The 98,448-nt window shown below is 73.6% G+C and carries 87 protein-coding genes and 1 riboswitch; of the genes, 44 read left to right on the forward strand and 43 right to left on the reverse strand.

Features of this window, described 5'->3' with window-relative positions; translation table 11 throughout:
* The first annotated feature begins 291 nt into the window (after positions 1–291).
* The 8 genes from AB0G50_RS22100 to AB0G50_RS22135 all read left to right on the forward strand — a co-directional run bounded on the left by AB0G50_RS22100 (position 292) and on the right by AB0G50_RS22135 (position 9,111).
* Entirely contained in the window at positions 292–2,211 is a 1,920-nt protein-coding gene (locus AB0G50_RS22100; RefSeq protein WP_360111634.1) for a histidine kinase, read from the forward strand.
* Positions 2,199–2,843, forward strand: coding sequence for a response regulator transcription factor (locus AB0G50_RS22105; protein ID WP_360111636.1), 645 nt, complete (start codon positions 2,199–2,201; stop codon positions 2,841–2,843). The genes AB0G50_RS22100 and AB0G50_RS22105 overlap by 13 nt, the downstream gene beginning before the upstream one ends.
* Positions 2,844–3,149: 306 nt before the next feature.
* Positions 3,150–4,973 carry an ABC transporter ATP-binding protein gene (locus AB0G50_RS22110; protein WP_360111638.1) on the forward strand — a complete coding sequence of 608 codons (1,824 nt, stop codon included), beginning with the start codon at positions 3,150–3,152 and terminating at the stop codon, positions 4,971–4,973.
* Between the two features lie 294 nt (positions 4,974–5,267).
* Complete coding sequence (locus AB0G50_RS22115) at positions 5,268–5,894, forward strand: hypothetical protein (RefSeq protein ID WP_360111640.1); 627 nt, start codon at positions 5,268–5,270, stop codon at positions 5,892–5,894.
* An 83-nt stretch (positions 5,895–5,977) separates the two neighbouring features.
* Complete coding sequence (locus AB0G50_RS22120) at positions 5,978–6,739, forward strand: hypothetical protein (RefSeq protein WP_360111642.1); 762 nt, start codon at positions 5,978–5,980, stop codon at positions 6,737–6,739.
* Complete coding sequence (locus tag AB0G50_RS22125; protein WP_360111644.1) at positions 6,736–7,560, forward strand: LamG domain-containing protein; 825 nt, start codon at positions 6,736–6,738, stop codon at positions 7,558–7,560. The genes AB0G50_RS22120 and AB0G50_RS22125 overlap by 4 nt, the downstream gene beginning before the upstream one ends.
* 95 nt (positions 7,561–7,655) lie before the next feature.
* Positions 7,656–8,423 (forward strand): hypothetical protein, encoded by a 768-nt coding sequence (locus AB0G50_RS22130; protein ID WP_360111646.1) that lies wholly within the window; start codon positions 7,656–7,658, stop codon positions 8,421–8,423.
* 76 nt (positions 8,424–8,499) lie between these two features.
* Positions 8,500–9,111: an NAD(P)H-binding protein gene (locus AB0G50_RS22135; protein ID WP_360111648.1), complete on the forward strand. Its 612-nt coding sequence runs from the start codon at positions 8,500–8,502 to the stop codon at positions 9,109–9,111.
* A 161-nt stretch (positions 9,112–9,272) separates the two neighbouring features.
* On the opposite strand, the gene AB0G50_RS22140 is transcribed toward AB0G50_RS22135, so the two are convergent.
* Genes AB0G50_RS22140 through AB0G50_RS22150 form a run of 3 tightly spaced genes read right to left on the reverse strand, consistent with a single transcriptional unit; the run spans position 9,273 to position 12,840 of the window.
* On the reverse strand, positions 9,273–10,706 hold the full coding sequence (locus AB0G50_RS22140) for an MFS transporter (RefSeq protein ID WP_360111650.1): 1,434 nt from the start codon (positions 10,704–10,706) through the stop codon (positions 9,273–9,275).
* A gap of 29 nt (positions 10,707–10,735) precedes the next feature.
* Complete coding sequence (gene glmS / locus AB0G50_RS22145; protein ID WP_360111652.1) at positions 10,736–12,553, reverse strand: glutamine--fructose-6-phosphate transaminase (isomerizing); 1,818 nt, start codon at positions 12,551–12,553, stop codon at positions 10,736–10,738.
* A 29-nt stretch (positions 12,554–12,582) separates the two neighbouring features.
* Positions 12,583–12,840 carry a hypothetical protein gene (locus AB0G50_RS22150; RefSeq protein ID WP_360111799.1) on the reverse strand — a complete coding sequence of 86 codons (258 nt, stop codon included), beginning with the start codon at positions 12,838–12,840 and terminating at the stop codon, positions 12,583–12,585.
* 143 nt (positions 12,841–12,983) lie between these two features.
* Here AB0G50_RS22150 and AB0G50_RS22155 point away from each other — a divergent pair, with 143 nt between their 5' ends.
* The 7 genes from AB0G50_RS22155 to AB0G50_RS22185 all read left to right on the forward strand — a co-directional run bounded on the left by AB0G50_RS22155 (position 12,984) and on the right by AB0G50_RS22185 (position 20,612).
* Positions 12,984–13,781, forward strand: a complete 798-nt coding sequence (locus AB0G50_RS22155) for a VOC family protein (RefSeq protein WP_360111654.1) — start codon at positions 12,984–12,986, stop codon at positions 13,779–13,781.
* A gap of 208 nt (positions 13,782–13,989) precedes the next feature.
* Positions 13,990–15,063 carry an acyl-CoA reductase gene (locus AB0G50_RS22160; protein ID WP_360111656.1) on the forward strand — a complete coding sequence of 358 codons (1,074 nt, stop codon included), beginning with the start codon at positions 13,990–13,992 and terminating at the stop codon, positions 15,061–15,063.
* Entirely contained in the window at positions 15,060–16,445 is a 1,386-nt protein-coding gene (locus AB0G50_RS22165; RefSeq protein WP_360111658.1) for an acyl-CoA reductase, read from the forward strand. Before AB0G50_RS22160 ends, AB0G50_RS22165 begins: the two co-directional genes overlap by 4 nt.
* A complete protein-coding gene (locus AB0G50_RS22170; RefSeq protein WP_360111660.1) occupies positions 16,442–18,070 on the forward strand; it encodes a methyltransferase in 1,629 nt (542 codons plus the stop codon). Before AB0G50_RS22165 ends, AB0G50_RS22170 begins: the two co-directional genes overlap by 4 nt.
* Positions 18,071–18,135: 65 nt before the next feature.
* Positions 18,136–19,314 (forward strand): sugar efflux transporter, encoded by a 1,179-nt coding sequence (locus tag AB0G50_RS22175; RefSeq protein WP_360111662.1) that lies wholly within the window; start codon positions 18,136–18,138, stop codon positions 19,312–19,314.
* 14 nt (positions 19,315–19,328) lie between these two features.
* Entirely contained in the window at positions 19,329–19,895 is a 567-nt protein-coding gene (locus tag AB0G50_RS22180; protein WP_360111664.1) for a hypothetical protein, read from the forward strand.
* Positions 19,896–19,955: 60 nt separating this feature from the next.
* The gene (locus AB0G50_RS22185; protein ID WP_360111666.1) at positions 19,956–20,612 is read left to right on the forward strand and encodes a hypothetical protein; all 657 of its coding nucleotides are present in this window, start codon (positions 19,956–19,958) and stop codon (positions 20,610–20,612) included.
* Here AB0G50_RS22185 and AB0G50_RS22190 read toward each other — a convergent pair.
* The 6 genes from AB0G50_RS22190 to AB0G50_RS22215 are packed head-to-tail and all read right to left on the reverse strand — an operon-like array spanning position 20,549 to position 26,579.
* Complete coding sequence (locus tag AB0G50_RS22190) at positions 20,549–21,373, reverse strand: ECF transporter S component (protein WP_360111668.1); 825 nt, start codon at positions 21,371–21,373, stop codon at positions 20,549–20,551. The genes AB0G50_RS22185 and AB0G50_RS22190 overlap by 64 nt on opposite strands.
* Entirely contained in the window at positions 21,370–22,953 is a 1,584-nt protein-coding gene (locus AB0G50_RS22195) for an ATP-binding cassette domain-containing protein (protein WP_360111670.1), read from the reverse strand. Before AB0G50_RS22195 ends, AB0G50_RS22190 begins: the two co-directional genes overlap by 4 nt.
* Complete coding sequence (locus AB0G50_RS22200; RefSeq protein ID WP_360111672.1) at positions 22,950–24,011, reverse strand: energy-coupling factor transporter transmembrane protein EcfT; 1,062 nt, start codon at positions 24,009–24,011, stop codon at positions 22,950–22,952. Before AB0G50_RS22200 ends, AB0G50_RS22195 begins: the two co-directional genes overlap by 4 nt.
* Positions 24,008–24,838, reverse strand: a complete 831-nt coding sequence (locus AB0G50_RS22205; RefSeq protein WP_360111674.1) for a hypothetical protein — start codon at positions 24,836–24,838, stop codon at positions 24,008–24,010. The genes AB0G50_RS22200 and AB0G50_RS22205 overlap by 4 nt, the downstream gene beginning before the upstream one ends.
* Complete coding sequence (locus AB0G50_RS22210) at positions 24,835–25,269, reverse strand: hypothetical protein (RefSeq protein ID WP_360111675.1); 435 nt, start codon at positions 25,267–25,269, stop codon at positions 24,835–24,837. The genes AB0G50_RS22205 and AB0G50_RS22210 overlap by 4 nt, the downstream gene beginning before the upstream one ends.
* Positions 25,266–26,579: a prenyltransferase/squalene oxidase repeat-containing protein gene (locus AB0G50_RS22215; protein WP_360111677.1), complete on the reverse strand. Its 1,314-nt coding sequence runs from the start codon at positions 26,577–26,579 to the stop codon at positions 25,266–25,268. The genes AB0G50_RS22210 and AB0G50_RS22215 overlap by 4 nt, the downstream gene beginning before the upstream one ends.
* An 84-nt stretch (positions 26,580–26,663) precedes the next feature.
* A riboswitch (cobalamin riboswitch) is annotated at positions 26,664–26,802 on the reverse strand.
* Between the two features lie 75 nt (positions 26,803–26,877).
* Between AB0G50_RS22215 and AB0G50_RS22220 the strand changes: the two genes are divergently transcribed.
* The gene (locus tag AB0G50_RS22220) at positions 26,878–28,137 is read left to right on the forward strand and encodes a cytochrome P450 (RefSeq protein ID WP_360111679.1); all 1,260 of its coding nucleotides are present in this window, start codon (positions 26,878–26,880) and stop codon (positions 28,135–28,137) included.
* Between the two features lie 9 nt (positions 28,138–28,146).
* Here the strand turns inward: AB0G50_RS22220 and AB0G50_RS22225 are convergent, their stop codons facing one another.
* The 5 genes from AB0G50_RS22225 to AB0G50_RS22245 all read right to left on the reverse strand — a co-directional run bounded on the left by AB0G50_RS22225 (position 28,147) and on the right by AB0G50_RS22245 (position 34,195).
* Entirely contained in the window at positions 28,147–29,031 is an 885-nt protein-coding gene (locus AB0G50_RS22225; protein ID WP_360111681.1) for a cobalamin-binding protein, read from the reverse strand.
* Positions 29,032–29,068: 37 nt separating this feature from the next.
* Positions 29,069–30,223, reverse strand: coding sequence for a 4-hydroxybenzoate 3-monooxygenase (locus tag AB0G50_RS22230; protein WP_360111683.1), 1,155 nt, complete (start codon positions 30,221–30,223; stop codon positions 29,069–29,071).
* A 49-nt stretch (positions 30,224–30,272) separates the two neighbouring features.
* On the reverse strand, positions 30,273–31,019 hold the full coding sequence (locus tag AB0G50_RS22235; protein ID WP_360111685.1) for an IclR family transcriptional regulator: 747 nt from the start codon (positions 31,017–31,019) through the stop codon (positions 30,273–30,275).
* 73 nt (positions 31,020–31,092) lie between these two features.
* Positions 31,093–31,911, reverse strand: coding sequence for a siderophore-interacting protein (locus AB0G50_RS22240; RefSeq protein WP_360111687.1), 819 nt, complete (start codon positions 31,909–31,911; stop codon positions 31,093–31,095).
* Between the two features lie 22 nt (positions 31,912–31,933).
* On the reverse strand, positions 31,934–34,195 hold the full coding sequence (locus AB0G50_RS22245) for an excinuclease ABC subunit UvrA (protein WP_360111689.1): 2,262 nt from the start codon (positions 34,193–34,195) through the stop codon (positions 31,934–31,936).
* Between the two features lie 76 nt (positions 34,196–34,271).
* Here AB0G50_RS22245 and AB0G50_RS22250 point away from each other — a divergent pair, with 76 nt between their 5' ends.
* Positions 34,272–35,051, forward strand: a complete 780-nt coding sequence (locus tag AB0G50_RS22250) for a TetR/AcrR family transcriptional regulator (RefSeq protein ID WP_360111691.1) — start codon at positions 34,272–34,274, stop codon at positions 35,049–35,051.
* Here AB0G50_RS22250 and AB0G50_RS22255 read toward each other — a convergent pair.
* Positions 35,029–36,198: a winged helix DNA-binding domain-containing protein gene (locus AB0G50_RS22255; RefSeq protein WP_360111693.1), complete on the reverse strand. Its 1,170-nt coding sequence runs from the start codon at positions 36,196–36,198 to the stop codon at positions 35,029–35,031. The two genes, AB0G50_RS22250 and AB0G50_RS22255, sit on opposite strands and share 23 nt — an antisense overlap.
* A gap of 70 nt (positions 36,199–36,268) precedes the next feature.
* On the opposite strand from AB0G50_RS22255, the gene AB0G50_RS22260 reads away from it, so the two are divergent.
* The 3 genes from AB0G50_RS22260 to AB0G50_RS22270 are packed head-to-tail and all read left to right on the forward strand — an operon-like array spanning position 36,269 to position 40,605.
* Complete coding sequence (locus AB0G50_RS22260; RefSeq protein WP_360111695.1) at positions 36,269–36,850, forward strand: PadR family transcriptional regulator; 582 nt, start codon at positions 36,269–36,271, stop codon at positions 36,848–36,850.
* A 42-nt stretch (positions 36,851–36,892) separates the two neighbouring features.
* Positions 36,893–39,526, forward strand: a complete 2,634-nt coding sequence (locus tag AB0G50_RS22265; RefSeq protein WP_360111697.1) for a DEAD/DEAH box helicase — start codon at positions 36,893–36,895, stop codon at positions 39,524–39,526.
* Complete coding sequence (locus tag AB0G50_RS22270; RefSeq protein WP_360111699.1) at positions 39,523–40,605, forward strand: SWIM zinc finger family protein; 1,083 nt, start codon at positions 39,523–39,525, stop codon at positions 40,603–40,605. Before AB0G50_RS22265 ends, AB0G50_RS22270 begins: the two co-directional genes overlap by 4 nt.
* A gap of 51 nt (positions 40,606–40,656) precedes the next feature.
* Here AB0G50_RS22270 and AB0G50_RS22275 read toward each other — a convergent pair whose 3' ends face one another.
* Together AB0G50_RS22275 and AB0G50_RS22280 are read right to left on the reverse strand one after the other, a co-directional pair.
* Entirely contained in the window at positions 40,657–40,866 is a 210-nt protein-coding gene (locus AB0G50_RS22275; RefSeq protein ID WP_360111701.1) for a DUF5703 family protein, read from the reverse strand.
* Positions 40,863–41,828 carry a hypothetical protein gene (locus AB0G50_RS22280; RefSeq protein ID WP_360111703.1) on the reverse strand — a complete coding sequence of 322 codons (966 nt, stop codon included), beginning with the start codon at positions 41,826–41,828 and terminating at the stop codon, positions 40,863–40,865. The genes AB0G50_RS22275 and AB0G50_RS22280 overlap by 4 nt, the downstream gene beginning before the upstream one ends.
* Before the next feature lie 182 nt (positions 41,829–42,010).
* Here AB0G50_RS22280 and AB0G50_RS22285 point away from each other — a divergent pair, with 182 nt between their 5' ends.
* Together AB0G50_RS22285 and AB0G50_RS22290 are read left to right on the forward strand one after the other, a co-directional pair.
* Positions 42,011–43,078 (forward strand): hypothetical protein, encoded by a 1,068-nt coding sequence (locus AB0G50_RS22285; protein ID WP_360111705.1) that lies wholly within the window; start codon positions 42,011–42,013, stop codon positions 43,076–43,078.
* Between the two features lie 76 nt (positions 43,079–43,154).
* On the forward strand, positions 43,155–44,129 hold the full coding sequence (locus AB0G50_RS22290) for a GNAT family N-acetyltransferase (protein ID WP_360111707.1): 975 nt from the start codon (positions 43,155–43,157) through the stop codon (positions 44,127–44,129).
* Between the two features lie 69 nt (positions 44,130–44,198).
* Here AB0G50_RS22290 and AB0G50_RS22295 read toward each other — a convergent pair whose 3' ends face one another.
* Positions 44,199–45,164: an aldo/keto reductase gene (locus AB0G50_RS22295; RefSeq protein WP_360111709.1), complete on the reverse strand. Its 966-nt coding sequence runs from the start codon at positions 45,162–45,164 to the stop codon at positions 44,199–44,201.
* Positions 45,165–45,263: 99 nt separating this feature from the next.
* Between AB0G50_RS22295 and AB0G50_RS22300 the strand changes: the two genes are divergently transcribed.
* The 5 genes from AB0G50_RS22300 to AB0G50_RS22320 all read left to right on the forward strand — a co-directional run bounded on the left by AB0G50_RS22300 (position 45,264) and on the right by AB0G50_RS22320 (position 50,390).
* On the forward strand, positions 45,264–45,896 hold the full coding sequence (locus tag AB0G50_RS22300) for a hypothetical protein (protein WP_360111711.1): 633 nt from the start codon (positions 45,264–45,266) through the stop codon (positions 45,894–45,896).
* 37 nt (positions 45,897–45,933) lie between these two features.
* Complete coding sequence (locus tag AB0G50_RS22305) at positions 45,934–46,983, forward strand: LLM class F420-dependent oxidoreductase (RefSeq protein ID WP_360111713.1); 1,050 nt, start codon at positions 45,934–45,936, stop codon at positions 46,981–46,983.
* The gene (locus AB0G50_RS22310; RefSeq protein WP_360111715.1) at positions 46,980–47,804 is read left to right on the forward strand and encodes an undecaprenyl-diphosphate phosphatase; all 825 of its coding nucleotides are present in this window, start codon (positions 46,980–46,982) and stop codon (positions 47,802–47,804) included. Before AB0G50_RS22305 ends, AB0G50_RS22310 begins: the two co-directional genes overlap by 4 nt.
* A 9-nt stretch (positions 47,805–47,813) precedes the next feature.
* Positions 47,814–48,509: a histidine phosphatase family protein gene (locus AB0G50_RS22315; RefSeq protein ID WP_360111717.1), complete on the forward strand. Its 696-nt coding sequence runs from the start codon at positions 47,814–47,816 to the stop codon at positions 48,507–48,509.
* Positions 48,510–48,668: 159 nt separating this feature from the next.
* Positions 48,669–50,390, forward strand: coding sequence for a DUF262 domain-containing protein (locus tag AB0G50_RS22320; RefSeq protein WP_360111719.1), 1,722 nt, complete (start codon positions 48,669–48,671; stop codon positions 50,388–50,390).
* A 75-nt stretch (positions 50,391–50,465) separates the two neighbouring features.
* Here AB0G50_RS22320 and AB0G50_RS22325 read toward each other — a convergent pair whose 3' ends face one another.
* Positions 50,466–51,929, reverse strand: a complete 1,464-nt coding sequence (locus AB0G50_RS22325) for a M4 family metallopeptidase (RefSeq protein ID WP_360111721.1) — start codon at positions 51,927–51,929, stop codon at positions 50,466–50,468.
* Positions 51,930–52,238: 309 nt separating this feature from the next.
* Positions 52,239–53,390, reverse strand: a complete 1,152-nt coding sequence (locus tag AB0G50_RS22330; protein WP_360111723.1) for a site-specific integrase — start codon at positions 53,388–53,390, stop codon at positions 52,239–52,241.
* 87 nt (positions 53,391–53,477) lie between these two features.
* Between AB0G50_RS22330 and AB0G50_RS22335 the strand changes: the two genes are divergently transcribed.
* Entirely contained in the window at positions 53,478–53,780 is a 303-nt protein-coding gene (locus tag AB0G50_RS22335) for a helix-turn-helix domain-containing protein (protein ID WP_360111725.1), read from the forward strand.
* Positions 53,781–53,785: 5 nt separating this feature from the next.
* Here the strand turns inward: AB0G50_RS22335 and AB0G50_RS22340 are convergent, their stop codons facing one another.
* From AB0G50_RS22340 to AB0G50_RS22365, 6 genes are read right to left on the reverse strand one after another with little or no spacing between them, the layout of a single operon-like run.
* Positions 53,786–54,292, reverse strand: a complete 507-nt coding sequence (locus AB0G50_RS22340; protein ID WP_360111727.1) for a hypothetical protein — start codon at positions 54,290–54,292, stop codon at positions 53,786–53,788.
* Positions 54,285–54,785: a SigE family RNA polymerase sigma factor gene (locus tag AB0G50_RS22345; protein ID WP_360111729.1), complete on the reverse strand. Its 501-nt coding sequence runs from the start codon at positions 54,783–54,785 to the stop codon at positions 54,285–54,287. The genes AB0G50_RS22340 and AB0G50_RS22345 overlap by 8 nt, the downstream gene beginning before the upstream one ends.
* Positions 54,786–54,821: 36 nt before the next feature.
* A complete protein-coding gene (locus AB0G50_RS22350; protein ID WP_360111801.1) occupies positions 54,822–55,184 on the reverse strand; it encodes a VOC family protein in 363 nt (120 codons plus the stop codon).
* Positions 55,185–55,203: 19 nt separating this feature from the next.
* Complete coding sequence (locus AB0G50_RS22355; RefSeq protein ID WP_360111731.1) at positions 55,204–55,878, reverse strand: MBL fold metallo-hydrolase; 675 nt, start codon at positions 55,876–55,878, stop codon at positions 55,204–55,206.
* Positions 55,875–56,849: a hypothetical protein gene (locus AB0G50_RS22360; protein ID WP_360111733.1), complete on the reverse strand. Its 975-nt coding sequence runs from the start codon at positions 56,847–56,849 to the stop codon at positions 55,875–55,877. The genes AB0G50_RS22355 and AB0G50_RS22360 overlap by 4 nt, the downstream gene beginning before the upstream one ends.
* Before the next feature lie 48 nt (positions 56,850–56,897).
* Positions 56,898–58,313 (reverse strand): PLP-dependent aminotransferase family protein, encoded by a 1,416-nt coding sequence (locus AB0G50_RS22365; RefSeq protein WP_360111735.1) that lies wholly within the window; start codon positions 58,311–58,313, stop codon positions 56,898–56,900.
* 48 nt (positions 58,314–58,361) lie between these two features.
* On the opposite strand from AB0G50_RS22365, the gene AB0G50_RS22370 reads away from it, so the two are divergent.
* The 4 genes from AB0G50_RS22370 (at position 58,362) to AB0G50_RS22385 (ending at position 64,468) form a co-directional block, all read left to right on the forward strand.
* Positions 58,362–58,802 carry a carboxymuconolactone decarboxylase family protein gene (locus AB0G50_RS22370; protein WP_360111737.1) on the forward strand — a complete coding sequence of 147 codons (441 nt, stop codon included), beginning with the start codon at positions 58,362–58,364 and terminating at the stop codon, positions 58,800–58,802.
* Positions 58,787–59,533 carry an isocitrate lyase/phosphoenolpyruvate mutase family protein gene (locus AB0G50_RS22375; protein ID WP_360111739.1) on the forward strand — a complete coding sequence of 249 codons (747 nt, stop codon included), beginning with the start codon at positions 58,787–58,789 and terminating at the stop codon, positions 59,531–59,533. The genes AB0G50_RS22370 and AB0G50_RS22375 overlap by 16 nt, the downstream gene beginning before the upstream one ends.
* 188 nt (positions 59,534–59,721) lie before the next feature.
* Positions 59,722–63,624: an ATP-dependent RNA helicase HrpA gene (gene hrpA / locus AB0G50_RS22380; RefSeq protein WP_360111740.1), complete on the forward strand. Its 3,903-nt coding sequence runs from the start codon at positions 59,722–59,724 to the stop codon at positions 63,622–63,624.
* Positions 63,625–63,733: 109 nt separating this feature from the next.
* Entirely contained in the window at positions 63,734–64,468 is a 735-nt protein-coding gene (locus AB0G50_RS22385; protein ID WP_360111742.1) for a dienelactone hydrolase family protein, read from the forward strand.
* Positions 64,469–64,475: 7 nt separating this feature from the next.
* On the opposite strand, the gene AB0G50_RS22390 is transcribed toward AB0G50_RS22385, so the two are convergent.
* From AB0G50_RS22390 to AB0G50_RS22425, 8 genes are all read right to left on the reverse strand, one after another.
* Positions 64,476–64,961 carry a MarR family transcriptional regulator gene (locus tag AB0G50_RS22390; RefSeq protein ID WP_360111744.1) on the reverse strand — a complete coding sequence of 162 codons (486 nt, stop codon included), beginning with the start codon at positions 64,959–64,961 and terminating at the stop codon, positions 64,476–64,478.
* A gap of 281 nt (positions 64,962–65,242) precedes the next feature.
* Positions 65,243–65,839: an FHA domain-containing protein gene (locus AB0G50_RS22395; RefSeq protein ID WP_360111746.1), complete on the reverse strand. Its 597-nt coding sequence runs from the start codon at positions 65,837–65,839 to the stop codon at positions 65,243–65,245.
* A gap of 4 nt (positions 65,840–65,843) precedes the next feature.
* Positions 65,844–67,133 carry a VWA domain-containing protein gene (locus AB0G50_RS22400; protein WP_360111748.1) on the reverse strand — a complete coding sequence of 430 codons (1,290 nt, stop codon included), beginning with the start codon at positions 67,131–67,133 and terminating at the stop codon, positions 65,844–65,846.
* On the reverse strand, positions 67,123–68,094 hold the full coding sequence (locus tag AB0G50_RS22405; RefSeq protein WP_360111750.1) for a PP2C family serine/threonine-protein phosphatase: 972 nt from the start codon (positions 68,092–68,094) through the stop codon (positions 67,123–67,125). Before AB0G50_RS22405 ends, AB0G50_RS22400 begins: the two co-directional genes overlap by 11 nt.
* 2 nt (positions 68,095–68,096) lie before the next feature.
* Positions 68,097–70,325, reverse strand: coding sequence for a tetratricopeptide repeat protein (locus AB0G50_RS22410; RefSeq protein ID WP_360111752.1), 2,229 nt, complete (start codon positions 70,323–70,325; stop codon positions 68,097–68,099).
* Positions 70,322–71,392, reverse strand: coding sequence for a hypothetical protein (locus AB0G50_RS22415; protein ID WP_360111754.1), 1,071 nt, complete (start codon positions 71,390–71,392; stop codon positions 70,322–70,324). The genes AB0G50_RS22410 and AB0G50_RS22415 overlap by 4 nt, the downstream gene beginning before the upstream one ends.
* Before the next feature lie 2 nt (positions 71,393–71,394).
* Positions 71,395–72,369, reverse strand: coding sequence for a transporter substrate-binding domain-containing protein (locus tag AB0G50_RS22420; protein ID WP_360111756.1), 975 nt, complete (start codon positions 72,367–72,369; stop codon positions 71,395–71,397).
* A complete protein-coding gene (locus AB0G50_RS22425) occupies positions 72,366–73,634 on the reverse strand; it encodes a hypothetical protein (protein WP_360111758.1) in 1,269 nt (422 codons plus the stop codon). Before AB0G50_RS22425 ends, AB0G50_RS22420 begins: the two co-directional genes overlap by 4 nt.
* Before the next feature lie 622 nt (positions 73,635–74,256).
* Between AB0G50_RS22425 and AB0G50_RS22430 the strand changes: the two genes are divergently transcribed.
* The 5 genes from AB0G50_RS22430 to AB0G50_RS22450 all read left to right on the forward strand — a co-directional run bounded on the left by AB0G50_RS22430 (position 74,257) and on the right by AB0G50_RS22450 (position 78,266).
* A complete protein-coding gene (locus tag AB0G50_RS22430) occupies positions 74,257–74,823 on the forward strand; it encodes a hypothetical protein (RefSeq protein WP_360111760.1) in 567 nt (188 codons plus the stop codon).
* Between the two features lie 92 nt (positions 74,824–74,915).
* Positions 74,916–75,452: a hypothetical protein gene (locus AB0G50_RS22435; protein ID WP_360111761.1), complete on the forward strand. Its 537-nt coding sequence runs from the start codon at positions 74,916–74,918 to the stop codon at positions 75,450–75,452.
* A gap of 268 nt (positions 75,453–75,720) precedes the next feature.
* On the forward strand, positions 75,721–76,647 hold the full coding sequence (locus AB0G50_RS22440; RefSeq protein WP_360111803.1) for an NADP-dependent oxidoreductase: 927 nt from the start codon (positions 75,721–75,723) through the stop codon (positions 76,645–76,647).
* 78 nt (positions 76,648–76,725) lie between these two features.
* Positions 76,726–77,442 (forward strand): MerR family transcriptional regulator, encoded by a 717-nt coding sequence (locus AB0G50_RS22445; RefSeq protein ID WP_360111763.1) that lies wholly within the window; start codon positions 76,726–76,728, stop codon positions 77,440–77,442.
* Positions 77,439–78,266 (forward strand): SAM-dependent methyltransferase, encoded by an 828-nt coding sequence (locus tag AB0G50_RS22450; protein WP_360111765.1) that lies wholly within the window; start codon positions 77,439–77,441, stop codon positions 78,264–78,266. The genes AB0G50_RS22445 and AB0G50_RS22450 overlap by 4 nt, the downstream gene beginning before the upstream one ends.
* On the opposite strand, the gene AB0G50_RS22455 is transcribed toward AB0G50_RS22450, so the two are convergent.
* Positions 78,263–78,838 (reverse strand): pyridoxamine 5'-phosphate oxidase family protein, encoded by a 576-nt coding sequence (locus tag AB0G50_RS22455; protein WP_360111767.1) that lies wholly within the window; start codon positions 78,836–78,838, stop codon positions 78,263–78,265. The two genes, AB0G50_RS22450 and AB0G50_RS22455, sit on opposite strands and share 4 nt — an antisense overlap.
* A gap of 64 nt (positions 78,839–78,902) precedes the next feature.
* On the opposite strand from AB0G50_RS22455, the gene AB0G50_RS22460 reads away from it, so the two are divergent.
* A complete protein-coding gene (locus tag AB0G50_RS22460; RefSeq protein ID WP_360111769.1) occupies positions 78,903–79,946 on the forward strand; it encodes a beta-eliminating lyase-related protein in 1,044 nt (347 codons plus the stop codon).
* Here the strand turns inward: AB0G50_RS22460 and AB0G50_RS22465 are convergent.
* From AB0G50_RS22465 to AB0G50_RS22490, 6 genes are all read right to left on the reverse strand, one after another.
* Complete coding sequence (locus AB0G50_RS22465) at positions 79,903–81,126, reverse strand: sigma-70 family RNA polymerase sigma factor (RefSeq protein WP_360111771.1); 1,224 nt, start codon at positions 81,124–81,126, stop codon at positions 79,903–79,905. The genes AB0G50_RS22460 and AB0G50_RS22465 overlap by 44 nt on opposite strands.
* Entirely contained in the window at positions 81,123–81,464 is a 342-nt protein-coding gene (locus AB0G50_RS22470) for a YciI family protein (RefSeq protein WP_360111773.1), read from the reverse strand. Before AB0G50_RS22470 ends, AB0G50_RS22465 begins: the two co-directional genes overlap by 4 nt.
* Before the next feature lie 134 nt (positions 81,465–81,598).
* The gene (locus AB0G50_RS22475; protein ID WP_360111775.1) at positions 81,599–82,675 is read right to left on the reverse strand and encodes a DUF6004 family protein; all 1,077 of its coding nucleotides are present in this window, start codon (positions 82,673–82,675) and stop codon (positions 81,599–81,601) included.
* Between the two features lie 78 nt (positions 82,676–82,753).
* On the reverse strand, positions 82,754–83,005 hold the full coding sequence (locus AB0G50_RS22480; protein WP_360111777.1) for a hypothetical protein: 252 nt from the start codon (positions 83,003–83,005) through the stop codon (positions 82,754–82,756).
* A gap of 145 nt (positions 83,006–83,150) precedes the next feature.
* Complete coding sequence (locus AB0G50_RS22485; RefSeq protein ID WP_360111779.1) at positions 83,151–84,614, reverse strand: FAD-dependent monooxygenase; 1,464 nt, start codon at positions 84,612–84,614, stop codon at positions 83,151–83,153.
* 191 nt (positions 84,615–84,805) lie between these two features.
* On the reverse strand, positions 84,806–86,398 hold the full coding sequence (locus AB0G50_RS22490) for a CHASE3 domain-containing protein (protein ID WP_360111781.1): 1,593 nt from the start codon (positions 86,396–86,398) through the stop codon (positions 84,806–84,808).
* 489 nt (positions 86,399–86,887) lie between these two features.
* Here AB0G50_RS22490 and AB0G50_RS22495 point away from each other — a divergent pair, with 489 nt between their 5' ends.
* Genes AB0G50_RS22495 through AB0G50_RS22510 form a run of 4 tightly spaced genes read left to right on the forward strand, consistent with a single transcriptional unit; the run spans position 86,888 to position 94,085 of the window.
* Positions 86,888–87,643: a glycosyltransferase gene (locus AB0G50_RS22495; RefSeq protein WP_360111783.1), complete on the forward strand. Its 756-nt coding sequence runs from the start codon at positions 86,888–86,890 to the stop codon at positions 87,641–87,643.
* Positions 87,640–89,064: a glycosyltransferase family 4 protein gene (locus AB0G50_RS22500; RefSeq protein ID WP_360111785.1), complete on the forward strand. Its 1,425-nt coding sequence runs from the start codon at positions 87,640–87,642 to the stop codon at positions 89,062–89,064. The genes AB0G50_RS22495 and AB0G50_RS22500 overlap by 4 nt, the downstream gene beginning before the upstream one ends.
* Positions 89,061–92,591 carry a glycosyltransferase gene (locus tag AB0G50_RS22505; protein ID WP_360111787.1) on the forward strand — a complete coding sequence of 1,177 codons (3,531 nt, stop codon included), beginning with the start codon at positions 89,061–89,063 and terminating at the stop codon, positions 92,589–92,591. Before AB0G50_RS22500 ends, AB0G50_RS22505 begins: the two co-directional genes overlap by 4 nt.
* A gap of 3 nt (positions 92,592–92,594) precedes the next feature.
* Entirely contained in the window at positions 92,595–94,085 is a 1,491-nt protein-coding gene (locus AB0G50_RS22510) for a glycosyltransferase family 39 protein (RefSeq protein WP_360111789.1), read from the forward strand.
* 3 nt (positions 94,086–94,088) lie between these two features.
* On the opposite strand, the gene AB0G50_RS22515 is transcribed toward AB0G50_RS22510, so the two are convergent.
* Complete coding sequence (locus AB0G50_RS22515; protein ID WP_360111791.1) at positions 94,089–94,478, reverse strand: STAS domain-containing protein; 390 nt, start codon at positions 94,476–94,478, stop codon at positions 94,089–94,091.
* The gene (locus AB0G50_RS22520) at positions 94,475–94,921 is read right to left on the reverse strand and encodes an ATP-binding protein (RefSeq protein WP_360111793.1); all 447 of its coding nucleotides are present in this window, start codon (positions 94,919–94,921) and stop codon (positions 94,475–94,477) included. The genes AB0G50_RS22515 and AB0G50_RS22520 overlap by 4 nt, the downstream gene beginning before the upstream one ends.
* A 159-nt stretch (positions 94,922–95,080) precedes the next feature.
* Between AB0G50_RS22520 and AB0G50_RS22525 the strand changes: the two genes are divergently transcribed.
* A complete protein-coding gene (locus tag AB0G50_RS22525) occupies positions 95,081–96,766 on the forward strand; it encodes a hypothetical protein (RefSeq protein WP_360111794.1) in 1,686 nt (561 codons plus the stop codon).
* A 175-nt stretch (positions 96,767–96,941) separates the two neighbouring features.
* Positions 96,942–98,360 (forward strand): rifampin monooxygenase, encoded by a 1,419-nt coding sequence (gene rox, locus AB0G50_RS22530; RefSeq protein ID WP_360111796.1) that lies wholly within the window; start codon positions 96,942–96,944, stop codon positions 98,358–98,360.
* Positions 98,361–98,448 lie beyond the last annotated feature (88 nt).

The raw sequence follows: 98,448 nt of genomic DNA on the forward strand, positions 1-98,448 counted from the left end.
GGCGGGGGCTATCGGTGTGTCCGCGGTCGCGACGGGCCCGGCGGCAACCCGGCGGGGGGCCCGCCCCGCCGGTGTTCGTCGGCGCGAGCACCCGGTGCGGAGCGAGGCGACCCGCACCCGCCGGAACCCGAACTCGGCTCCCAGTCTCGGGATCGCGGCCGGCGCGCGGATCCGAGCGGGTACGGAGGCGTTTCTCCGTACTGGCACGGAGAACGGACCGGACCGCTACCGTGTTCTCCTGTGCATCGGCTTCGCCGTGTCGCCCCGATCGCCGCCGGCGTGGTGGTGGTGATGGCGACCCTCGTCGGTGTCGTCCTGCTCGTGGCCTCCGGGCGGCCGGCCGGCGCCGCGCACTTCGCCGCCGTCGCCGGGCCCGCGCTCGCGTCCGCCGGCCTGGGCGTGCTGGTCGCCACGCGCCGGGCGGGCAACCGGGTCGGCGTGCTGCTCGGCGTCGTCGGGGTGGCCGCGGTCTGGGAGGGCCTGGGCGAGGTCTACGCGACCGTCGCGGGCACCGGGGTGCTCCCGGAGTCGCGACTGCTCCTCGCCCTGCTGGCGGGCGACTGGATGTTCCTCTACGTGCCGCCCGCGGTGCTCATGCTGTGCTTCCCGGACGGCGCGTTGTTGGGCCGCCGGTGGCGGTGGGTGGTGGCCGGGCTGCTGGTGGTGGCGCCGGTGTACGCGGTGGCCGAGTCGTTCGACCCCGGGCCGTTCCGCGACGTGGCCGGTCCGCCCGTCGTGCCGGGGGAGCCGTACCGCGCGGTCGTCGTGGTCCTGGCGAACGGGTTGCCGTTCGTGTTCCTCGGCCTGCTCGCCGCCTGCGCCGCCGCGATGGTCGTGCGCTACCGCCGCGGCGCCGAGCCCGTCGTGCGGGCGCGGTTGAAGTGGTTCGCGCTGGGCGCGTTGTCGTTGCCCGCGACCCTGTTGTCCTGCTGGGTGAGCTACCTGGTGTTCGGCGACACCCGGGTGGTCTGGTTCGGGTTGGCCGTGATGTTCCTGGCGATTCCCGCGGCGACCGCCGTCGCGGTGCTGCGCCACGACCTCTACGACGTCGACAAGGCCCTGAGCGCCGCCGTCACGTACGGCCTGGTGACCGCCGTGCTGCTCGGCGTCTACACGGTGGTCTCGTCCGTCGCGGGCCTGCGGGCGGGCGGCGCCACGCCGCTCGGGGCGGCCGTCGCGACGGCCGTCTGCGCCGCGCTGCTCGCCCCGCTGCGCCGGGGGTTGCAACGCCGGGTGGACCGCCGGGTCTACCCCGCGCGCAGCGCCGCCCTCGCCGCGATCGACGACCTCCGCCGGCGCACGCACGTCGGGACCGCGCGTCCCGAGGAGTTGGAGGGGGTGCTGCGCTCGGTGTTGCGGGACGAGCACCTGCGGGTGGTGTACCGGTTGCCGGGCCGGGACGGCCTCTTCGACGCCGACGGGCGGGTGGTCGAGCCGGTGCCCGAGCGGCTCGTGCCGGTGCGCCTGGGCGGTGAGGACATCGGGGGGCTGGTCGGCGGCGCGGCCGGGCGGGACCTGCTCGTGGAGGTGGCCGCGGCCGGCGCGCTGGTGGTGGAGGTCGTGCGGTTGCGCAGCGAGGTGAGCCGGGCGCTGGCCGAGGTGCGGGCGGGCCAGACCCGCCTGCTGCACGCGGAGTACCGGGAACGCCGCCGCCTCGAACGCGACCTGCACGACGGCGCGCAACAACGGCTGGTGGCGCTCGGCGCGACGTTGCGGGTCGCCCAGCGGCACCTGACCGACGGCGCCGTCGACGTCGACGGGTTGCTCGACCGGTCGGTGGCCGAACTGGCGACCGCCGTCGGCGAACTGCGCCGGATCGCGCACGGGCTGCGACCGTCCAGTTTGGACGACGGGCTCGAGTACGCGCTGACCCGCCTGGCGGACGGGCTGCCGATCGCGACCGAGGTGGTGGTGTGCGCGGCGGACCTGCCCGACGACGTGGCCACCGCGGTCTACTACATCGCCGGCGAGGCGGTGACGAACGCGGTGAAGCACGCCCGTGCCACCGCGATCACCGTGGGCGTCACGCGATCGGCGGGTCGGGTGACGATCCGCGTCGGCGACGACGGCGTCGGTGGCGCCGAGGAGCGCCCGGGCGCCGGGCTCGTCGGCCTGACCGACCGGGTCCGGGCCGCCGGCGGCACACTGCTGCTGTCCAGCCCGCACGGCGCCGGTACGGTCGTGGAGGCGGTCCTGCCATGCGGATCGTGATCGGCGAGGACTCGGCGCTGTTCCGGGAGGGGTTGGCCCACCTGCTGTCCGACGCCGGGCACGAGGTGGTGGCGAAGGCGGCGGACGCCCCCACCCTGGTGGCCGCGGTCGACGCCACCCGCCCGGACCTGGCCCTGATCGACATCCGGATGCCGCCGACGTCCACCGACGACGGCACCCTGGCCGCGCGCCGACTCCGGCGCGACCAGCCGACGTTGGGGATCGTGCTGCTCTCCCAGCACACCGAGACCCGCCACGCCGTGGAACTGGTGGCCGCCGGTCGGTTCGGCTACCTGCTCAAGGACCGGGTCCTCGACGTCGAGAACTTCCTGGACGCGCTGCGGCGGGTCGCGGCCGGCGGCTCCGCGCTCGACCCCGAGATCGTGACGAGGCTGCTGACCTCGCGCCGACGCGACGACCGGCTGTCCCGGATCACCGCGCGGGAACGGGAAGTGCTCGCGCTGATGGCGGAGGGGCGCACGAACCTGGGCATCGCCCGCCGCCTGCGACTCGCCGACCGCACCGTGGAAACCCACGTCGGATCGATCCTGGCCAAACTCGGCCTCGCGGAGTCCGACGAGGACCACCGCCGGGTCCTCGCCGTCCTGCTCTACCTGGGCCACTCGACCTGATCGGCCCGCGCCGGCGGCCGGCCGATCGCGAAGAGGGATTCGAGAAGGGCGGCCTGTTCGCCTCGTCGATCCCACGTCCGCGACGGTGGAACACCTCTCGGAAGGGAGCCGCGCGGTACCCGTCCGGTGAGGTCGAGGCACGCGTATTCGCGGTCGATGCGGGCGCTTGGGGAAATGGTCGAAAAGAAGAGAACGCAGGAGGTCGGCGCTTTACAGTCCACAAAGGACAGAAGGCGATATTCGATCGCCACGACCCAGCCCCGGGGTGCAGGATGGTCCACCGACCTGCGGCCGGAAGGGGATCACATGAGTGCGTCGGAGGATTCCGGAGGTGGGGGCAGGCGGGCCGCGTTGGTGCTCGCGTTGCGGTACTACGGGCGTGAGGTGTGGCGGCTGCGGAAGGTGTCCGTTCCCGGGTTGGTGCTCCCCGCGCTGGGCAACACCTTCCTCCAGTACCTCTCGCCGCTCGTCGTCGCCGCGCTCGTCGGGCGGCTGGCGACCGGCGGCACGGCGCACGTGGACGAGCTGCTGCCCTACGTCCTCGGGTTCGCCGGGTTGTTGCTGTTCGCCGAGGTGCTCTGGAGGGTGGGGCTGCACTGCCTCAACCGGACCGACGGGCGGGGGATCGAGCACCTCGCGGTGGTCGGGATGGACGAGCTGCTCGCCAAGGACGCGGCGTTCTTCCACGACAACTTCGCCGGGAGCCTGACCAAGAGGGTGCTGAGCTTCGCGTCCCGGTTCGAGGACTTCGTGGACACGGTCGCGTTCTCGGTCGTGGCCAACCTGGTGCCACTCGGGTTCGCGTCGGTGGTGCTGTGGCGCTACGACCCGGTGCTGGTCCTGGTGCTGCTCGGGTTGCTCCTGGTGACCGGCTTCGTGGTGGCGCCCCTGATCCGCCGCCGGCAGCGGCTGGTGGACGAGCGCGAGGCGGCCATCGCGCGGGTGTCCGGGCACGTCGCCGACACGCTGATGAACATGGACACGGTGCGGGCGTTCGCGGCCGAGCGGCGGGAGGCCGCCGAGCACCGCGAGCGGGTGGCCGAGCAGCGGCGCAAGTCGATCCGGTCGTGGGACTACGGGAACCTGCGGATCGACACCGTCGTCGCGCCCGCGTCCGTGCTGACCAACGCGCTCGGGTTGCTGCTCGCGATCGGGCTGAGCGGCGGGCTCGGGGTCGAGGCGCTGGTGGTGACGTTCTCCTACTACTCCAACGCGACCCGGATCATGTTCGAGTTCAACCAGGTCTACCGGCGGATCGAGAGCTCGCTCACCGAGGCGGCCCAGTTCACCGAGCTGCTGCTGACGCCGCCGAGCGTGGTGGACCCGCCCGACCCGACGCCGCTGCGCGCCGCGCCCGCCGAGGTCCGCTTCGACCGGGTCGGGTTCGCGCACGCGGGCGCGCCGCCGCTGTTCACCGACCTGGACCTGACCGTGCCCGGCGGCACGCGGATCGGCCTCGTCGGCCGCTCGGGCGGCGGCAAGAGCACCCTGATCCGGCTGCTGCTGCGGCTGATGGACATCGACTCCGGTCGGATCACGCTCGCCGGCCAGGACATCGCCCGGATGACCCAGGCCGACCTGCGCGGGCTGATCGCGTACGTGCCGCAGGACCCGGCGATGTTCCACCGGTCGCTGCGGGACAACATCGCCTTCGCCCGGCCCGGCGCGACCGACGCCGACGTGCGGCGCGCGGCGGAGGCGGCGCACGTCACCGAGTTCGCCGACGCCCTGCCCGAGGGCTTCGACACGCTGGTCGGCGAACGCGGCGTGAAGCTCTCCGGCGGTCAGCGGCAGCGGGTGGCGCTGGCCAGGGCGATCCTGCGCGACGCGCCGGTGCTGCTGCTGGACGAGGCGACCAGCGCGCTGGACTCGGAGAGCGAGATCCTCGTCCAGGAGGCGCTCTGGCGGCTGATGGAGGGGCGCACGGCGCTGGTGGTCGCCCACCGGCTGAGCACGGTGGTGCGGATGGACCGCCTGGTCGTGGTCGACCGCGGCACGATCGTCGAGCAGGGCAGCCACGCCGAACTGCTGGAGCGCGGCGGCCCGTACGCCCGGCTGTGGCACCACCAGTCCGGCGGCTTCCTGTCCGAAGAAGACGAAAAATCTGCCGGAGTCCACCAGTACGGGTGAGGCTTCACGCGGTAGTGATCGACCGCGCGGTGGCTCAGGGTCGCCAACGGGTGGCCCTGACCCGCCGGTGCCACGTGTGGGTGACCATCGAAGAGTGAAGCGCCCACGCAGGGTGCGGAAAGTCCGATCAGAGCGGAGATCTCCGTCCGGAGGCGGCGGCGTCATGAGCCGCAAACTGGTGCGTATCAGGATCGTGCGGCGAGCCGGTGTCCATTGTGGATGGATCCGGAACGCCGAGCGCGACCCGGAAACGCAAGCGGGCACCCGTGGCCCGGCCCTGAGAGGACAGTGTTCATGAGCTCCGACCCCGGACGTCAGCAGCCCCGCCGCAAGTTCGCCGTCCTGGCGGTGATGGGCGGTCTGGTCGGCAGCGCGCTGCTGGCCCTCTCGTTGACCGGCACGCTGTCCGCCTTCACGGCGGCGATCACCAACTCCACCGACACGGTGACCACCGGCTCCCTGATCCTGCGGGAGACCGACGGCACCAACACCTGCATCAGCACGAGTTCGGCCACGAACTCGGCGACCTGCGCGACGATCAACAAGTACACCGGCACGACGCTGGTGCCCGGCGGCTCGGCGACCAAGACGGTCACCCTGGCCAACGACGGCACCGCGACGCCCGCCACCTTCACCCTCACCCCGGGCACCTGCTCCCAGTCGGGCTCGGTCAGCGGCATCACGCCGGCGACCGACTTCTGCGCCCAGGTGACCCTCAAGCTCTACGCCGCGGCCACCGCCACCGGCACGCCGATCTACAACGGCACGCTCGCCGCGTTCACCTCGGCGCAGACGCTGACGCCGCTCGCGCCGTCCACGACCCAGGCCTACACCTTCGTCGTGTCGCTGCCCGCCTCGCTCGGCAACACCTACCAGGGTCTGACCGCCTCGCAGCCGTTGACCTGGACGTTCAGCTCCTGACCCGCGACTTGACGCCGAACCGGACGACGGGGCGGCGGGGCACCCGCCCCGCCGCCCCGACGGCTGTCCTCGCCCTGCTGGCGGTGGTCCTGATCGGCGGCACGGCGGCGGCCGTGGTGTGGCGGGTCGCGGGCGGCCACTGGTTCTCGGTGGACACCCCGTCCATGGGCGTGGCCGCGCCCGTCGGCACGCTGGTGCTGACCCGGCCGACGCGGATCGCGGACCTGGCGGTGGGCGACATCGTCTCGTTCACCCCCGACGACGGCGGCACCGTGCACACCCACCGGGTGATCCGGATCGAGGGCGGCGTGGCCCGCACCCGGGGCGACATCAACGGCGCCGAGGACCCGTGGCAGGTGCGGGACGCGAACCTCGTCGGCGTCGTCGTCGCCCGGTGGTGGGGGATGGCCTGGCTGGTCAAGGCGCTGCCGATCCTGCTGTTCGGCGGCGCGCTCGTGTGGCTGCTGACCCGGTACGCGGGCGCGAACTGGCGGGCGCCGCTGCGGCTCGTGCTCTACCCGCTGGTGGTGTGCGTGGCGGTGGTGTGGCTGCGGCCCCTGGTCGGCGTGACGCTGCTCGGCACGTTCGGCGAGAACGGCCTGACCCGCGCCACGGTCGTGTCCACCGGCCTGCTGCCGATCCGGGCGAGCACGCCGGACGGGGTGAGCGCGGACCTGCGCGGCGGGCAGGTGGCCGAGTTGGTGAGCACCGCGGTCGACGGGCAGGGCCGGCTGCCGATCTCGGTGGGCGCGCACATGTCCTGGCCGTGGTGGGTGGTGTGCCTGGCGCTGTGCGCGGCGCCGCTGCTGGCGTCGTTGTTCGTCCGACCGAGGGAGACGGCGTGAAGCGGCTGGTGGCGTTGGGCACGGTGCTCGCGCTGGTGGTCTACACGGGCGCGGAGCCGACGGTCAGCGGGTACACCGCGTCGTTGGCCAACTCGACGGACACCGTGTCGATGGCCGCGAACACCTGCATGACGCGACCGCTCGCCGACAGCCCGACCCGCTTCTACCCGTTGAACGAGACGACCGGCACGACCGCGTTCGACCTCTCCCCGTCCGCCGCCAACGGCGTGTACCAGGGCGGCCGGCAGACGGTCAGCGTCGCGGCCTACCCGTGCGTGCGGGACACCCAGGCGTACGCGGTGCTCGACACGCTGCACTTCGTGTCGACCACCGGCGCGCTGACGATCAGCGCGACCACCAGCCAGAGCCACGAGGCGTGGTTCCGCACCGTGACGGGCGTCGGCGTGATCACCGGGTTCGGCGACACCATCTCGGGGGCGTCGACCAAGAAGGACAACCTGTTGGTGGTCACCACGTCCGGCAAGATCGGGTTCCTCACCTACAACGGCGTGAACTACGAGATCCTGTCCTCGTTCGCGTTCAACGACGGCGCGTGGCACCACGTGGTCGGCGTGCACGACGCGAGCTTCGGCATCCGGCTCTACCTCGACGGCGCGCTGATGACCTCGCTCGCGGGCGCGCACCCGGAGACGGTCACCGGGTACGTGCGCATCGGGTACGAGAGCACTGCGGGCTACACCAACGGTTTCGGGTCGAGCCAGCTGCTCGCGCACTTCGTCGGCAACCTCGCGTTCGTCGCCTACTACCCCTACGCGCTGAGCGCCGCTCAGGTTCTGGCGCACTACAACGCGGGCCGGTGAATCCGTAACCTTTTCGTGTCCCGTCGCCGGTATCCCACGTCCCTTGGCACGGTCCTGTCGGGTACCGAAGGACCGCCGACGAAGGGAACCGGGCGATGTTGGTCGCGCTGGTGCGCAACACGTGGACGCAGGAGAAGCGGGACGTCATCCTCAGCCGCCGCAAGGCGTTGGCCATCCACGAGGGTCAACGGCTGCTGAAGGTCGACGGGATCAAGGACCTCGTGGCGGGTGAGGAGCTCTGGCTGTACTCGCACGGCGGCGAGACCACCTTCTGCGGCATGGTCGTCGACACCCTGGACAAGTGGTTGGTGCGCAAGAGGTTGATGCCCGCCGGCAGCAGGCGGATCGTCCTCAAGGGTTGCCGGACCGCGACCTACGCCCGGGAGCTCCAGGCCGCGCTGCGCCTGCGCACCGGGTACGAGAACGTCACCGTCGTCGGGTTCGCGGGCGTGCGCTCGTACACCACCGTCGACGGCGAGATGCAGATCGAGGTCGAGACGCCGCGGGAGAACAAGAAGGCCGACCGGGCGTCGGCGCTCGCGGAGATCGCGACCCGGCGGTCGCTGACGGGCACCGGTACGTCCCGCGCCGAGGTCGAGAAGGAGGTCACCAAGGCGCGCACCTCGGCCCGGCGCGAGGTCATCCGGCACACCGCGGTGCTGGACGAGGGCGCGGCCGAGGGCACCGGCGAGTTCGTGGCGCTGGACGACCGGATGAGCCGCCGGGTGGCCCGCGACGAGACCCGTCAGGACCTGGTCCGCGAGCGCGAGGCCGAGCTCACCCCGCCGCCCCCGAAGCGCAAGCGCAAGCACATCGAGGAGCCGACCGACGACACCGCGGACCAGGGCCAGAACCAGGGCTGACCCGGGCGGTCCCACGTCGTGGGAGCAGACCCGGGTGACTGGGCCGTTTCGGCTAACCGAACGTACGGTTCCGGCCATGGCCACCATCGCGCTGTACGGCGCCACCGGAACCATCGGATCGAGGGTCGTGGACGAGGCGCTGCGCCGCGGCCACACCGTCACCGCGGTCCTGCGCGACCCCGCGAAGCTCGAGCGGACCGACGTCGTCAAGCTGGAGGGCGACGTCGCGAACCCCGACGCCGAGCAGTTGCGCGGGCACGACGTCGTGGTCAGCTCGGTCAACGGTGACGTCGCGTTGGCCGCGCGGGAACTCGTCGGAGCGCTCCGCACGCTCGACGTGACACCGCGGCTGGTCGTCGTCAACGGCGCGGGCAGCCTGGAGACCGCGCCCGGCGTGGCGGTCTGGGACGCACCCGGACTGCCTGACTGGCTGCTCGCGATCATGCACTCGCACGGCGACGCGCTGGACTACCTGAACACGGTGGACGACGTGCCGTGGACCGCGTTCAGCCCGGCGGGCACGATCGAACCCGGTGAGCGGACCGGCGAGTACCGCCTCGGCGGCGACCAGCTCGTGGTCGACGCGGAGGGCAAGAGCTGGATCAGCGCGGAGGACTACGCCGTGGCCCTGGTGGACGAGATCGAGAACCCGAAGCACATCGGCCGCCGCTTCACCGCCGCCCGCTGACCCGACCGCACCGCTGACCGACACCCGCCCGGCAGTCCTTCGGGACTGCCGGGCGGATTCGTGTCGGGCGCACGCCGCCGGGGTCGTGCGGCAGCGGGTTTCGGCCGCGCCCTCCGCGCGCGTCGGCGTTCGTCGGCCGCTCCGAACCGGCTCGTGGTGCCTCAGGCGGCGCGGGCGCTGAGCGGGGTCGCGATGTCCTCCAGGGAGGCGCGTTCCGCCTTCACGCCGAACAGGAGTTCGGCGACGCCGCCCAGGGCCATCACCACGGCCGCCGCGCCGAAGCCCAGGGCCACCGCGCCCGCGTCGCCCGAGTCGATCAGCGAGCCGAACAGCAGCGGACCGGTGATGCCGCCCAGCGCGGTGCCCACGGCGTAGAAGAACGCGATCGCCAGCGCCCGGGTTTCCATCGGGAAGATCTCGCTGACCGTCAGGTAGGCCGCGCTCGCGCCCGCCGAGGCGAGGAAGAACGTGGCCACCAGCAGCGCCAGGAACGCCCACTGCCCGCCCGCGCCGGTGACGAACACCCAGGCCAGCGGGATCGTCAGCGCCGCCGAGCCCAGGTAGGTCAGCGCGATCATCGGCTTGCGGCCGACGCTGTCGAAGAAGTGGCCCAGCACCAGCGGTCCCAGCAGGTTGCCCACCGCGAAGACGATCAGGAACACCGGGATCAGGCCGGACGACACGTGGTAGTAGTCCGCGAACAGGGTGCCCAGGTTGAACGTGACCCCGTTGTAGATGAACGCCTGCCCGACGAACAGCGCGAGCCCGAGGATCGACCGGCGCGGGTAGTCGCGGAACGCGGTGCGGGCGATCTCGGTGAGCGACACGGTGCCGTGCCGGTGGATCTCGATGGACTTGTCCACCTCGGCCAACTCCTCGCCGGTCTCGGCGCGGACGTCCCGCTCGATGCCGTCCACCAGCGCGTCGGCCTCCTCGCCGCGACCGTGGATGAACAGCCAGCGCGGGCTTTCCGGCACGTGCCGCCGCACGACCAGGATCACCAGGCCCAGCACCGCGCCCAGCCCGAACCCGATCCGCCAGCCGACGCCCGTCGGCAGCAGGTCGGTGTCCAGCAGCACCAGCGCCAACGCCGACCCCGCCGCCGCGCCCGCCCAGTACGTGCCGTTGACGACCAGGTCGATCCGGCCGCGCAACCGGGCCGGGATCAGCTCGTCCACCGCGGAGTTGATCGCCGAGTACTCGCCGCCGATGCCCGCGCCGGTGACGAACCGGGCCAGGAAGAAGAACCACGGCGCGAACGAGAACGCGGTCGCCACCGTGGCCACGACGTACACGCCCAGGGTGATCAGGAACAGCTTCTTGCGGCCGTACCGGTCGGTCAGCCGGCCGAACACCAGCGCGCCGACGCACGCACCCGCCACGTAGAAAGCGGCGGCCACGCCGATGGTGGCCGCCGTCAGGCCCGTGCCCGCGCCCGGTTCGACCAGCCGGGCCGCCATCGCGCCGACGATGGTGACTTCCAGCCCGTCCAGGATCCACACCGTGCCGAGGCCGATCAGGATCCGCCAGTGCCACTTCGTCCACGGCAGCCGGTCCAGCCGCGCGGGGATCTTCGTGCTGATCACGTCGCTCACCGGGAGGCAGTACCCGGTGGACGACCGCGCTATTCCACGGTGACGCTCTTGGCCAGGTTGCGCGGCCGGTCGACGTCCCGGCCCAGCGCCCGCGCCACGTGGTAGGCGAACACCTGCAACGCCACCGAGTGGGTGATCGGCGCCAGCGCCTCGTGCGCCTTCGGCACCACGACGACGTCGGACGCGGTGCCGGCGGGCAGCACGGCGTCGGTCACCGCGATCACCGGTCCGCCGCGCGCCTTGACCTCCTCGATCGTGGCCAGGTTCTTGGCCAGCAGCTCGTCGTCCGGCACGACCACCACGGTCGGCATCAGCGGGTCGATCAGCGCCAGCGGACCGTGCTTGAGCTCGGAGGCCTGGTAGGCCTCCGCGTGCACGTAGGAGATCTCCTTGAGCTTCTGCGCGCCCTCCCGCGCCACCGGCCACCCGCGCACCCGACCGACGAAGAACATGTGCTCGGCGGCGGCGTACTTCCGCGCCACGGCGGCGATCGCGTCCTCGGAGGCCAGCACCTCGGCGATCGCGGCGGGCAGCTCGGCCAGGCCCGTCACGAGCCGTCGGCCCTCGGTGATCGACAGGTCCCGCACCCGGCCGAGGTCCAGCGCCAGCATCGCCAGCGCCACGGCCATCGTGGTGAACGACTTCGTCGCGGCCACCGACACCTCGGGGCCCGCGTGCAGGAACACGCCCGAGCCGCACTCGCGGGCGATCGAGCTGCTGACCGCGTTGACCACGCCGATCACGTGGCCGCCCTTGCGCTTGAGCTCCTGCACCGCGCCGAGGGTGTCCAGGGTTTCGCCGGACTGGCTGATCGCGACGTACAGCGTGTCCGGGTCCACCACGGGGTTGCGGTAGCGGAACTCCGAGGCGGGCTCGGCGTCGGCCGGGATCCGGGCCAGCTGCTCGATCAGGTCCGCGCCCAGCTGGCCCGCGTAGTAGGCCGAGCCGCAGCCGAGCAGCTTGACCCGGCGGATCCGCTGGTAGTCCTGCGCGGTCAGGCCGATGCCGCCCAACCGCGCGGACATGAACCGGCGGTCGAGCCGGCCGCGCAGGCACCGGTCCACCGCGTCGGGCTGCTCGCGCATCTCCTTGTACATGAAGTCCGGGTGCTCGCCCAGCTCGTACTCGCCCGAGGCGACCTCGATGGCGGTGGGGGAGCGGGTGGTCGAGGTGGCGTCCATGGTCGAGGTCCGGTAGCCCTCGGCGGTGACCGTGGCCAGCTCGTCGTCGTCCAGGTAGATCACCTGCTGGGTGAACCGGACCAGCGCCGCCACGTCCGAGGCCACCAGCATCTCGTGCTCGCCGACGCCCAGCACCACCGGGCTGCCGCGCCGGGCCGCGACCAGCTCGCCCGGCCGGTCGGCGTCCATCACGATCACCCCGTAGGTGCCCTCGACCTGGGTCAGCGCCTCGCGGACCGCGTCCTCCAACGAGTCGGCCGCGCTGCGGGCGACCAGGTGGGCCAGCACCTCGCTGTCGGTGTCCGAGGCCAGCGCGACGCCGTCGGCGACCAGTTGCGCGCGCAGCCGCTCGGAGTTCTCGAACACCCCGTTGTGCACGATCGCGACCCGGCGCGCGGCGTCCACGTGCGGGTGCGCGTTGCGGTCGGTCGGCTCGCCGTGGGTGGCCCAGCGGGTGTGCGCGATGCCGGTGGTGCCCGCGAGGTCCTCGGGCAGGATCCGCCGCAGGTCCGCGACCCGGCCCGCGGTCTTGACCACCTCGACGCCGTCCTCGGCCGCGATCGCCACGCCCGCCGAGTCGTAACCCCGGTACTCCAGCCGGTGCAGGCCCTCGACCAGCAGCGGCGTGGCGTCCCGCGCGCCCACGTAACCGACGATTCCGCACATGCGCCCAAACTCCTTGCTGGTAGCCGGACTCAGCCGTAGACGATGCGGCGCAACTGGCGCTGCGACAGGGGTGGCGCGGCGACCGGGCGCGCGTCCAGCTCGGCGGCCAGGCGTTCCCAGATGCCCGCGTTCGGCACGCCGCGGGCACGCAGTTCGGCGTGCCGGCGCAGGACGTACTCGTCGACGGTCTCGACGAAGTAGCCCATCACGTCGGCCACGAGCCGGTGCGCGGTCGCCGGCGGGATGCCGGTCGTGCGCACCACGTGCCGGACCAGGTCGCCCGGCACCTCGTCGTCCACGGCGTCCAGCATGGCCACCATCCCACCACCCGGCCACACCCCCTGCCCGCTTTCGGGCACGGGCCGTCGCGCCCCGCGCACCCGCCGGTACTACGGTGGTGCGGCCCGATCCGCTGCCGAGGAGGTGTGACGTGCTCTCCACCGACTACGTCCCGGGTGTGCCCAACTGGTTGGACATCGGCAGCCCCGACGTCGACCGGGCGGTGGCCTACTACACCGCGCTGTTCGGCTGGGGGTTCGAGCCGCTGGGCGAGGACACCGGCTACGGCGTGTTCCGGCAGGACGAGGACGTGGTGGCCGCGATCGGTCCGTTGACCGAGGAGGGCGCGCGGTCCGAGTGGACGGTCTACTTCCGGGTGGACGACGCGGACGGCGCGGTGGCGGCCGCGGCGGAGGCGGGCGGCGCGGTGCGGGTGCCGCCGTTCGACGTGTTCACCAACGGCCGGATGGCCGCGCTGACCGACCCGACCGGAGCCGAGTTCGCGATCTGGCAGCCGCGCGACACCGCCGGGCTTGATCTCGTCACCGATCCGGTGTCACTCGCCTGGGTGGAATTGCACACCGACAACCCGGGCGACGCGCGTGCTTTCTACCATTCTGTGCTCGAGTGGAATTCCGCCGACGTGCCCACTCCCGGCGGCGACGGCGAGTACGTGCTCCTGACGCCGCGGGACGGCGGCGACAGCAGTTCATTCGGCGGTGTGGTGCGCAAGGAGCACGGCAAATCGCACTGGCTGCCCTATTTCGAGGTGCCCGACGCGGACGCGGTGATGGCGCGCAACGACGAGTTGGGCGGCGGTCTCGTGCTGCCCGCCGTGTACGCCGCCGGTGTCGGCCGCACCGCGTGGCTCAGCGACCCCTCCGGTGCCCGTTTCGGCGTGCTGACCAGCACCAACCAGAACCGGTCCGACCCTGGGGCGACCGGGTGAACCGGAATGCGTCCATCGGAATGTAATTCATCGGCCACCGGCCACTTCGGGCAACTGGGCTTGTTCGTTTCCGGCGCGCGTTGCTAGCGTGCCCAGGTCGTCGCCCCGGCCGGGTTTGACACGCGGGTGTGCGCCGGGATCCGGAAGGGATCCCGGACCCTGGCACGCCGCCCGCCCCCGAATTGCTCTCATCGCATGGAGGCAGTCGATGGCTGTTGCCCACGACGATCCGTACGTGGCACGCCTGTTCGAGGACATCGCCCTGCTGGTGGTCGACGGGGTCGGGGACCCCGACGCGCTGCACGAGCGGCTGCTCGAGCTGAGCGTGGCCAACTCACCGGACGTGGCGCGGTACTGGAAGCAGGTCGGACCGGGCGTCGGCGTGCCCGACGCGGCGTACAAGGACCGCGGGCCCCACCTGTTCCCGGACGCGCCGGTGGTCCGCGAGTTCCGCACCAGCGGCACCACCGGGAGTGTTCGCGGCAGCGTGCGCTACACGAAGCTCGGCCTGGAGTTGAAGGCCCTCGCGGTCGCGACCAACGCGCGCCGGTTCGTGGTGCCCGACGGCCCGCCGCCGGTGGTGATCGTCTTCGCGCCCTCCGAGCTCGACCACCCCGAGATGGCGATCGCGTTCGACATGGCCCGCATCAAGGAGACCTGCGGCGACCCGGAGCTGAGCACGTGGGTCGTCGGACCGGGCGGCGTGGACTACGCGCTGCTCGCCCGGCGCCTGGACGCGGCGGTCGCGGCGGGCCTGCCGGTGCTGATGGTCGGCGGCAGCTTCGCGTTCGTCAACGCGTGCGACGCGCTGGAGGCGCGTGGCCTGCGCTGGGAGTTACCGGAGGGCTCGAGCGTGTTCGACGGCGGCGGGTTCAAGGGCCGGTCGCGGGTGATGCGGGTGGACGACCTGCGCGCCGCGGTGGGCCGGGTGTTCGGCGTCCGCCGGTTCGGCAACCTGTTCGGCATGACGGAGTTGGCCAACCAGCTCTACGACGCGAGCGACCGACCCGTCGGACCGCTCGGCGAACGACCGCGCGCGACCCAGCCCTGGGGCGGCCCGCTGGTCCGCGACCCGCACACCCGCGGTCTGCTGACCGAGGGCGAGGGATTGCTGGAGGTCCGCGACCTGTGCCTGATCGACCGCCCGCACGTGCTGCTGACCGGTGACCGCGCCATCGCCGCGCACGACGGTGTCGCCGTCGCGGGCCGCATCGCCGGCGGCACGAGTCGCGGCTGCTCGCTGTCCCTGGACGAGATGACCGCCGGGACGGTGGGCGCATGAGCGTGTCGTGGATCCCCGACTGGGCCGCCGACCTCGACCGGGAGGCCTTCACCCTGACCGCGGCGGGCCACGAGTGGCACGGCGTCCGGCCGCGCGACTGGGACGCCGTCGAAGCCGGCTTGGAGCAGGCCCACCGGCGGCTGCGGGACCTGCCCGTGCGGCGGATCGTGGCCGCCGTCGACGAGGCCGCGCGCCGCTGGTGCGATCGGGGTTTCCCGGCCAGACGGGAGTTCGCGGCCAACGCCGCGGTGGTCACCGGGATGTCCGTGGAGACCGTCGACCGGGCGCTGGACGCCGAGATCGGCACCCTGCGCGCCGAGTCGCTGTTGGCCGCGCTGGAGCGCGAGCTGGGCGACCCCGAGGTGCTCGACGGGTTCCGCGGCGGCACCACCGCGTTCGGCCCGCGCACCACGCTGGCGGTGTTCTCCGGCAACGTGCCGGGGTTGCCCGGCCGGTCGCTGGTCCGCGCGCTGCTGGTCAAGTCGACGGTGATCGCGAAGATCCCGGCCAAGGAGCCGCACTTCGCGGCCGCGTTCCTGCGCACCCTGCACGAGGTGGAGCCGGTGCTCGCGGACGCGGTGATCGCGACCTACTGGGGCCGCGACGACACGGCGAACCTCGACGGCGCGCTGGACCGGTCCGACGCGGTGATCGCCTACGGCAACGACGCGGCGTGCGGCGCGATCCGGGCCAGGGTCCGGCCGCACCAGCTCTACGAGGAGCACGGCCACAAGCTGTCGTTCGGCCTGGTCTCCGCCGGGTACGTCGAGCAGCTCGGCGCGGCCGCCGTGGCGGCCGGGATCGCGGCGGACTGTAGCGAGTACGACCAGCACGCGTGCCTGTCGCCGCAGGTCTACCTGGTGGAGGCGACGCACGCCCGCGAGGTCGCGAGGCACCTGGCGGGCGCGATGCGGCAGCAGGCCGAGCAGTGCCCGCCCGGTGTGGTCGAGGGCGAGGACGCGGTGGTGCTGCAACACCGCAGGATGCTCGCCGAGTGGCGGTCCGCGAGCGCGGACGCGGGCGGGGTGTGGTCCTCGGACGGTCTGGAGTGGACGGTCGTGCTGGACGACGCGCTGCTGCCGCTGAGCGGCGCGGGCAACCGGGTGGCGCGCGTCGTCGCGGTGCCGGACCTGGCCGCGGCGGTCGACCTGGTGCGGCCCTACTCGAACCACCTTCAGAACGTGGGACTGGGCGCGGTGGGCGAGGAGTTCCGGCGCACGGCGGAGGCGCTGGCCGGGCTCGGCGTCAGCCGGGTGACCGCGCCGGGGTCGATGACCCGGGCGAGCATGGTGTGGCGGCACGACGGCAGGCCGCGGATCGCCGGGCTCCTGCGGTGGTGCGACGTGGAACTGCACCCCGAGCTGGAAGCGGTTTCCGCGTGACCGCGGGCACCGCGCCGTCGGGCGTCCGCGACCACGGGCAGGTGCACGACCTGATCGCGTTCCTGCGCAAGGCGGACACCCGCGAGGCGCTCGGCGTCGCGGTGCCCGCGCCGGCGGCCGACGACCTGGCCCGCCACCTGGACTTCGCGCACGGCGCGTTGCTGGTGGTGGCGTGCTCGGTGGACCGGGCGCGCCGGGACCTGGTGGAGCTGGGCGTGCGGCCGGGCGTCGACGCGCCGAGCGTCGTGGTGCGGTCGCGGGTGGCCGAGCGGCTGGGCGTGCCGGTGGCCGAGGTGGACGTGCGGATCCTGTCGTGCGACGTCGACGGCGGCCGGGTGCTGGAGCTGTTCGTGCTGGTGGACCCGGACGGCGTGCACGGCGCGCTGGCGCTGGACGAGCACCGGTACGGCCGCGAGTCGCACCTGGCGTTCGAGGCGCGCACCGACGACCCGCTGGTGCTGCGCGGCGTCCACCGCACGCTGGTGGGACCGGGCGGGCTGGTGCCCGACGGCGGCGGTTACAACGGGCACGAGGACGCCTCGGTGCTGTACTTCCGCGGCGTCGGGCGGATCGAGCTGCACCTGCCCGGCCGCTCCGACCTGCTGGACGAGCACCTCGGCCTCCCCGACCGGCACCGGCGGGACATGCTGGAGCTGATGACCGGCGCGTGGCGCACCCAGGCGGTGGCGGTCGCGGCCGAACTCGGGGTCGCCGACCACCTGGCCGCCGGTCCGCTGGCGACGCCCGCGCTCGCCGCGCTGGTCGGCGCGCGCGAGGACAACCTGCGCCGGCTGCTGCGCTTCCTGGCCGCGCTCGGCGTGGTCGAGGCGGACGGCGACGCGTGGTCGTGCACCCCGCGCGGCGCGTTGCTGGCGAGCGACGCCGAGGGGTCGCAGCGGGACCTCGCCCGGGTGTACGGCGGGTTCTTCTACCGCTCGTTCGGGCAGTTGCTGCACACCGTGCGGACGGGGGAGTGCGCGTTCACCGAGGTGTTCGGCGCGGAGCCGTTCGACCACTTCGCGGCGAACCCCGCCGACGCGCGGCTGTTCGAGGGCGCGATGGCGGCCGGCACCGGGTTCCTCAAGGCGGTGCCGGCGGCGCTGGACCTGCCGGAGCGCGGCACGGTGGTCGACGTCGCGGGCGGTGACGGGCACCTGCTGGCGCTCGTGCTGGCCGCGGCGCCGGGGTTGCGCGGCGTGCTGTTCGACCGGCCGCACGTGATCGCCACGGCGGGCGCGGTGCTCGACGGGTACGGCTGCCGGGACCGGGTCTCGTTGGCGGAGGGCGACTTCTTCCGCGACCCGGTGCCCGCCGGCGGCTCGCTCTACCTGCTGTCGCGGATCCTTCACGACTGGGACGACGAGCGGTGCTCGACCATCCTGCGCAACATCCGGTCCGCGATCACCGGGCCCGCGACGCTGGTGCTCGTGGAACGGCCGGTGCCGGAGACCCACCTCGAGCCGTTGCCGCTGGCCTACGACGTGCACATGATGGTCAACAACGTGCAGGGTCGCGAGCGGTCACCGGGGGAGTACCGGGAGTTGTTGCGCGCCAACGGGTTCGAGCTGACCGACGTGCGCCCGCTCGCGCTGGACATGGCGGTGCTGGCGGCCCGGCCGGTGTAGGTGACCGCTCTCACGGGTCCGAATGGCGGAAAACGGGTTCCTCGTCGCCGACGCCGGCGGCGAGGATGCCCGGTGTGGCCGTAGCGACCGAAACACCCGCACCCGCCCGTTCCCGGTCCTTCGTCCCGTTGCTGTCGGTGGGGCTGCTCACCGGGGTCGGGTACGCGCTCGCCGGACCGTTCCTGTCGTTGTTCCTGATCAAGGAGTTGGACAGCGGCCCGGTCGAGGTGGGCGCGTTCCTGCTGACCTCCTCGCTCGCCGCGCTGGTGGCGAGCACCCTCATCGGCCGCTGGTCGGACCGGCGGGCCGTGCGCCGGGCGCTGCTCGTGGGCGCGTCGGTGGTCGGCGCGGTGGGGTTCGTGCTGTTCGCCGTGCTGCGGAACTACTGGGCGCTGCTCGGCGTGCAGCTGACCCTGTTCGCGGTGGCGTCCTGCCTGATGCCGCAGATGTTCGCCTACGGGCGGCAGTTGCTGGCCGGCTCACCCCGCGCGCCGCTCGCGACCAGCACGTTGCGGGTGATGATGTCGGTCGCCTGGGTGGGCGGCCCGCCGGTGGCGGCGCTGCTGATCGCGGGGACCGGGTTCAACGGGTTGTTCCTGGTCAGCGCCGGGGTGTACCTGGTGGGCGCGGTGCTGGCGTTCGCGTTCCTGCCGGAGCTGGGGCTGCCGACGACCGCGGCCGCGCCGGTCGCCGACGTGCGCGGTGCGCGGACCGAGTTGCTGCTGGCCGCGGCGGCGTTCGTGCTGTTGCAGGGCGCGACCGGCGTGACGGTGACCGCCATGCCGCTGTTCGTGACCGACGAGTTGGGCGGCACCACCGGTGACGCGGGCCTGATCCTCGGGTTGTGCGCGTTCCTGGAGATCCCGCTGATGCTCGGGTTCGGGTGGCTCGCGATGCGGATCGACCTGCGCCGGCTGGTGCTGGCGGGCGGCGCGGTCGCGTTGGCCTACCACGGGGTCGTGCTGCTCGCGACCACGTCGTGGCAGGTGGCGGCGGCGCAGGCGCTGCACGCGGTGGTCATCTCGGCGGTGATGGGCGTGGGCATCTCCTACTTCCAGGACCTCGCGCCGGACCGGCCGGGGTACGCGACGACGGTGTTCACCAACACGAACAAGGTCAGCCTGATGCTGGCCGGACCGCTGGTGGGCGTGGCCCAGCACTTCGGCTACCGCAGCGCGTTCGCCATCGGACTGGTCCTGTCGGCGGCGGGTCTCGTGCTGCTGTTCGCCGCCCGCCGGCGGTGACTACCGTGGCACGCGTGGATCTCCTGGCGCGACAGGACGCGGTGCAGGCCCGGGCCGACGAGGTGGTGGCGGACCTCGACCTGATGTCCGCGCTGGCGGAACTGGGCGACCCGGTCCGCACCGGCAGTTCGGCGTTGGGGCTGATGTACCAGCGGGACATCGACATCACCGTGGCGTGCGCCTCGCTCGACCTGGCCGCGGTGACGGCGCTGGGCGCGCGACTGGCGCGGCACCCGCGCGTGGGCTCGGTCCGGTTCCGCAACGACGCGGGCAGTTGGAACCAGGAGCCGGAGGCGTACCCCGACGGCCTGTACCTCGGCCCGCACTACCGCGACGCGGACGGCGAGACGTGGACGCTGGACCTCTGGTTCGTCGACGACCCGTCGCGCCAGCCGGACCTGACCCACGTCCGCACCCTGCCGCCCCGGCTGACCCCGGAGACCCGGCTGGCCATCCTGGAGCTGAAGCAGGCTTGGACGGGACGGCCGGGGTACAGCAGCTTCGGCATCTACACGGCGGTGCTGGACCACGGCGTCCGCACGGTGGCGGACTACGAGACCTTCCGCACGTCCCCGCACTAGTACGGGGTTCGGCCCAGTCGCCGTTGGTACTTGTGTCCCACACGTGAGGGGGCGGCGCGCATGGCCGATCGATGGCGGACGATCAACGGCAACCGGGTCCTGATCAAGGGCGGTGGTGGCAAGGGCGGCCCGGTGGCACTGGCGTGCGTGGTCGCGCTGGGTGCGGCCGGCGCGGGTGGTGCCGGTGTCGTGGGCGCGGGCGGCGGCGCGGCCGGGGGTGGCGGCAGCGTGTCGGCGCGCAAGGTCGAGGCGCGCAAGGCCGCCAAGGGCGGTGACGCCGAGGGCGCGTGGCGGCGGCTCGGGATGCGGGAGTCGAAGAAATCGGCGCGGCAGCAGGCCGAGTGCCTGGCGGTCACCTTCGGCGAGGTGCGGGAGTTCTTCCTGGAGCACCGGTGCGCCTCGGTCGACCGGGTCCTGTTCGCGGTCGGCGACGGGGAGAACGCGGCGATCGTGTCCGTGGCCTGGGTCGGGCTCGCCGACCGCGGTGACGCCGTCGAGTTCCGGTCGCTGGTGGACCGGCACGGCTCGGGTGACGTCGCGCCGCTGGGCGGGCCGCTGCTCGGGTACGCGGACATCGCGTTCGGCGGCCTGAACTACGGGTCCGAGCGGGACGGCGCGCGGGTCACCGTGGCCGAGGCCGAAACGGTGGTCGGTCACGTGGACCCGGAGGTGTTGGACGCGGTGGCGGAGGTGGCGGCGCTGTTGCCGCCGCTGTGAAAGGCCGCCTTGCGGGCCGCGCGGCGCAGGGTGCGCAGGAGGACCGGGGCGGTGAGGGTGACCAGGACGACCGTGGTGATCGCGCGGCCGAGGTCCCAGCCCAGGGAGGTGGCCAGGCTGAACCCCACCAGGCGGACCAGGTTGTCGGTCAGGGGAGCACCGGGGACGTAGGAGAGGGTCGTGCTGCCGGCGCTCAGCGCGAACGGCCAGAACGACAGGTTCAGCAGCAGGCCGTACACCAGGGACGAGACCGCGCTGTACGCCGCCAGCAGCACGAGCTCCGCCCTGCCCCGCACCGGCGGCAGCAGGCCCGCGCCCAGGGCCACCCACGCCGCGCCCAGCATCTGGTAGGGCAGCCACGGGCCCACGCCCCCGGTCAGCAGGGCCGAGGTGAACAGCATCGTGTTGCCCAGCACGAAGCCGAACCCCGGTCCGAACACCCGGCCGCCCAGCACCAGCACGAAGAACACCGTCTCGATGCCCGCCGTGCCCGCGCCCAGCGGTCGGATCGCCGCGCCCAGCGCCGACAGCACGCCCAGCGCCGCCACCGCCTTCGAGTCCATCCCGCCCTCGCCGAGCTCCGCCAGCACCACGGCCAGCACCAGCGGCAGGAGCAGGGCGAACGTCCACGGCGCGTCGGCACCGTGCGCGACACCGGCGTCCGGCGACACGATCAGCGGCCACCCGAACGCCGCCACGCTCAGCACCGCCGCCACCACCAGGGCGACCGCGGCCCGGGGCCGCACCACCACCGCCGTCACGCCAGCGCCTCCCGCACCGCGTCCACGGTCAACCACGGCGCGGGCGCGAGCACCTTCGCCACCTGCGGCGAGAACACCGGCGACGCGGTGATCACCTCGGCGGTCGGCCCGTCGGCCACCACCTCGCCGTCGGCCACCACGACCACCCGGGTCGCGTACTCGGCCACGAACTCCACGTCGTGCGTCGCCAGCACCACGGCGTGCGCGTCGAGGTCCCGCAGCACCGCCGCGAGCCGCGACTTGGCCGGGTAGTCCAAGCCGCGCGTCGGCTCGTCCAGCAGCACCACGCGCGGCCTCGGGGTCAGCGCGATCGCCAGCACCAGCGCCAACCGCTGCCCCTCGGAGAGGTCGCGGGGATGCCGGTCGGCGGGCACGCCGGGCGCGAGCGAGTCCAGCAACGCCCGGCAGGCGCCGGGTTCGCGACCCGACTCCCGGTCCGCCTGCGCGCACTCCAACCCGACCTCGTGCAGGTACAGCAGGTCCGACGGCTGCTGCGGCACCAGCCCGATCGCGGACCGCCTGGCCACCGGTTTCCGCGACGCCGGGTCGACGCCGTCCACCGCGACCACGCCGCCGGACCGCTTCCCGGTGCCCTGCACCGCCCACAGCAGCGAGGACTTGCCCGACCCGTTGCGGCCCATCAGCGCGACCCGCTCGCCCGCGCCGACCACCAGGTCGACCCCGCGCACCGCCTCGACCTCGGCGTACCGGACCCGCACGCCGGTCGCCGTCAGCACGGGCGCGGTCGGCGCGACGACCGGCGCCGGGGGAGCGGGCAGCCGGTCCCGCAACGGCGCGGCGAGCCGGCGGGCGTCCCGGATCGACACCGGCACGGGCTCCCAGCCCGCGAGTTGTCCCAGGCGCACCACCGGCGGCGCGACCGGCGCGGCGGCGAGCACCCGGCCCGGGTCGCCCGCCGTCACCACGCCGTCGTGCAGCCACACGACCCGGTCCGCGTACTGCGCCACCCGCTCCAGCCGGTGCTCCGCGATCACCACGGTCATGCCCAGGTCGTGCACCAGCCGGTGCAGCGCCGCCAGCACGTCCTCCGCCGCGCCGGGGTCCAGCGCGGACGTCGGCTCGTCCAGCACCAGCACGCGCGGGTGCGCCGTCAGCGCCGCGCCCACCGCCACCCGCTGCTGCTGCCCGCCGGAGAGCCGCGCCACCGGCCGGTCGCGCAGGTCGGCCAACCCCAGCAGGTCCAGCGTCTCCTCGACCCGCTTGCGCATCACCGGGTTCGGCAGCGCGAGCGATTCCATCGAGTAGGCCAGCTCCTCCTCCACCGAGTCCGTGACGAAGCCGGCGAGCGGGTCCTGCCCGACGAACCCGACCACGTCGGCCAGTTCGCGCGGCGGGTGGGTCGCGGTGTCCCGGCCGTCGACCAGCACGCGCCCGGTCAGCGTGCCGCCGGTGAAGTGCGGCACCAGGCCGTTCACCGCGCGCAGCAACGTCGTCTTACCGGACCCGGTGCGTCCCACGACCAGGCACAGCTCGCCCTCGGGCACGTGCAGGTCGACCCCGCGCAGGGTCGGCTCCGCCGCGTCGGCGTAGGTGACGGAAACGTCCTCGAACCGGATCATGTCCTCTTCCGATCGGCGATGAGCACCGGCGCGAGCGCGACGAGCAGGCCCAGCGCGGGCAGCAGCGGCAACCCGGGCGCCACCAGCGGGACGGTGCTCGGCGACAGGTCCGCGCCACCGAGGTCGGCCGGCGCGAGGAACGTCGCCAGTGCCGCCACCAGCCCGGAACCCACCACCAGCGCCTCGCGCGCGCCCCAGCCGTCGGGGCGGTACCGGGTGCGCCGCACCCGCCGCGACCCCGTCCACAACCCGGCGACCGCGAGCACGGACCCGGCCGCGAGCATCGGCGCGCCCACGACCGGCGGCGCGCTGCCGTCCAGCAGCCCGTACGCGCCGACGCACAACCCCATCAGGCCGCCGATCACCAGCACACCGGTCAGCACCCTGGTCGACCTCGGCACGCCCGCGGTCCGGCCGTACCCGCGCGAGTCCATCGCCGCCGCCAGCACCAGCGACCGCTCGAACGCGTCCTCCAGCACCGGCACCATCAGCACCCGCACCGCCCGGACCCCGCGCACCGCGTCACCCCGCAGCGCCCGCGCCCGCCGCACCGCGCCGGCGCTCGCGACCAGCTGCGGCGCCACCGTCAACCCGACCACCACCGCCACGCTCACCTCGTACAGCGCGGCCGGCAGCGACCGCAGCAGCCGCTTGGCGTTGGCCAGCGCGTTCGCCGCGCCGACGCAGCACAGCAGGGTGGCGAGCTGAAGTCCTTGGCACAGCGCGAAAACCAGGCCCTCGGCGGTGACCGGGCCGCCCAGCCGGATGCCCGCGGCCCAGTCCGGCAGCGGCACGCGGGGCAGCACGAACAGCGTCGTCGCGCCCTCCATGCCGCCCAGCAGCACATGGAACACCACCCGGATCGCGATCACCACCAGCCCGAACCGCAGGAAAACCCCGTAGGCGCTCGCCCACGGGGTGTCCTGGCGGCACAGCACGGCGACGAACCCGGCCACCGCGATCACCAGGCCGAGCAGCACCGGGTTCGTGGTGCGCGAGGCGACGGCCGCCAGTGCCACCGCCCACAGCCACCACGCGCCGGGGTGCAGCCTGCTCACCCGGCCGCCTTGCGCCGCCGTGCGACCAGGAACGCGACGCCGCCCAGCACCGCGATCACCGCCAGGCCGACCACCAGCCCGACGGGGCTGCCCCGGGTCGCGGTCGGCTCGACCGCCACCGAGGTGGCCGACGGACCGGCCGCGCTCGAGGACACCGAGGACTCCGACGCTGCGGACGACCCCGAGGACTGGGCCGACGCGGAGGTCGACGACAGCGCGACCGACGAGCCCGTCGTGGTGACCGCGGTGGTGGTCGTGGTCGCCGCGGGTTGGCCGGGTTGACCCGGTTGTGCGGGTTGACCCGGTTGACCCGGTGCGGTGAGCGCCGGTTGACCCGGCTGCTGCGGGGTGGGTTTCGGCTGTGTGGGCTGCGGAGCGGGCTGGGTCGGACGCGGGGGAGCGGGCGGCGCGATGCCGGGTTGCTCGCCCGAGCCGAACGCCCAGCCCTCGACCGAGCCCGCCGGCGGGTCGTACGAGCCCGCGCCCAGGTCGCTGTAGCTCCAGGAGCCGCCGGGCGGTGCGTGCCAGTACGACCAGTACGCCGTCGCCGGTGAGGCGTTGACGCACGGGTCGGCCGCGGGCTTGGCGTTGATCCGGCACACGAAACCCGGCTGGCGGGAGGCGAACGTGTAGCCGAAGCCCGCCGCCTGCATGGCGGCCAACCCGGTCGCCGGGTCGCCCGCCGCGCACCCCGTCTGCACGCCGCCGCCCAGCGACCGGTAGTCCACCACCACCGTCACCCCGGAGCAGTCGGCCGCGTGCGCCGCCGGGGCGGTCGGCCCCAGCAGCGCGCCGACGACCAGTGCGAGCCCTAACGCCCGTCTCACGGAGCCGTCGACGGGGCCTGGCCCGAGCCGAACGCCCACCCTTCGACACTGCCGGGAGCGGGGTCGTACCCGGCCGCGCCGGACGTGCTGTAGGTCCACGTGCCGCCGGGCTGGGCGTGCCAGTAGGACCAGTACGCGGTGGCCGGGGCGCCGTTGCACGGGTTGGGCAGCGCGTTGATCCGGCACACGAAACCGGGCTGCCGCGGCACGAACGCGTAGCTGAAGCCCGCGCCGGTCAACGCGGTCAGCCCGCTGGTGGGGTTGCCCGGCGCGCACTGGGTGGACACGCCGCCGCCCAGCGCGCCGTTGTCGACCACCACCGTGACACCGGACGTGCCGGCGCACGCGGCGGCCCGCGCGGCGGGGGAGACCGCCACCTGCAACCCGACCGCGGCCAGCACCGCGGTCACCACCGACAGGGTCTTCCTCATCGCCTGCGCTCCTTAGCCGTCGTGAACCTCTTGCGGGCCAACACCGTCGTGAGCACGCCCGCGAGCAGCAGCAGCGTCCCGAGCCACAGCGCGGGCGCGACGTCCACGCCGGTGTAGGCGAGGGTGCTGCCGGTGCCGCCGTACACCACCGGTGCCACCTCGTCCGTGGTGGTGGTCGTGGTGTCCTCCGCCGACGTCGTCGTGGGGTCGGTGGTGGTCGTGCCCGGATCCGCGGTCGTCGTGGCAGTGGTGGTGGACGTGGGTGTCGTCGTGGACGTGGTGGTCTGGCAGTCCGGCGCCGGCGCGGGTCCGGCGTCGCCCTCGGGGGACAGGTCGGCGAAGTTCACGCCCACCAGGCCGGTGATCGCCTGCGGGGTCGCGCGCACCGCGCCGGCCGGGGTGAACGCGGTCGCGTCGTAGGGGATCGCGCCCCGCCGGTCGGCCTCGCCCGAGCACCCGACCTGCAACCCGGTCAGGTACTCCCCGGCCTTGGTCGCGGCGTCGGACCGGCCACCCGCGCGCAACGCCTGCGCGGCCAGGCCGGTGCTGTTCGCGTTCACCGTCCCGGTGGGCGGCGTGCCGGAGAACCCGCCGTCGGCGGTCTGCTTCGCCACCAACCAGTCCAGGGCCTTGGTCGCGGCCTCGGTCCGGCCGGCCTTGAGCAGCGCCTGCACGACCATGCCGGTCGAGTCGACGTCGGACTTGCACTCGGCGAGGCCCGGGTAGAGCGGGAAACCGCCGTCCGGGCACGCGGAGCCGGCGAGGAAGTCGACCGCCTTCGCGGGCGCGCCGCCCGCCCCGGTCAGCACGAGCACCGCGAACGCCTGGCCGAAGTTGTTGGACGTGTCCTCGTAGTCGGACTTGTCCCGGTACCGACCGGTGCCCGGGTCCAGCAGCGCGCCCAGCCGGGTGATCAGGTCGACGCCGCCGAACGCCCTGGGGTCCTTGCCCTGCGCCTGCGCGGCGAGCGCCAGCTTCGCGATCGGGGCCGGGTACTCGCCACCCTCGCCGTCGGTGACGTACCCCTCGATCACGTCGGGCTTCGCCAGCCACGCGATCATCTTGTCCGAGTTGTCCCGGGCGACACCGGCCGCGTCGAACGCGAACAGCGCGTCGATGGTGAGACCCTGGTCGTCGAAGCCGTCGCGCTGGAGGCGTTCGCCGTCGAGCAGTTGGCGGGCGAGCCACCCGGCGGCGGCCTTCTCGGGGGAGGTGGTGGTCGGCGTCCGGGCCGAGGCGTGGCTGGCGGGCACGGCGACGAGCGTCGCGAGAGCCGCGGCCAGGACGGCGGCGGTCCGTCTGAACGACATGGTCGACCTTTCCGGGTGCGGGCACGACCGAACCCGGACAGCACGAGGCCGCCGCCGGGCTCCGTGCCGTGGTCCTCGACGGCGTTGTGGAGCGCTGCGCGCGGCGGGTGTTCGGGCTCGTCCCAGCGGGACCTACCGTTGCGGGTCAGCGCCGGATTCCCACCGGCTTCCCCCGTCCACGCGCGATTGCCGATCATTTGTCACCCGGGTTGTCGTGTCAATCCGCCTGTAGCGCGATGCTGCTCACCCTGGTGGAGGGCTACCGTCGATCAACGAAAATGGACAAGTGAGGTGTCGGATGACGACTCTCGCCTCGGTGCGCGACGGTCTGGTGGCCTGGGTCGCACGGCGATCGGTCACCAGGTGGGTCATGGGTCGCATCGGTTCGCGAGCCCTGTCGCTGCTCCCGGACGCGGCGTTGGTGCCCTTGCGCCGGGACGGCGTCGAGCCCGCCGCGGCGATGGAGCGGCTGCGGCTGACCGGTCCGGTGCACCGCCTGCCGGTGCCGTTCGGGGTGCGGGTGTGGCTCGTGACGGGGCGGCCGGAGGCCAAGGCGGTGCTCGCGGACACCGACGCCTTCAGCAACGACTACGCCCGGCTCGGCGCGGCGGTCGGCCGGATCGAGCAGGCGCCCGGCGGCCTCGGGTTCGCCGACCCGCCCGACCACACCCGGCTGCGCAAGCTGCTGACGCCGGAGTTCACCATGCGGCGGCTGTCGCGGCTGGTGCCGCGGATCGACCAGATCGTGACCGAGCGGCTCGACGCCATGGAGGCCGCCGACGGGCCGGTCGACCTGGTCGCGGAGTTCGCGCTGCCGATCCCGTCGCTGACCATCTGCGAGCTGCTGGGTGTGCCGTACGCGGACCGGGCGCGGTTCCAGGAGTTGGCGGCGGCGCGGTTCGACCTGTTCGGCGGTGCGACGTCGGCGCTGGGCGCGATCTCCGAGTCGCTGGAGTACATGCGCGAGATCGTGCGGCGGGAACGGCTCGACCCGGGCGACGGGTTGATCGGCATGATCATCCGCGAGCACGGCGACGCGGTCGGCGACGAGGAGCTGGCCGGGCTCGCCGACGGCGTGCTGACCGGCGGGTTCGACACCACGGCGAGCATGCTGGCGCTGGGCGCGGTCGTGCTGATGGGCGACCCGGCGGCGCGCGCGGCGATGAAGGACGACGACGCCGCGGTCGGCCCGCTGGTCGAGGAGCTGCTGCGGCACCTGAGCGTGGTGCAGGTGGCGTTCCCGCGGTTCGCCCGGCACGACCTGGAGATCGCGGGCACCGGGATCAAGGAGGGCGACGTCGTCGTGGTGTCGCTCAGCGCGGCCGACCGCGCCGAGGCCGCCGCGTTCGACCCGACCCGACCGCCGTCGGCGCACCTGGCGTTCGGCCACGGCGCGCACCGGTGCGTCGGCGCCGAACTGGCCCGCATGGAACTCCGCGCCGCCTACCCCGCCCTGCTCCGCCGCTTCCCGAACCTCCGCCTCACCGACGACCGGCCGACCTTCCGCACCGCCTCGATCGTGCACGGCGTCGACCGGCTCCTGGTGCACACCGACTGACGGCCGGGTCTAGCCGGTGCGCACCCGCCGGGCCTCGGCGCGGGTGACCGGCGTCGGCGGCCGCACGCCGTGCAGGACGTGGGCCAGGACTTCGGCTCCCCGAACCACGCGTGGCCCCGGCCGGTTGTAGTAGGAGGGTCCGTCCAGGATCCAGACCTCCGCGTCCGCGGTCGACAGCGGCAGCACGGCGAGTTCGGCCTCGGTGCGCTCCGGCGGGAAGCCGCACGGCAGCAGCAGCACGACGTCGGGCCGGGCCGCCACGACCGCGTCCCACCCGATCGGGGAGGTGTGCTCGCCGGCCGAGGCCAGCAGCGGCTCGCCGCCCGCGCACGCGATCTGCTCCGGCACCCAGTGGCCCGCGGGCCACACCGGGTCCAGCCACTCGATCGCGGCCACCCGGGGCCGGGGTCGGTCCGCGACCGACGCGCGCACTGCGGCCAACCGCGACCGCAGCGCCGCCTCCTCGCGTTCCGCCACGTCCGGCACCCCCAGCGCCGCGCCCACCTCGCGCAGGCAGCCGAGCACCTCGTCCAGCGTCCGCGGCTCCAGCGACAGCACGCGCGGCCCGACGTCCATCACCCGCACCGCCTCCGACACCCGCCGGTAGGACAGCGCGCACACCTCGCACAGGTCCTGCGTCAGCACGAGGTCCGGTCGCGCGGCGGCGACCAGGTCGCCGTCGAGCCCGTACAGCGACGACCCGCGGTGCACCGCCGAGTCGATCTCCCGACTGGTCATCCGGTCGTGGTCGACCGACGAGGAGGTCACCACCGGCACGTCCGCCACCGACTCCGGCCAGTCGCACTCGTGCGTCCGCCCGACCAGCGAGTCCGCGAACCCCAGCACGGCCACCAGGTCGGTCGCGGCGGGCAGCAGGGACACGATGCGCGTCATGCACCGCACCCTAGGCCGCCGCGACCCGGCGCCGGACCTAGTGCGGCAGGCCCACGTAGTTCTCCGCGAGGCTGGTCGCCGCCGCCGCGGACGAGCACACGTACTCCAGCTGGGACAGCTGGAGCGGCCGGTCGAGCGGGTCGGGGGAGGTGTGCAGCATCGCGGTCATCCACCACGCGAAGTGCGTGCTCCGCCAGACCCGGCGCAGGGCGCGCTCCTCGTAGCCGTCGAGCAGGTCCGTGCGGCCGGAGGCGAAGAACTCGGCCAGCGCGGGCGCCAGCACCGCCACGTCGGCCACCGCGAGGTTCAGCCCCTTCGCGCCCGTCGGCGGCACGATGTGCGCCGCGTCGCCCACCAGGAACAGGGCGCCGTGGCGCATCGGGGTGCTCACGAAGCTGCGCATCGGCGTGATGCCCTTGTCCAGCACCGGACCGGCGCGCAGTTCCCACCCCGGCAGGCCCAGCCGGGTGGCGAGCGCGGACCAGACGCGGTCGTCGGGCCAGTCCTCGATCCGCTCGCCCGGGTCGACCTGGAGGTAGAGCCTGCTCCGGGTGGTCGACCGCATGCTGTGCAGGGCGAACCCGTCCGGGTGCCACGCGTAGATCAGCTCGTCGGTGGACGGCGGCACGTCGGCGAGGATCCCCAGCCACGCGTACGGGTAGTCCCGTTCCCAGGTGGTCCGCAGCGGCGCGGGGATCGACTCGCGGGAGACGCCGTGGAACCCGTCCGCGCCCACCACGATCGAGCAGGTGATCCGGCGCGGTGTGCCGGAGGAGTCCACGAACGACACCGACGGCGTCGGCCCGGTGACGTCGTGCACGGCGGTGTCGGACACCGAGAAGTGCACCTCCTCCTCGCGGGCCGCGAGCAGTTCCTTGACCACCTCGGTCTGGCCGTGGATCCACACCGACCGGCCGGTGAGCGCGCGGAAGTCGATCCGGCGCCGTTCGCCGGGCCACTGGAGGTGCACGCCGTCGTGCCGCAACCCGTCGGCGCGCAGCCGGGTGCCCACGCCCGCCTCCACGAGCAGGTCCGCGGTGCCCTGCTCCAGCACCCCGGCCCGGATCCGGGCCTCCACGTGGGCGCGGGAGCGGTTCTCCACGACGATCGAGTCCACGCCGCGCAGCGAGAGCAGGCGGGAGAGGAGCAGTCCGGCGGGGCCGGCGCCGATGATGGCGACCTGGGTGCGCATGACCCGAGCGAAGCCCGGATCCCACCCGGGCAGAAGGCCTGGTGTCCACTCAGTGGAAGGCGCGGCCGATCCCGCCCGCCGCGACCCGCAGCGACGCCACGTGCCGGACCGGGTCCCGGCGCAGTCCGGTCACCAGTCCCAGCGCGGCCACCACGGCGCCCTCGGCGTCGAACACCGGCACCGCGACCGAGCAGGTGCCCAGCGACATCTCCTGCACGGTCCGGGAGTAGCCGCGCCCGCGCACCCCGGCGAGGTCCCGGGCGAGTCGACCGGGTTCCACGATCGTGTGAGCAGTCACGCGCTCTGCGGAATTGATGACTTCAGTGCGGACCGACTCCGGCGCCCAGGCCAGCAGCACCTTGCCGACACCGGTCGCGTGCAACGGCAACCGCCCGCCGGGACGGCTCACCACGGGCACCGACGCGCGCCCGTGCAGCCGCTCGACGTACAGCGCGGCGGTGCCGTCGCGCACGGCCAGGTGGACGTTCTCCCTGGTCGCCTCGTACAGGTCCTGGAGGAAGGGCAGGGCGACCTCGCGCAGCCCGCCCTGCACCCTGGCCAGCAGTCCCAGCTCCCACAGCTTGCGGCCCACCACCAGCCGCCGGTCGGGAAGCCGTTCCAGCACCCGGTGGTCGACCAGGTCGGCGGTCATCCGGTGCACCGTCGTGGCGGCCAACCCGGTCCGGCGCACGAGTTCGGCCTGGGTCACCCCGTCGCGCCGCCCCTCGAACGCCCCGAGCAGGTCGATCACCCCGTCCAGCACGCCGCGGCCGGGTCGCGAGGTCCGTCCGGCCATGACCGCCCCCTGATCTTCCCAGTGGTGTCTATTCCTTCAGTGTTGACCGAATATCAACACTTTCGAGAACACCTCACCAATCCAACCGCTCCTGGGCCTCCGCGAGGTCCTCCGGCGTCGGCGCGTCGTCCTGGGTCAGCGCGCGCCGCCAGTACCCGGCGAACTCGACCTGCCGCTTGGGCAGTCCGCGCTCGTCCACCAGGTGCCGGCGCAGCGCGCGGACGGTCGCCGACTCGCCCGCCACCCAGGCCGCGCCCGCGCCCTCGGGCAGCAGGGCCGCGCGCACCGCGTCGAGCAGGAGCCCGCCGACGCCGGGGGTCGGCCGGTGGACCCACCGCGTGGTGAGCGCGGCGGGGGAGGACAGCGGCAGCTCCTCGCCGGCGTCGCGCACCTCGGCGAAGACGAACGCGGGCACGTCGGCGGGCAGGGTTTCCAGGATCGAGGCGATGGCGGGCAGCGCGGTCTCGTCGCCCGCGAACAGGTGCCAGTCGCCCCGGGGCAGCGGCCGGGCGTAGACCTTGGACGGGCCGTAGCGGCCGATCACGTCGCCCGGTCGGGCGGCGCGGGCCCAGTCGCTCGCCGGGCCGCGGTCGTGCAGCACGAAGTCGACGTCGAGCCGGTGGGTGTCGGCGTGGTGGGCGCGCACGGTGAAGCTGCGCAGCCACGGCCGTTCGTCGTCGGGCAGCGACTGGTAGGCCTCGTACCAGGCCATGCCCCACCGGTCGCCGATCTCGGTCGGCAGGTCGGGCACGGGGTGGCCGGCGCGCGGGAACAGCAGTTTGAGCTGCTGGTCCGGCCAGGTGGGGAAGTCGTCGAGCCCGGGCCCGGTGAAGGTGATCCGGGTGAGGTGCGGGGTGAGCGCGTGGACCTGGTGGACGTGCAGGAGTGGCACGGTGACCTTCCGGGTGTGGTGGCTAGCGGCCCACGTAGGCGCGCAGGTGCCGGGCGGTGAGGGTGTCGGCCGTGGTCACGAGGTCGGTGGGGCTGCCGGTGAACACCACGCGACCGCCGTCGTGGCCGGCGCCGGGTCCGAGGTCCACGATCCAGTCGGCGTGCGCCATCACGGCCTGGTGGTGCTCGATGACGATGACCGTGTTGCCGGCGTCGACCAGGCGGTCGAGCAGGGCCAGCAGCTGGTCGACGTCGGCGAGGTGCAGGCCGGTGGTGGGTTCGTCCAGGACGTAGGTGCCGGCCTTCTCTGCCATGTGGATGGCGAGCTTGAGCCGTTGGCGCTCGCCGCCGGACAGGGTGGTGAGGGGCTGGCCGAGGCCGAGGTAGCCCAGGCCGACGTCGACCAGGCGGCCGAGGATGGCGGCGGCCTGCTTCTCGGTGAAGAACTCGCGGGCCTCGGCCACGGGCATGGCGAGCACCTGGCTGATGTCGCGGCCGCGCAGGGTGTGGGTGAGCACCTCGGCGGTGAACCGCTTGCCCTCGCACTCCTCGCACACGGTGGCGACGCCGGCCATCATCGCGAGGTCGGTGTAGACGAGGCCGATGCCCTTGCACTGGGGGCAGGCGCCCTCGGAGTTGGCGCTGAACAGGGCGGCCTTGACGCCGTTGGCCTTGGCGAAGGCGGTGCGGATGGGGTCGAGCAGGCCGGTGTAGGTGGCGGGGTTGGAGCGGCGCGAGCCGCGGATGGGCGACTGGTCGACCAGGACGACGTCGGGTCGGCCCGCGAGGGAGCCCTTGATGAGGGAGGACTTGCCGGAGCCCGCGACGCCGGTGACGACGGTGAGCACGCCGAGCGGGAGGTCGACGGAGACGTCGCGCAGGTTGTGGAGGGTGGCGCCGGTGATGGGGAGTTGGCCGGTGGGGGTGCGGACGGTGGGTTTGAGGGCGGCGCGGTGGTCGAGGTGGCGGCCGGTGAGGGTGTCGGAGGCGCGCAGGTCGGCGACGGAGCCGGTGAAGCAGACGTGGCCGCCGCCGGTGCCCGCGCCGGGTCCGAGGTCCACGACGTGGTCGGCGATCTCGATGGTTTCGGGCTTGTGCTCCACGACGAGCACGGTGTTGCCCTTGTCCCGGAGTCGGCGCAGGAGGTCGTTCATCCGGGCGATGTCGTGGGGGTGCAGGCCGACGGTGGGTTCGTCGAAGACGTAGGTGACGTCGGTGAGGGCGGAGCCGAGGTGGCGGACCATCTTGACCCGCTGGGCCTCGCCGCCGGACAGGGTGCCGGACTGGCGGTCGAGGCTGAGGTAGCCCAGTCCGATGTCGACCAGGGAGCGGAGCAGTTCGCGCAGGGTGGTGAGCAGGGGCGCGACGGCGGGGTCGGCGATGGTGTCGACCCACCGGGCGAGGTCGCTGATCTGCATGGCGGAGCACTCGGCGATGGAGGTGCCGCCGATGGTGGAGGACAGCGCGGCCTTGTTGAGCCGGGCGCCGCCGCAGGAGGGGCAGGTGGTGAAGGTGACGGCGCGGTCCACGAAGGCGCGGACGTGCGGCTGCATGGACTCGCGGTCCTTGGCGAGCATCAGCCGGGTGACCTTGACGATCAGGCCCTCGTAGGTGACGTTGTTCCTGCCGATCTTGACCTTGGTGGACTCGCGGTGCAGGAACGCGTCCCACTGCTCGTCGGTGAAGTCGGCGAGTTTCCTGTCCGGCGGGAAGAAGCCGGACTGGATGTAGGTCTGGACGTACCAGTTGTCGACGGTGAACCCGGGCACCGTGATGGCGCCCTCCTCCAGGGACCTGGTGCGGTCCACGAGCTGGTCGACGTCGATGGTGGAGACGCGGCCGAGGCCTTCGCACTCGGGGCACATGCCCTCGGGGAGGTTGAAGCTGAACGCGCCGGAGGTGCCGACGTGGGGGGTGCCGAGGCGGCTGAAGACGATGCGCAGCATGGTGTGCGCGTCGGTGGCGGTGCCGACGGTGGAGCGCGAGTTGGCGCCCATCCGCTCCTGGTCCACGACGATGGCGGCGCTCAGGCCGCGCAGGGAGTCGACGTCGGGTCGGCCGAGGCTCGGCATGAAGGACTGGATGAACGCGGTGTAGGTCTCGTTGATCAGGCGCTGCGACTCGGCGGCGATGGTGCCGAACACGAGTGAGGACTTGCCGGAACCGGAGACGCCGGTGAACACGGTGAGCCGGCGTTTGGGCACGTCCACCGAGACGTCGTTGAGGTTGTTCGCGCGGGCGCCGCGCACCTCGATCATGTCGTGGCTGTCGGCGATGTCGCCCATGCCTGCTTCCCCCTGGTTTGTTTATGCCGTAAAGTATCGGTCGCGCACGGTACTCGACGCGGTGGGGAGTCGCAAGGTGGTGGTGTACGCCGGACAGGGCGACCCGCGTCGGTCGATGTCGCTGTTGTGGCGCGGCGCGGCGGAGGCGAAGCCGGGGTTGACGCTGGAGTCGATCCTGGACGCGGCGGTGGCGGTGGCCGACGAGGGCGGTATGGCGAGCCTGTCGATGCGCGCGGTGGGTGAGCGGCTCGGTCGCACGGCGATGGCGTTGTACGGGTATGTGCCGGGCAAGGCCGAGCTGGTCGACCTGATGTACGACCGGGTGCTGGCCGAGTTGCCGACGAGCTACGACCTGTCGGTGGGGTGGCGCGCGGCGTTGACGGCGTGGGCGCAGGACAGCCGGGCGTTCCACCTGCGGCACCCGTGGGTGCTGGTGGTGTCGCAGGCGCGGCCGGTGCTGGGTCCGCACGAGTTCGTGGTGCTGGAGACGGTGTTGTCGGTGCTGCGGGAGACGGGTCTGCCGCCGTCGGTGCTGCGCGGCGTGGTCGGCACGGTGGTGCAGTTCGTGCGCGGCGCGGCGGCGGTGATCGCGGACGCGCGCGAGGCGGCGGGCGCGACGGGCGTGGCGGACGACGAGTGGTGGTACGCCCGGAGCGCGCTGATCACCGAGTTGGCGCCGGACTTCGCGCAGCGGTTCCCGTTGACGACGTGGTTCGGCGAGGAGGAGCCGCCGCCGGTGCCGGGGGAGGAGGACGCGCCGTACCTGGAGCGGGACGCGGTGCGCAACTTCCGGGTGGGCCTCGAGGTGCTGCTGGACGGGATCGAGGCGGCGGTCAGCCGGGTCGTTTCCGGCTGACGAGTTCCTTCTCCAGCGGCGCGGGGAAGCGGGAGACGACGCGGGCGTCGCCGATGAGCGCGGCGAGCCGGTCGGCTTCCGCCGCCACGGCGGCCTCGGTCTCGGTGCCCGCGTCGAGCAGCAGCCGCCAGGTGATGGCGCCGTCGGGTCGCTGGGCCCAGCCGCCGATGACCTCGCCGTCGCGCCACACGGTCGGTCCGATGTTGCCGGAGTAGTCGAACAGCCGGGGTTTCCACTCGGGGCGCAGGTAGAAGTCGCGGCCCTGCCAGCCCATGGGCGCGGGGTCGAGCGCGGGCAGCAGGGCGATCCAGGGCGTGGCCTCGACGGTGTCGGTGTCGCCGGGCAGCACCCAGCCGGTGCCGGTGGAGAGGGTGACCTGTTCGGCGTGGACGGCGGCGAGGGCTTTGCGGATCGCGCCGAGGGTGAGGCCGGTCCACCACTTGAGGTCGGCCTCGGTGCCGGGTCCGTAGGTGGTGAGCCAGGCGCGCACGAGGTCGGCCTGCGCGGTCGGCACGTCGAGCGCGGTCGGCGGGGTGGCGGGCGCCCAGCGGAATTGGCTGCTGACCCAGGAGCCGCGCGGGCGGGCGCGGCGCAGGCGGCCCTCGGCGGCGAGCACCCGGATGATCCGGCCGGAGACGTTCTGCCGGGTTTCGTAGGGCTTGCCGGGCGCGATCACGACCTGTTCCAGCAGCGCGGGCACGGCCTTGCCCAGGTCGGCGGCGGTGATCTCGCCGTGCGCGGCGACGGCGTCGAGGGTGGCCTGCTCGACCTCGGCCAGCCGGGCGGCGTCCCAGCCGACGCCGTCGGCGAGGTGCTTGACCAGTCCGGCGCGTTCCTTGGCGGCCACGGCGAGCGCGGCGGCGGCGTGCACGGTGGGCGCGGAGGTGGTGGTGACGGCGAACATGGTGCGGCGCATGGCGAGCAGCCGGGTGAGGGTGCGCCGGTCGTAGAGCGCGTCCTCGACGTCGGCGGCGGAGGGTTCGCGCAGCCGGGCGAACGCGGACAGGTAGACGGTGGCCGGGTCGCTGGCGTGCAGGCCGACGAGGGCGTCGGCGACCTGTTCGACGGTCGTGCCCAGGCGGGGGAGCAGGTGGCGGGCTCCGAGGCGGGCGCGGCGCTGGTCGTCGGTGATCACGGCGGGGGTCACCGGCACATCCTCACACCCGCGGGCGCTCTACCCTGCTCGGGACAGCGGAACTCGGCGGGACGGGCGGGGAATGTCGGCGACCAGGTTGCTGGTGCTGGGCGTGGTGCGGGGGTACGGGCGCGCGCACGGCTACCTGATCGGCAACGACCTGATGTCCTGGGGCGCGGGGGAGTGGGCCAACGTCAAGTGGGGCTCGATCTACCACGCGCTCAAGCAGTTGACCAAGGACGGCTGCCTGTCCGACGAGACGGTGCCGCCGGGTCGCACGGACTACGTGGTGACGCCGGCGGGTGAGGCGGAGTTCGGCCGGCTGCTGCGGGACGCGTTGCGCAAGCCGGAGACGCGGCCGGACCAGTTGGGCGCGAGCCTGGCGCTGCTGCCCGCGTTGACCAGGGCGGAGGCGGTGGCGCTGTGCGCGGAGCGGTTGGCGGCGCTGGAGGCGCGCCGGGACGCGGCGCGCGAGCAGGGCGCGGGGTGGGCCGATCCGCCGCACGTGGCGGAGTTGTTCGGGTTGTGGGAGCACAGCGCGGCGGCGGGCGCGGAGTGGACGCGGGGGTTGTTGCGGCGCTTGGAGTCGGGCGCGTACCCGATGGCGGGTGAGCCGGGTTCGCCGGGCGCGCCCGGCAGTTGGGCTATACTCAAACTTGAGTAGCAAGGGGGAGCGCTGAACACAGGTCTCGCGCGGTACCCGGCGGTGTTCGAGGCCGCGGATCCGCCACGCACGTCCACCCTGGCCTTCTACGGCGACGACCTGCCCGGCGACGACCGGATCACGGTCGTCGGCCCGGACGGCGCGCGGCGCGAGGTCGACGCCGTGCGGGTCCCGGTCGGTGACGCCGTTCCGCTGCTGAGCAAAGCCCGGCGCGATCCCGGAGCGCACCCGGCGACCGCCTTCTGGGGCGCGTCCGTGGTCGTCGCGCTGCAACTGGTGGCCCGGGGCCGGGTGCGCCCGGCGGTCACCGACGGCGATCTCGACGCCTGGCTGGTCGGTCCGCTCGACACCGCCGACCACGCCCGGATCCGGGACCTGGCGGAGGCGATGCCCGCGCACGCCCGCGCCGTGCCGCTGCCCGACCGGTCGCCCGCCGCGCTCGCCGACGCCGAACCGCTGGTCCGCGCGTTCCTGGACGCGGTGGCCGACACGATGCCGCGCGGCGCGGCGGCGGTGCACGCGGCCGGTGCGCCCGCGTTCGCCTCGCCCGAGCCGCAGCACGTACCGCACCTGCGGGGCTGGGCCGAGCAGGGCGTCCGGATCTCGCTGCGGGTCGAGGGGCTGGAGGAGTTCCGCGCGGTGGTGCAGGTGCACGACCTCGCCGACCCGAGCCTGGTCGTGGACGCCGCGCGGCTGTGGGCGGGCGCGTCCCGCCGCACCCGGTCGGAGGCCACGGTGGCGATCCGCCGGGCCGCCCGCGCGTGGCCGCCGCTGGAACGGCTGCTCGACCTGCCGGTGCCCGACGAGGTGCCGCTGCTCGACTCGGACGTCGAGGACCTGCTGCGGGACGGCGCGGTCCGGCTGGCCGCGGCGGGCGTCGACGTGCACTGGCCGCGGGATCTGGTGCGCGACCTGACCGCCACCGTGGTGCTGGACGCCGACCGGCTGGACCGGCCCTCGTTCTTCGGTCCGGACCAGGTGGCGACGGTGGACTGGCGGCTCGCCCTGGGCGACGACCCGCTCACCCCCGAGGAGCTCGACCGGCTCGCCGAGGCGCACCGGCCCGTGGTGCGGCTGCGCGACCGGTGGACCCTGGTCGACCCGGAGCTGGCCCGGCGCGCCCGGGAACGCAGGCTCAAGCCGGTGAGCGCGATCGACGCCCTCGGCGCGGCCCTCACCGGGTCCACCGAGATCGACGGCGAGCAGGTCCGGGTGACCGCGACCGGCTGGTTGGACGAGGTGCGCGCGAAGATCGCGGACCTGTCCGGCGACCCGATCGGCCCGCCGCCCGCGCTCGCCGCGACGCTGCGCGACTACCAGCTGCACGGGCTGCGCTGGCTGCACCGGATGACCTCGCTGGGGCTGGGCGCGTGCCTGGCCGACGACATGGGCCTGGGCAAGACGATCACGCTCATCGCCCTGCACCTGCACCGCGGCTGCGGGCCGACGCTGGTGGTGTGCCCGGCGTCGTTGCTGGGCAACTGGCAGCGCGAGATCGAGCGGTTCGCGCCCGGCACGCCCGTGCGCCGCTTCCACGGTCCCGGCCGCACCCTGGCCGACGAGGGGTTCGTGCTCACCACCTACGGCACGATGCGCCTGGACGCCGAGCGGCTGGCCGAGGTCGAGTGGGACCTGGTCGTCGCCGACGAGGCGCAGCACGTGAAGAACCCGGCGTCGGACACGGCCAGGGCGCTGCGCCGGGTGCCCGCCCGGTCCCGGGTCGCGCTGACCGGCACGCCGGTGGAGAACACGCTGTCCGAGCTGTGGGCGATCCTGGACTGGACCACGCCCGGCCTGCTGGGCACGCTGCCCGCGTTCCGGGCGCGCTGGGCCAAACCCGTCGAGGTCGACCGCGACCGAGCCGTCGCCGCCCGGTTCGCCGCGCTGGTCGGGCCGTTCCTGCTGCGCCGGCGCAAGTCCGACCCCGGCATCGCGCCGGAGCTGCCCGCCAAGACCGAGACCGACCGGCCGGTGGCGCTGACCCGCGAGCAGGCCGCGTTGTACGAGGCCGTGGTGCGCGAGCTGATGGCCGAGATCGGCGACTCGACCGGCATGGCCCGGCGCGGCCGGGTGGTCAAGCTGCTCACCGCGCTCAAGCAGGTGTGCAACCACCCCGCCCAGTACCTCAAGGAGTCCGCGCCCCGGCTGCCCGGCCGGTCGGGCAAGCTCGAGCTGCTCGACGAGCTGGTGGACACGATCGTCGCCGAGGACGGCGCGGTGCTGGTGTTCACCCAGTACGTGGCCATGGCCCGGCTGCTCGCCCGGCACCTCTCCGACCGCGGCGTGGGCAACCGGCTGCTGCACGGTGGCACGCCCGTCGCCGAGCGCGAGGAGCTGGTGCGCCGGTTCCAGGACGGGGAGGTCCCGGTGTTCCTGCTCTCGCTCAAGGCGGCCGGCACCGGTCTGAACCTCACCCGCGCGGACCACGTCGTGCACTACGACCGCTGGTGGAACCCGGCGGTGGAGGACCAGGCCACCGACCGCGCCTACCGCATCGGCCAGACCCGGCCGGTGCAGGTGCACCGGATCATCGCCGAGGGCACCATCGAGGACCGCATCGCGGAGATGCTGCGGTCCAAGCGCTCCCTGGCCGACTCGGTGCTGGCCCGCGGCGAGGCGGCGTTCACCGAGTTGACCGACGCCGAGCTGGCCGACCTCGTGGAGCTGCGGTCGTGAGCGAGCGGGTGCGCGGGTTCCCCGCGTTCGGCAAGGGCGCCCGCCACGCCCGGAGCTGGTGGGGCCGGGCGTGGTTGCAGGCGCTGGAGGACACCTCGTTGGACCAGCGCGTCGTGCGGCAGGGCCGCCGGTACGCCAACGCGGGTCTGGTCGGCACCATCACGGTCAGCCCGGGTCTGCTGTCCGCCACCGTCCACGACACCGACGACAACCACCGCACCACCGTGCGGCTGACCCCGTTGACCGACGACGAGTGGCGGCGGTTCCTGGGCCAGATCGCGGCCAAGACCGGTCACCTCGCCGCGCTGCTGGACCGGGAGGTGCCGCGCGAACTGGTCGACGCGGCCGCCGACGCGGGCGTGCCGCTGCTGCCCGGCATCGGCGACCTCGACCCCGAGTGCACCTGCCCGGGGTGGGAGCTGCCGTGCCGGCACGCGGCGGCGCTGTGCCACCAGGTGGCGTGGCTGCTCGACGTGGACCCGTGGGTGCTGCTGCTCCTGCGCGGCCGGGAGCAGGCCGAGGTCGTCGCGGGCGCCCGTCCCGACGGCGGCGAGTCGGCGGTGGAGGCGTTCGCGCGCGAGGTGCCCGTGCTGCCGCCCGACCCGCCGGTGGTCGACCCCGGTCCGCTCCCCGAGTTCGAGCCCGCGCCGGGGTTGGACGTGGCGGCGCTGGGTCTGCTGGTCGGGTACGCGGCGGCCCGGGCCCGCGCGGTGCTGGCGACGGGCGAGTGGCCTGCCCTGGACGAACGGCGCGACCGGGTGCGCGCCGCCGCCACCCACCCCGGGCTCGCGACCCGGCTGGACGTCGACGCGCGCGAGGTGCTGGCGTGGCGGCAGGGCGGCGCGCCGGGGTTGGCGGCACTGGAGGAGTCGTGGAACCCGGGTCGGGCCGCGCACGCCGCGTGGCGCTCGGGCGGGCTCCCCGACGCCGAGGTGTGGCGCAACCGGTGGACCGTGCGCGACCGGCAGCTGCGGTTCGCCACCGACGGCCGCTGGTACGGCTACCGCCGCGAGAACGGCTCCTGGTGGCCCGCCGGCACCCCGGACCGCGACCCGGCCGCAGTGCTCGGCGAGCTGTAGAGCTGCGCGGATCCGCCTACCACCACACCTGTGGTACCACAGGTGTGGTGGTCAGGTGATCAGGTCGGGCAGGCGCGCGGACTTCTTGCGGCGCAGCCACACCTTGCGCGAGCCGTCGCCGAACAGCAGGGTGCGGGCCAGCTCCCAGCCGGAGAACTCCGCGTGGATGGCCAGCTGCGTCATCGCCTGGCGCCGGGACACCCCGGCCGGCAGCCGCAGCGACCGGTAATCCCAATCCCCGTCGACCACCCCGTCGGTCATGACGTGATCACCTGCACTCCCTCGCCACTGCCGGAGCCCACGTACACGCGGCCCTGCGCGTCCGCGGCCACCGAGTTCGGCTGCCGCACCGTCGGCACCCGTCGCTTCTCCACCGGCTCGCCGCCCGACACGTCGTACGCCACGACCTCGTTGCGCTCCGTGAGCGTCGTCCACAGCAGGTCCCGGCCGGCGTCGTAGGCCAGCCCGTACGGCGCGCCCGGCAGCGGGTAGCGCAACCTCATGATCAGCGGTTTCGCCGAGAACGCCAGCAGTTCGCCGCCCCGGGTGTCCACCACCCAGACCCGGTCGAACCGGTCCACCACCGCGTTGGTCGCGCCCTCGCCCGCGCGCAGCCCCGCGCCGGGGCCCTCGCCGTCGGGGTCCAGGTCGAACACCGCGCTGCGCGGCCGGTCCAGCACGACCGCCGCCCGTCCCACCGCGAGCACCCGGTCCGGCGAGGAGATGCCGCCGATCTCGCGGTCGCCGGAGCGGACCTGCCTGGCGTCCCGCTGGGCGACCAGCGTCTTCCCGTTCACCGTCGCGAGGTCGACGGGGCCGCCGTCCACCGCCCGTGAGCTGCTCGAACCGTCGGTTTTGACGGTGACGACGACTCCGGCGGACGGCACCGCCGCTTCCACCGCGTCGTCCACCGCCACCAACCGCGCGACCCGGCCCGGCAACGGGACACTTTTGGGCGCACCCATCTCCGCGAGGGCGTAGAGGGCCACCGAGGGCGGGTCGGCCAGGGCCACGGCGAGCCGGTCGCCGACCACCGCGACGTCGTCCACGGCGCCCGACGGCACCACGGATCCGGTCGGCGCGGTGGACGGCGCGGGCGAGGACGCGGGCGTCGCGGGTTCGAGGGTCGCGGCCAGCTGGAGCGGGTCGGACGGGTTCTCCTCGGTGGAGCAGCCGGAGACCAGGACGACTCCGGTGAGCAACACCGCCGCCAATCGGCGCAACGTGGGACCTCCAGGTAACCCGTTCGCGAAACGTACCCCCAGCATCCATCACGAATCACCCATCGTCACGCAGGGGGGCGGGTGTTGTCGTTGGTCCCAGCAGGTGATAACCGGGGTGCACCGCCGATCGGCGGTCCCGGTGCGACGACGATGCCTGGTGGACCGGAGGGGGAGGGGCCGCCATGACCGTCGAGGACCTGCGCAGCAGGCACGTCGAACTGCTGCGCGACCGGCGGGTGGTCGACGCCCTCACGCCGTCGACGCACCCGAACACCACGCGCTACCACACGTGGACGCAGGTCGCGGCCGAGTCGAGGGAGGCCCGCCTGGCCCGCCTCGCCGAGGTCCGCGCCCGACCGGCGCCGTACCGGCACGGTCACCTGCACGACCTGCAACGGACGCTGGACGCGTTGCAACCCGAGGTGCTGCACCTGGCCCGCAGCGCCGGGTGGACCACCGGCACGCCGACGCTGGCCGCGGTGTTCCCGACCGGCGCGCTGGACGGCATCTGCGTGCCGGTGCCGGGGCGCGGGGTGCTGGTGCTGGTCAACAGCGGGTTCCTGGACCTGCTCGCCGGTGTGCTGAAGATCATGACGTGCGCCCTGCCGAACTACGGCACGCCGCCGCTGCTGTCCTCGGAGCAGGCGTCGTACGCGCTGGCCGAGGCGTTCAACGCCTACCTCTACGGCAACGGCGCGGTGGAGCCGAGGGTGCTGCCCGAGCTGTCCGGGCAGCGGTCGGCGCTGGTGGGGCTGATGGTGCGGCGGGCGACGCAGTTCGTGGTGGCGCACGAGATGGGTCACGTGATGGCCGGGCACCTGGTGCACTCGCGGCGGTGGACGGACCCGACGACGCCGGTCGGCGCGCTCGACGCGCAGTCGGTGGGGTGGCCGCGCGAGCACGAGGCGGACCGGATCGCGGCGACGATCATGCTGCACTCGCTGGACGACCTGGGGCCGCGCCAGCTGGACGTGCACGAGCCGTGCCTGGTCGGCGCGTTGCTGCTGGTGCTGTTCCTGCACGAGGTGACCGACCGGCTCGCCGAGGAGCTGGGCCTGGCCGTGCCCTTCGCCGGCAGCCACCCGCCGCCGGTCCGCCGCATCCAGGCCCTGGTCGAGCACCTGACCGTCCGCGTCCGCACCCCGCGCGCCCTGGACCTCGCGGCCGACGTCGCCACCTGGCTGGAGGACCAGCTCACGCACGTCCGCGACTGGTTCGACCAGGTCGACGCCCTGATGGCCGGATCGTAGCCCTGTCCGATCGTTCAACAATCCGACCGCGGAATTCGGGCGACAGCCCCTGCCGCCTGGCCCTAGCGTCCGCGCCATGCCCGAGCACACCGCCGCACTCGCCTGGCGACCGCTGACCGTCGAGGACGCGAAGGCCTCGGCCGACCTCCTCAACGCCATCGAGACCGCGGACCGGATCGGTGAGAACTACACCGAGGAGGACACCCGCCAGGAGCTGGTCGACCCGTACGCGGACCTGGAGCGCGCGAGCCTGGCCGCGTTCGACGGCGAGGTGATGGTGGGCTACATGAAGATCCGCCACAAGCCGACCGCGACGGAGGTCCACCGGGTCGTCCTGGACGGCGGCGTCCACCCCGACCACCGCGGCCGGGGCGTCGGCGCCGCGCTCGTGGACGCCGGCGTGGCGGCGGCAAAGGTCGTGCACGCGCTGCACCACCCGACCCTGAGGCTCGTGGTCGACGTGCACAAGGCCGAGCACATCGCCGGCGTGGCCGACCTCCTGCGCTCCCGGGGCTTCACGCCGGTCCGCCACTTCGGGTTCCTCCACCACCCGCTCGGCGCCGCGACCCCCACCGCGCCGATCCCCGACGGGCTGCGGGTCGAGCCGTGGTCGGAGGGCGCCGACGAGGACTTCCGGTCGGTCCGGAACGCGGCGTACCGGGACTACTGGGACGCGACGCCGCTGCCCGCGGACGCCTGGCGGAACAAGATCGTCAACCAGACGTTCCGCCCCGACGCCTGCTTCCTGCTCCGGGTCGCCGCGAGCGGGACGCCGGTGGGCGTGCTGGTCACCCAGACCTGGGAGGCCGACACGGCCACCACCGGCGTCCGCGACGCGCGGTTCATGATCGTCGGCACCCACCCGGACCACCGCGGCCGCGGCGTCGCCCGGGCCCTGGTCGACCACGCCCTCCGGGCCGTCGCGGCCCAGGGCTACCACCGCGCGAGCGCGAGCGTGGACTCGGCGAGCCCCCTCGGCGCCGCGGGTCTGTTCGAGAAGGCCGGCTTCACGCCCACGATGCGCCACGTCCGCTGGGCCCTCGAAGTCTGACCCGCCCGACGTCCGCTCGTCGGATCGTCCGCTCAGGGGCTCGTCGGACGATCCGGCAAGGGGACCGGGCTAGGGGATCGGGCGTTCCGGGTAGCCGAAGTCGAGGGCGCTGACGTCGTCCAGCGCCGCGCGGATGGCCGGGGGGAGGGTCAGCGACTCGGCGGCCAGCGAGCCGGCCAGCTGGGTGGTGTCCCGCGCGCCGACCACCGGGGCGACGACGCCCGGGCGGTCCCGGATCCAGGCCAGGGCGACGCTCAGCGGCGACGTGCCGAGGCCGTCGGCGGCGGTGGCCACGGCCTGCACGATGCGGCTCGCGCGTTCCGTGCGGTGCTGCTCCACGTAGCCCGCGAAGTGCGCCGACGCGCCGCGCGAGTCCGGCGGGGTGCCGTTGCGGTACTTGCCGGTCAGCACGCCCCGACCCAGCGGCGCCCACGGCAGCAGCCCGACGCCGTGGTGGGCCGCGGCCGGCGCGACCTCCCGCTCCACCCCGCGCTCCAGCAGCGAGTACTCCACCTGCGTCGACACGATCGGGGTGTGCCCGGGCAGCGCGGCCGCCGTGCCCAGCTGCCACCCCGAGTAGTTGGACACGCCCGCGTACCGGACCTTGCCCGCCGCCACCGCGAGGTCCAGCGCGGACAGCGTCTCCTCCAGCGGCACGCCGGGGTCCCACGCGTGCAGCTGCCACAGGTCCACGTGGTCCACGCCCAGCCGCCGCAGCGACCCGTCCAGCGCGTGCAGCAACGCGCCCCGCGACGCGCCGCCGCCGAACGGCCCGTCGTTGCGCCGGGCCACCGCCTTGGTCGCGATCACCAGCGCGTCCCGCGGCACGACCTCGCCGAGCAGCCCGCCCAGGATGCGCTCGCTCTCGCCCTCCACGTACACGTCCGCGGTGTCGACCAGCGTCCCGCCGGCCTCGGTGAACGCGGAGAGCTGGGCGGCGGCCTCGTCCGCCTCGGTGTCCCGGCCCCAGGTCATGGTGCCCAGGGCCAGCCGCGACACGCGCAGTCCGCTCCGGCCGAGGTATCGCTGTTCCACGCGGCGAAGCCTAAGGGGTGCCCGGCGCTCCGGCGGCGCGAGTGGCACCAAGACGCACCCTTAAGATGCGCCGGCACCGAACGCTCCAGAGGGGGATTTGTGAGAAGAGTCGTCGTCGCGGTCTGCGCCGTCGTCACCACCGCCGCCGGCTGCACGGCACAGGCCCAGCCACCCGCCGACCCCGTGAAGGACCCGGCGACCGTGGTCCGCGACCTCGTCCTGCGCGACCAGGACACCTCCGCGAAGGGGTTGACCAAGGTCGGCGACCCGGTCGTCGGCACGCAGAAGCTGGTCGAGTGCCCGGAACTGCCGTCGGCGGACAAGGCGGTGGCGGGCGTCACCGCGAAGTGGACCTGGAGCCACGCCGCGGAGAAGGCCGAGATCACCGAGTACGCCGTGGTCTACCGGGACGTGCCGGGTCGCGACGTGGTCCGCGAGGCGCGCGCCGCCTCGACGTGCCACCGCGGCATCGGCGAGGTGGAGAGCCCGCTTCAGCTGGACGAGTACTTCTACAGCCAGGACAGCCTGGGCACCACGAAGCCGTTCGTGGACGACCGGTTCGGCTACTGCCTGTGGAACAACCCGCGGCACCGACGGGTGTGCACCGCCCTGCAAGCCAAGGGGGACAAGGTGGTCCGGGTGACCGTCGACGTGACCGGCGAGCGGACCGACCTGGAGTCGATCGGGTCCGCGACCTTCGCGCAACTGGTCACCGACCGCCTGGTCGGGTGACTGGTCAACGGGGTTACCCGTCGGTAAGGTCCGGCGGGTGCGACTGGGACTGAACCTCGGGTACTGGGGTGCCGGCAACGACGCGGCGAACCTCGAACTGGCCAGGGAAGCGGATCGGCTGGGCTTCTCCGTCGTGTGGGCCGCCGAGGCCTACGGGTCGGACGCGCCGACGGTGCTGTCCTGGGTGGCCGCGCAGACCACCCGGATCGACGTGGGCAGCGCCATCCTCCAGATCCCGGCGCGGACACCGGCGATGACCGCGATGACCGCCGCGACCCTGGACTCGCTGTCCGGCGGCCGGTTCCGGCTCGGTCTCGGCGTGTCCGGGCCCCAGGTCTCCGAGGGGTGGCACGGGGTGCGGTTCGACAAGCCGCTGGGCCGCACCCGCGAGTACGTCGACATCGTGCGCTCGGCGCTGCGCCGGGACCGGTTGCGCTACGCCGGCGAGCACTACGTGCTGCCGCTGCCCGACGGTCCCGGCAAGGCGCTGACCCTCACCGTCCACCCGGTGCGCGCGGAGATCCCCGTCTACCTGGCCTCGGTCGGTCCGCGCAACGTGGAGCTGACCGGCGAGATCGCGGACGGCTGGCTCGGCGTCTTCCACTCGCCCGAGCACTCGGGCGAGTCCTTGGCACAGCTGGCGAAGGGCCGCGCCAAGGTCGGGAAAACCCTCGACGGGTTCGACGTGGTGCCGACCGTGCCGCTGTCCGTCGGCGACGACTGGCGCGCCTGCGCGGACGCCGTGCGCCCCTACGCCGCCCTGTACGTGGGCGGGATGGGCAGCCGGGAGAAGAACTTCTACAACGACCTCGCGGTCCGGATGGGCTTCGCCGAGGAGGCCGCGCTGGTCCAGGACCGCTACCTCGCGCGGGACCACGCGGGCGCGATCGTGGCCGTGCCGACCGACTTCGTCGACGCGACGTCGCTGCTCGGACCCCGTGAGCGGCTGGCCGAGAAGATGGTGGCCTACGCCGAATCGGGGGTCACCACACTCACACTCCTGCCCATGCTGCAAGATCTCGCGCACGGGGTCGCCGCGCTGCGCACGGCGACCGAAGCACTTGAGCTGTCAGGAGTGGGTAGTTGAGCTGGTTGCAGGCCCTGGTTCTCGGACTCGTCCAAGGCCTTACGGAATTCCTGCCCATTTCCTCGTCGGCGCACGTCAGGATCGTGTCGACACTGTTCTTCGGCAACGACGCGGGCGCGTCGTTCACCGCGGTGATCCAGCTCGGCACGGAGGTCGCCGTGCTGATCTACTTCGCGAAGGACATCGGGAACTTCATCGGAGCCTGGTTCAAGGGGCTGTTCTCCGCGGCGGCCCGCAGGACCGAGGACTACCGGATGGCCTGGTACGTGATCATCGGGTCGATCCCGATCAGCGTGCTCGGCTACGTCTTCAAGGACCAGATCCGGTCCAACCTGCGCAACCTGTGGATCACCGCGACCGTGCTGGTCGTGTTCGGCATCCTGCTCGGTCTCGCCGACCACGTCGCGAAGCACCTGCGCACCCGGCTCGAGCTCAAGGACGCGGTCGGCATGGGCCTGGCCCAGGCGATGGCGCTGATCCCGGGCGTGTCCCGGTCCGGCGGCACGCTCACCGCGGGTCTGTTCCTCGGCCTCGACCGGGCCGCCGCCGCGCGGTACTCGTTCCTGCTGGCGCTGCCCGCCGTGTTCGGCGCGGGCCTGTTCAGCATCCCGGACGTGCTCGACCGGTCCGAGCCCAACGCCGCGTCGGTGCCGCAGATGATCGTCGCCACGGTCGTGGCGTTCGCGGTCGGCTATGCCACGATCGCGTGGTTGCTGCGCTACGTCTCCAAGCACAGCTACTCGGCTTTCGTGTGGTACCGGATCTCCGTCGGCATCGTGCTGATGGGTCTGCTGTCGATGAACCTCATCAGCGCGACCTAAAGTGGTCACGTGGCTACCGTGATCTTGCTGCGACACGCCCGGTCCACCGCGAACGGGTCGGGCGTCCTCGCGGGTCGTCAGCCGGGTGTGAACCTGGCCGACAAGGGTGAGGAACAGGCGCGCCGGCTGGTCGGGAGGCTGGCGGGGGTGCCCGTCGACGCCGTCGTGACCTCGCCGCTGGACCGCTGCCGGCAAACCCTGGCGCCGCTGCTGGCCGACCGGGGGCTGGAGCCGGTGGTCGAGCCGGACCTGGCCGAGGTCGAGTACGGCGACTGGACCGGCCGGGCGCTCAAGGAACTGCTGGACGAGCCGCTGTGGCAGGTGGTGCAGCAGCACCCGTCGGCCGCGGTGTTCCCCGGCGGCGAGGGGTTGGCGACCGTGCAGTCCCGGGCGGTGGCGGCGGTGCGGGCGCACGACGCGCGGATCACCGCGGAGTTCGGGCCGCGCGCGGTGTGGGTGGCGTGCAGCCACGGCGACGTGATCAAGGCGCTGCTGGCCGACGCGCTGGGCGTGCACCTGGACGGGTTCCAGCGGATCGTGGTCGACCCGGCGTCGGTCTCGGTCGTGCAGTACACGAAGACCAGGCCGTTCGTGCTGCGGGTCAACGACAACGGCGGCGACCTGTCCGGCGTGGTGCCGCCGCCCGAGCACAAGGACGAGGAACCCTCGTCCGAGGCCGTCGTCGGCGGCACCACCGGCGCGTAGCGCGTGCCGGTGGTGCCGCCCACTGGTCCACCTGGGTGAACTTCGGTTACTCCTTCCGCCGATCGCCACTGTCCGGACTCGATTCCGATACCGTTCTCCCATCCATACAGTTCTCGTCTCCGCATTTCGTGAATCGGTGACATGTGTATCGGGAGAGAAATGACCGACGGGCTTGACACGCAGCCGAGTGCGGCGACCTACGACCTGGAAGACCTCATCGCCGAGGCATGGAATGGCACTATCCGGGTACCCCACTTCCAACGCGATTTCCGGTGGGGGCCGCAGGATGTCGTCAGGTTATTCGACAGCATCGCTCGCGGCTATCCCGTGGGCAGTCTCCTGATGTGGATCCGCAAATCGCCGGCGGCCACTGTGAAGCTCGGTAGCCTGCGGATCGAGGCCAAGGCCTCGGACAGCGCGTTGTGGGTGGTGGACGGGCAGCAGAGGATCACCAGTCTGGCCAACGCGCTGCACCCCGAAGGCAATTCGCACTCGCCTTTCAGCGTGGGCTACGACTTGCTCGACCGGCAGTTCGTCATCACCCCGACGGTCCAGGAACCCCAGTTCGTGCCGTTGCCGGTGTTGTTCGACCTCGAAAAGCTGCTCGATTGGTTCGCGGGCGCCGGTCAGCAGGTCTCGGAGCACTTCCCCGAGGCACGACGGGTTGCCAAACTCCTCCGCCAGTTCAAGGTGCCGGCCTACTTGGTCCGGCAGGAGAACGAGGGGATCCTCACCGACATCTTCGACCGGATGAACAGCCACGGGAAGCGGTTGAGCCGGGCGGAGATCTTCTCGGCGCTGTTCGCGGGCCCTGAGGCCGGCGCGGATGAGCGGCTCACCATCGGGAGCATCGCCGAGCGCATCGCGGCTCGCACCGGATTCGGACTCATCGACGACGACACGGTATTGGGTGCAATTCTCGCCCGTCGAGGACCGGACCCCAGCAGGGAAATTCGCACCGAGTTCGACGAAAGTCGGCGCAGGACCGCCTCGGAGTTCCCCGGAGAGGATCGGGACACCGCCTATGAAAAGGGTGAGGAGTCGATTATCCGTGCGGTGTCCTTCCTTCAGGAAGGCGCCGGGGTACCGCACCTCTCATTGCTGTCCTACCGGTCGCTGCTGGTTGCGCTGACCCGCTTCTTCGCGCACTACCCGGAGCCTGAGCAACGATCCCTCCAGCAGCTGCGTCGGGTCTACTGGCGAGTGGCGGCCTCCGGACCCGCCGTGTTCAAGGGGAGCTTCACCCAGATCAGCCGGGTCCTCTCCGCGAGGATCCACCCCGGCGACGAGAGCAGGTCGGTGCAGGCCCTGGTCGAGACGATGGACCAGGCGCAACCTGCGATGCCGAACCCGGAGAGGTTCAAGTCGAACGAGGCGGGAGCAAAACTCATCCTCTGCGCCTGGTGGGCGCTGCGGCCGCGCTCACCGTTCACCGGTGAGCAGTACGGGAAAGAGGACTTGGCGGACGTGCTCTCCGACCAGATCACCGCCGCTCCGGCGGTACGTCGGATCTTCCCGCGAGGACTGGGTCCGAAGTACCAGTTCCTCACCGCCAACCGGCTGTTCGTCCCGACCGAAGCCGACCCGGTCGACGAGATCGCCGGGTTGCTGACCCGTCAACCTCCGGGCCTGGACGACTCGACGTGGGACGCCGTCCTGCATTCCTACTGCCTGGACCGCCACGCCGCCCGGCTGCTCGCGGTCGGCAACCGGAATGCCTTCCTCGAGGCGCGGCAGAAGATCATCACCGCCCAACTGGCGGATTTTCTCACCCGGATGGCCGAGTGGAAGTACGGCGACCTCTCGTCGATGCGGTCGCAGAACCTGAGCGATATCGATGACGTGGGCGAACTGGACTACTGGTCCGAGGACAACACCTGACGGCTCGGCGGACTCCGCCGATGTGGCCCCCGAACAGTGCAGGGTAGTCCGGGGGCCACGGTCTGGCGGCGGGTCCTACTTCACGTTCACCGCGGCCCAGGCCCGGTTGACCGCCGCGTACTCGGCGCTGCTCGCCCCGTACAGCTCGGAGGCGGCCGCCAGGGTGCCCGTGCGGGCCGCGGCGTACTTGGTGCCGGAGGTGAACTTCGTGGTGAGGGCGCGGTACCAGATCTTCTCCGCCTTGTCGCGACCGATGCCGGTCACCGACTGGCCGTCCTGGGTGGGCGAGTTGTAGGAGACGCCGTTGATCGTCTTGGCGCCGCTGCCCTCGCTCAGCAGGTAGAAGAAGTGGTTGGCCACGCCCGAGGAGTAGTGCACGTCCTTGCTGCCGACCGTGGAGGACCAGTAGTCGGCCGACGCGCCGTCCTTGGACGGCTTGTCCATGTACCGCAGCGGGGTGCCGTTGCCGCGGATGTCGATCTTCTCGCCGATCAGGTAGTCGCCGACATCCGCGGGGTTGTTGGCCGCGAACTCGACGGCGGTGCCGAAGATGTCGCTGGTGGCCTCGTTCAGGCCGCCCGACTCGCCGGAGTAGACGAGCTTCGCGGTGACCGAGGTGACGCCGTGGGACATCTCGTGGCCCGCGACATCCAGCGAGGTCAGCGGCTTGGCGTTGTTCTGGCCGTCGCCGTAGGTCATGCAGAAGCAGCTGTCGGTCCAGAACGCGTTGACGTAGTTGGTGCTGTAGTGCACCTTGCTCAGCGCGCCGACACCGTCGTTGCGGATGCCGTTGCGGCCGTGCGTGTTCTTGTAGTAGTCCCACGTCTTGGCCGCGCCGTAGGCCGCGTCGACGCCGGCGGTCGCCTTGTCGGACTGGGTGCCGTTGCCCCACTTGTTGTCCGCGTCGGTGAACAGCGTGCCGGTGCTCGTGCCGCCGTTGAGGTTGTTGACCTGCTGGTTGCCGCGCAGCGGGTCCTTGAGCTGGTAGGTGGACCCGGACTTGGTGGTGTCCAGGGCGACCGTGCCGCTCCACGTGCTGACGCCGCTGCCCGTCTCCAGGTGCATCACGGAGTCGTAGCGCAGCAGCTCGGCGCCGGTCTTGGCGTCGGTGAACACGTGCAGCTCGCTCGGGGTCTTGTCCGCGGAGACGCTCTCCGTGACCTTCTCCCAGGCCAGCGTCGGCGCGTGGTCGAGCGCGAACACGACCAGCTCGCCGCGGTCGGCGGCGCTCGACGGGGTGGTGGTGGCGAGTTCGATCTTCGCGTCCGTCGTGCGGGCGACGGACTTGACCTTGCCGGCCTTGGTGCGCTCGACGATCAGGTCGCCGCCGACGACCTTGAGGCCGCGGTAGGTCCGGTCGTAGTGCGTGAAGACGGTGCCGTCGGCGTCGGTGATCGTGCTCGTCTGGACGAGCTGCTCCTGGGCGCCGAGCCCGAGCTGGTCGGGCGCCTGGGGCGCCGCGACGGCCGTCGCGGCGGTGGAGCCGACGAGCGCGGCCGCCACGAGGGCGGCGTAGCCGACGAGGGTCTGACGTTTCATGGGCGCTCCTGGTTGTTACCGGTGCAGGGTGGCCGGGGCGGACGACCAGGTGGACTGATCGTATGGCCGTGAAACGCCGGGTAAATGGTCCGCCGAGCGCCGAACGGACTTGGCCGGTCCGGGCCCGGTGCAGGTCAGCAGGGGTGAGCAACGATCGATTTAGCCGCATAACCGCAGCTCAAACTGTGTGGAAACACGAATCGAACAACAGCCGGCAAGAGTTCGTCCAGCGCATTCGTCCAGGGCCTTTCGGCCCACACCGCACGGCGGGGTCGTGTTTACAGTTAACAACTCTCCGTGCGCTCTGGGTCACAGTCCGAGACGGGTGACAGCGTTGTCCTCGAGCGGGTTGGCCGTCCGGATGTACCGGTGCACGGTCCGGGAGTTGGTCCAGCGGCCCTGGCGCATGATCTCCCGGTCGCTCGCGCCGCCCAGCGCGGCCTGGGTGGCGAACCCGGCGCGCAGCGAGTGGCCGCCGAACAGCGCGGGATCGAGCCCGGCGCGCAGCGCGTACCGCTTCACCACGTCCGAGACCGCCTTGTCCGACATGGGTTTCCCACCGATCCGGCCGTGCCTGCTGACCGCCGGGAACAGCGGCCCGGACAGCGGTCCCGGCCGGTAGGAGTGGCAGCGGTGCACGGTGCTCTCGACCGCGTCCTCCAGGTAGGCCCGCAGGTCGGCGGCACCGAGGGCGTCGGCCCAGTCGGCGAACGCGCACACCGGGCAGGTGTGCCGGCGGGCGCCGCGCGGCAGGACCACGCGCTGCCGGTGCGCGCCGGTCTGGTCGGTCTTGGTCACGCCCAATTCGACCAGCAGCAGCGGCTCGTGGGTGCGCGGGTCGACGTCGACCGTCACGTCCTCCAGCCGCAGGGCGGCCAGTTCGCTGCGCCGCAGCGCGCCCGCGAACCCGACGAGCAGCAGCAGCGCGTCCCGGCGGCGGGCGGCGCCGGTGGGCCAGCCCTGCGGCGGCCGTTCGGCGAGCAGCGCCTCCAGGGTGGCCAGCAGCACGGGCCGCTTGCGCCGGGGCTGGGCGCGCCGGGTCCGCCGGACGCCGCGCAGGGTCAGCCGCACGACGTCGGACCGGGTGGGGGAGGGGAGCCCGGCGGAGGCGTGCACGGCGGCGATCGCGGCGGCTTTGCGCTCCAGGGTGGACGGGCTGAACGCGGGCGAGCCGTCGGGTTTGACCGCGTCCGCGGCCACCGCGAGGTACACCGCGACGTCGACCGGGTCGGCGGGCAGCGCCTGGCGGCCCTCGGCCTCGCACCAGCCGGCCCAGCCCACCCAGTCCGAGCGGTAGGCGCGCAGCGTGTTGGGGGACTGGGCGGCGCTGAGGTAGGCGCGCAGGGAGGAGGCCTGCTCCTCGTCGAAGCGCCGCCGCACCTGGTCCAGGGCGGCGAAGTCGACCAGCGCTCCGTGCGTCACGCGGTCCAGCCCGGCACGCACCGGCTCCGGCAGGGTCACCTGATCACCCTAACACGGTTAGTGGCTTCGATTATTTCAGTGAAGACTGGCTTCACTCCTCTCGTCCACTCGCTACTATGCGAGGTCATGCGCGCTCTACAGCACCCGGACGTGAGGGAACTCCAACTGGCCACGGTGCTCAGCGCGCTCGCCGACCCGATCCGGTTGCGCATCGTCGGCGAGCTGGCCCGTTCGGGCGGCATCGTGTGCGGGCAGTTCGACGTGCCGGTGAGCATGTCGACCCTGTCGCACCACCTCAAGGTGCTGCGCGAGGCCGGCGTGCTGCGGGTGACACCGCAGGGCAGCTACCGCACCCACGAGCTGCGCCGCGACGAGATGGAGCACCGGTTCCCGGGCGTGCTGGACTCGATCACCCGCGCGATCGGCTGACCGCGCTACTCGCACAGCCGGAGGAACGCGGTCGCGCCCGGCCGCAGCCGGAACCGCGCCGTGTGGCCCGCCGCGTCGGTGAACACCGCCTCGGTCTCGCCGGTCACGGTCATGACTCCGACCTGGGACGGGTTGGCCCAGCCCGAGGGCGGGTTGCCGGCGCCGTCGTCCAGCACCGGGTCGGCCTCGTAGTAGCGGTCGCCGATCCGGGTTTCGCGGATGCCGCAGTGGGTGTGCAGCTCGAAGGGGTCGATCACGGCGAGCGGCGGTCGGGTCGTGGTGACCGCGGCGGGTGGCAGCCGGAGTTCGTCGGTCTGCCGGCCGAACACGGTGACGAGGGCGAGCAGGCTCCCGCACAGCAGCAGGACCGTCGCGGCGACGCCGACCGGCGGCGGGACGCGGCGTGCGGGCGCCGGGCGTTCGGCCGGCCGTGTCACGTCGACGGCGCGGGCCGCGGCGGCGAAGGCGGCGGCGACCCGGTGTTCGACGTCGGTCCTCTCGCCGTCAGTCACGGTGGGCTCCCAGTCGTCGGTGGAGGGTGGCGAGCGCGCGGGAGGCGCTGGTCTTGACGGTGCCGCGGGACACCCCGAGGGTGGCGGCGATCTCGGCCTCGCTGAGCCCCGACCAGTAGCGCAGCACGAGGACTTCGCGTTGCCTGCGGGGCAGTCGGCGCACCGCGCGCAGCACCTCGCGGTGTTCCTCGGCGACCAGGAGCGCGGTGTCGGCGGCGGGTGCGTCCTGGTCGCGGGTGGTGCGGGTGAGGTGCCGGGCGAGGCGGGCCCGTGCGCGGTGGACGGTGCGGGAGCCGTTGACGACGGCGACGCGGAGGTAGCCGGCGGCGGTGGTGTGGTCGAGGTGGTCCCAGCGGCGGTGCACGGCGACGAAGGCGTCCTGCACGACGTCCTCGGCCTGCGCGGTGTCGCCGACGAGCAGCGCGGCGAGCCGGAGGAGTCCGGGTTTCTCGCGGCGGAACAGGTCGGCGACGGGTTCGTCGACGGTCGTCACGCCACTAACACGCCGCGGGGGTGGTGGGGGTTGACATCAGGTGCGGATCCAGAGGCAGAAGGGGTGGCCTGCGGGGTCGAGCCAGACGCGCACGTCGTCCTGGAACTGGTGGGTGGCGGGTCGGGCGCCGAGCGAGCGGGCGAGGTCGCAGGCGGCGTCGAGGTCGTCCACCTCGATGTCGAGGTGCAGTTGCATGCCGGGGTGGTCGGTGGTGGTGGGCCACACGGGGCGGACGTGGCGGGGTTCGGCCTGGAAGGACAGGCCGGGGCCGCCGTCGGTGGGGCGCAGGGTGGCCCAGTCGGGTTCGTCGTGGACGAGCGGCCAGCCGAGCAGGTCGCGGTAGAAGCGGGCGAGGGCTCGGGGGTCGGGTGCGTCGAGGACGGTCGCGGTCAGCTTGATCACCCCCTCGATTGTGGGGTCAGACGGGGTAGGTCGCGCCTTGGCGGGCGACGGGGGCGTCGCCGGGGTGCTCGCCGAGGTGGGTGAGCAGGTACCGGTCGGCGTGGCGGCCGGCGTGGACGGCGTCGGCGACGGTGCAGTGGTGGGGGCCGGTTCCGGCTTCGCAGAGCAGGAGGTCGGCGTCGGCGATGCGGTCGAGGGCGGCGCAGGGCGCGGTGTCGCCGGAGTAGCCGAGGACGCGGTCGTCGGCGCGGGCGCGGAGGCCGAAGGCGGGTAGGCCGTGGTCGACGGCGAGGCTGGTGAGTTCGAGGTCGCCGACGTGGGCGGTGTGGCCGTCGGTGAGTTCGTGGATGTCGAAGGCGTCGGCGGCGGGGTTGGGTCGGGCGGCGGCGAGGAAGGTCTCGAGGCGGTGGGCGAGGCCGGGTGGGCCGTAGAGGGGGACGCGGGTGGGTGGGAGGTCGCCGAAGCGGAGTGCGTAGTAGGCGGCGAGGAGGTCGGCGGTGTGGTCGGCGTGGGTGTGGGAGATCCAGATGGCGGTGAGGTGGTCGGGGCGGACGTGGCGTTGGAGGTTGGCGAGGGTGCCGGGTCCGGCGTCGATCCAGACGGTGGTGTCGCCCGCGGTGAGCAGGTAGCCGGAGCAGGCCTGGTCAGGGCGCGGGTAGGGGGTGGCCGTGCCGAGGACGGTGAGGTTCACGACGCAGTGTGGCGCAGGACGTGGACGCCTGCCGCGGTCTTGAGGTAGGCCCAGGTCACGTGGTGCGCGGTGGCGAGGCCGACGTGGGAGGCGGGTGTTCGGGCGAGGTGGTCGGGGAGGGGGACGGGTGTCCACTCGTCGCCGGTCCAGTGGTGGTAGGCGGGGTGGGTTTCGAAGCTGCGGCGGTTGGCGCGGACGCCCCAGGTCCAGCGGGCGGCGACGCCGTGGAGGCTGAGTCGGCCGGGGTCGGTGGGCGCGGGGACGGGTGTCCAGTGGTGGCCGTCGTAGTGGTGGATGTGGAGGCCGTCGGCGTTGTGGACGTGGCCGAGCCAGACGTCGTCGGGGGCGGTGGCGGCGAGGCGGGTGATGTGGCCGTGGTCGAGGCGTGGTCCGCGGCGGTCGGTCCAGTGGTGGCCGTCGTAGTGCAGGAGGACGGGGTATTCGTAGGTGCCGGGTCCGACGCCGGCGAGTCCGGCGCCGCCTGCCCAGATGTCGTGGGGTCCGGTGGCGGCGAGGGTGTGGAGGCCTTCGCGGTCGGAGGCGAGGGTGGGGTGGCGGGTCCAGGCGTGGCCGGTCCAGTGGAGGGTGTCGCGGCCGGCGCCGAGGACGCGGACGTCGTCGGGGGCGAGGGCGAGGACGGCGCGGGCCCAGCCGATGGCGGGCAGGTCGTGTCGGCGCCAGGCGGTGCCGTCGTAGTGGAGCAGGAGTGGGTGGCCGGCGCTGTTGCCGAGTGCCCAGACGTCGTCGGGGGCGCTGGCGGAGATGCCGGCGAGGCTGGCGGCGGTGGGCAGGTCGGGTAGGTCTTCACGGGTCCAGGCGGTGCCGTTCCAGCGCAGCACGAGGGGCGCGGAGGGTCTGCTGGTGAAGACGCCGGTGGTGCCCGCGAGCCAGGCGTGGTCGTCGCCGGTGGTGGCCAGGTCGGCCAGTGCGGTGCTGGGTGGCAGTGCCGGCACCGGCACGGGTTGGAACAAACGATCTCCCCCTCGATGGTCCCCCGACTCATCGCAAGGTCTACCTCATCAGCGCTTGCCGTGTTCGGTATCCGCCGAACGGCGGTTTGTGGTTGCGGCGGGTGTCCGGTCGGCGGCGCGCAGGACGCGGTCGAGGGCGTCGAGGGCGTTGCGGTAGGCGTGGTCGGCGGGCGCGCCGTAGCCGATGACGATGCCGCCGGGTGCGTGGGGGTCGGGGTGGTGGTGGTAGTCGCGGAGGGCGCCGAGGGCGAGTCCCTCGGCGCGGGCGAGGGCAAGGACGTGGTCTTCGTCGGGGTGGTGCAGGAGGGTGTGGAGTCCGGCGGAGACGCCGTGGAGGTGGTGGCCGCGGAGGCGTTGGACGAGGAGGTCGCGGCGGCGGCGGTAGGTGGTGCGGCGGGCGCGGATGTGGCGTTCGTAGGCGTGGCTGGTGATGAGGTCGGCGAGGACGAGTTGGCCGATGACGTCGGTTTGGTGGTCGGTGTCGCGTTTGGCCCGGGCGACGGGGTCGACGAGGTGGGGTGGGAGGACGAGCCAGCCGAGGCGGATGCCGGGTCCGAGGGTTTTGGCGGTGCTGCCGGCGTAGGCGACGTGGTCGGGCGCGGTGCCTTGGAGTGCGCCGAGGGGTTGGCGGTCGTAGCGGAACTCGCCGTCGTAGTCGTCTTCGAGGAGGAGCGCGCCGGTGGCGCGGGCGCGGGCGGTGAGGGCGTGGCGGCGTTCGGGGTGCAGGGGCACGCCGGTGGGGAACTGGTGCGCGGGGGTGAGGACGGCGGCGGCGACGTGGTCGGGGAGGTGGTGGGCGCCGTGGTGGTCGACGGGGAGGGGTACGACGGTGCGGCCGGCGCGGCGGACGACGTCGCGGTGCAGGGCGAGGCCGGGGTCTTCGAGGGCGAAGGGTCCGTCGAGGACGCCGGCGAGGAGGGCGAGGGCTTGGACGTAGCCGTTGGTGACGACGACGGTGTCGGGGGTGGCGTGGACGCCGCGGGTGCGGCCGAGGTGGTCGGCCAGCGCGGTGCGGAGTTCGACGCGGCCGCGGGGGTCGCCGTAGCCGAAGGCGTCGGCGGGCGCGGAGGTGAGTGCGCGGCGGGTGGCGCGGATCCACGCGGTGGTGGGGAACGAGGTGGGGTCGGGTCGGCCGGGGCGCAGGTCGTGGCGCGGTGTGGTGGCGCGGGCGGGTCGCGCGGGTGGACCGGGTGGTGGGGAGAGGGTGGCGACGCGGGTGCCGGCACCGCGGTGGGCGGTGAGGTAGCCCTCGGCGACGAGTTGGTCGTAGGCGGCGGCGACGGTGTTGCGGGCGAGGCCGAGTTCGACGGCGAGGGCGCGGGTGGCGGGCAGGCGGGCGCCGGGCGCGAGGCGGCCGGCGCGGACGGCGTCGCGGAGCGCGCGTTCGAGGCCGGCGCGGCGTCCGGTGGCGGGGTCGAGGTCGAGGTGCAGGTCGACGCCGGAAGTGGCCCAGTGCGGTGACACGGTATTGGACCTTATCGGTAGGCCAATGGACCCAATAGGTTGCGGTGCATGACGATTCGAGTGGCCGCCGACAGGTTGGCGCCGCACATGACGCGGGCGATGAAGGGTTTGGAGAAGGCCTCGCGCGAGTCCTCGCTGGAGGGTTCGGTGCAGGAGCTCGTCCGGTTGCGGGCCTCGCAGGTCAACGGCTGCGCGTACTGCGTGGACCTGCACGTCACCGACGCCCGCGAGGAGGGCGAGGAGCAGCGGCGGCTGGACCTGCTGGTGGTGTGGCGGGAGGCGGACCTGTACACCGAGCGGGAGCGCGCGGCGCTGGGGTTGACCGAGGCGGTGACGCGGCTGGCGGACGGCCCGGTGTCCGACGAGGTGTGGGCCGCCGCGGCGGCGGTGTTCTCCGAGGTGGAGCTGACCGAGCTGCTGTGGGTGATCGCGACGATCAACACCTGGAACCGGGTGGCGGCGGCGTCGCGCGCGTGGCCGCTGCCGTGAGCGCGGCGGCGCTGCGGGCGCTGCACGTGCCGGGTGATCCGCTGGTGCTGCCGAACGTGTGGGACGCGGCGTCGGCGCGGGTGGTGGCGGACGCGGGGTTCCCGGCGGTGGCGACGGCGAGTCACGCGGTGTGCGAGGCGCTGGGGTACGCGGGTGGTGTGGGCGCGTCGGCGGACGAGGTGTTCGACGTGGTCGCGCGGGTGGCGCGGGCGGTGGACGTGCCGGTGACCGCGGACGTGGAGCGCGGGTACGGGTTGCCGGGCGCGGTGCTGGCCGAGCGGTTGGCGGCGGCGGGCGCGGTGGGGTGCAACCTGGAGGACTCCGATCCGGCGACCGGGGGGTTGGTCGGGTCGTGGGAGCAGGTGGCGTTGCTGCGCGCGGTGCGGGAGGCGGATCCGGAGTTGGTGATCAACGCGCGGGTGGACGTGTTCCTGCGCGGCGGCGAGGGCGGGTACGACGACGCGGTGGCGCGGGCGCGGGCGTACCTGGCGGCGGGCGCGGACTGCGTGTTCCCGATCTTGCTGCCGGTGGACCTGGTGGCGCGGTTCGTGGCGGACGTGGGCGGCCCGGTGAACGTGCTGCACCGTCCCGGCGACCCGACGCCGGCGGCGGTGGCGCGGTGGGGTGTGGCGCGGGTGAGCCTGGGCCCGAACCTGCACCGCGCGTCGATGGCGCACCTGGCGGAGGTGGTCGCGGGGGTGCGCGCGGGCGGCGGGTTGGCCCGCCGGTAGGTGGTGGGCGGTGCGCGGGCGCGGGGCGCCGGTGACGTCGGGGGACGGGCGGCGTGCCGCCGGGTGACCCGGTGCCGGCCCGCGCGCCGCCCACCCGCTCCGGTGTCCACACCGGAGCGCGGACGTGCGCGGTGCCACCGGATATTCGGCGGCCGGGTGCGGCGGCCCCCGATATCATCGGTCGCAGTATGAACACCACCGCGCACGCCGACCTGCACGAACGCCTGTCCGGGCTGATGTCGAGGGACCGGCGCCGGTTGAGCCGCCGGCTCGACGGCGCCCGCAAGGTCCGCGACGGCAAGGCCCGTTCGGCGGTCGAGGCCGAGGTACTGGCCGAGATCGAGGAGGCGGAGCTGCGGGTCGCGCTGCGCCGCGAGACCGTACCGAGGATCACCTATCCGGGCGAGTTGCCGGTGAGCGCCCGCAAGGACGACATCGCGGCGCTGATCCGGGACCACCAGGTGGTGATCGTGGCGGGCGAGACGGGGTCGGGCAAGACGACGCAGCTGCCGAAGATCTGCCTGGAGCTGGGTCGCGGCGTGGTGGGTCAGATCGGGCACACCCAGCCGCGCCGGCTGGCGGCGCGCACGGTGGCCGAGCGGGTGGCGCAGGAGCTGGGCACGAAGCTGGGTTCGGCGATCGGGTACAAGGTCCGGTTCACCGACCACTCGGGCGACGACACGCTGGTCAAGCTGATGACCGACGGCATCCTGCTGGCGGAGATCCAGAACGACCGGATGCTGTCGCGCTACGACACGATCATCATCGACGAGGCGCACGAGCGCAGCCTCAACGTGGACTTCCTGCTCGGGTACCTCAAGCAGCTGCTGCCGCGCCGGCCGGACCTGAAGGTCGTGATCACGTCGGCGACGATCGACCCGGAGCGGTTCTCGCGGCACTTCGGTGACGCGCCGGTGATCGAGGTGTCGGGTCGGACGTACCCGGTCGAGGTGCGGTACCGGCCGGTGGTGGACCCGGACGACGAGGACGCCGACCCGGACCGCGACCAGACGCAGGCGATCTGCGACGCGGTGCGGGAGTTGCAGGCCGAGGGGCCGGGCGACGTGCTGGTGTTCCTGTCCGGCGAGCGGGAGATCCGGGACACCGCCGACGCGCTGGCCGCCTCCGACCTGCGGAACACGGAGATCCTGCCGCTGTACGCGCGGTTGTCCTTCGGCGAGCAGCACCGGGTGTTCCAGCCGCACTCGGGGCGGCGGGTGGTGCTGGCGACGAACGTGGCGGAGACGTCGTTGACGGTGCCGGGCATCAAGTACGTGGTGGACCCGGGCACGGCGCGGATCTCCCGGTACAGCCACCGGTTGAAGGTGCAGCGGCTGCCGATCGAGCCGGTGTCGCAGGCGTCGGCGAACCAGCGCAAGGGCCGGTGCGGGCGGGTGTCGGAGGGCATCTGCGTGCGGCTCTACACCGAGGACGACTTCCTGTCGCGGCCGGAGTTCACCGATCCGGAGATCCTGCGGACGAACCTGGCGTCGGTGATCCTCCAGATGACCTCGATCGGGTTGGGCGACATCGCGGCGTTCCCGTTCGTGGAGCCGCCGGAGGCGCGCAACATCAACGACGGCGTGCAGCTGTTGCAGGAGCTGGGCGCGATCGTGCCGGGTGAGCAGAAGCTGACCCCGTTGGGGCGCAAGCTGGCGCAGCTGCCGGTGGACCCGAGGCTCGCGCGGATGGTGATCGAGGCCGACCGCAACGGGTGCGTGCGCGAGGTGATGGTGATCGCGGCGGCGCTGTCCATCCAGGACCCGCGCGAGCGGCCGTCGGACAAGCAGCAGGCCGCCGACGAGCAGCACGCCCGGTTCAAGGACCCGGAGTCGGACTTCGTGGCCTACCTGAACCTGTGGCAGCACGTGCGGGAGCGGCAGAAGGAGTTGTCCTCCAACCAGTTCCGCAGGCTGTGCCGGGCGGAGTTCCTGAACTACCTGCGGGTGCGGGAGTGGCAGGACGTCTACACGCAGCTGCGGCAGGTGGCCAAGACGCTGGGCGTGCACGTGAACGAGGAGCCCGCGGACCCGCGCAACGTGCACCTGTCGCTGCTGGCGGGTCTGCTCTCGCACATCGGGCTCAAGGACGTGCCCAAGCGCGAGGCGGGCAGGCGGGGGTCGACGGAGTACCTGGGCGCGCGCAGCGCGAAGTTCGCGATCTTCCCCGGCTCGTCGCTGTTCCGGAAACCGCCGCAGTGGGTGATGGCCGCCGAGCTGGTGGAGACCTCCCGGCTGTGGGGCCGGATCGTGGCGAGGATCGAGCCGGAGTGGGCCGAGAAGCTCGGCGCGCACCTGGTGAAGCGGTCCTACAGCGAGCCGCACTGGGAGCAGCGGCGCGGCGCGGTCGTGGCGATGGAGCGGGTGACCCTGTACGGGGTGCCGATCGTGGCGGCCCGCAAGGTCGACTACGGGCGGGTGGATCCGGAGTTGGCGCGGGACCTGTTCCTGCGGCACGCGCTGGTGCAGGGGGAGTGGACCACGCACCACCGGTTCTTCCAGCGCAACCGGGAGCTGCTCGAGGAGGTCGCCGAGCTGGAGAACCGGGCGCGGCGGCGGGACATCGTCGTGGACGACGAGACGCTCTACGAGTTCTACGAGCAGCGGGTGCCCGCGGACGTGGTGTCGGTGCGGCACTTCGACTCGTGGTGGAAGAAGGCCTCGCGGGACACCCCGGAGCTGCTCACGTTCGACAAGGCGATGCTGGTCAACGAGCGCGCCGAGGTGACACCGGACGCCTACCCCGACGAGTTGTCGCGCGGCGGGTTGACGTTGCCGCTGACCTACCGGTTCGAGCCGGGCGTGGCCGCGGACGGGGTGACGGTGCGGTTGCCGCTGCCCGCGTTGACGACGCTGCCCGAGGACTCGCTGTCCTGGCAGGTGCCGGGCATGCGCACGGACCTGGTGATCGCGCTGATCCGGTCGCTGCCCAAGCCGATCCGGCGCAACTTCGTGCCGGTGCCGGACGTGGCGAACGCGGCGTTGGCGGGCATCAAGGCCGACGAGCCGCTGCTGCCCGCGCTGGAACGGCGGCTGCGGGAGCTGACCGGCGTGGTCGTGCCGCGCGAGGAGTGGCAGCTCGACCAGGTGCCCGAGCACCTCAAGCTGACCTTCCGGGTGGTGGACGAGAACGACCGGGAACTGGCCACCGGCAAGGACCTGGGCGTGCTCAAGCGCAAGCTCCAGGCCCGGCTGCGCGAGTCGCTCGCCGCGGCCGCATCGGGGTTGGCCCGCACCGGGGTGACCACGTGGGACCTCGGCGAGCTGCCGAAGTCGGTGCGGCGCACCCAGTCCGGGATCGTGGTGACGGCCTACCCGGCGTTGGTGGACAAGGGCGACAGCGTCGCGGTGGAGATCCTCGACACCCCGGGCCGGCAGCGGCACGCGATGTGGCGCGGGGTGCGGCGGCTGGTGCTGCTGGCCGTGCCGTCGCCGGTGAAGTTGTTGCAGCGCGGGTTGGACAACGCCGAGAAGCTCGCGTTGACGCGCAACCCGCACGGTGGTGTCGCGCCGCTGCTGGCCGACTGCATCTCCGCCGCGGTCGACAGGCTCATGCACGAGGCGGGCGCGCCGGTGTGGAACGAGAAGGCGTTCAAGGCGTTGGTGGAGCACGTGCGCCGCGGCCTGGGCGAGGCGGTGTTCGACGTGGTGCGCCAGGTGCGGCGGGTGCTGGAGGCCGCGCAGGACGTGGAGCTGCGGATCGCGGGCGTGCGCGGCGCGGTGTTCGAGGAGTCGCTGGCCGACGTGCGGGCGCAGCTGGCCGGGTTGGTGCACGACGGTTTCGTCACCGGCGCCGGCGCGGACCGGCTGCCCGACGTGCTGCGGTACCTCCAGGGCATCGCGCGCCGGCTGGAGAAGCTCGGCACCAACGTGGCCCGCGACCGGGAGTGGATGGACCGCGTCCACGAGGTGCACGCCGAGTACCGCGAACTGCGCGCCGCGCTGCCCGCCGACGAGCCGCAGGACGGGCTGGACGAGGTGCGGTGGATGATCGAGGAACTGCGCCTGAGCTACTTCGCCCAGACCATCGGCACCCGCTACACCGTGTCGGACAAGCGCGTGTTCAAAGCCCTGGACGCCATCCCGCGGTGACCTCGTCCGCCGACGGGGCGGACGAGGTGCTCCGGCGCCGGTCGGGTGGGACCACGTCTCCGGCGTGTCGATCACCCGCTCGACAGGTCGACCCACGACAGGAGAAGCCGTGCCTATCAAGACCTTGCGGATCCCCACCGCCGACGGTGTGGCCGACGCGTTCGCCGCCGTCCCCGACCGGGGCGGCCGGCACCCCGGGGTGCTGATGTACGGGGACGCCTTCGGCGATCGGCCCGTGCTGCGGGAGATGGCACTCGAGTTGGCCGGGCACGGGTATTACGTGCTCGTGCCGAACTTCTTCTACCGGCACGGCCCGGCGCCGGTGGTGGAGCTCCCCGAGCACATCGGGGGCGAGGCCCGGACCGCGATCATCGCCCGGCTGATGCCCCTGATCCGCGAGCACACCGTCGACCGCGTGCTGAGCGACGCCGACGCCTACCTCGGGTTCCTCACCGCCCAGTCCGAGGTGGCCGGCGGACCGGTCGCGGTGACCGGCTACTGCGTCGGCGGCCTGCTCGCGGTGCGCACCGCCGTGGCCCACCCGGGCCTGGTGGCCGCCGTCGCCGGATTCCACGCCCCGGTCGGCGCCGACGGGCCCGACAGCCTCGCCGGACTCACCGCCCGGGCTCACTTCGGCCACGCCGCAACCGATCTCACGCCCGAGGCGCTCGGCGAGCTGAACCGGGCACTCGACGCCGCGGGTGTCGACCACACCTCCGAGATCTACCCCGGCACCGTCCACGGCTTCACCATGGCCGACACCGACGCCTTCGACCCCGCCGGGACGCAACGCCACTGGGACCGCCTGCTCGCCCTGCTCGACGGCACCCTGACCGCCGGCTGACACCCCGTCATTCGCAGCGTTGCAACAACGAGCGCAGACCGCCGACGAGCACCGCGCGGGTGTCGGCGTCCAGCGGTTCGAGCAGCGCCGCCTGCCTGCTCATGTGCGCGGCGAGCAGGTCGTCCACCAGGTCCCGGCCGCGCGGGGTCAACCTGATGCGCACCGCGCGCCGGTCGCCCGGGTCGGGCCGGCGTTCGACCAGACCCTTGGAGCGCATCCGGTCGATCCGGTTGGTGATGGCGCCCGCCGTGACCAGCGACCCGGTGAGGAACGCACCCGCCGTCAGGCCGCGGCCGCTGCCCTCCCGGCGCAGCGTGGTCAGCACGTCGAACTCGCCCACCTCGACGTCGTGGCACGCCAGGAAGTCCTTCAGATCCCGTTCCAACAGCCGCGACAGCCGGGTCACCCGCCCCAGCACCGCCATCGGCGAGGTGTCCACGTCCGGCCGCTCCACCCGCCACTGCGCCAACACCAGATCCACCGCGTCGCCCACGGAAACCCCTCCCCGAATTCACCGTCGAACAATTCGAGGCTAAACCGGGGTCGCTAACCGCTCGCCAACTCCGCAGGCCCGGCCCCACCTCCGCGAGCCGGCGGCGGACGCCGGTCCCTCGTGGGTCGTGCCGAACACGCTGTGGACGCGGTCGTTCTCGTCGGTGATCCGCACCGCCGGGGTAGGCCGGCGCGTTCTTCGGCACCCGCCGGTCGACCAGCGGTCGAAGCCTTCGAGAGCCGAGCCATCCGGACAGGTGCGCCCCACCGGCCGACGCGGTGCTACCCGCGGCGCAGGGTCAGGGTGGTCCACGCGCCCAGGTGCACCCGGTCGCCGTCGGCCAGCGGCCGCGGCACGTTGGGGCGCAACGGGTCCTCGCCCTCGTTCACCGTGGTGCCGTTGGTCGAGCCCAGGTCCACCACCGACCACCCGCCGGCCGAGGCGACCAGCAGCGCGTGGCTGTGCGACACGCCCGGGTCCTCCGGCGGGCCGGTCAGGTCCACGTCCGGCACCAGGCCGCGCGACCGGCTCCGGCGGCCGATCGACACCCGTTGGCCGGACAGCTCGAATCGGCGCGGCGGGCAGAACTCCGGGAAGCCCACGGCGGAGGCGTCCGGGCCGTCCACGGCCAGCACGCGCTCGAAGTAGGCCCGGTCCGCCTCCACCGACACGTGCCACGAGAGGGCCTGGGGCGGGGCGGCGGGCGGCGGGGTGAGCGAGTCGTGGCCGCACTCCTCGCAGAACCGGCCCACCCGCACCGCGCCGCACGCCGCGCAGTCGTGGGCCCGCGGCGCGGGCGGCGGCGCCTCCATGGGCGCGCCGCACACGTCGCAGTAGTCGTCGGTGGTGGAGTCGTGGCCCGCCGGACACCTCGCCATCGGCTCAGCCCTTCCCGACCCGCTTGGTCACCGTCGACCGGGTGTCCAGCGTCATCTCGTCCTCGTCGGCGACCCGCGCGCGCAGCTTGATCGTGCCGGTGGGCGCGTCCTCCACGTCCACCACCTTCGCCAGCAGCCGGGACGTGTCGGCGTTGCCCGACTCGTGCGCCAGCTTCACCGCCCGGCCCAGCTTGGCCGTCGCCGTCTCCACGTCGCCGACCTTGCGCGCCTCCAACCCCTCCTGGATCGCCGAGGCCAACTCGGCCTGGCCGGTGTAGTGCGCGACCTCCGCGTTGAGCCGGGTGGACAGGGCGGTGTCGTCGGTCCACACCGCCAGCACCCGGCCCTGGCCCAGCACCGTCCCCGCCGCGTCGAGCAGGCTCACCCGCGAGGCCAGCATCCGGTCGCCCACACCGGCCGGTCGCACCCGCACGCACAGGTGGTAGTCGCGGCTCTCCGCGCCCGCCCACGCGCCCGTCGGGTAGTCGCCGGTGCGCGGCGCGCCCGCCACCCGCTTGCCGGTCAGGTCCACCAGCTGCGGCGAGACCTGCTTGAGGAACAGCACCTCGGCGTTCTCCGGGGTCCACAGCCGCAGCGACACGCCGGCCACCGCCTTGTCCATCGCCGAGGACGTCATCGAGCGGAAGTCCTCGGCCAGGTCCGCCGGGTCCACCACGATGTCCACGGTGCCCAGCAGCACCTCGGCGATCCGGCGCAGCTCGCCGACCTGCCAGTCGGTGCCCACGCCGCGGCAGTCGCCGGTGAACCGGCCGCCCACCTGCTCCAGCACCCGGGTGAGCTGCTCGGGCGTCTCGTGCTGGTTCTGGCCGTCGGTCAGCAGGATCGCGTGCTTGAGCGAACCGGTGTGCCGGGCGAACAGCCGGTCCGCGGTGGTCAGCCACTGGCCCATGGCCGTGCCGCCGTCCGCGCGCAGCCGCTCCACCGCCCGCTTGGCCGCCGCGCGGGTCCGGTCGTTCGCCACGGTCAGCGCCTCCCGCGCGTCCGGGTACACCACGCGGGCCCGCTCGGTGCCGGCGACGACCGCGAACGACACCCCGTCGCGCAGCGTGTCGATGGCCGCGGCGGTGGCCTGCTTGGCCGCGGCCAGCTTCGTCGGCGGGTAGCGCATGGACCCGGAGGTGTCCACGATCAGCACCTGCGCCACGTCGCCCGCCGCCACCGGGCCGGACTTCTCCGCGCCGCTCGCGGTGACCGTGACGATCGCGTCGACGTCGGCCGACCCCTCCGGCAGGTACTCGTTCTGGTAGACCTCGACCCCGAACTCAAGCGCCATTGCCACCCCGCAGTTGGACTACGACGACCGTGATGTTGTCGTGGCCGCCGGACTTCAGCGCCACCTCGACCAGTTCCCGCGCCACCTCCACCGGCGGAACACCGCGCGGCAGCACCTCCAGCAGGTCCTCCGGCTCCGGGAGGTAGTTCCACAACCCGTCGCTGCACAGCACCAGCAGGCTCGGCGTCTCCACCCGGAAGGTCATCGTCCGGGGCGCCTCCAACCCGGAGTCCGCGCCCAGCCACCGCGACAGCACGTGCGCGCGCCGGTCGGTCAGCGCCTCCTCCGCGGTGATCACGCCGTCCGCGACCAGTTGCGCCGCCCAGGTGTCGTCCGTGGTCAACCGGGTCGCGCCCGCCTCGCCGACCAGGTAGGCGCGGCTGTCGCCGACCCAGCCGACGGTCGCGGTCTCCTCGGTCAGCACCACCGACACGTAGGTGCACGACGGCGCGACGTCGGCGGCCTCCGCGCGGGCCAGCCGGGACACCGCGGCGTCCGCGGCGAGGACGGCGTCGACGGTGGCCTGCTCGGGGTCCCCGCCGGACTGCATGGCGGTCAGCAGCACGTCCAACGCGGTGTCCACGGCGAGCTGCGAGGCCTGCTCGGCGCGTTCCGACGAGGCGACCCCGTCGCACACCACCGCGGCCACCACGCCGCGTTTGCGGACCCGGCCGAACGCCAGCGAGTCCTCGTTGCGCGCCCGCCGCCTGCCCCGGTCGGTCACCCCGGCCACGCCGGGGAAGGAGAACTCGGCCCGGTCCCGGCCCGCCGGGCGGACCCGGCCGCACCGCGCGCAGAACCCGTCCTCGTCGAACTCGGCGCCGCCGCACGGGCAGCGCGCCGCCGCGGGGGAGCCCGGACCGCCCACCGGTGTCCGCTGCACGCGCAGGTTGCGGCCGCAGGCCTCGCAGAAGCGGTCCTGCGACGACACCGGCGCCGCGCACTCGGGACAGGATTCCATGATCACACCAACGTCCGGGGTCGCACTTCGTTCGCCCGGTCCACCAGGGCGATCCGCTCCTCCGGGGTGTCGGCCAACCGCGCCAACGTCCGGTAGCACTGCTCCAGGCCCTCGCGCAGGCCCGGCTCGGTCACCGCGTGGCCCAGCAGTCTCGCGCGCCCGTCGACCGACCCGTGCCGGGCGTGCGCCAGCGCCGCGTCGAGCAGCTCCACCGACAGCCGCATCCGCCGCGCCACGTCCAGCTCCAGCGCCGCGAGCCGCTCGCCGGCGGCCAGCAGGTCCTCCACCGCGCCGTCGGCCCGCGCCCGCACCGCCGCCACCTGCGCCGCCACGTGGTGGCTCGAGGTGTCCGGCACCGAGTGCAGCACCTCGACCGCCGTGTCCCGCCCGCCGCCCGCCAGCAGCACCCGGGCCAACCCGAACGCCGCGCTCACGTACGAGCGGTCGGTGCGCCACACCACCCGGTAGCAGTCGGCCGCGGCGGCGTGGTCGCCCGCCAGTTCCGCGCACACCGCGATCGCCAGCTTCGGCGCGGCCTCGCCCGGCAGCACGTCGCACACCCGCTCGAACCCGGCCCGCGCGTCGCGGTGGTCACCGCGCAGCAGCGCCGCCACCGACCGGTACCAGGAGGGCCGCCAGTCGTCGGACGCCGGTTTGTCCGGGTCGTCGTCGGCCAACGCCTCCAGCGCGTCCAACTCCGCGTCCGCCTCGGCGTGCCGGCCCGCGTCCAGCAGCGCCCGCACCACCTGGGCGCGCACCTCCACCGTCGACACCGGCGCCGCGCGCAGCACCTCGACCAGGTGCCCCGGGTCGCCGGTCGTGGTCGCGGTGGCCAGGAACCCCGCGGCCGGGTCGGAGGTGTCGACCTGCGGCACCGGCAGTCCCGCCACCACCGCCTCCGGCGAGGGCACCCCGTCCGCGCCGAACGCCCGCCGCTCGGGGCTGAACTGACCGGACAACCCGGGCCGCGGCACGCCGTCCTGCTGCGCCAGCACCTCCCGCAGCACGCCGGTCAGCTGCTCGGCCATCTCCTCCGCCGAGGAGAACCGGCTCTCCGGGTCGCGGTGCGTGGCGCGCTCCAGGAACCGGCGGAACGAGTCGTGCTCGGCCAGCAGCGGCGCCTCGGCCGGCTTGGGCAGCGACTCCTTGAACCGGCGGCGGAAGTCGAACCGGGGCAGCGCGGTCACCGCCAGCGACCGGCCCACCGTGTACAGGTCGGAGGCCACCGTGGGCGCGGACCGGCCGATCTCCGGCGCCTGGTAGCCGATGGTGCCGTAGATGGGGGAGTTGCGGTCGTCGATCCGGCGGACCGCGCCCAGGTCGATCAGCTTGAGCTGCTCCTCGGTCTGGATCACGTTGTCCGGCTTGAAGTCGCAGTACAGCAGGCCCACCTCGTGCAGGTAGCCCAGCGCGGGCAGCACCTCCAGCGCATAGGCGATCGCCTGGTCGGGCGGCAGCGAGCCGCGGCCGTCGCCGTCCTCGCGCAGCTGCTTGAGCAGGTCCTTCACCGACGTGCCGCCGACGTACTCCATGACGATGTAGTCGACCAGCTCGCCGCTGCGCCGGTCGACGTGCTGCACGAAGTTGTGGATCTTGACGATGTTGGGGTGCTCGGTCTCGGCCAGGAACCGCCGCTCGGCCACCGCCGCGGCCATCGCGTCCGCGTCGCCGGAGTCCAGCAGGCCCTTGAGCACCACCCAGCGGTCGCTCACCGCGTGGTCGGCGGCCAGGTAGATCCAGCCCAGGCCGCCGTGCGCCAGGCAGCCCAGCACCTCGTACTGGTCGTGCAGCAGCTCGCCGGGCCGCAGCTTGGGGGTGAACGAGTAGCGGTGCCCGCAGTGCGCGCAGAACCCCTCCACCCGGCCGGGCCGCCCGTCGCGGCCGCGACCCACCTCCTTGAGGCAGCCCGAGCAGACCCGTTTGGACTCCGGCACCTCCGGGTTCGCCAGCACCGCCGTCTTCGGGTCCCGGTAGGGCACCCGCGGCACCTCCACCAGGCCCGCGCCCAACCGGCCGCGCCCCGACGAGCGGGTCGACCCGCGCCGCGACCGGGTGCCGCCGGAACCGCCCGTCGCCGCGGTCGAGCCCGACGCCGCGCCGGTCCACGCCGCGGTGCCCGGACCGGTCGACACCCCGGTGGCCACCGGCACCGGCGCCTCCAACCCGCACGCGTCGCAGAAGCCCTCGTCGTCGAGCCGCCCGCCGCACCCCGGCCGTGGACACGCGTTCACCGGCCCGCCTCCGTCCTGTCCAGCACGCCCCGCTGGTAGCGGTTCACCGTCCTCGTGCCCTCGGCCAGGTCGCACGGCGCGTCGTAGAGCACCCGCTGGGCCGCCCGGTACAGCTCGGCCAACCCGGCGTCCTCGGCGAACCCGGTGCGGCTCGCCTTGGCCCGGTACGCCTCCAGCCGGCCGCGCAGCTCCGCGCGCCGCGCCAGCGAGCCCTCCAACCGGGACACCAGCGCGCCCGCCCGCTCCCACGCCGCGTCCACCGCCGACTCCACCCGGGCCACGTCCACCTCGCGCACGTCCGGGTAACGCGCGCGCAGCTCCTCGAGTGCCCGGCCCGGATCGTCGTCCGGCACCGGCGGGTGCTCGCCCGCGATCCTGGCGACCACCTCGGGCCGCAGCACGCGTGCCCGTTCCCGCAACGCCGTCACCTCGGTGATCCTGGCCCGCATCGCCTCGACCCGCCCGCCGAGGTCGCGGTCCAGGACGGCCAGCTCCGCGACCCGGTCGGCCAGCTCCGCCACCTCCGGGTCCGGGGTCAGCGGGTCGCCCACCGCGCGCGCGTGCGCCCGCGCCACCTCCTCGCGCAGCCGCAGCACCGGCGGAGAGTCGGGCAGGGCGGCCAGGGTCGCGCCCAGCGGGTCCAGCACGGCCAGCCGGGCGCTCCACGCGTCGTGCGCACCGGTCAGCACGGCGGTCACCTCCGCGTACCGCTCGCGCATCCGGTCGACCAGCTCGGCCAGGGTGATCCGCTCGACCCGGGTCGACGGTCCGGTCAGCGTCCGCACCGTCACCGGCCTCGGGTCCAGCTCCACCGGCTCGTCCAGCAGCCGGGCCAGCGCGTCCGGCTCGGCGTCGCGGGCCCGGGACAGCACCGACCGGTACACGTCGAACCACTCCCACAGCAGCGCCATCGACGTGCTGGTGCGCTCCCACCGCGCGCGGGTCCCGCCGGTGAGCCGGTGCGCCCGCAGCAACCGGTGCCCGGGGTGGTCGTCCATGGCGAGCAGCGCGGCCGTCACCCGGTCGCCCTCGGCGACCAACCGCGCCAACTCCTCCGCCGCGCCCACGGTCAGTCCCGGTAGGACGCGACGGGCGGCGCCGGCGGCGTGCCGAGCCAGCGCTGGTGGATGGCCGCCCATCGGCCGTCGGCGCGCAGTTGTTCCAGGAGCGCGTTGACGAACCGCACGAAGTCCTCGTCCGCCTTGGGGAACGCCATCCCGTAGGGCTCGGAGGTGAACGGGTCGCCGACGACCTTCGTGTACGGGTCCTGCGCGGCCAGTCCCGCCAGGATCGGGTTGTCCGTGGACACCGCGTCCACCTGACCCTGCTGGAGCAGCACCAGGCAGTCGGTCCAGTCCGCGACCTGCACCGGCACCGGTTTCGACGCCGCGTTGGCGATGTTCACCAGCGAGTTGGAACCCTTGGTGGCGCACACCTTCCGGCCGCCGAGCCCGTCGATTCCGGTGACGTCGGAGGACGTGGGCACCAGCACCCGCTGCCCGGCCTGGTAGTAGACGGTGGAGAAGTTGACCTTCTGCCAGCGCTCGCAGTTGACCGTCATCGTGCGCACCACGATGTCGACCTTGCCCTCCTCCAGGGCGGGGACGCGGTCGGCCGAGGTGAGCACCCGGAACTGGATCCGGTCGGGGTCGCCGAACAGGGCGCGGGAGACCTCGCGGACCATGTCGACGTCGAAACCCTCCAGCTGCCCGTTGAGCGGGTTGCGGAAGCCCATCAGGTAGGTGTTCTGGTCGACGCCCGCGATCAGCCGGCCGCGCGCGACGATGTCGGCCATGGTCGACCCGGCGGGCGCCTGGCCCACCGCGGGCAGCGGGCCGGTCGGGCGCAGGCTCGCCGTCGGGTCGCACGAGGCGGGCGCCGCGGTGGCGGTGCTGGGCGGCGCGGTCAGCTCCGAGACGTCCGCGGGCCGGGGCGCCTGCGCCGAGCCGCCCCCGATCGGCGGCGCCGAACTGGGCACCGCGCCGCACCCGGCCGCCAGCAGCGCCGCCCCCAGCAGCAGACCCCACCGCCCCGTCCCGTTCACCGGTACTCCTTCAGCCGCTGCCACAACCCGCCCGTGGAGGCCGCCGCGGCCACCAGCGCCGACACCACCACGACCGGCACCGCGCCGCCCAGCGCGCCGCGGGCCGAGCCGATCGCGTCGGTCAGCTCGGCCCGGCGCGCGCCCAAGGCGTCCACAAGGTCCGAGTCCAGCGCGTCGAACGCGGCGGCCGCGCCGTCCGGGCCGGTGCTCAGGGCCAGGCCGACGGCCGTGGTGTAGTCGCCGTCGTTGTCGGCCTTGCGGACCCGCTCGTGCGCCCGCTTCCACTGGTCGTGGTGGCCGAGCGCCTCGGCGGCGTCGGCCTGCGACCTGGACAACAGGTCGGTCAGCTCGGCGTCGGCCTCGGTGTAGTGCTTCTCGTAGGCCGCGCCGCTGCCCCGCGCGACCAGGGTGAGCGTCTCGTCGCCGCGCGCGGTCAGGGTCGCGATGCGGGCGCGGGCGGCCAGGTCGACGGCGGTCGCGCTGTCGGTGCTGCGCGCGGTGTCCGACACCACCAGCAGGCTCGCGACCAGCACCCACAGCAGCGACACCAGGGTGGCCGCGGTCGCCGCGACCAGACCCACGTTGAGCAGCCGGTTGGTCCTGCGGGTCAGGTAGCGCTGGGCGACCAGCAGCGCGGCCAGCGCCACCACGCCCGCGAGCACCTCCAGCCACGGCAGCGAACCCGCGTCCGCCAGGTCCGCGACCACGTTCGCGTTCTCCACCTCGTAGAGCCGGCGGGCCGCGGGCAGCAACCGGTCGCGCATCAGGCTGGAGGCCTCGCGCAGGTAGGCCGCGCCGACGGGGTTGCCCTGGCGGTTGTGGGTGCGCGCGGTCTCGACCAGTCCGGTGTAGACGGGCAGCTGCCCGGACAGGGTGGCGAGGCTGTCCGCGAGACCCGACGAGGCGGCCGACTCGCCGGTGGCGGCGGACAGCGCGAGCGCGGCCTTCGCCACGTCCGCCTCGTAGCGGGCGCGCAGGGCGGGCGACTCGACGCCGCCGGAGAGGAACGCGCCGGACGCCGTCGCGTCCGCGTCGGCCATCGACCGGTAGACCTCCTGCGCGGCGAACGCCAGGGGTTCGCTGCGATCGGCCAACGCCTCCAGCGCGTCCGAACGACCCTGCACCGACAACGCCGACAGCGCGCCCGCCAGCAGGCTCACCGCGATCAGCGCCAGCGCCAGTGCGCTCAGCCTGCCCGGCGTGCTCCGCGCCAGCCCGGTCACCCGTGCCACGACCGCCGCGCGCTGCCGAGCCTGGACCGCCACGACCGCCCCCTTCCGAGGTGATCGACGCCACTGCCGCATTGCCAGCGTAGAGCGACGGTGATCGATTCGGACCACCTTTCCGGTAGTCCACCCGACCGCGCACGACCACCGCGGACACCCCCGACTCCCTCCTCCGCCGCCCCACACCACCCGGGAGAAGGTGTCCTGATCGCGGGTGGTGACAGTCGGTGACCGAGGGTGCTCCCCATTCGGCTACGGTGTGTGTCGATCGCGGCCGGCGCGACCATGGGTCTCGCAGGCCATCCGACCTGAGCCATCCGGTCGGATGTGAATATCCCGGAACCTGTTCGGTCCAGTCCGGTGACCGGAACGGCGCACCCGGTTCGGCGCAAATTCCCGGAAATTCCGGACGACCTGGGTGTGCCGTCGAATATCCGGAGCAGAAGGAATAAAAGGCCTTCGGAGAGGCTTTCCGCACCGTCCGTGGCCGAGTCGGAGGGGTCTTGCACCCGTTGTGCGACAATTGCATTCAAACGAGTGTCAAGGGCTTGTGAGGCGGTCTCGAATCGACCATTGTTGCCCTCGTATCAGTCAGTGAAACCGCTCGGGGCAGGCGCATTCGGGTGCACGCCCGGCGGTGTAGTCATACGGGGGATAGTCCATGCGCAAGATCATCACCTCCGTGGTTTCGGTGTTGGCCCTGCTGGTCGGTTCGGGAATGGCGTCCGCCACGCCCGCCACGACCTTCAGCCCGGTCGGCCCCGCTTCCGCGAAGGCCGGCGCCGTCGCGGCGTTCCACGGCTTCAGCAGCTTCAAGGGCATCACGATCGAGTCGTCCGGGTTCGACCTCGACGGCGAGCTCGACGGGACCCTCACGGGCTACAGCTACGAGGCGATCTACGACGTCTACAACCTGAAGCACTCCGAGAGCTGGAAGGCCTGGGTCGTCAGCTTCAAGAAGGACAGCTCGCAGGACGTCCTCCAGAAGACCTTCGGGGAGACCGCCCAGATCAAGCTGCACTTCAGGCTCGGCTTCCACGTGAAGGCCAAGGACCTGCGGGGCGTCGCCCGCCTGCGGATCGGCTTCGAGACGCTGCGCCTGACCTTCAACGGCACCTCGAAGGACTTCACGGTCATCAACGGCTCCTCCGGCGGCGGCAAGGACCAGAACGACAAGGACATCCCGGTCGAGTTCGAGCCGGTGCTCCTGTCGGTCTCGCAGGCCTGATCCGCTCCTCCTCGCGGTCCGCGGTCGGTCGCCGGCACTGCCGGCCCGGCCGCGGACCCCGCACCCTTCCACCGACCCCAGGCAGGTCAGTCATGATCTCCATCGCCGCCGTGCTGGCGTCCGTCGCACTGGTCGCCCTCTCGCCGACCGCGGTCCCCGGCTCGCCGTCGGCCGAGCCCGCGACCGTCCGGGCCGCGGTGCCCGCCGGGCACGTCAAGGTCAATCTCGGCGTCCACACCCTGCTCCCGATCGAGGTGCAGAACGTCGACTTCGAAGTCGAGTTGTGGGGCGAAATTCCGAGCTACGACTGGGAGCAGCTGTACGGCCTGTACGACGTGCCGCTCGACGCCCCCGTCGCCGATTGGGTCAGGAGCTACCGGGCGAACCCCGACCGGGAAATCCTCGACCGCAATTACGAGAAGTTCGAGCGCCGGAAATTCCCGTTCCAGTTCACCGTGCGGGTGCACCCCTCGAACCGCCCGCTGAAACTCCGGCTCGGCTTCAACCGGGTGCGCCTCGACGCACCGTCGGGCTCCTCCAAGGATTTCATCATCACCAACGCGGCGAATGTCGTCGCCCGCACCGAGAGCGGCGAGGTGTACCCGGAAATCGAGGTCGAGCCCTCCTGACCCCGAACTCGGACGGTGACGACCTCAAGCCCGGTGCGGCTTGTCGGACCACAGGATTGTTGAACAAGGGAACCCTCGCTGGAGGGGATTGTTCAACAATCCTTCGATTCGCGGGCAGACGGCTCGGCGGCGGCCGCACGGCCGGGTGAGACGGCGGGGCGGCGGCCCTGGTCGGGGCCGGGGGGGTTGGCCCGAAACGTTCGAGGGTTGGCCGGCGGGCCGGTGGCCGCCCGTGCAGAGTTCGATGATCCTCGAAATCATGAACTCCATGCGCGTCATCACCCAGGACGAACTCGGCGGGCCGGACGTGCTGCGCCAGGTCGTCGTCGACCGCCCGGAACCCGGGCCGACCGAAATCCTGGTCGAGGTCCACGCCACCAGCGTCAACCCGATCGACGCGAAGACCCGCGCCGAGGTCATCTGGATCGGGTCGCCGCCGTTCACGCTCGGCTGGGACGTGTCCGGCGTCGTGGCCGCGGTCGGCGCCGGCGTCACGCTCTTCCGGCCGGGCGACGAGGTGTTCGGCATGCCGCTGTTCCCCCGCCGGGCCGCCGCCCACGCGGAGTACGTCGTCGCGCCCGCGCGGCAGTTCGCGACCAAGCCCGCGGGCGTCGACCACCGGCACGCGGCGGCGCTGCCGCTGGTCGGACTCACCGCGTGGCAGGCCCTGGTCGACACCGCGCACGTCCGCCCCGGCGACCGGGTGCTGGTGCACGCCGCCGCGGGCGGGGTCGGGCACGTCGCCGTGCAGATCGCCAAGGCGCTCGGCGCGCACGTCGTCGGCACCGCGTCCCGCGCCAAGCACGACTTCGTCCGATCGCTGGGCGCCGACGAGGTGGTCGACTACACCGCCGTCGACTTCGCCGAGGTGATCGAGGACGTCGACGTGGTGCTGGACACCGTGGGCGGCGACACGGGCATCCGCTCGCTGCCCACGGTGCGCAACCGCGGCCTCGTGATCACCCTGCTCGCCGCCACCCACGAGGCCCTCGCCGCCGCCGCGGGCGACCGGGTGCGCACCGCGTTCGTGCTGTGCGAACCCGACCGCGCGGGCCTGCTCGCCCTCTCCGACCTCGTCACCGCCGGGAAGCTGCGCACCGAACTGGCCGCCGTGCTCCCGCTGTCCGAGGCGGCACAGGCGCACCGGCTGATCGAGACGGGCCGCACCACCGGCAAGATCGTCCTCACCCCCTGACCACCCGGGTCGGCGGCCCGGACCACACCGGGCCGCCGACTTGCCCCTGACGCCACGTCAGGGGCTAGCGTCGCGCCGGTGACCCGGTGGACGATCGGCGAACTCGCCCAGGCGGCGGGGATCACCGTCCGCACGCTGCACCACTACGACGCGATCGGCCTGCTGCGCCCCGGCGAGCGCACCCCGGCCGGTCACCGCCGCTACACGCCCGACGACGTGCGCCGGCTGTACCGGATCCGGGCCCTGAGCCACCTGGGCATGCCGCTGGACCGGGTCGCCGACGCGCTCGCCGACACCTCCGGCCTGCACCGGCTGCTCACCGCCCAGCTCGCCGACCTGGACGCCCGCGCCCGCCGCGTCGCCGAACTGCGCGCCCGGGTCGCCGACCTGCTCACCGACCCGGACCCCGAACCCGAACGGCTGCTGGCGGCGCTGGAAGCCCAGTCGCTGCTCGACGCCCACCTGTCCGCCGACCAGCGCGACGCCCTCACCGACCGCCGGGCCGCCCTGGGCTCCCGGGTCGAGGACCTGCGCCGCGAGTGGCTCGACCTGCTGCGCGAACTGGACCGCCGCGAACGCGCGGGCGTCCCTGCCGCCGAGTCGGCCGACCTGGCGGCCCGGTGGAACGCCGTCGGCGACGCCTTCCACGTCACCGAGGACACCAAGGTCGCCGCCGTCGACCTGTGGCGCACCCACGGCGCGCACACCGACCCCCGCCTGGAGACCGCGCTGGGCTGGCCCGCCGGCCGCGTCGCCACCCTGATCTCCTACCTGGACCGAGCGAGGAACCCGTGATCACCGGAACCGCCCTCACCGCGGTGGCCGCCGCGGCCGCCCGCGCCGTCGAGTCCAGCCGGGCCGACCGGCTCGTGGACGACCCCTTCGCGCTCGCGTTCGTCCACGCCGCGCCCACCGCGCCCCCGTTCCCGACCCGGTGGCCCGCCGACGACGCCGTGCTCACCCGCCGCGAGACGCTGCTGCTGCTCGGCGCGAACTACGTCGGCCTGCGCACCCGGTTCCTGGACGACGCGCTCGCGGGCGCCCGCCAGGTCGTGCTGCTGGGCGCGGGACTGGACACCCGGGCGTTCCGGCTGACCTGGCCGCCCGACGCGCACGTGTACGAACTCGACCAGCCGGACCTGTTGGCGTTCAAGGACTCCGTGCTCACCGACACCGCGCGCTGCGCCCGCACCACCGTCCCGGCCGACCTGTCCGCGGACTGGCGCACCCCGCTGTCGGCGACCGCCTTCGACCCGTCCGCACCGACCGCCTGGCTCGCCGAAGGCCTGCTCCAGTACCTGACCCCGGCCGCCGAAACCGCCCTGCTGGACACCGTCGACGCCCTGTCCGCGCCGGGCAGCACGCTGACCCTGGAACGCTCGCTGAGCCTGTCCGCCCCGCCGCCGAACGCCGGGATCGGCGTCCCGGTGGACCGCCTGCTGCCCACCGGCACCCGGCCCGACCTGCCCGCGTGGCTGACCGACCACCACTGGACCGCCACCCACCCGAGCGCGCGGGACGTCGCCGCCCGCTACGGCCGTCCGCTGGTGCACCCGCGCCTGCACGACGCGCCCACCGCGCCGTCGCCGGCCGGCTTCACCGTCGCGGTGAAGGGCTAGCGCGGTGGCAGGGGGAGGGGGAGCGCGGGGAGACCGTCGATCGAGCGGAGGTTGTGGTCCTTGCTCTCGCAGTACGCGCGGAACTCCTCGTCGGACTTGCGGCCGAAGTGGTCGGCGTGGAGGGTGCGTTCCTCGCGGTAGTCCATGAACGGCACGGCAAAGCCGCAGGTGTCGCTGATCAGCGTCGCGGTCACCACCACGACCGCGCGCAGGCCCGGCGCGTCCGCGTCACCGAAGCCCGCCACCAGCCCGGCGAACCTCGGGTCGTCGCGGAACACCGGCTCGCCGACGCCGTGCACGCGCACGATGTTCGGCGGCCCGTCGAAGGCGCACCACATCAGCGTGATGCGACCGTTCTCGCGCAGGTGGGCGATCGTCTCGGCGTGGCTGCCGCCGAAGTCCAGGTACGCCACCCGCCGCTCGTCCAGCACCCGCCACGACCCCGACCGGCCCTTCGGCGACACGTTGACGTGCCCGTCCGCGGCCAGGGGCGCCGTCGCGGTGAAGAACACCGGCTGGGCCTCGATGAACGCCCGCAGTCGACCCTCGATCCGTTCGTACGACTTTCCCATGAGCCCAGTATCGCGACCGGTAATCCCGTTGCCGCGCCCGTTTCCACACCGCGAGACTCGACCGATGGCACCCGAGATCCGGCGGTCGCTCGTCCAGCACTCCCGGCTGCGCCGCGACCCGCACGCCCGACTCCGCGCGCTGCTCGACCGGGTGCCGCCCGGCACGCACCCGACCCGGCCGACCGCGGAACTCGAGGAACGCCTCGCCGACCTCCTCGGCAAGCCCGCCGCGCTGTTCTTCCCCACCGGCACGATGGCCCAGCAGACCGCGCTGCGCGTGCACGCCGACCGCCTCGGCCCGCGCGCCTTCGCCGCCCACCCGCGCAACCACCTCGTGCTGTGGGAGGAGCAGGGTTACCAGGTCGTGCACGGACTGCGGCACCGGCCGGTCGGCGACCACCACCGGCTGTTCACCCTCGCCGACCTCGACGGCGTGCGCGAACCGCTGTCCGCGCTGCTGGTCGAACTGCCCCAGCGCGAGATCGGCGGTCTGCTGCCCGCGTGGGAGGACCTGGTCGCGCACACCTCCTGGGCGCGCGACCGCGGCGTCGCGACCCACCTCGACGGCGCGCGGCTGTGGGAGGCGCAGCCGTTCTACGACCGCCCGCACGCCGGGATCGCGGCCCTGTTCGACACCGTCTACGTGTCGCTCTACAAAGGACTCGAAGGCGTGCGCGGCGCCGTGCTGGCCGGGGACCGGGAGACGGTCGACCTGGCCTCGGTGTGGCGGACCAGGCTCGGCGGCGCCGTCACCGACGCGTGGCCGCTGACCGCCGCCGCGCTGCTCGGCCTGGACACGGCGTTGCCGAGGATGGCCGCGTACCGCGACCACGCCGTGGCCCTCGCCGCCGCGATCAACGCCGACGGTTACGCCCGCACCGTGCCCGAGGTGCCGCACACTCCGTTGTTCCACGTGCTGGTCCCGGCGCCGGCCGAGGCCGTGACGGCCGCCGCGCGCCGGATCCTCGAGGAGACCGGGGTCGAACTGCCGGCACACGCCTCCACCTCGCCCGACCCGAACCGGTCCGCGATCGAGCTGACCGTCGGCGAACCCGCCCTGGACTTCACCCCGGCGGAGGTGGCGGAGCTGATCCGGGCACTGCGCTGAGCTTGCGCGCCAGCAGCTCCCGCTCGGCCGCGGTGCCCGACAGCGCGATCGCCCGCCGGTACGCCCGCGCCGACTCGGCGTGCCGGCCCACCCGGTGCAGCAGGTCCGCGCGCACCGCGTGGAACACCGCGTACCCCGGCAGGTCCAGCCCGTCGACCAGCGCCAACCCGGCCGCCGGACCCTCCAGCTCGGCCACCGCCACCGCCCGGTTGAGCCGCACGACGGGCGTGGGCGTGAACTCCAGCAGGTGGTCGTAGAGGACCCGCACCTGTCCCCAGTCGGTGGGTGGCGGGTCGCTGTGCACCGCGCCGATCGCCGCCTGGATCTGGTAGGGACCCGGCGCGCCGCGACGCAGGCACCGCCGCACCAGCTCGCGGCCCTCGGCCAGCAGCGCGCCGTCCCACCGCGTCCGGTCCTGGTCGCCCAGCAGCACCAGCCCGCCCTCGGCGTCCACGCGCGCCGCCCGGCGCGCGTGGGTGAGCAGCAGCAATGCCAGCAGCCCCGCCACCTCGGGCTCGTCGGGCAGCAGCCCGGCCAGCAACCTGGCCAGCCGCACCGCCTCCGCGCACAGGTCCTCGCGCACCGGCACGTCGCCGGAACTGGCCGCGTACCCCTCGTTGAACACCAGGTACACCACCGCGAGCACCGACCGCAGCCGGTCCGGCAGCTCCGCCTCGCCCGGCACCCGGTAGGGGATCCGGGCGTCGCGGATCTTCGCCTTGGCCCGCACCAGGCGCTGCGCCATGGTCGGCTCGGGCACCAGGAACGCGTGCGCGATCTCGGCCGTGGTCAACCCGCCCAGCAGCCGCAGCGTCAACGCCACCCGCGCGGCCGGGTTCAGCGCCGGGTGGCAGCACGTGAAGATCAACCGCAGTCGGTCGTCGGTCACCGGGCTCTCCTCCGCCGGCTCGTCCCGGGCGTGCAGCAGGGCGGCGCGCGCGTGCCGGTCCTCGCGCGTGGCCTCCCGGCGCAGCCGGTCCACCGCCCGGTTGCGGGCCGTGGTGATGATCCACCCCGCCGGGCTCGGCGGCACCCCCGTCGCCGGCCACCGCCGCACGGCCTCGGCGAACGCGTCCTGGACGGCCTCCTCGGCGATGTCGATGTCGCCGAAGACGCGGACCAGGACGGCCACCGACCGCCCGTACTCGCGGCCGAACACCTCGGCGACCGGGTCGGTCACCGGAACGGGCGGACCTCGACCGGCAGGGTGGTCGCCGCGCTGAGCCTGCGTCCCCACTCCAGCGCCGCGTCGAGGTCCGGCACGTCGACGATCGTGAACCCGCCCAGGTGCTCCTTGCCCTCGGCGAACGGGCCGTCGACCACGAGCACCTCCCCGGCGCCCGGCCGCAGCGTGGTCGCCGAGTCCGGCCCGTGCAGACCGCCCGCGAACACCCACACCCCGTCCCGGCGCATGTCGGCGTCCACCGCGTCCACGTCGCGCATGATCGCGGCCAGCGCGTCCGGCGAGGGCGGGGTGCCCGTGGACGGTTCGATCACCGCGAGCAGGTACTGGCTCATGACGTCCTCCTGATGTCGGTTCCTCGCCCTCTACACGAACGGGCGCGCGCCGGATCGACACCCGCGCCGGAAAGATCTTCGGACGGGTCCGGACGAGCGCGCCGTCCGGGTCCGCTCCCGGGGTCGGCGTCGACTCACCAGGTCAGGGTCAGCGACGTCAGCCGCGCCTTCACCCCGCCGTCGGGACGCAGCAGCGCCGTGCCGCCCGCCACGGCCAGGTCCGCGCCGTCCCCGCCGGCCGGACCCGCCAGCGGCACCGGGTCCGCGGCGTACAGCGGACCGGCCGGGGTGACCAGCTCGAACCACGCGTCCACCGCCAGCCTGCCGTCGACCAGCGTGCCCAGCGACGGGCGCGGCCACCCGACCCGCAACGTCACCGGACCGCCCAGCTCGGCGCACCGCCCGGTCAGCGCCGCCCGCGAGATCCGGGCCACGTCCTCGAACAGCAGCACCTCGACACCGGCCGCGTCGACCCGGTCGCCGGTCAGCTCGACCTCCACCGCCCGACCGCCCACCTCCAGCCCCAGCCGGGCCTGCGCGGACCGCTCCAGCACCCGCGACGGGTCCAGCAGCACGGTCATCAGCGGCGCGGCGCTGGAGGCGAAGAACAGCACCGGGTCACCCGCCACCGGCCGGTTCTGCCCGTCGGCCGGGAACCAGGGGATCGGCAGGGAGGTCGCCACCTGCACGTCCTGGGCCACGATCACGTCGAACGGACCGTCGCCGCGCGGTTCGTCCGCGTACGGCCGGACCGTCGGCGGCGCGAACGGCGGCAACGACGTCAGCAGCCCGCGCACCTCGATCGGGTCGCGGTGCGCCAGCCGGAACGTCCGCGACTCCAGCACCGCCGACCTCAGGAACTCGATCTGCGCCGGGAAGTCGCTGCCCGGCGCGACCTGGCGGACCCGGCCCGTGCTGGGCGTGAACGGGTCCACGCCCAGCCGGAGCAGGTCGGCGAGGTGGTGGCAGTAGCCCCGCACCCCGAGGTCCGGGCCGCCCACCAGCTCGAATTGGAACTGGGCGTGCCCGTCGTCGTCCACCAGCAACGGGTACCCGGGCATCGGCCACGAGTGCAGCTCCACCGGCCCGGACAGCACCACGGTCTCCCGGTGCCCGCCGGCCACGTCGTCGCCGAACACGATCGTCACCGCCGTCAGCGCGTGCGCCCGAAGCGGCCGTGCCGCGAGTCCCAGGGATTCGTAGCTGCTCACCCGACGAACCTAGGTCGCGTGATCACCACCGGCACGTCGCCGTCGGGTGGTTCCGCGCCACTTTCGTGGCCCGCGTGATCAGGACAGGTCGGCGGTCTTGTAGTAGTAACCCCACCGCGCGTCGAAGAAGCACGTGGGCCCGCTCGGCTGCACCATGTAGTTCCCGCTGCCGGCCGCGTCGTCCTTGTACCAGACGCAGGTCGCCTGGTCCTGCCAGTAGCCGTTGTCCCACCAGAACACCTTCGGCGACGCCTGGGCCGCCCCGGAGAACACCACACCCCCGACGGCCGCCACCACCAACGCCGCCGAAACCATCGCCCGCCGAACCATGAGCCGCTCCGAGTGTCGTAGGTCCTCGGACCGTAGGTGCCGCCGGCGCGCCCCCGACAGGCTCCAGCCGGGCGCGGTCCGATCGACGTGGCCCACCCGGTCGCACCCGTCGTGCCGTCCGGACGGCACGACGGGTGCCGCGGGATCAGCCGGTGGGCGGGCCGAACCAGCGGGCGAGGTGGGTCTCCAGGTCGCGCCGGTCCTCGCCGATCCAGGCGACGTGGCCGTCCGGGCGGAGCAGGACGCACGGTGCGTCCAGGGCGGCGGTCAGGTCGGCGAGGTGGTCGACGCGGTCGGACCACGCGCCGGCGGTCAGGTGTCCGGTGCGGTCCAGGAGCAGGGCGCGGCCGCGGTGGAGGCGGTCGTAGAGCCGGCCGTGCTCCAGGTCGAGGTCGGGCAGGCGCCGGCCGAGCAGGTCCGGGCCCGGGCCGAAGTCGTAGCGGATCGCGATCGCGGTGATCTTCGCCATCAGGTGGCGGTTCACCTCGGGGATGTCCATCAGCTCGGCGAGCAGCCTGCGCACGGCCTGCGGGCCCGGCGCGGCGGACTGGAGTTCCACCTGGGCGCGGGTGTTGTCCAGCACCTCCGCGGCGACCGGGTGGCGTTCGGCGTGGTAGGTGTCGAGCAGACCCTCCGGCGCCCGCCCGGCGACCTCGGCGGCCAGCTTCCAGCCCAGGTTGACCGCGTCCTGCACGCCCAGGTTGAGGCCCTGGCCGCCGGCCGGCGGGTGGATGTGCGCCGCGTCGCCCGCCAGCAGCACCCGGCCCACCCGGTAGCGGTCGACCAGTCGGGTCGCGTCGCCGAAGCGGGACAGCCACCGCGGCGAGTGCGCGCCGAAGTCGGTGCCGGCGACGGCGCGCAGTGCCCGCCGGAAGTCCTCCAGGGTGGGCTCCGCGCGATCGCCGACGGCCGTGGCCGGGACGACGACGCGGTGGGCGCCGCCGAACGGGCGGACGTCGAACGACCTGAGGGTCGCGGAGACCTCGGCGACCTTGGCGGCGATCTCCTCCTCCGGCGCGGTCAGCTCGAGCTCGCCCATCAGCGTCTCGGTGCGCGCGGGCTCGCCGGGGAAGCCGACGCCGAGCAGTTTGCGCACGGTGCTGCGCGCGCCGTCGCAGCCGACGAGGTACCGCGCCCGCACCCGGTCCCCGTCGGCCAGGACGACCGTCACGCCCTCGTCGTCCTGCCTGAGGTCGGCCACCGCGGCACCGTGTCGGACCTGCGCGCCGAGCGCGGTCGCGTGCTCCTCCAGCAGCCGCACGACCACCGGCTGCCGGATGCCCAGCAGGTAGTTGTGCGCGGAGTCCAGGCCCTCGGGTTCGGGCTTGGCGATGGCGGCGAAGAAACCGGCGGCCGGACGTCGTCGGCCGTGTGCGAGGAGGCGGTCCAGCAGACCGCGCATGGCCATCAGCTCGAGGCTGCGGATGTGCAGACCGACGACGCGGACCATCGACACGGGCTCGGTGTCCCGCTCCAGGACGAGGACCCGGACGTCGTGCAGCCGCAGTTCGGCGGCCAGCATGGCGCCGGTCGGGCCGCAGCCGGCGATGATCACGTCGAAGTCGGGGGTACCGAGGGCGTGCGGCTCGGTGACGGGCGAAGTGTGCACAGGTGTTGCCTTCCGGGAGTGACGAGGCGCTCCCGGCGACACCTACGGCTGTCGCCCGACTGCGACGGGGAGGGGGAGCACCCACAGCGATCCAGCGGTCACGGGTCCCACCTCCTCGGTCGGCGTCACGGTCGACGGCAAGCTACAAGCCCGGCCGGGCCGCCGTCCACCCGATTTCCGCGCCGCGCGGATCACGCCTGGTCCTCCGGCACGGGCACGGTGAACCAGACGCGGGCGCCGCCGCGGTGGGTGGTGTCGACGCCGATGGCGCCGCCCAGGTGCTCCACGATCTTCTTGCACAGCGCGAGGCCGATGCCGGTGCCGGGGTAGTCGTCGCGGCCGTGCAGGCGCTGGAAGATCACAAAGACCTTGTCGGCGAACTCCGGCGAGATGCCGATCCCGTTGTCGGTCACGGTCAGCAGCCACCGCGGCGGGCCGTCGGCGGGGTCCTCGCGGTCGCAGGTGACGGTCACGACCGGGGCGCGGTCCGGGTGCCGGAACTTCACCGCGTTGCCCAGCAGGTTCTGCCACAGCATGGTCAGCAGGGTCGGGTCGGTGGTGAGCACCGGCAGCTCCGCCGGGCGCTGCACCGCGGCGCCGGACTCCTCGATCGCGGTCGCCAGGTTCTGCACCGCGGTGTCCAGCGCGTCGCCGAGCGCGACCTTCTCCCGCCGGCCGCCGGTCACCCGACCCACCCGGGAGAACGTCAGCAGGTCGTTGATCAGCACCTGCATCCGCTTCGCGCCGTCGACGGCGAAGTCCAGGTACTGCACGCCGCGGTCGTCCAGCCGGTCGCGGTAGCGCTTCTCCAGGAGTTGGCAGAACGACGCGACCTTGCGCAGCGGCTCCTGGAGGTCGTGCGAGGCGACGTAGGCGAACTGCTCCAGCTCGGCGTTGGACCGGCGCAGTTCCTCGGCGCGCGCGTCCAGCGCTGCGGCCTGCTCCTGGAGCCGCTCCTCGTTGCCGCGCGAGGCGTCGAGGGCCTCCACGATGCGGCCGCGCATGCGGTCCACGTCCAGCGCCACCGAGCGCAGGTCCGCCGGTCCGTGCGCGGGGATCGTGGACTCGAAGTCGCCGTCGGCGACGGTGCGGGTCGCGGCGCGCAGCTTGGCCAGCGGGCGCACGATCAGCCGCCGCACCACCACCGCGATCGCCGCGCACGCCAGCAGCAGCCCGACCGCCCACACCGCGAGGATGCCGTTGCGCGTGAACCGGGCGGCGGCCAGGTCGGCGCGGCCGTCGTCGCGGGCCTGCACCAGGCGGCGATCCTGCTGGGCGAACAACCCGCGCAGCCGGTCGAAGTCCTCCTTGCCGCGCTCGGGCGCCGCGGAGTCCACCACGCCCGGCACGCCGGGGACGACCGCGTCGACCGCCGGCCGCGCGTACCGCTCGCGCCACTGCCGCGCGGCGTCCTCGATGGCGTCGAGGTCCGCGAGCAGGGAATCCCGGCCCGCCAACAACTCCCGCAGCCGCCCGGCGGCCTCCGCCTCGACCCGGACGCCCTCCTCGAAGGGCTCGAGGAACCGCCGGTCGGCCGCCAGCACGTAGCCGCGGACGCCGGTTTCCTGGTCCACCAGGGCGTTCTGCAACCGGTAGGCCTCGGTGCGGGCGGGTTGCAGGTGCTCGGCGAGCTGGTCGGACACGTCGGCGGTGCGCTGGAGGCTCCACGAGCCGACGGACGCGCCGAGCACCACCAGCAGGACCACGACGCCCAGCAGCGACGCGAACCACCCCTGCACCGTCAAGCGCGCACGACGCGTCGTCTCGTCGCCGGAGCCGGTCACCGGAGTCTCCATTCGTCGCCGGACGGCACGAGGATAGCCGGCCGACGATCATGGCCGCGCACCGCCCGGATCGACCGCGACCGGGTTCGCGGTAACGACCGGTTCCCTCTCGCCGGCGCAATAATCGGGTTTTCCGGCACGCCCCCGGCGGCTTTTCCGCGCCATTTCCACCGGGATGGACGTGAAGACTATTCGGCTACTGGCAGTCAGGATGTATCGCCGGTGGATTGGAATACGTCCATCTAAAGAGTGAATCTGCGATGACGCGCCGTTGTCGGCCGTGGCAACAGTGCAGGCAGTGTGACCAGCGGTGATCGATCGGTGGGCGATCGATGTCCGGACGGCGCAAGGGCCCCGAATCACCGGGGGTGACCGGTCGCGGTGTTACGCCGGTACTCGGCCACTCGATAGCGGGATTGAGTCCACGGCGGAATGCGGCGCCGGGATTCCCCTTGCGTCCCTCCTCCCCGGAAAAGGATCCACATGTCCATGCCGAGGTCTGTTCTCGACCGCCCCGGTGCGCCCGGTGCCGACCGCCGGGCGGTCGACCTGGAGATCGTCGTCCCCGCCTACAACGAGGCCGCGCGGCTGCCCGCGACGCTGCGCGAGGCGGTCGCGTACCTCAGCGGCCGGCCGTGGCGCTCGCGCCTCGTCGTGGTCGACAACGGCAGCGTCGACGAGACCGCGGCCGTGGTGAACCACGTCGACCCGGGCGGGGTGGAGATCGCGGTGATCGGCTGCTCCCGGGCGGGCAAGGGCGCGGCCGTGCGCCGCGGCCTGCTCGCGGGCACCGCCGAGTTCGTCGGCTTCGTGGACGCCGACCTGTCCACTCCGCTGGACACCCTGACCGACGTGATGGCGCAACTGCGCCGGGGCGCGGCGGCCGTGGTCGCCTCGCGGCACGCGCCCGGAGCGCGGTTCGTGCACGCGCAGCCGCTGGGCAGACGGGTCGGCGGCGCGGCGTTCCGCGCGCTGGCCCGCCCGCTGGTGTCCGGCGTCCACGACACCCAGTGCGGTTTCAAGTTCTTCCGGCGCGACGTGGTCCAGGACGCGCTGAGGCGGTGCCGGATGACCGGGTTCGCCTTCGACGTCGAGCTGCTCAACCGGGTCCAGGCCGCCGGCAGGCAGATCGTGGAGATCCCGGTGGCGTGGACCGACGACGCCCGGTCGACCTTCCACCCGGTCCGCGACGGACTGGCCTCCTTCACCGCGCTGCTGAGCCTGTACCGGGCGGGTGTCGCGTGAGGACCAACGTGGAACGGTTGCGCGGCAAGCACATCGCGGTGCTCAACTGGCGCGACGTCCGGCACCCGGAGGCCGGCGGCGCGGAGCTGTACCTGCACCACATCGCCCGCCGCTGGGTCGCGGCCGGCGTCCGCGTGACGTGGTTGACCGCGCGGCCCGACGGGTTGCCCGCGCACGAGGTGGTCGACGGCGTCGAGGTGGTGCGCGTCGGCGGCGCGCTGTCGGTGTACCCGCGCGTGGCGTGGCGGCTGCTGTGCGAACGCGGTCGCTTCGACGCGGTCGTGGACTGCCAGAACGGCATCCCGTTCTTCGCGCCGGCCTTCGTGCGCCGCGGCACGCCGGTGGTCCAGGTCGTCCACCACGTGCACCAGGACCAGTTCTCCGACCGCTTCGGCGCGCCGATGGCGCTGCTGGGCCGGCTGCTGGAGGGCCCGGTGTCCCGGCGCGTGCACGGCCGTCGGCTCACCGTCGCGGTATCGCCGTCGACGCGGACCCAGCTGCGCCGCAGGCTGGGCCTGCGCGGACCGATCTCCATCGTGCCCAACGGCACCGCCCCGCCGGTCGAGGTGGTCGGTCCGCGCGACCCCGACCCGACGATCGCCGTGGTCAGCAGGCTGGTGCCGCACAAGCGACTCGACCTGCTGCTCGCCGCGCTGCCCGAGGTCGTGGCCCGGGTGCCGCGGCTGCGGGTGGACGTGGTCGGCGACGGCGTCGAGCTGCCCCGGCTGCGGGAACTGGCCCGCGCGCACGGCGTGCAGGACGTGGTGACCTTCCACGGCCGGCAGCCCGACGCGGTCCGCGACGAGATCCTGGGCCGCGCCTGGCTGACCGTGTCCACCTCGGCGGGCGAGGGCTGGGGTTGCGCCATCGTCGAGGCCGCCGGCCGGGGCGTGCCGTGCCTGGCCGTGGAGGTGCCCGGCGTGCGCGACTCGGTCGTGGACGGGCGCACCGGCTGGCTGATCGAGCACCCCGACGGGCTGGCCGACGCCCTGGTCGACGCCGTCGACGCGTTGGCCGACCTCGACACCGCGACCGCGTTCGCGCGGCGCTGCCGGGCGTGGGCCGGGTGCTTCACCTGGGAGCGCAGCGCGGAACTGCTCGCCGGCGCCGTCGTGCAGGAGTCCTCCGGGCACCGGGTCGGCCGGACCGCGCGCCCGGACATCGCCACCGTCGTCCGGTGCCGACCCGGCGGTCCGCCGACGGGCGCCCTGCGCTCCACCGACGAACTGGTCACCGGTCCCGACGGCGTCACCACCGTGCTGCTGGGCGGGTGCGACGACTTCGACACGCCCCGCGTCGTGGAACGCCTCGGGCTGACCGTCGACAGCGTGCGGCTGGCCGACCGCTACGACCTGCTCGCCGGACCCGCCGGGCTGCCCGTGCGGCTGGTGGCCACGAGCGACGTGGCGGGACCGGCATGAGCGACCGGGGCATCCTCCGCGCCGGCGCGCTCATGACGACCTCGGCCGGACTCGTCGGCGCCGCGAGCTACGCGGGCACCCTGCTCATGGCGCACCTGCTGCCCGTGGGCCAGTTCATCGACTACAGCGCCGCGCAGGCGTTGCTGACCACCGTCGGCGTGGTGGCGAGCGCCCTCGTGCCGCTGCCGCTGGCCCGCGCCGTGCGGGCGTTCGCGCCGGGCAGCGCCGGCCGCCGGGACAGCGCCGGTTTCGCGCTCGTGGTCGCGTTGCTGGGCGGTGTGGTCGCGGCGACGGCGCTCACCGCGATCGGGCTGTTCCTCGACACGCCGGGCGTGGCCGTCGCGATGGGCCTGGCCGCGTTCGCCGTGTTCGCGATCTCGCCGACCTGGGGGTGGCTCCAGGGCGAGTCGCGCTTCGCCCGCTACGCCGTCGCCTCGGTCGCGGAAGTGCTGCTGCGCCTGGTGGTCGCGGTCGGCGCGGTCGGGCTCGGGTTCGGCGCGGCGGGCGCCGTCGGCGGGTTCGCGGCCGGCACGCTGGTCGTGGTGTGGGTGGGCGTCACCGCCCTGCGGCACGACCTGGGCCTGCGCCCCGGCCTGCTGCGCGACCGGGACCGCTGGCGGGAGACCGGGGTCATCGCCGCCGCGCAGTGCGCGCTCTCCGCGCTGGTCGGCGTCGACCTGGTGTTCGTGGCCCTGGTCGACGGCCGGTCGCCGGCGGGCGCCGCGTACCAGGCGGTGGCGACGATGGCCAAGGGTCCGGTGTACGTCGCGGCCAGTGCCGCGCTGGTGAGCTTCCCGTTGCTGCGCAACGCCTCCGCCGACCGCGCGCCGGCTCTCGTCGGCGCCGTGGTGCGGTCGTTCGCCCGGCTCGCGCTGCCGGTGGCCACCGTCGTCGCCACCCTGCCCGCGCACCTCGTGCTCGGCGTGCTGCCCGACTCCTACGCCGGCGCGATCCCGTTGCTGCCGTGGCTCGCCGTCGCGGGTCTCGGGTTCGGCGCGATCGGCGTGCCGACGATGGTGCTGCTGGGCGTGGGCGCGCACCGCCGGTGCGGGCTCGGACTGCTCGGCTGCGCCGTCGTGGTGCCCACCGCGCTGGTGACCGGCTGGTCCGCCGCCGGTGTCCCGGGTTTGGCGTGCGGCGCGGCCGTCGGCACGGTGCTCGCGGCCCTGCTGCCCACCGCGCTGGCCTGGCGGCACGTGCCGCGCTCGGTGCGCCGGGCGGCACTGCGGGTGCCCGCGCTGGTCGGACCGCTCGTCGGCGCGCTGCTGCTCACCCGGTCCTCGCCCGTGCTGTGGGGGTGCGTCGTCGTCGTGACCGTCCTCGTGGTGCTGCGCCCGAACCGGCGTCCCGGGCGGACGCCGGGGGAGACCCTCGACCTGCTGCACCTGGGGTTCGAGGACCCGGCCATGCCCGGCGCGGGCGGCGGCGCGCTGCGCACCCACGAGATCGACAAGCGGCTGGTGGCCGCCGGGCACCGGGTGACCGTGCTGGTGACGAGGTTCCCGGGGTGCCGCGACCGGGTCGAGGACGGCGTGCGCTACCGGCACGTCGGCATCGGCTCCGGGCGCACGCTGGTCGGCCGGGTCGCCGGGTACGCCGCCGTGCTGCCGTTCGCGGCCCGCCGGCACCCCGCCGACCTGGTCGTGGAGGACTTCTTCGCGCCGATCTCCACGATGGCCGCTCCACTGTGGACCGGACGCCGCACCGTCGGCGTCGTGCAGTGGCTCAACGCCCGGGACAAGGCGCGCCAGTACCACCTGCCGTTCCACCTCGTGGAGCGCTTCGGGGTCCGCCGGCACCGCCGGGTCGTCGCGGTCTCGCGCGGTGTCGCCGGGCAGCTGACCGCGCTGCACCCCGGGCTCGACGTCGAGGTGATCGGCAACGGCGTCGACCCGCTCGCGTTCGAGGCCACCCCCGGCTCCGGGGACGACGTGGTGTTCGTCGGCCGGCTGGAGAGCGCGCAGAAGGGTCTCGACCTGCTGCTGCACGCCTGGGCCCTGGCGTGCCCGCGGATCACCGGAACCCTGGTGATCGCCGGCACCGGGCCCGACGAGCGGGAGCTGCGGGCGCTGGCGGCCGAACTGGGCGTCGCGGACCGCGTCCGGTTCGCCGGCTGGGTGTCCGGTCGGGCCAAGTTCGCCCTGCTCGCCGGCGCCCGGGTGGCCGTCGTGCCGTCCCGGTTCGAGACGTTCGGGATCGTCGCCGTCGAGGCGCTCGCCACCGGGACGCCCGTGCTGGCGTTCGACATCCCGTGCCTGCGCGAGGTCGTGCCCGCGCACAGCGGCGAGCGCGTGCCGCCGTTCGACGTGGCCCGCTACGCCGAGGCCCTGGTCCGGCTGCACCGCGTGCCCAAGACCGCCGACCGCGTGCGACAGGCCCGGCGGTTCGCGGGCGAGCACGACTGGGACGTGCTCGCCCGCCGCCAGGCCGACTTCTACCTCCGCTGCGTGCACGGCGACCCGGTGCGCGACCCGGCGGCCGTCGTCCGCGCCCAGCTCACCGACCTCGGCCGGGCACCCGGCACCCGACCGCGGCTGCTGGTGTTCGGCAACGTCGGCAACGGCAACACCGGCGACGAGTCGCTGCTCGCCGCCACCCTCGCCGCGCTCGACCCGGACGCCGAGGTCACCGTGCTGTCCCGCGACCCCGGCCGGGTGACCGCGCTGCACGGCGTGCCGGCGTGCCCGATGACCCCGCGCCACGCCCTGCGCGCGGTGCGCGGCGCCACCGGACTCGTGGTCGTCGGCGGCGGCATGTTCGGCCCCGGCCTGCCACCGCTGGTCCAGGCGCTGCCCCACCTCGTGGCCGCCGCGCGGCACACCGGGCGGGCCGTCGCCTACGTCGGCATCGGCGTCTACGACGGGATGCCCGCGCACGTGCTGGGTCGGCTCCGCCGTGCCGCGGCCCGCGGCACGATGACCGTCCGCGACCGGCTCTCGCTGCGCACCCTCGACCTGCCGGTCGACGTGCCGTGCGTGGGCGACCTGGCGTGGCTCGTCCCGACCGCGTCGCCGGACCTGGCCCGGCAGGCGTTGCGGCGCGCCGGCGCGGACCCGACCCGACCGCTGCTGCTGCTCGCGCCCAAGGCGGCCGACGAGGCGCGGACCCTCCGCTCGGTCGAGGCGTTCGCCACCGCCGCCCGCTGGTGGACCGCGCGCGGCGGCGCGGTGGTCGCGCTCGCCCTGTCCGACCGCGCCGACCACGGCCGCCCGCCCGAGCACACCGACGCGGCCCTGGCCGAGGCCGTCGCGACCGCCGCCGGCGTCCCCGTCCCGGTCGTCGGCCCGAACCTGCCGCCCGGGCTCGCGAAGGCCGTGGTCGCGCGGGCCGACGCGGTGCTGGGGCTGCGGTTCCACGCGCTCGTCTTCGCCCTGGCCGCCGGCACGCCGTGCGCGGGATTCCCCTGGGAGCCCAAAACCCGTGCCCTGGCCGAGGAACACCGGCTGCCCACCCCGACCGACGACCGCGGGCTGACCCGGTGGCTCGACTCGGTCACCACCCCGACGCTGCTCCCCACGAGGCGGTAACCCATGACCACCCGGCACCCCTGGCTGCTGCCCGCGCTCGTCGGACTGCTGGCCTTCCTCTTCCGCGCGGTCGGGCTCACCTCCGCCAACGACCTGTTCGTCGACGAGTTGACCTACGCCCGCCTGGCCTCCGCCGTCGCGGGCGGCCACCTGCCGAACCTGTCCGGGCAGCCGTTCTTCCTGCACCCGCCGGGCGCGTTCCTGCTCGACGGCCTGCTGATCGACGTGTTCGGCCTGGACGGCCCGACCGTCGACCTGGTCGACCGGCTCCGCTGGGGTCACGCCGTCCTGGGCGTCGCGGTCGTGGTGCTCGGCTACCTCCTCGCGCGGCGCGCCACCACCCCGGTGATCGCCGCGGTGGTCGGCGTCGTGCTCGCGACGGACCCGTTCGTGCTGCGCAACGACAGCCGCGTGATGCTGGAAACCCCCACCACGGCGGCACTTCTGGCGGGCTGGCTGGTCCTGCTCACCGGCACCTCCCGGCTCCGCGCGGTGGCGGCCGGGCTGCTGTTCGGCGGCGCGATCCTGACCAAGGACATCGCCGCGGTGCTGGTGGTGCTCCCGCTGCTGCTCGCGACGGTGTGGCGGCGGACCCTGGCGCCCCGCCGCGTGCTGATCACCGTCGCGGCGGCCGCGGTGCCCTACGGGGTGTACCTGGTGACGCTGCTCGCCACCGGCGACCTCGCCGCGTGGTGGGCCGCCAAGAGCCTCGGCCTGCGCCGGATGATCGGGCTCGTGCAGCTGACCGGGTTCAACGCGCCCGAGACACCGGGCCTGGGCGGTCGGCTCGTCGACCAGGCCACCCATTTCGGCACCAGCTACGTGCTGATCGGCCTGTGCGTGGTCGCGGGCGTCCTGGCGTCGCTCAGCGCGCACCGCGTCCGCCGGATGCTCGGCCTGATCGCGACCACCAGCGGCGCGTTCGGCGTCTACGCGGCCGCGGCGGGCACCCTGGAGGAGCAGTTCGGCTACTACGTGCTGGTGCCGTCCACGCTGGCACTCGGCGTGCTGGCGGTGGAGAACGCCGAGCGCGGCCTGGTGAACCGGCGCCTGGTGACCGGCGTGGTGGCGACGTTCACCGCGCTGACCGCCGTGCTCGGCGTGGCCGCCCGGGCCACCACCGACGACTCCTACCGCCGGGCCTACGACTGGCTCACCGCCAACGTCCCGGCCGGCACCCCGGTGGGGCTGACGAACGTCACCGCCGAGTTCGCCTTCCTACCCCGTCCCGGCTACGGCGTCTGGCCGTCCCTGCGGTCCCTGTCCGACCACGACGCCCACTACGTCCTCACCCAGAGCCGTTCCCTGGCCGCGGGCTACGGCTACGCGGCGCCGGAGCTGCTGACCTGGTTGGAGCACAACGCCTCCACCGCGTTCGCCGTCGACGGCCCGTCGGGCGGTCGCACGACCGTCTGGCGGCTGGACCCGGGAACCCTGCGCCACGCGGTCGCCGGCGGGCTGAGCACCCCGCCGGTGACCGGACCGCACCACTAGCGGTCAACCGTGGGCGCGCAACGCCTCCTCGACGGTGTGGAACAGGGCCAGCGACCGGTCGAGCCCGGTGACCTCGATCGGGCGGATCACCCGGCGGTTCGAGTCCACCACGACCCGGACCGGCAGGCCGTGCCGCTCGCCGTGGCCCGCGACCGAGACCAGGGCCGCCAGGCCCGCCGCGTTGAGGAACGTCACCGCGGACAGGTCCAGCACGCAGAACCCGGCCGCGGCGCCGTCCACCGCCGCAGCCACCGCAGTCGTCAACTCCGTCGCCGACGCCGCGTCGATCTCGCCTTCCACCGACACCACCGGCGTGCCCTCGGGCGTGCGGCGCGTCGAGCACAGCGGCGGCACGACGGGCAGCGCGTGGGTCGGCTTCTCCACCGCGGTCATGGCCGGTCCACTCCCGTCAGGTGCGGCGCGTCGTTGGTCGGGTGGTCCAGGGCGAACTCGGCCCACACGGTCTTGTGGTCGGCGTGCGTCCGCACGCCCCACGCCGAAGCCAGGTTCTCGACCAGCACCAGCCCACGGCCGCCGGTCGCGTCCGGGGTCCGCCCGCGCGGCTGGTCCCGCGCGGTGTCGTCGACCTCGACCCGCAGCAGCCGACCCGGGTCCAGCAGGATCCGGCACACCCTGGGCGGCGCGCCGTGCCGGTGCGCGTTGGTGACCAGTTCGTCGGCCACCAGCACCGCGTCGTCGGCCAGCACGCCCTCGTACCCGGCCGTCAACTCCCGCACCAGACCGCGGATCTCCCGGTCCGACGTGGAGTCGAGGTCCCGGGTGACGACGTCCACCCGCCCGGCGTCCTCACCGGTGGCGTTCCGCTGCGTGGACATCGATCACTCCCCGTCCTGTCCGTAGACCCCTCGTGGCGCGCCCCGGTTACCCGATCACCGGCGCGCACAACCCCGAAATTTCCGCCGTCCGTCGACCACCTCGCGCCGCCGGGGTACCGTTCCGATCATGACGAAGAGAATCGAGTCCTCCTCCCGCCGGTGATCGCGGTCCACGGGCGCGGCGCGCCCGACCTCCCGGTGTCCCTGCACGACCACGCGATGCGGCTGCACCGGCGTGCTCCGGACGAGCCCCTTCCCCTCGGCGGACTTCCCCTTCCGTACCTCCGCGGTCACCCGGGAGCCCCCGAACCCACCGCGGTGGTGCGGCACTTCCTCGACAACCCGGACCTGTCCGCCGACGACCTGCGCGAGGCCGCGCCGCCGGCGCTCCTCCGGGACGCCGCCCGGTGGCTGGTGCGGCACGGCATCGATGAGCGCTCGGTGCGCGTCGGACTGGAGTTGTTGCGGGGCAACGTCGAACCTCGGGACTTCCCGGTGGTCCGGACGGTCGGCCTGCTGTCCGTCGCCGACACGGCCGCCGCGGCGGTCCTGGCCGGTGATCCCCGCGCGGTGCCCGACCTCGTGTGGCTCGCCGAGCGGTCCCGCCCGGACACCATTCAGTTCGCCGCCGGGGAGTTGATCGGACACCCGGACCCGGCCGTGCGCGACTGGGTCCGGTCGACGCCGGGGCACACGCTGGGCACGACGCTCGCCCGGCGGATCGCCGAACAGCACGGGCTGGTGGACCTGCTCGCGGGCGCCGGCGACGACCGCCGGTGGGACCAGGCCGGGAACCTGTTGTCCGCCATGACCTCCACCCACGACTACTACCACGAGATCGCCCGCTACCCGGACGCACCGGAGACCTACCGGCGGTGGGTCGACCTGGCCCCGTCGGTGACCCCCGCGGTCGACCGCGCCGCCGTGCTCGCCTCGGTCGCCGACGACCTGGCCACCGGCCCGGCGGCGATGGTGGTCGGGGACGACCGGGGCCCGCTCGTGGACCGGATCAAGGACGTGCTGACCGCGTGGCACGACGTGCTCGACCGCGGCACGAGGTCCGCCGACCCGGTCGAGGCGCGCCGGGCCGCGTGGGTGCTCGCCCGGCTGGCGGCCGTCGACCTGCCGACGGACCGCTTCGCCGTGCGCGTCGTGCCACCCGACCCGAACCCCGTCGGCTTCCCGCAGGTGGAGGCCAGGATCGTGCTCGACGGGGTGCCGATCGTGGCGGCGTCGTTCGACAAGGGCCCCGCCGCGGTGCCGGAGTGGTTGCTGGGCGAGGGAATGCTGCGGGCCACCGGGGAACCGAGGGAGGTCCGACTCGCCGAGGCGTACTGCACCGAGGGGTGTTGCGGCGGGCTCCACGTGACGATCGTGCGCGAGGGCGCGGAGGTGGTCTGGAAGGACTGGCGCTCCTCGATGGCCGGCGACCCGCCCCGGGACGTGCGGTTCGACGCCGCGGCGTACGACCGGGAGCTCACCCGCGCCGAGCGGGACCACGGCTGGGAGTGGCCGGCCCGGACGGTCGCGAGGCTGATCACCCGGCGGCTTCGCGCGGACCCGACGATCCTCGGCCGGGCGGACTGCGAGTTCGGCTGGTGCGTGGCCTGGGTGAAGGAGCCCGACGCGGCGCGGCTGACGTTCCTGAGCCCGGTGCACCGGGAGCGGGTCGACGATCCGTTCACCCAGTACGGGCTCGTGATCGACGTCGAGGACCGGGACCCCGAGGCGCTGGCCGCCGAGGTCGTCACGTCGCTGGCCACCACCGACCCGCGCACGCTCGCCGAGGCCATCGGCGGCGCGAAGGCGCGGCGCGGCACCGCGGTCCGGTGGAACCGGCGCTGAGCAGGGCGAAGGGGCACACACTTCTCTCCCCACTTCAATTTATAACGCACCGGGGGACTTGCGGCAAGGCCCGGGTGAGGGCGCAGAATCTGCGGCCGAAGCCGGAACGGGCCGAAACCGGGAAGTGGTGCCACCATTCCGGCTGAAATGCAACCTTGGCTGTTGGGGGTTTTTCGTGTTCGACGTGATCGTGGTCGGCAGCGGGCCGACGGGCTTGATGCTGGCCGGTGAGCTGCGGCTCCAGGGTGTGCACGTGCTGGTGCTGGAGAGGGACGAGGAACCGACCGAAATCGTCCGCGCGATGGGCCTGCACGCCCGCAGCATGGAGGTGCTGGAACAGCGCGGCATCCTGGACCGGTTCCTCGAGCTCGGCCGGAAACACCCGCTCAGCGGATTCTTCGCGGGCCTTTTCAAGCCGGCGCCGGAGCGCCTGGACACCACCCACCCGTATGTCCTCGGCCTGCGGCAGCCGATCACCGACCGGCTGCTCGCCGAGCACGCCGTCGAACTCGGCGTGGAGTTCCGGCGCGGCTGCGAACTGGTCGGGTTCGACCAGGACGACGAGGGGGTGACCGCCGAACTCGCCGACGGCACGCGGTTGCGCTCGCGCTACCTCGTCGGCTGCGACGGCGGCCGCAGCACGGTGCGCAAACTGGCCGGCATCGGTTTCCCCGGCGAGCCCACCAGGGTCGAGACGCTGCTGGGGGAGATGGAGCTGACCGCGTCCCAGGACACGCTGGACGAGGTGATCGCCGAGGTCCGCAAAACCCACCTGCGCTTCGGCGCCGTGCCGCTCGGCAACGGCGTGTACCGGGTCATCGCGCCCGCCGCCGGCGTCGCCGCGGACCCGAGGGTCCCGCCGACCCTGGACGAGCTGAAGGACCAGGTGCGCGCCCTGGCCGGCACGGACTTCGGCCTGCACTCGCCGCGCTGGCTGTCCCGCTTCGGCGACGCCACCCGGCTCGCCGACCGCTACCGGGTCGGTCGGGTGCTGCTGGCGGGCGACGCGGCGCACGTCCACCCGCCGCAGGGCGGCCAGGGCCTCAACCTCGGTGTCCAGGACGCGTTCAACCTGGGCTGGAAGCTGGCCGCCGAGCTCGCGGGCTGGGCACCGGAGGGCCTGCTGGACACCTACGAGGCCGAACGCCGCCCGGTGGCCGCCGACGTCCTGGACAACACCCGGGCGCAGGTCGAACTCGCGTCCCTGGAACCGGGCGCGCAGGCGGTGCGCCGACTGCTGGCCGAGCTGATGGAGTTCGAGGAGGTCAACCGACACCTGATCGGCAAGATCATCGCCATCGACATCCGCTACGACTTCGGCGCCGCGGACCCGCTGGTGGGCCGGCGGCTGCGCGACGTCCGGCTCAAGGGCGGTCGCCTGTTCGACCTGACGCACGCCGGGCGGGGCCTGCTGCTGGACCAGACCGGCAGGCTCTCGGCGCAGCGCTGGGCCGACCGCGTCGACCACGTGGTGGACGTCAGCGAGGAACTCGACGCACCCGCCGTGCTGCTGCGCCCGGACGGCCACGTGGTGTGGGCGGGCGAGGACCAGTCGACCCTGGACGAGCACCTCGCCCGCTGGTTCGGCGCGTGAGCACCGGGGGGTGGGGGGGCGGGGGCCCCCCCCCCCCCCGCGCCGGGGGGGGGATAGCCCCCCGGGGCGAGGATTAGGCGGGTGGGTT

Source organism: Actinosynnema sp. NPDC020468, from assembly GCF_040642015.1.
Taxonomy (GTDB): Bacteria; Actinomycetota; Actinomycetes; order Mycobacteriales; family Pseudonocardiaceae; genus Actinosynnema.

Excerpts from the sequence above, each read along its gene's own strand:
- AB0G50_RS22100 (WP_360111634.1), top strand. The coding sequence starts at position 292 with ATGGCGACCCTCGTCGGTGTCGTCCTGCTCGTGGCCTCCGGGCGGCCG.
- AB0G50_RS22105 (WP_360111636.1), top strand. The coding sequence starts at position 2,199 with ATGCGGATCGTGATCGGCGAGGACTCGGCGCTGTTCCGGGAGGGGTTG.
- AB0G50_RS22110 (WP_360111638.1), top strand. The coding sequence starts at position 3,150 with ATGAGTGCGTCGGAGGATTCCGGAGGTGGGGGCAGGCGGGCCGCGTTG.
- AB0G50_RS22115 (WP_360111640.1), top strand. The coding sequence starts at position 5,268 with ATGAGCTCCGACCCCGGACGTCAGCAGCCCCGCCGCAAGTTCGCCGTC.
- AB0G50_RS22130 (WP_360111646.1), top strand. The coding sequence starts at position 7,656 with ATGTTGGTCGCGCTGGTGCGCAACACGTGGACGCAGGAGAAGCGGGAC.
- AB0G50_RS22135 (WP_360111648.1), top strand. The coding sequence starts at position 8,500 with ATGGCCACCATCGCGCTGTACGGCGCCACCGGAACCATCGGATCGAGG.
- glmS (WP_360111652.1), bottom strand. The coding sequence starts at position 12,553 with ATGTGCGGAATCGTCGGTTACGTGGGCGCGCGGGACGCCACGCCGCTG.
- AB0G50_RS22160 (WP_360111656.1), top strand. The coding sequence starts at position 13,990 with ATGGCTGTTGCCCACGACGATCCGTACGTGGCACGCCTGTTCGAGGAC.
- AB0G50_RS22165 (WP_360111658.1), top strand. The coding sequence starts at position 15,060 with ATGAGCGTGTCGTGGATCCCCGACTGGGCCGCCGACCTCGACCGGGAG.
- AB0G50_RS22175 (WP_360111662.1), top strand. The coding sequence starts at position 18,136 with ATGCCCGGTGTGGCCGTAGCGACCGAAACACCCGCACCCGCCCGTTCC.
- AB0G50_RS22185 (WP_360111666.1), top strand. The coding sequence starts at position 19,956 with ATGGCCGATCGATGGCGGACGATCAACGGCAACCGGGTCCTGATCAAG.
- AB0G50_RS22195 (WP_360111670.1), bottom strand. The coding sequence starts at position 22,953 with ATGATCCGGTTCGAGGACGTTTCCGTCACCTACGCCGACGCGGCGGAG.
- AB0G50_RS22210 (WP_360111675.1), bottom strand. The coding sequence starts at position 25,269 with ATGAGGAAGACCCTGTCGGTGGTGACCGCGGTGCTGGCCGCGGTCGGG.
- AB0G50_RS22215 (WP_360111677.1), bottom strand. The coding sequence starts at position 26,579 with ATGTCGTTCAGACGGACCGCCGCCGTCCTGGCCGCGGCTCTCGCGACG.
- AB0G50_RS22220 (WP_360111679.1), top strand. The coding sequence starts at position 26,878 with ATGACGACTCTCGCCTCGGTGCGCGACGGTCTGGTGGCCTGGGTCGCA.
- AB0G50_RS22225 (WP_360111681.1), bottom strand. The coding sequence starts at position 29,031 with ATGACGCGCATCGTGTCCCTGCTGCCCGCCGCGACCGACCTGGTGGCC.
- AB0G50_RS22230 (WP_360111683.1), bottom strand. The coding sequence starts at position 30,223 with ATGCGCACCCAGGTCGCCATCATCGGCGCCGGCCCCGCCGGACTGCTC.
- AB0G50_RS22235 (WP_360111685.1), bottom strand. The coding sequence starts at position 31,019 with ATGGCCGGACGGACCTCGCGACCCGGCCGCGGCGTGCTGGACGGGGTG.
- AB0G50_RS22245 (WP_360111689.1), bottom strand. The coding sequence starts at position 34,195 with ATGGGCGACATCGCCGACAGCCACGACATGATCGAGGTGCGCGGCGCC.
- AB0G50_RS22260 (WP_360111695.1), top strand. The coding sequence starts at position 36,269 with ATGTCGGCGACCAGGTTGCTGGTGCTGGGCGTGGTGCGGGGGTACGGG.
- AB0G50_RS22275 (WP_360111701.1), bottom strand. The coding sequence starts at position 40,866 with ATGACCGACGGGGTGGTCGACGGGGATTGGGATTACCGGTCGCTGCGG.
- AB0G50_RS22285 (WP_360111705.1), top strand. The coding sequence starts at position 42,011 with ATGACCGTCGAGGACCTGCGCAGCAGGCACGTCGAACTGCTGCGCGAC.
- AB0G50_RS22290 (WP_360111707.1), top strand. The coding sequence starts at position 43,155 with ATGCCCGAGCACACCGCCGCACTCGCCTGGCGACCGCTGACCGTCGAG.
- AB0G50_RS22320 (WP_360111719.1), top strand. The coding sequence starts at position 48,669 with ATGACCGACGGGCTTGACACGCAGCCGAGTGCGGCGACCTACGACCTG.
- AB0G50_RS22325 (WP_360111721.1), bottom strand. The coding sequence starts at position 51,929 with ATGAAACGTCAGACCCTCGTCGGCTACGCCGCCCTCGTGGCGGCCGCG.
- AB0G50_RS22335 (WP_360111725.1), top strand. The coding sequence starts at position 53,478 with ATGCGCGCTCTACAGCACCCGGACGTGAGGGAACTCCAACTGGCCACG.
- AB0G50_RS22370 (WP_360111737.1), top strand. The coding sequence starts at position 58,362 with ATGACGATTCGAGTGGCCGCCGACAGGTTGGCGCCGCACATGACGCGG.
- hrpA (WP_360111740.1), top strand. The coding sequence starts at position 59,722 with ATGAACACCACCGCGCACGCCGACCTGCACGAACGCCTGTCCGGGCTG.
- AB0G50_RS22395 (WP_360111746.1), bottom strand. The coding sequence starts at position 65,839 with ATGGCGAGGTGTCCGGCGGGCCACGACTCCACCACCGACGACTACTGC.
- AB0G50_RS22400 (WP_360111748.1), bottom strand. The coding sequence starts at position 67,133 with ATGGCGCTTGAGTTCGGGGTCGAGGTCTACCAGAACGAGTACCTGCCG.
- AB0G50_RS22405 (WP_360111750.1), bottom strand. The coding sequence starts at position 68,094 with ATGGAATCCTGTCCCGAGTGCGCGGCGCCGGTGTCGTCGCAGGACCGC.
- AB0G50_RS22430 (WP_360111760.1), top strand. The coding sequence starts at position 74,257 with ATGCGCAAGATCATCACCTCCGTGGTTTCGGTGTTGGCCCTGCTGGTC.
- AB0G50_RS22435 (WP_360111761.1), top strand. The coding sequence starts at position 74,916 with ATGATCTCCATCGCCGCCGTGCTGGCGTCCGTCGCACTGGTCGCCCTC.
- AB0G50_RS22440 (WP_360111803.1), top strand. The coding sequence starts at position 75,721 with ATGCGCGTCATCACCCAGGACGAACTCGGCGGGCCGGACGTGCTGCGC.
- AB0G50_RS22455 (WP_360111767.1), bottom strand. The coding sequence starts at position 78,838 with ATGGGAAAGTCGTACGAACGGATCGAGGGTCGACTGCGGGCGTTCATC.
- AB0G50_RS22460 (WP_360111769.1), top strand. The coding sequence starts at position 78,903 with ATGGCACCCGAGATCCGGCGGTCGCTCGTCCAGCACTCCCGGCTGCGC.
- AB0G50_RS22470 (WP_360111773.1), bottom strand. The coding sequence starts at position 81,464 with ATGAGCCAGTACCTGCTCGCGGTGATCGAACCGTCCACGGGCACCCCG.
- AB0G50_RS22480 (WP_360111777.1), bottom strand. The coding sequence starts at position 83,005 with ATGGTTCGGCGGGCGATGGTTTCGGCGGCGTTGGTGGTGGCGGCCGTC.
- AB0G50_RS22495 (WP_360111783.1), top strand. The coding sequence starts at position 86,888 with ATGCCGAGGTCTGTTCTCGACCGCCCCGGTGCGCCCGGTGCCGACCGC.
- AB0G50_RS22505 (WP_360111787.1), top strand. The coding sequence starts at position 89,061 with ATGAGCGACCGGGGCATCCTCCGCGCCGGCGCGCTCATGACGACCTCG.
- AB0G50_RS22510 (WP_360111789.1), top strand. The coding sequence starts at position 92,595 with ATGACCACCCGGCACCCCTGGCTGCTGCCCGCGCTCGTCGGACTGCTG.
- AB0G50_RS22515 (WP_360111791.1), bottom strand. The coding sequence starts at position 94,478 with ATGACCGCGGTGGAGAAGCCGACCCACGCGCTGCCCGTCGTGCCGCCG.
- AB0G50_RS22520 (WP_360111793.1), bottom strand. The coding sequence starts at position 94,921 with ATGTCCACGCAGCGGAACGCCACCGGTGAGGACGCCGGGCGGGTGGAC.